Origin of the sequence: Chitinophaga pinensis DSM 2588 (assembly GCF_000024005.1) — a bacterium.
In the GTDB taxonomy this organism is placed as follows: Bacteria; Bacteroidota; Bacteroidia; order Chitinophagales; family Chitinophagaceae; genus Chitinophaga; species Chitinophaga pinensis.
This window is the reverse complement of the sequence record NC_013132.1, coordinates 4209874-4325216: the sequence shown is the minus strand read 5'-3', so window position 1 is coordinate 4325216 and position 115343 is coordinate 4209874. Positions and strand designations below refer to the sequence as shown.

Here is a 115343-nt window from a genome sequence, read left to right as displayed (position 1 = left end):
ATCTGGCACGCCGGAAGACATTTCAAAGCGAGATACAGAACATTGATCAGCCTCAGAAAGTATATCCCTGTTCTGAAGAAGCTGAGCAACGACAACGATATTCCTAAATATGCCACCCACCTGGTATACCTCACCATGGCCGACACGCCTGACAGCGTAGAAGAACGTGTAATAGACTCTATCCTGCACCACCAGCCGAAAAGAGCAGACCTCTACTGGTTCATCCACGTAGATGTTGATGATAAACCTTACACCGCCAGCTATATATCGCATGTGATCGAAAAAGAAGAAATCATACACATCCGTTTCAAACTCGGCTTCAGGGTCATGCCGCGTATCAATATTCTGTTCAAGAAAGTCGTAGGTGAAATGAAAAAAAGCGGTGAGATCAATATCCAGAATAAATACTTCGATCCGGAAACAGGCAACCTCCTGGGAGACTTCCGCTTTGTGATACTGAAAAGCTTCCTCTCCGTTGAAAATAACCTGTCCCTATGGGATAACATCGTAATGAGACTACACTTCCTGCTGGATAATCTTAGTCTGCCGGATGATAAAGCATACGGTCTGGATAACAACAACGTCGTAATAGAACGTACGCCACTGATACTCGGCAAAACAGAAAACATTACGCTCAGAAGAGAATTTGAAGGTTAAAACCTTCCCAAAATGAGAAAACCTTCTCATTTCAGTATCCGGCCCCAAAAGCTATCACCCACCATTCGATTGCAAATCAACAACATACACTTCCCTATGATACAGGAGCACTTTTTGCTCCTGTATCTGGAAAGTATGTCTCATGAAAAACGAACCGTTCCCACATCTGAAATCTATTCACCTTTTATATGTTTTTTTCATTGCCATTTCCCTGATCACACTTGCCGCAAGGTTAATCCTCCGGTAAGTACGGGCTGATTTGATGCAATACTCCGGGAAAGATTTGCCATTATCCTCACTGCTCGGAAACAGCTACTATTTTATTATTAATTTTAACCTGCAGCCAACCACTGCGGGACAATCAGATCGCTTATAAAATAGTACGCCATGTCAGATTACAGTAGCTTCAGAGAGCATGTGCTCAAACGCATCCCCTTTACGGAAGAAGAACTGAATGAGTTCTGCAATAGCTTCAAAGCTGTCAGAATAAAGAAAAGACAGTTTATCGAACAACCCGGTTTTCTGGCCAGACACAGATACTTTGTAGTAGAAGGCGCTTTCAGGGCGTATGTCATTGGGGATGAAGGACAGGAGCATACCATCCAGTTTGCCGTCGAAGACTGGTGGATCTCCGACTACAACAGTTATATCTTCCAGCAACCGGCTACTATGTTCATTGTCGCGCTGGAGGACAGCCTGATACTGGAAATTGATTACGACAGTGAGCAACGCCTCAAAAACAGCCGGTGTAAATTTGAGACATTTTTCCGGGTACTGGCGGAGAATACGGCTGCCTATATGGCCCGCAGGGTGATCACTAACCTCACCAAAACTGCTGAACAACGCTACGAGATCTTCCTGGAAAAATATCCCAATATCGTACGAAAAGTACCCCAATACGCATTAGCCTCCTTCCTGGGCATGACAACAGAATACCTTTCAAAGCTCCGCCACAAAAGGATGGCGAAGAAAAGTTAATCCAGTTCAACCTTTTTTCTTGAACCAGTTAGCCCTCTTTTCCTGTTCCAGTTCATTGGAGAGGGTGTGCAGAGATGCGAATTTTGTATTGTCTTAATGACAATCGATTCAGTAAGTAAAAAAACTTTACAATGGCATCTCTAACAAAAGCACAGGTATTTATAATGGCTGCAACTGCAGGTACCAGTGTAGCAAATGTCTATTACAGCCAACCCATACTCAATACGATCGCACACTCCTTTCAGACATCCGCAGAAAAAGTGGGAATCATCTCTGTTTTGGGCCAGGTTGGTTATGGTATAGGTCTCTTCTTCCTCACACCCATAGGTGATATGATAGAACGTAAGCTCCTGATATTGTACCTGCAGGCAGGCTTATTCATCTCTCTGCTCTTAATGGCATTCTCTCCGACACTGCCTGTGTTATATGCAGGAAGTCTGCTGATCGGCGTCTTCTCTGTAGTTGCACAGGTCATACTCCCTATGGCCGCCAGCCTCGTAAAAGAAAACAGGGGTAAAATCGTTGGACAGATCTTCACCGGTATCCTGGTGGGCATTCTTGTTGCCCGTGTATTCAGTGGTTTTATTACCAACTGGCTGGGCTGGCAATACGTGTACCTGTTGTCTGCGGTGATGGTATTCTTTACCGGTATCCTCATGCAGGCCGACTTCCCTCCGATGCATGAACGATTCGACGGCACCTACAGCAGACTGCTTACATCAACAGTAGACCAGTTACGGCGATTTCCACTTTTGAGACGAACTGCCCTAACCGGTATGCTTGCCTTCGGTACACTAAGCGCTTTCTGGGTAACGCTGACATTCTATCTGAGTGAGGCGCCATTCAACTACTCCGCCTCCCTGATAGGTCTTTTTGGCTTACTGGCCGCTGCCGGTGCATTACTAGCACCAATCTTTGGTAAACTGGCGGACAAAGGCACACAATCCCGTTCACTGCTCTTCTCTACAGGCATTACACTCATCAGTATTCTTGTGCTGAAACTATTTCCGGGGTCCCTTACTGGTATATGGCTGACGGTAATATTACTGGACATAGGCGTACAGGCGACACAGGTCACCAATATCGCTATCATCTATTCCCTGGACCATCTGGCCAACAGCAGGATTAACATGGTGTATATGACCAGTTACTTCGTAGGCGGCGCACTCGGTACGTATCTATCCATTGTTTTATGGAATACAGGCGGCTGGAGTTGGTCCACCTCCTTTATGATTTTCCTGGGCGCGCTGGCCATCCTTAATGTTATCAGCACCCCCCGTATGCAAAAACAAACTCACTGATCATGAAAATAATCGTTATAGGCGGCTCTATCGGCGGCCTGAGTACAGGCATAGCCCTGCTGCAACAAGGCTTCGACGTGGAGATATATGAACGGGCAGCAAAAGATATGAAAGACAGAGGCGCGGGTCTTGTCATACAACCTGAAATGATGGACTACCTCATGGAACATCGTATTGCACCGAAGGACATATTTGGCGTACCAGCCAGACAAAGACAGATCCTCGATGAAAATGGTACTCCGGTGCTGAGATATCCGAATGATACACAGTTTACCTCCTGGAATTATCTCTGGCGTCAGCTTAAAGACTATTTTCCGGCTGAAAGATATTTTTATGGCCACGAATTACAGGCGATCGGACAGGATCCTTATGCTGTGACGGCCACATTTAGCAATGGGACAAAGGTGACGGCGGAATTACTGATCGGTGCAGACGGATATAACTCCATTGTGAGAAGGCAAATATATCCTGCCGTGCTGCCGGAATACGCTGGCTATGTCGCCTACAGGGGACTGATTCCTGAACAGGAACTAACATTGGAAGAGGCCGCCTTCTTCGCCGGTAAATTCACCCTCTTTCCTTACGAGAACTCCCATTTGCTCTCGTATATGGTACCAGGACCGGATGGTGAACTGAAGAAAGGGAAACGTTTGTATAACTGGGTGTGGTACCAAAATAAAACAAATGCCGAACTCGAAAAATTACTCACCGATAAAAACGGGCAACAGCGACAGTTTACGGTACCAGCTGGCTCGATGAATGCAGACAGTCTGACGGCACTGCACCAACTGGCCTATGAACAGCTGCCTCCTGTCTTACGCGATCGCGTACGCCAGACCGCACATCCTTTCGTACAGGTCATTTTTGATCTGGCCGTACCGGAGATGTACCAGGGAAGAGTAGCTATCCTGGGAGACGCCGCTTTTGTGGTCAGGCCACACACTGCTTCCGGTACAGCAAAAGCTTACCGGGATGCCATTGTACTGGCGAATAGTCTAAGCGATTATGAAGATATCGAAACAGCGCTGGCTTATTGGAGCGGACAGCAAACCCGGTATGGATTGGCGATCGTCAATCACGGCAAACAACTGGCAGCCAGAAGCCGCTTAGGCGTGCAAATGGTATAAACGCATATCACTATCCATGAAAAAAAGACGCCCATGGACTAACATCCACGGGCGTCGTTATTCTAAAGTGTGACAGTTATTTCTTTCTGTAACCGGCATTTCCCATCTGAGAACCTGCCATTGGAAGATAGTAGTTATTGATGTCTACTTTTGCAGACTGCACAGTCGGGAATTTCTTATTCACTACTGAACCCGTACCTTCTGTAAAAATAGCGCCCACTTCCGCATAAATATAGTTTCTTACCGTAATGGTAGTGACACCATTGATAGGTCTGATAAATGCGTTGTTACTGATGATCTGCGCTGTTTTCATACCAGTACTGCCATTCAGACGAAGGCTGTTACCTTTTGTCCAGGCGATCGTATTATTGGTGATCCTTACCACCGCATTCGCCGTACCTCTGATGCTCAAACCTTCACCCTGGTTCTTTGAAAACAGGTTATTATTGATGATGTGCGTAGCGCCGTTCTCACCGGAACCGTAGAACTGCAGCATCTCACCCCAGCCGTCATGTACCCAGTTGTCATGTACATTGGTGTTGGTCGTACGGCCACCGATCAGGATACCACCATTGTGATAACCATCTCTCTGCAATGCCCAGTTGGTCACTTCGTTATTGTACACTTCCAGTTGATCGATCGCGGCTGTCTGAATACCATCCAGTCCGATATCTTTACACGTGTTGTTATAGATCTTTACATTACGCCATATTACAGGTTGCACATACTGATGACCACTCGTCATTGCGGAAGTAGAACCATAATAGGGTGCATTCGCTGTCAGATCCCAGTAAGTAGCAGTATGACCGATATACATCGCCTCGTTGGTCGTATTCTTGATCAGCACATCATGGATCTTCAGGTTCATCATGGTCGTATTTGGATAAGCCGTACTTGCATCCCCCTTCACAGGATCTGTCTTGGCAACGATGCCATTTCCGCCATTCTGAATAGTCAGGTTAGATACTTCGATGTTATCTGTTTTGTTACCCAGCTGAAGATCGTAGTAAGATGCTTTTGCAGCTGCAGTAGAACCACTGATGATAACGGATGACTGACCTGACTGTCCGCCGAAACGGATGTAATGACAGTTCCAGAATACACAGGCTACACCGTATGCACCGCCATTCCAGGCAGGATTACCGATTGTTACGGTATTACCGGCGAGATTGCGTACCACGATCGGCGCAGATGCACTACCGCTCATGTTAGAGATCTGCAATACTTTAATTGTCCCTTTAAGATTGATGATGTCCCCTGCTTTGTAGGTACCCGCAGAGTTGTCAATTGCCAGTCGGCCGGTAGCGTCCGGCAGCAATGTAAATTCTCTTCCTGTAGCCGTTGCGGTAACAGCCAGATCACTGTCTGCGTTTAATTTTTCCTGAATAGCTTCTTCTTTTTTGCAGCTTGTAGACAAGGCAAGGATAGACGCGCAAAGCAATGCCTGCGCCAGGTAGGTGCGGTTCTTCTTCATGTTGTAGTTTAAAAAATATGGTTAAAATTTTCTCGCGTCGCAAATATAGAAAACGCAAGGTGATTCTCTAATAAAAAAATTATTAACTAGGATATGAATTGGTTAAAGCGTTTATGTTAACGAAACATTCGGGCCATATAATTATTCTATCGGTCAGTACGTGTACGTGTACCAATTACACTAAAAAAATGCCGGAATGCCGCCACCGTGGCGAATATCTGAAAATCAATCAGATACGTAGTTTCCGACGGACTTAACCATTCCATGCGATGGAATTTTCTTCCGGAATGTGGAAAAAAAATTTTTCATGCGCCCGCTATCAATTCGTGTAAGCGTATGCAGCTTACCTCATACAAGTATCAGATGAATATATTGGACATGTGCCTCAATCAGGCCATGGCAAATGATTCCAGCTTCTACGCCCATTAATCTTCAGTATAACTGAAATGAATAACACGCACAGCATAGCAAGCCGTGCCATAACATCGTTAGTAAAAAACGCGAATAAAAAAGCTGCCGGTATGACTACACGGCAGCTTCATAGCATGACAGTACGTTTTATCTTTTCTCTAATGCAAGTCTTGCGCGTTGCACCAGTATCGTATCATTTGCAGTCATGGATGCAGACAGTTCCGGATTTACAAAATTCAGCATCGGATAATCCTGCGACAACTTAAAGCAAGTGATCGTCGCCGGCATACCAAACACATATTCTATGTGCGTGTTGATGGCCATGAAGTATAATGTAGGCAGATAATACTTTCCGTCCCTGATCATGATCGGATAGGTCTTATGATATGTAGTACAGTTGCCACCAGGACAGTTGCCTAATGGTTTGATCTTCGCTACTTTTTCATGCGCTACGTCACATGGTGCTGTTCCTGTTTGGGGTACATCCGTTGCGTCTATATCTTCCAGCACCATACTTGTATCTGTTTTGCTGACGATCCGGGTCAGCTTCGTATTAAAGCGTACCTTATTATCAGCCAGAAAATCTACAGCAATCGCGATATCGAGATCAGCGGCCGTCGTCTGATTCCAGTAAAAATGCTTCCTTAACGACGACTGCGTATCAGGCAAGTGAATGTCGAGAAACTGTTTGATGGTCCCGGGATCATGTACAATACCCGTTTTCGTATAAAGGGCCAGCTCCTCTATTTCGAGGGTCGTGCCGGATTGGTAAGAATCCTTTACATCGTCACCGTAGGGGTTCGTTTGTTTGTCTTTTGAGCATGCGAAGCATAATACCGCAAGGGAAAACAGTGAAAATAAAGCCTTTGTGTTCATTTGTTGGCGTGTTGTGTTGTTAATATTGAAAAACATGGTTTATACCAAGACACTCCAATCTCCTTTTACCCTTACCGGTAATTTTCTTTTTTATCTTGTTCAGCTATTTTCCAGAAACGCTGGACCATTTTGTATTTTGCAGGTACAAACCAAAATCCCGTCATGTACCGACACATTCTTTTCTGCTGGCTATTGTTATTGCCATGCACTGTACTGAACGCACAACTTTTGCATAATCCCATTCCCCCCTCCTATAACAAGGATATGCAAAGACTGTTATTACTGGCCACCGGCAACTATCTGTATGCCGTCTCTCAGGGACAGCTGGACAGAGACAGTGCCATGCTCTTTGTAACAGGTACTTATAAATTGAGCAGGTTAATGCCCTATAATGAGGGATATAAAACCGGTCAGGACTATCCCGGTCAGGCATTGATTGACGCCGGCAGGATCGCGGAAGCAGCCAGCCTTGTGAATACGGTGAAAGGCAGTCCCCGGCTACAGCTATTGGCAGAACTGAGCAACTATTACCTCCACCGGCCAGGTAGTATGCCGGAAGATCTGGCGGAAGCAGGCAGGTTTATCCATCTTTTACAACAGGAAAGCGAGACTGCGAAAGATAATTTCTGGTTATTACAGAGTTACTGGCTGCTGGGCGCCCTTTACGCCGACCAGGGGGATATCCCGAAGAGTCAACCTTATTTCAGTCAGGGGGTCGCGCGCTGCAGGAAATCAGGTGATAAAAGGTCGCTGCTGCTTTCTCTCCTGTATCAGGCCAACGGACTTCCCATCGGCACTCCACAGAAAGAAACCTATTTCCAGGAAGCGCTCACATTATCCAGGGACAATAAATGGACCATGCTGCAATACTGGATTATGCATCATACCATACTGGAACATTTTCGTACCAACCCTCCGGTTGTGGAAAAGGAAATGATGGAAGCACTGGCACTGGAAAAAGAAATCGGCTATCTGCACCATCAATATTCCTATACCAATTTGTCCTATGTGCATGGACTGAGGGGAGACGCCATACAGGGCATCAAATACGCGGATCTGGCAGTAAAAGCCATGGAAGCGACAAAAGACACCGCCTTCTCTTCACTCATCTGTATGCGTTTGTCACAGATGTATGGTAACGCAGAGGAAGTAGAAATGGCATCCAAATGGAACGAAAGAGCTATCAGCGTCCCATTGACGAAAGAAACCCAGATAATATGGTACAAAAGCTTTTTAGACAGGCTGACACTGCTCCGGCGCAGAAAAACACCTGAGGAAGCACTTAAACTGATAGAGAAGTTCAATCGCGAACATCCTGCGGAAACCATGTATAATAAAATGATGCTGACCATTCAGGCGGCCGGCGCTTATGAAGAATCAGGCAACATGCAGAAAGCGCTGGAGTCTTATCTTCAGTTCATTGAAATAGCAAAAAAGTTCCCACCACAATTTGCGTACGCGGAAACATTAACGTCGTATAATGCAGTGGCCCGGTTTTATCTGACGACAGGCAACTTTGCACTCGCCCGGAAATACACGTCACTGACGCTTGAACACCCTATTGGCAAAATATCTGCGCCTGACCTGGCACGCACCTATAATCTGCTGTATAGAATTGACTCCTCCACCGGCGACTATTTATCGGCATTGAAAAATATGCACCAATACATGTACTACCGGGACTCTGTCTTCAGCATCTCCCAGCGTAAAGCAATGGACGGTCTGATCATCAGGTACGAAACACAAAAGAAAGACCAGGACATCCGCATCCTCAAACAGGACACCCAGCTGCAAAAGGCAAAACTGTCCCGCTCCGCCACTATGGCCAAGATCACATTGGGTGGTATTGCCTTACTGCTGATCATCGTAGGTTTGCTGTATAACCAGTACCGTATCAAACGAAAAGCCAGTCAGGAAGCCCTGGCCAGAAACGAAGCATTGCAACAGCTGGTAGAGGAAAAAGAATGGCTTCTGCGGGAAGTACATCACCGCGTAAAAAACAACCTGCAGACGATCGTCAGTCTGCTGGAATCACAGTCAGCTTACCTCCAGAATGAAGCCTTACTGGCCATCCAGGAAAGCCAGAACAGGATCTATGCCATGTCCCTGATCCACCAGAAACTCTATCACGATGAAAACGTCTCATCCGTTAATATGGGCGTTTATCTCCCTGAACTGGTACAGTACCTCCGTCTGAGCTACAACGTTAAAAACAATGTGCTGTTCAATGTACAGGTACATGACGTAGAACTGGACGTATCTCAGGCCATCCCTTTGGGACTGATCGTCAATGAAGCGGTTACCAATGCGATCAAATACGCCTTTCCTGTACCGCAGACAGGCAATAGCATCAGTATTTCATTGCTCGCTGATGACGAACGCGCGAAGTTGACAATTACGGATAATGGAGTGGGTATCCCGGGGGATATTTTACAGGGGAATGTACGCGGACTGGGGTTAAAACTTATCTGCGGACTGGCAAATGACATAGAAGGAGAACTCTTGCTGAAAAACAACGGAGGTGCGTCTGTTACGATCTCCTTTGAAATAAGTCAGCCCTTGCATAGCGTTGCAGGAAGCAATACCGCCGCTACAACAGCCTAAAATAATACTTTTGGTGTGATCGCCTTCGCTATGGATGGAGGCGATCACACCAAAAAATATCAATAACCAAGTTGTCGCAATACATCCAGCGTGATGTTCTTCCGGCAGGCCCCAGAATCAGGATTATGTTCGCTTCTCCGCTTAATGATCCGGGTAGCAAAGAAAATAGTCTCTGCTCCTTTCACCTCATTTTTATTGTGCTTTAGAAAAGGAATGCACCATCCTCCGGCACGAAACACCTGTGTGTGAACTGTTGTTCCTGCAGGGCTTTCCTGATCTCCTCACGGGATTGCTTCCCATGATTGACCGCTTCCAGGTGTACCACCGATACACTGGCACCAGGTGCGTAATTGCATACCTGTAAGATATCCCGAATATCCATCACGATTGCGTCTCCTTCTACAAAGCGGGCGCCGCCACCATTGACAATGATCTTCTTAGGTTTATATTTATCCAGTGCCTGCTTTACATCGTCGCACCAGATGGTATCTCCGGCGATGTAAAGCTCTTCTTCGCCATCGCTGATCACATAGCCGGATACGATTCCCATGCGCTCACCTATCTGCCCGGTACCATGCTGACCATGTGTACGGCTGATCTTTATGCCTTCCCATATCAGTTCATCTGCAACAGGGGTTACGTTAGTATAACCCTGTTCCCGGATAGTGTCTTCATTTGCAGGCTGACATAATACCGGTATGTGTTTAGGGATGAATTCACGCGCGGTATCATCCCAGTGATCCGAATGGATATGCGTCAGTAAAACGGCGTCTGTATGTGCAATGAGCGCAGCTAATTGCTGTTCACTCAATGGAAGGTCTACCAGTGGATTTCGGCGCTCATTGCCGGTAAAGTCAAATGCTGCATACGTTCCTTTAGGCGCTAAATACGGATCCACCAGGAGGGTCTTTTCCCGGACAGTCAGTACCAGTGAAGCATTTCTCAATAATTGTACTTTCATGATATTCGTTTAATTTTGACGGCACGAAGATGAGGGAACTGCTCCGGAATCCGATGAAGGTAACTTTTAAGTAACCTGTTTACATTTCTGTAACCATGAATTATAACGAATTTAAATATTGCGGTCTGAATGTGGCACTGGGTGTCTTGTCTGGTAAGTGGAAACCGGTGATTCTCTTTTACCTCTTCCATCAGGAAGAGATCAGGTTTACAGAATTGTGGCGGGCTATTCCCAAAGTGGCGAAGAAGGTATTGCTGGAACAGCTGCGTCAGATGGAACAGGACGAATTGATCATCAGGGATGAAAAGAATGGCTTTCCACCGGAAGTATGGTACCGTATCTCAGAAAAGGGTAGAGCATTGGGGCCTGCGCTGGCAGCGCTGGAATCATGGGCGAACGAACATGCGGCTGAGAAGGTAGACTTGCTGAAAATCCGGCGGAAGGTCACCCTGCGTTAGTCGCCGGGCATATTCATAATGCCGCCGGAGAGCGGCTCTTATACTTCATTGGTATCGTCTATTTCCGTGTGGTTCCGGCGGACAAATTCTCTCACTCTTACCGGGTCATCTCCCACTATTTCTACGGCGGCCAGTACTTCCTGCGTTGATACCCCCAGTTCTTCTGCCAGGTCTGCGATTACAAAAGTCTGCTGATGTTCGCCATTGTTTCCTCCATCTCCCTGTAACTCATATTTTTCCATATTATTTGTTTACATTGCTAAGAGCATAAAACATGCCACGGGTTGTTATCGTCCAATAAAATTCATCTTTATGGAAGCTATCGTTAAAATACTATCCGCAGACTACGTTACCCATGACGTGAGAAGGTTCAGACTGGAAAAACCGGCAGACTACATCTTTACTCCCGGCCAGGCAACAGAGTTATCTATCAACAAAGAAGACTGGAAAGACAAAAGGAATCCGTTCACCTTTACTGCGCTCACTGATGCACCTTACCTGGAGTTTACTATCAAGATCTACCCGGAACATCAGGGTGTAACACATCAACTTAGTCTGCTGAACCCTGGAGATGAACTCATTCTCCGGGAATCCTGGGGAGCCATTGAATACAAAGGCCCTGGTTACTTCATTGCCGGCGGTGCAGGTATTACGCCGTTTATCGCGATCTTCCGGCACCTGCATACAACAGGTAAAGCCAGAGAGAATAAACTGTTCTTCTCCAACAAAACGGATAAAGACATTATCCTGGCGGAAGAGCTGAAAAACATCCTGGGAGATAATGCCCATTTTACGATCACCCGGCAGAAAGACAGTCAGCACGATCAACGACGGATAGACAGTGATTTCCTGAAAGCAGAAATCAACGATTTCAGCAAACACTTTTACATCTGCGGGCCTGACCCGATGGTACAGGAACTGACGGCTACACTGGAACAACTAGGCGCCAATGCAGATGCAGTGGTGTTTGAAAAATAAACATTACCAGCACAGATACAGGATTTACCAGCATGGATACACATAAATGCATTGCTGTAGTCAATTTTACAGGGAATAAATAAGTACCTTGGACGTCTCCTTTTAACAGGACGATTAATACAGCACAGATATGTCATATTGCAGCGCTATCGAATTCATGTCAGCAGAAAAGCAAGCTATTCACAAAGCTTATCATGATAAACACTACGGCTTCCCTATCCATGATGATAACGAGTTATTCTGCCGCCTGATCATGGAGATCAACCAGGCAGGTCTCAGTTGGGAAACCATCCTCCGGAAAGAAGCTGGTTTCAGGAAGGCTTACAGCAATTTCAACATCAAAAAAGTAGCTGCCTATACGGAAGCCGACCGTGAAAGACTCATGGCAGATCCCAATATTATCAGGAACAGGCTGAAGATCAATGCGGCTATCGAAAACGCCAAAACGATCCTGCAATTGCAGAAAGAATATGGCTCTTTTGAGAAATGGCTGGAAGCCCATCACCCTAAAACCAAAGAAGAATGGGTGAAGCTGTTTAAGAAGACGTTCAAATTCACCGGCGGTGAGATCGTGAATGAGTTTCTGATGAGTATCGGTATGCTCCCGGGCGCACACAACAGCACCTGCGAGATCTACAAAAAGGTAGTAAAAGCCAACCCACTCTGGGCAACAAAACAATAACGCCGACTTTATAGCGAAGATTTCATACTTTGTCGGAAGGATTCCATCTTACGACTATGAACAACGCCTCCAGAAGACATTTTATCAAACAAAGCGCTGCGGGTTTACTCGGCGCTTTGTATACCACACAGGGACTACCGCTTCCCGCTTTCGCACAACACGAACTACAGCCGCTTTGCCAGGAGCTCGTCCGTACCTGGGGTCAACGTCTACTGAGTCTGCAGATCACAGACAAGAACGACCATAATTACGGTACCCTGATTTATCCGCCGGAGAATATCATACACGGCAGAATGGGCGACTGTATTTACCCCTTCCTCCACCTTGCTGCTACGACTCAGGACCACCGGTATGCAGATGCAGCGGCATTACTCTACCGCTGGATGGAACGTACCGTGAGCCAGGAAGATGGTTCGTGGTTAAACGAACCAAAGCAAGGCGCCTGGAAAGGCACCACCGTGTTCTCCGCTATCGCCCTGGCAGAAGCGCTTAAACATCATGGCGCCTTACTGGATGCACCTTTGAAACAGGAGATGCTGGCCCGGTTAAAGAAAAGCGGGGACTTTATCTATACCAACTTTACCATCGACTACGGCAATATTAACTATCCCATTACGGCAACTTATGCCCTGTCATTACTCGGTGAGTTACTGGACGAAAAGCGTTTCACTGAAAGAGGGAGATTGCTTGCACGTAAGGCACTGTCTTTTATCACCCCCAAAGACAAATTGTTATCCGGCGAAGGCGGACCTTATTACAGTAAAAGTCCGAAGGGCTGTCTTTCAGTAGACCTGGGCTACAATGTAGAAGAGTCCCTACCCTCCCTCGTACTGTATGCTAAACTCACGAATGATGATACCGTCTTACAGGCGGTACAGGGATTATTGTCCGCACACCTGGCCTTTATGCTACCGGATGGTGGCTGGGATAACAGCTGGGGTACCCGCAATTATAAATGGACCTATTGGGGTAGCAGGACTTCTGATGGTTGCCAGCCGGCATATGCACTGATGGCCGATAGTGTTCCCGAATTCTACAAAGCAGCTGTTGTAAACACCCAACTCCTGCAGTCCTGCACACATGACGGCCTGTTACATGGCGGTCCGCATTATTTCTCGCACAACGCACCTGTCAGTCTCCATCATACCTTCTGTCATATCAAAGCTTTGGTAACGGTACTCGACCATGGTATTCCAACACCACCCAGGACTTTCGCCAAAGTGACCCTGCCACGCGAACAGGCATATGGGAGCAAGTACTTTGAAGATATACAGACAGGGCTGATTGCGGTCGGTAAGTTCAGGGGGACTGTCACCGCATATGACAGGGATTACAAAGACTTCAAGGGTGGCCATGCTTCCGGTGGAGCGCTGTCTATGTTATGGCAGGAAAAAGCAGGGGTTATACTGGCAGCCAGTATGAATGAATACCAGTTATATGAGGCAGGTAATATGCAGCAGGATACGGATCCTTTGTCAGTTTGTCTGACCCCGCGTATTGAGCTGAAGGAAGCAGGGAATACCTATATGAACATCCAGGATTTCGGCGCCAGAATGGCGATTGAGGATAATGACGGGGAGGTGATTGTGCAGACCAGCGCTTCATTGGTCGACAAGGACCAGCAAGCGCCCGCTTCAGGAGATATTACGTGTACGACTACCTGGCGCTTCTCCAAAGACAGAATTACGCTGCGCTTTAAGCATACTGGTACTGAGCAGCAGGGTATCCGTATCATTATACCGCTTATTTCAGCTGCTACAGAAGATTTTCGCGTTATAAAGCCTGAATTAGCCGAAATAGCGAAAATGGACTGCGTTGTACGGCTGAAGGCAGATAAGCCTTTAAATGTGCTCCCAATGACGGGTAAAAGAGTATTTAACTATGTTCCGGGACTGGAAGCGATTCCTTTTTATAGTACTGCTAGTGAACTGGAGGTGGTGATTACTGTCGGTTAGTAGAGCATCAACAGGATGCAGTCTTCCAGTGTAGCCAGGTTGGGACAGAAGCGCTTATTCTACTTACCAGATAGCAAGGTATCAATCATACCGGTGATGCCTACATCACCGGTATGATATAAAGTACTATGCATTCTCTTTCTTCTTCAGGAAAATCAGCTGTCCCATATGATAACCGGCATGTACGGTACGGCTTACCAGTACATTCAGTTTATTACGGCTGGGTTCTTTTGCAAAATCTTCTTCAGATACACTCATGTGTCTTGATAACCAATCCTGCGCGGTCATCTTGCTAAAATGTGCTGTCAGGGTGTTATTTACGTTCTCCCAATAGCTTCTCAACTCAGCCATAGAAGGAATGTCGTCAAAAGTCCTGTCAGGATTTCTGCTGAACAGTGTTTCCAGCTGAGGATACAGTCTTTCCCCTAATCCGAACAGTGGTAACAGGCCGTCGTTAGTAGACATCAGGTGCCCTAACAGGTAAATCGCCCTGCTTCTTCCCGGTGCTACTTCTTCCATATAATCTTCGTCGGCATATTTGGCAAAGAATCCGGTAACTCTCTTATTCTGCGCGTCCCAGGTATGCAGCAGCTGGCCAATGATCTGTTCAGTCTGCGCTATCGCGGTATTTTCAACTTGTGTGCTCATGGTGGTGTGTTTTCGGGAACAAATATATATGATAAATTGATCAACATAAATATTTCGATTAGTTATATATCATCCCTTCTCCGTTACCCTGTTCTGTTGTTACTACCATCCCCTTAACCTTAATTTAATATAATATGCTTTTACCAAACTCTATATTTGAACGTCATTATGGATGTTGTTCAGGATACAGACAAACTATTGCTCGCGGCCTTGAAAAAAGGCGATGAACTCGCCTTCAGTGTCTTATACGACCGTTACTGGGCGGAATTATATACGATGTGCTACCGCAGGATCGGTGATGAAGATGCTGCAAAAGACATTGTACAGAATATATTTGTCAATCTCTGGACCTCCCGTAAAGAGATCCTCATAGAAAATACCCTGGCCCCTTATCTCAACAGGGCCGTGCGCAACAGGACCATCAGCTTTTATAAAAAGAACATGGCCAGCATGAGCCGGGATGCACAGTTTCAACACGAACAGGTACAATACGCGCCTGATTCCAGCCTGGATGCCAAAGAACTGGAAGCCGTCATTAATGATGAAATAGCCAGCATGTCAGATACCATGCGGAAAGCTTTTGTATTAAGCCGTCATGAAAATAAATCCATCCGTGAAATAGCGACAGAGCTCTCCCTTTCTGAACAGACAATTAAAAATAATATCTCTCAGGCACTCGACCGGCTGAGAAAAAAGACACAATCCTTCTACGCAGAACCTGCCAACATACTCGGCGTCCTCATTATCCTGTTAACAAAACCGTAACCTCCAGTTAACATTGGGAGGCGGTACTTTCCTTTTTCTGCTGGGTTGAATTATTATATGGGTGACATAAATAATTCTTCAGACAATCAGGATCAACAGGCAAATGCCTGGTATGACAGTACCAATGATGCACAGCCTTTTGATGCATTCGGCAGTAGCGAACGGCAACAACAGATCGGTAATGAGATCTATGACCGCATCACATCAACGATCTCCCGTAAACGGCAACGAACATTTCTGGTGCTGAAGATCGCGGCTGCTGTTGTAGCTGTTATCGTCAATACGGTATTCATCGTCCACTATTTCAAAAAACCAGCCGCACAGGAGGATATCAGCTGGGTAAGTGTCAGCACACGTGCAGGAGAAAGCAGTACGATTGTATTGCCGGACAGTAGCACCGTCACCCTGAAAGCAAACTCCCGCATCACCTATTTAAGTGCATTTACCACCGGAGACGAACGTAATGTAAAACTGGAAGAAGGAGAAGCCTTCTTCGATGTGCGCAAACACGCCCTTCTCCCCTTCACTGTACACGCCAAAGGACTCCGCATCAAGGTACTGGGTACCTCTTTTAATATAAGTGCCTATAGCAATCAGCCGGACTTTAAAGTAGAAGTCATGAGTGGTAAGATCCGTGTGGAACGGGATGACGCATCCGGTACAAAAGTACTGGCAGCAGAAATGACCAGTGACCAGTGTCTGACCATGAACAAAAACACGGCGAATTATAAAATAGAAACGAGAACATTAGCCACCATACCGACGCGCAAGACAGCACACGTTACCAGGTCGCTCACCTTGCAGGAAATCGGACAGGCACTCGGAGACCGGTTCAACCTCTTCGTACAGCTGAATAATCCGGAGAATGACACCTCTGTCTACACCGTAGACCTGGAACATGCTTCCCTTGATGAAATACTGAGAACCTTATCGGCCAAAACAGGCTTTAGCTACACTGTCGTGAATAAACAACACCTGATTATACAACCTAAAACCACAGACCAATGAACTAAAAGGGTACAATAAAAAAAGCAAGAGTGTTGACGCACCCTTGCTTCTATGCCAGAGGTAATGAAGCACCTCTTTCTTTAATTAACTGAGTAACTAAAAATTAATTAAAACATCACAAGATGCATCTTTTTCTGCAAAGAATGATAAAGAATTTTGTCATTCACACAACCTTTATTGCCAGCACATTTCTTCTTCTTTTTGTCCTGACTAATGCCAGCAACAGTTATGCGCAGTCCACAGACGCTTCCATCTCCGGTAAAATAACCGGTACAGACGGAAAGGGACTCTCCGGCGTTTCTGTTACCGTACGCAACGAATCGACCGGTTTTCAGTCTGTTTCCATTACAAACAAAGAAGGTAAATACTCCTTCATCCAGTTACCCCTTGGTAAGCCGTACACCGTAAAAGCGGCCTTCGTCGGTTTTGCCACACAGATCAAAAACCAGTTGAGCGTTAACCAGGGCGATAACCTCATCATAGATTTTACCATGAGCGAATCCGTGAGCAAACTAAAAGAGATCATCGTCAACGCCAATACACTCAACAAAAGAATAGACCGATTGGGGTCCAGTACCGCAGTCACCGCACAGAACATCCAGCAGTTGCCGGCGCAGAACAGGAACTTCAATAACCTGTCCGCACTGGCACCTACTACGAATGGTACCAATATCAGCGGACAACGTGCTTCTTCGACCAACTTCCTGATTGATGGCGCCAGCGCCAGAAACAACCTGACTTCCGGTGCGCTGGGTAGTGGTCCTTATTCTCTGTCACTCGAAGCGATCCGTGAGTTTGAAGTGATTACCAACGTATATGATGTGACACAGGGCCGTCAGGGTGGTGGCGCTGTAAGCGTGGTAACAAAATCAGGTACCAATACACTGACCGGTAGCGTATTCGACTACTATCGTTCTGACTTTCTTGCCAGTCCTTATGACATCAGAGGTAACAAACGTCAGCAGCAGTTCACCACCAACCAGTATGGCTTCAGCCTGGGTGGCCCCATCATCAAAGACAAACTGCATTTCTTTACCGCACTGGACAGACAGGATGAAAAACAGCCCTTCTACATTGCCGACCTGAAAGATGATAATGACATCATCGCTAACCGTATCAGCAGGGGTGCTCTGGATACTGTGCTGAATATTGCCCGTACTAAATATGGTCTGAGTAATAATCCGCAGGTAGGAGAATTCCAGCGTAAAACACTGGCGAATACCTTCTTTGTACGCCTCGACTGGCAGATCAATGCAAAAAACCGCCTGACCATCCGTAACAACTACAGCGACTGGAAAAACCCAAACAGCAACAGCGATAACTCTAACATCAACCTGTTTGAAGTATGGGGTAATTTCAAGTCGAGAGAAAATAGTACACTGGCGTCTTTACGTACCCAGTTTACGCCTACCTTCCTGAACGAACTGAAAGTACAGTATCAGACGGCTACGCGTAATTATTATCCGAACAGCGAACTGCCTGCTGCTAATATCCCACGTGCGATTGTAACCGTTCGTTCCTTACTGCCGAATGGTACTATGGGTAACACCACCGTACAGCTGGGCGGACAACGTTTCTTTCCGGAAAGCAACCTGGAAAACCAGATACAGCTCGTGAACACCTCTTATCTGACCAAAGGAAAATACCGTTTTACCTTCGGTACAGATAACACCCTGACCTACCTGGATACTTATATTTCCAGCGAACAGAACGGCCGTTTTATCTTTAACAGTCTGCAGGAATTTGCGGATATGAATCCATCCCGTTACGCCAGAGAAGTACCTTTAAAAGGTATTCCTTCCGTACAGCAATGGATACTGAATGCCTCTCTCTTCGGACAGATGCAATTTGAGCCGGTAAAGAACGTAGAAGCCCTCATTGGTGTAAGATGGGACCTGACCAGCTACCTGAGCCAGGCAGATTATAACCCGGCTGTGGAGAAAGCGTTCGGCCTACGTACTGACAGCAAAATTACTGATGCCGGTAAGATCCAGCCCCGTTTGCAGTTAACCTGGGATATCAAGGGTAACAAAACCGATATCGTGCGTGTAGGTGCAGGTTTGTTCTCCGCTTATCCGGTGAACTATGCACAGGTAAACAATATCCAGAACAGCGGTACCATGGTGGCCTCTATCGATGTATCCCGTCCTGCCACTGGCACCAGCCTGGTTCCCGTACCGGATTTCGTTTCTTACAGGAAAGATCCTTCTACCGCTCCTGGTCTGATCAATGGTGTGCCAACTGTATCTACCATCAACCTGAACGATCCGAACCTGAAAATGCCCTCTATTTTCAAAAGCAATATCAGCTATAATAAGATCTTCGGCGACTGGCTGCGTGTAGGTGTAAACTTCCTTTACTCGCATACCAGCAACAACTATGTATACCTGGATCAGAACATAGTAGATCAGCCTTATTTCCGTCTGGCCAATGAGAACAACAGGGCCGTATTCGTTCCGGCGAGCACGATCACTGCCAACGGTACTACCAACAACGTACTGGGCAGAAAAACACAGGATGTAGGCAGAACACTGATGCTGACCAATGGCGCTAAACTGAGACAGGCTGCTGTGATTGTTGATGCGAGTCTGCGTTACTTCAAAGATGGTTATTTCAACGTGAGCTATACCTGGAACGATGCAAAAGACAACTCCTCCTACAATGGTAACGTGGCCAATACCTCTACTTTCAGAGCAGTAAAATCTGATCCGAGAGACCTGACTGAAATGAACTATTCCGATAACCAGTTCAGACACAAAATCGTACTGTACGGTGCGACACCAAACTGGAAAGGATTTGTATTTGCCGGTACCTTCAGAGGATTGTCCGGTACCCGCTTTTCTATGACAGTAGATGCAGATATCAACGGCGACTTCGTAGGTGGTCCTGGTACAGACAATGACCTGGCCTTTGTATTCGATCCGAATAACCACAATACACCGGCGGATGTGAAAGCTTCTATGGAGAAAGTGCTGAGTAACCCGGAAAACCGTGCAAAGAAATATATCACCCAGAGCCTGGGCAGGATAGCTGACCGTAACGGTGGATCTAATCCTTTCTCCGGTACTTTTGACGTAAGACTGCAGAAAACTTTCAAAACATTTAAAACACAGGGCTTGACCTTTAGTGTTGATGTGTTTAACTTCGCTAACCTCCTGAATAAAAACTGGGGTGTTAACTACAACCTGGGCGATCAGAGCCTTTTATTCGTAACAGGATTTGATCAGGCTACCAAAGAATACAAATACCGTGTAAACGAGAATGTGGGCGTTACGACAAAGAATGGTACGCCATACCAGGTACAGCTGGGCGCCCGCTATTCATTCTAAGCTAAATCATCATATTCGATATATGGATACCCGCAGAGAATTTTTAAGAAAAGCAGCACTGTTATCAGGTAGTGCTGCTCTTGCCAACGCCATGCCGCCGGCTATTCAGAGAGCATTAGCCCTTAATCCTGCTCCCGGCAGTACTTTTTATGATGCGGAGCATGTCGTGTTCCTGATGCAGGAAAACCGTTCCTTTGACCACCTTTTTGGTATGATGCAGGGTGTACGCGGATTTAATGATCCCCGTGCCATCCGCCTCAGCAACCAGAACAAGGTATGGTTGCAAACCAACAAGGAAGGACAGACTTACGCACCTTTCCGGCTGAACACCAAAGACACGAAAGTGCCCTGGATGGGATCCACGCCACACAACTGGACAGACCAGACCGATGCGCGTAACGATGGTAAATATGACCGCTGGCTGGATGTAAAGAAAGCCTCCAATAAAGAATATGTAGCGACGCCGCTTACCATGGGCTATTGCGACCGCTCCGATTTCCCTTTCTACTATTCACTGGCAGATGCATTCACCGTATGCGATCAGAACTTCTGTTCCAGCATCACCGGCACGCATCCTAACCGTCACTACTGGATGACCGGTACTGTCAGGGAAAAAAATACACCGGAAGGTGTAGCGCATCTCTGGAATGTAAACAACTACGTTACACCGGAACTGGATTGGAAAACTTATCCGGAGCGCCTGCAGGAAAACGGTATCTCCTGGAAAGTATACCAGAATGAGCTGACCATGGGTTACGGTCTGAAAGGAGACGAAAGCGCCTGGCTGAGTAACTTCGGTACCAACGTACTGGAATACTACAAACAGTTCAATGTACGCCTGCACCCCGGTAGTATCGCCAATCTCGATCTGAAGAAAGCCAATATACTGAAAGAAATCGCTGCGTTAGAGAAAGATCCTGCAAATGATAACAGTATGAAACTGGCAGCTGCAAAGAAAGTACTGGCGAAGATCGAGGAAGATAAGCTGACCTACACCATGGAAGCTTACAACAAGCTGCCGGAAGAGCAGAAACAACTGAATGCAAAAGCTTTCACTGTTAACAGTAATGATCCTGCTTTCCATGATCTCACGAACATGAAGTATGAAGATGCTGGTACCGACAGGGAGCTCAACATCCCTAGAGGAGATATCCTGCACCAGTTCAGAGAGGATGTGAAAAATGGTACCCTGCCGACTGTTTCCTGGCTGATGACGCCTGCCAACTTCTCCGACCATCCGGGTGTACCCTGGTTTGGTCCCTGGTATGTGAATGAAGTAATGGAAATCCTGTTGCAGAATCCGGAAGTATGGAAGAAGACCATTTTCATTCTCACCTATGATGAAAATGATGGCTTTTTTGACCACGTTCCGCCTTATGCAGTACCTAACCCTTATAAGGAGAACGCAGGTAAAGTGTCAGAGGGAATAGACCCTAAAATGGACTTTGTACTGAAAGACCAGCAGACCAACCCTTCTGCTACGCCTAGCCGTATCAGGGAAAGCTCTATTGGTCTGGGGTATCGTGTACCGATGATCATCGCTTCGCCATGGTCAAGAGGCGGTTATGTATGTTCTGAACTCTTCGATCATACCTCTTCTCTGCAATTCCTGGAAAACTTCCTCGCGAAGAAATTCAACAAACAGGTAAAGGAAGAGAATATCACGCAATGGAGAAGAACTGTCTGCGGCGATCTTAGTTCCGCGTTCAGACCTTACAACGGTGAAAAGATCGAATCCCCTGAATTCCTGCACAAACAGGAATTCCTTGAAAAGATCTATAGTGCGAAGTTCAAAGATGCGCCTGCCAATTTCAAGGCACTCTCTGCTACCGAAATAGCACAGATCAATAAAGACCATGCACAGTCGGCTTATTTCCCGCAACAGGAAAAAGGTACCCGCAATGCCTGCGCCGTTCCGTATGAATTGCTGGTAAACGGAGTGTATGAGAAAAAGCAGAACAAGTTTGCGATCAGTTTTCAGGCAGATAATACAGCCTTCGGCGATAAAGCTGCCGGCGCTCCATTCATGGTATATGCGATGAATCCTTATCAGCAGGAAGCACTGCGCACCTGGCAATATGCCACCGCTGCCGGTGATACCCTGACGGACAACTGGGATGTATCCGCATTTGAGAATGGCAGATATCACCTGCGTGTATATGCACCGAATGGTTTCTATCGTGAATTTGCAGGTGACCGGAACAATCCGCTGATTAAAATAGACAGCAGTTACGAAAAAGGCAAGAAAGGTAATGCAGCATTGAGCGGTAATATCATCGTCACTATCACCAACAACGATAGCCGTGCGATTTCAATAGAGATCAGGGATAACAGCTATAAAAACACCACGATCAAAAGAAGTATCGCTCCGCAGGAAACAACGAAAGTCATCCTCAACTTAGCGAAAAGTCATCAGTGGTATGATTATACAGTAAGTGTGCCGGGTACGCTGCTGGCAGAGAGTTTTGCCGGACACGTGGAGACGGGTAAGGCAAGTGTGACAGACCCGCTGATGGGAAGAACAGTATAAATTAGGAATTATCAATTAGGAATTAGGAATTGGTCATAATATGCAGCTGCTGCATTTATTGCTTTTCGCTATTAAGCATGTAAATAGAAATGAAAAAAATTAGCGAGATAAGGCTCACCAATTCCTAATTCCTAATTACCTAATTCCTAATTGAGTCAGTGGTCATTCAACGGCATCCCTCTTTGCTGGAATTCTTTCCAGTTCACATACTCCTCTCCCTTCCGTTGTTCTACCATTGTAATACAATTATCTACGGGGCATACCAGTTTACACAGGTTACAGCCTACACATTCTTCCTCTTTGATCGAATAAGTATTGTAAGGATTGCCATATGCCAGGTTAATGGCCTGATGCGAACCATCTTCGCAGCTGATATAGCACAATCCACAGTGAATGCATTTTTCCTGGTTGATATTAGCGACAATATGATAATTGATATCCAGTTCCTCCCAGCTCGTCAGTGTTGGTACGGAACGACCGATAAAATCATCGATTGTGCGGAAGCCTTTTTCATCCATCCAGTTATTCAGTCCGTCGCAGAGATCTTCTATGATGCGGAAACCGTAACGCATCGCCGCTGTGCAGACCTGTACGGTAGTAGCGCCTAATAACATAAATTCTGCGGCATCCTTCCAGGTACTGATACCACCGATACCGGAGATGGGCACCCGTGAAGTAACCGGATCCTGGCTGATGGTGGTCAGCATTTTGAGGGCAATGGGTTTTACTGCCGGACCACAATAGCCACCAAAGGTGGATTGTCCGCCGACATTGGGATTAGGGACAAAAGTATCCAGGTTGACACCGGTAACAGATTGAATGGTATTGATCAGGGATAATGCATGGCAGCCGGCTAATACAGACGCTCGTCCCGTAGGTACTACGGAATGTACATTCGGGGTTAATTTGGTAATCACAGGTATGCTGGCAACTTCCATGACCCACGCTACTACGCGGCCTGCTATTTCGGGGTCTTGTCCGACAGCCGCGCCCATCCCTCTCTCGGTCATGCCATGAGGGCATCCGAAGTTCAGTTCGAGGCCATGTGCACCGGTATCTTCTACCTTTTTGATCAGCTCATGCCAGCTTTCCCGGTTGTTGTCGGCCATCAATGATACGATCATGGCACGGTCCGGGAAAAGGCGCACACATTCTGCTATTTCTTTCAGGTTGATATCCAGCGGACGATCACTGATGAGTTCAATGTTGTTGAAACCCATCACGCGACTGCCGTTGTAATCAACAGAAGAATAACGGGAAGAGACATTCTTCACCTGACTGCCCAGTGTTTTCCAGACTACCCCTCCCCATCCGGCTTCAAAAGCCCTGAGCACATTGATCTTTTTATCCGTCGGAGGAGCGCTCGCCAGCCAGTAAGGATTTGGCGATCTGATACCCAGAAAATTGGCTGATATGTCTGCCATAGGAAAAAGTTTAAAGGCTGTTGCCGGCTTGTCCGCCGTCCAGCAGATACTGTAAAATTGCTTTTGCGCCATCTTTTCCTGCCTGTACGGCGTCTACCACTTCCTTGCCTCCATTGACACAGTCACCGCCGGCAAATACACCGGTGACACTACTGATGCTATTCGCCGTTACACTGATCTTTCCATTGTTATGATGCAGCTGATAGTCATGTACCAGTTGCTCGTAAGGCATTTGTCCGGCGGCCTTGATGACCATATCCACCGGCAATACTATTTTCTCTGCTGTGATCACGGGTTGTCTGTGGCCGTTTGCATCAGGTTCCAGTTGCACGATATGACACACTAATTGCGTCACTTTACCATTTTCTCCCAATATCTCTGCTGGTGCTGCTAGCCAGACGATCTTGCAGCCGTCCAGTAAGGCGATATTCATTTCGCTTTCTGTACAGGGCATTTCCTGCTGTGTTCTTCTGTAGACCAGTGTTACTTCTTTTGCGCCTAATCGTTTGGCTTGTGTGGCCGCATCAATAGCGGTCATACCCATACCGATGACGGCCACCTGGTCGCCTACAGGTACCGTAGGATAACCATTGTTCCGGATATCATAAATGAAACTGATGGCATCTACCACGCCTTCCATTTGCTCACCGGGGATGTACAGCTGACGTGCCAGTCCGACGCCAAAAGCGAGGTATACCGCATCATATTGTTGTTGCAGTTCATCCAGCGTTATATCCTTTCCCAGTTCCTTCCCATATTGAATATTTATCCCACCCAGTGAGGTGATAAAATCCACTTCGTCGCAGCAGAATTGTGGCGTAACTTTATAAGCGGCGATGCCATAGGTCATCAGTCCGCCCCCTTTTTCTTCTCTTTCAAAGATCGTCACGTCTACCCCTTCGCGGGAAAGTGCGTGGGCACAACTGAGTCCGGCAGGACCAGCACCAATCACGGCTACCTTTTTCCCGATAGTGACTTTCCTTTCAAACAGCTGCCATTTCTCTTCAATGGCCTTTTCCGTTGCATAACGCTGCAGCCGGGCGATGGGAATCGCTTCTTCCTCCCTGAGGTTGTACACACAGGCGCCTTCGCAGAGTTTTTCTACCGGACAAACCTTTGCGCATCCGCCGCCCATAATATTGGAAGAAAGGATGGTATAGGCCGCTCCACGGAGATTATCTGTCGTGATCTGTTTGATGAATTTGGGCACATTGATCCCTGTGGGGCAACTTTTTGTACAGGGGGCATCATAACAAAAGAGGCAGCGGTTGGCATCTACCATTGCCGCATCCCTTGTTTCAAACGGGGGATGTATATCGCTGAAATGCTGTTCGTATTCCTCAGCAGTCAATCTGTTATTGCGTACTGCCATATAGGTGATTTAAATGAAACTTATAACTCCGTCAGTTTACCATAGGTTTCCGGCCGGCGGTCTCTGAAGAACTGCCACACATTCCTGACTTCGTCTATCATGTCGAGGTCGAAAGAGGCGATCAGCAGTTCGTCTTTGTCTTCGGAAGCACTGGCGAATATTTGTCCGCGGGGATCCACGAAGTACGAAGACCCATAAAACTTACCTATATTCCAGGGCTTTTCTTCTCCTACCCTGTTAATACAGCCCATGAAATAACCATTGGCAGCTGCATGAGCAGGTTGTTCCAGTTTCCATAGATACTGTGACAGACCGGCTACTGTTGCCGACGGATTATATACGATCTCTGCACCATTGAGTCCGAGTATCCGTGCGCCATCCGGGAAGTGCCGGTCATAGCAGATGTAGACACCTACCTTTGCATATCTCGTCTGGAACACGGGGTAGCCGAGGTTACCCGGTTTAAAGAAGAATTTCTCCCAGAAGCCCGAAGTATGCGGAATATGATTCTTTCTGTATTTGCCCAGGTAGGTACCATCTGCATCGATCACAGCGGCGGTGTTGTATAATACGCCTGCCTGTTCCTTTTCGTAGATCGGTACGATGATCACCATGTTGTATTTCTTTGCATAGGCGGCCATGCGTTCGGTTGTAGGACCAGGTACTGTTTCAGCAGAAGCATACCATTTGGCATCCTGGCCCGGACAAAAATAAGGGGTGTCGAAAATTTCCTGTAAACAAAGGATCTGTACACCTTTTTCTCCGGCTTCCTCTATCAGGGGAATGTGTTTCTGAATCATCGCTTCCTTTATCTCTTCAATGGTACCTTCGCCTTCTGTTTTGGGTAAGCTCATCTGAATCAATCCTGATTTAATAATACGCGACATGGGGATCTGTTTTAGGGTAATGAATGGTCAGTGGCAAGGATCAGATTTTTCCGCTGACCTTATTGCGTTTTATGAATTGTCCATATCCTTTGGGTACGAGACACTCGCCTTTATCAATGGCAACTTTCCCTCTGAGCAGCACGGTTTTCACCTTGCCTGTCAGCGGCCAGCCTTCGTAAGCGGAATAATCTACCCGCATATGATGGGTGGCTGCTGAAATAGTATGTTGTTCCTTAGGATCGAAGAGCATAATATCAGCGTCACTGCCGATGGAGATTGTTCCTTTTTTCGGGAACATGCCAAAGATCTTCGCAGGATTGGTACAGGCCACCTCAACATATTTATTGAGGCTGATCCTGTTTTTGCTGACACCTTCGCTGAAGAGGAGTTCCATCCTGTTTTCGATAGCAGGATGTCCATTAGGGATCTTTGCAAAGTTATCTTTCCCCATCAGTTTCTGTTCCCACATAAACGGACAATGATCTGTAGCCACGATGTTTACAAGACCCTGATTAATACCTGCCCAGAGTGTTTCCTGGTCTTTCGCTTCGCGCAATGGCGGACTCATAACCCACTTCGCGCTGTCAAAGCCCTGCTCATATTTTGATGCATCCAGGAGCAGATACTGGATACAGGTTTCTACATATACTTTCTGGTTTCTACGGGTTGCATTACGTACGGCATTGAGTGCGCCTTCGCAGGTCATATGTACGATGTAGCCAGGGCAACCCGTGTAATTAGCCAGATCGGTAAAACGGGCAGACGCCTCGGCTTCCGTCACTTCCGGTTGGGAAAGATAATGATACAGCGGAGATGTCTTTCCTTCTGCGAGGTGTTTTGCCACCAGGTAATCAATCACGTCGCCATTGGTAGCATGTACGGTGACCATACCGCCCTGCTGCCGTACCTCCTGCATCAGATCGGTCATCTGGCGGTCGTCGATCATCAATGCCCCTTTGTATGCCATAAAGGTTTTGAAGGAAGTAATGCCTTCCTGTTCTACCATGGTCTTTATTTCCGCTTTGGTAGCCGGATTGAAATCAGTTACGGCCATATGAAAGCTATAATCTCCTACAGCCGTTCCGTTGGCTCTGCCGTTCCATTCATCCAATGCTTCCTGCAGAGAATGTCCCTGTTTCTGTAATACGAAGTCGATGACGGTAGTGGTACCTCCATGCAGGGCGGCGCGGGTACCTGTTTCATGCGTATCGCTGGAGAAGGTACCCATAAAGGGCATATCCAGGTGTACATGCGGGTCGATGCCTCCCGGCATCACGAGCAGACCGGTTGCATCGATGACTTGAGCGTCGCCGGCGGGCAGCTCTTTTCCGATGGCAACGATCTGTTCTCCCTGCACCAGTATATCTGCCTGGTAATCGTCTGTAGCGGTAATAACCCTTCCGTTTTTAATCAGCAGTGACATAATTGACTCCCTGTTTATTGGTTCCGGTAGTGGTAATGATACTATAAGAACGCATGATGAGGTAATAGCTGATGCCTGACACAAAGAAACCTACAAACCATGCATAGCTGTATAAGTGTGTGATCCAGGCCGGTACTGCATCCGGTGGAATAAGTTTGATGGTGGTAAGAAAACCGGGGATATTGGGGACGATGCCCAATATCAGGGCCAGCATGGCATAGCGGTTAAAACCATTGGTAAAACTATATTGTCCTTTCGGATCGTATAGTGCAGTCATCTGTAGTTGTTGTTTTCTCACCAGGTAATAATCGGCGATCATAATGCCCCCTACGGGGCCCAATAAGCTGGAATAACCCACCAGCCAGGTAAAGATGTACCCGGTAGGATCAGCGACTAATTTCCAGGGGAAAATAAGTATGCCGATGATACCGGTGATATAACCGCCTGTGCGGAAGTTGATTTTCTGCGGAGCGAGGTTGGCGAAGTCATTCGCCGGACTGATAATATTCGCGGCGATGTTAGTCGCCAGCGTGGAAATAGCCACTGCGATCATCGCGATGCTTACCAGTATTTTATTTTCAAACTTACCGGCGAGTACAACCGGATCCCAGATGGTAGTCCCGTATACGATGGTAGTGGCAGAAGTCACGACTACCCCAATGAAAGAAAACAGGGTCATGGAAGGAGGTAATCCCAAAGCCTGTCCTTTGATCTGTGCCCGTTGATTGACGGCATACCGGGTGAAGTCAGGAATATTCAGGGACAGTGTCGCCCAGAAGCCGACCATACCTGTCAGTCCGGGTACGAAGAATGCCCAGAAAGCGGCATCTGAGGTAAAGCGGGAAGGTTGTGTCAGAATAGGGCCTAATCCGCCTTCTACAGCGTTAATTGCCCAGAACAGGAGGGCCAGTACGGCTACCGGCAGAAAAATAGCTTTAAAGACCAGTAATTTGCGGATACTGTCGATGCCCAGGTATACGATATACATGTTCAGCAGCCAGAAAAGCAGGAAACAGATGGCCGGACCAGTTGCCAATCCGAAGGAAGCCGGAAATATGGCGGGCATTGTCGCCAGCGCGGGTATCCATAATTGTAACATCTGGTACAGGGCAAAACCGCCGATCCAGGTCTGGATACCAAACCATCCGCAGGCGACGATGGCCCGTAACATGGCGGGTATATTAGCGCCTTTGGTACCAAAACTTGCCCTGGCAAATACGGGAAAAGGAATACCGTATTTAGCGCCGGCGTGTCCGTTCAGGATCATAGGGATCAGTACAACCGTATTACCGGCAAAGATGGTGAGGATGGCCTGCCACCAGTTCATACCACCTTCAATGAGTGAACTGGCCAGCATATAGGTAGGGATACACAGGCTCATGCTGATCCAGAGGCTGGCATAGTTCCAGGTATTCCAGGTCCTTGCGGAAGCGGGTACCGGTGCCAGGTCTTCACTGTAGAGTGCAGAGCGGGATACATTTTGGCTGATGTCTTCGTGGTCTGTCATGTAGGTCGGATTACAGGTATTTATGAGATTGGCCAGGGCCGTATATTATCAGGTCACATATTCATCTGCAATAGACAGTGCATCATCTATCATGGCCAGTCCTTCGTCTACCTGCGTCCTGGTAATGCTCAGCGGTGGTGCGATGAATACATAATTCCAGCGTACGAAGGCATACATTCCCAGTTGTTTCAGTCTTGCGGCGACCCTGTTCATGACCGCCATTTCTTCCGGTCTGGCGTTGAAGGGTACCATCGGTTCTTTTGTTTCGCGGTTTTTTACCAGTTCGATACATCCCAGCAGTCCGGTATTACGGAAGTCGCCGATACAGGGGTGATGCAGTTTCATGGCTTCTACCTCTCTTTCGATGTACATGCCCATATCGGCGGCATTTTCTATCAGGTGTTCATCTTCATAGATCTTCAGCACTTCCACACCTGCTGCGCAGGCGACGGGGTGGGCGGAATAGGTCAGTCCCAGCCAGAGTGTTTTATCATCGAAATGAGCTGCTATTGTATCACTAACGATCAAAGCACCCAAAGGGATATATCCGGCGGTAATTCCTTTGGCGGTAGCGATCATATCGGGTACTACGCCGTGCAGTTCACTGGCAAACCATTTACCAGTTCTGCCGAAGCCGCTCATGACTTCATCCATGATCAGCAAGATGCCATATTTATCACAGATTGCCCGGATTTTTTGCAGATAGTCCGGCGGATATTTAATACAACCCGAAGAACCACTTTCTCCTTCCATGAGTATGGCGGCTACATTTTCCGGCCCTTCAAACTGGATCACCCTTTCCACATGGCTGACACACTCGCGGTTACAGGAAGTGATCTCCTTTCCGAAGGGGCAGCGATAGCAGTATGGATCTTCCACATGCACAAAGTTAGGCGCCTGTTGCGCATCATGCGGCAGTTTACGCGGATCGCCTCCGGCGGTCATAGACGCGTAGGAGGCACCGTGAAAGGCACGATAGCGGGCGATGATTTTATGTCTGCCGGTATATAGTCTGGCCAGCTTCACCGCATTTTCTATTGCGCTGGCCCCACATACGGTAAACAGTGTTTTTTGCAGATTGCCTGGTGTGATTGCAGCCAGTTTCCGTCCCAGCTGTCCACGCGCTTCCGTCACACATCCCGGCGTAACGTAGCTGACTTCCTGCATCTGTTTCATAACGGCCGCAGTCACCCTGGGGTGACCGTGGCCGATGTTAACGTTAATCAGTCCTGATGAAAAGTCCAGATAACGTTTGTCATCATAGTCATAGAGATATACCCCGGCTGCGTATTTCACCGCGATAGGGCTGATACCTTTCTGTTTGCTCCACGAGAACAATGTATAATCCAGGTTGTCCTGGATAATCTCCTGGGCATGTGATAATGTCTTAGCTTCCGGCATAAGTGCCATTTTTTGTAGTCAATAATGTTAACTCATCCAGTTAACGCCTTCTTCAGGGTTCCATTTGGTCGTACTTTTCTTCAACCTGGTCCAGAATTCTATGGAGCTTTTTCCGGTGATATCACCAACGCCGAACTTACTTTCATTCCATCCGCCAAAAGAGAATGGTTCGCGGGGAACGGGCACACCTACATTTACACCGATCATACCGGCGCTGGCCCTTTCTGCTATATAGCGGGCCATCCCTCCGTTCTGTGTAAAAACCGAAGCCGCATTGCCGTAGGGGTTGGCATTTTCAATGCGGAGCGCTTCATCTACGGTTTCGGTACGCATGATACTGATAACAGGTCCGAAGATTTCTTCCTGAGCGACCGCCATATCAGCGGTTACATAATCGATCACGGTAGGGCCAACATAAGTACCGTTTTCTTTACCTGCTACCTGCACACCCCGACCGTCTACAAGAATACGGGCGCCTTGTGCTTCGGCTTCAGTAATATATTTTTCGATCCTTTCCTTTGATTCTTTACTGATGACGGCACCCAGGTTTTGTCCGGGTACGATCTTTCTTGCTTCTTCGCATACGAGATCAACGATATGATCCACGGCGCCGACCCCGATCATGGCAGATGCGGCCATACAACGCTGTCCGGCGCAACCGCTCATAGAAGCGGCCACGTTCTGTGCGGTCATACCAGGTTTCGCATCCGGTAATACCAGTAAGTGATTTTTGGCGCCGCCCAAGGCAAGGCAACGTTTCAGGTGCTGTGTGGCACGCTGATATACTATCCTGGCAATCTTTGTAGAGCCTACAAAAGAGACTGCTGCTATATCCGGATGATCACAGATGGCATTGACAATTTCGCTGTCGCCATTGACAATATTCAATACACCATTCGGGAGACCTGCTTCTTTCAGTAAACGGGCAATGATCCCCAGACTGAGCGGTACTTTTTCCGATGGTTTCATTATCAGGCAATTGCCCAGGGCGATGGCATTCGGGATGGTCCAGTTAGGCACCATCGCAGGGAAATTGAAGGGTACGATCGAGGCGACTATACCTAATGGTACATGTGAAGTTCTGCACTCCACACCGGCACTTACTTCCAGTACTTCACCCGCGATCAGTTGCGGTAAAGAAGTCGCAAATTCTGTCAGTTCGATACACTTTTCTACTTCAGCCACGGCTTCACTCATGGTTTTGCCGTTTTCTTCACTGACCAGTGCGGCCAGTCCCTGCAGGTGTTGTTCCAGCAGATATTTATAACGAAAGAATACCTGTACTCTTTCCTTGATAGGCGTCTTACTCCAGCCCGGAAATGCAGCTTTGGCTGCCTGTACGGCTTCTTCCAGATCGGCGGCGGTGGAGCATGGCATTTCAGCTAACAAGGAACCGTCTGTTGGTGATATTACAGGCAACGTCCGTTGAGATGATACTTCTTTAAAACTTCCATTAACAAAGTTCCTGACCCGTTCGTACTTCATATGCTTTGGGGAGTTTGGGTTATGGGTGCATTTTTTATACGATACCCTTAATTTACTGAAAAATCTGTACATTTAGTATGTATTTTCTAACATTTCTGTACGTTGTCCTTTTAACTCCTCACCTATATATTAAAGAGAAATGGGAAAAACTAAATCAGCCGACAAAACGCCCCTCGACGACCTGGATTTCTCTATTCTGACTTACCTGCAGCAGGACGGCAGGATTTCCTTTACAGTCATCGCTGAAAAGCTGCATGTATCTATCGGTACGATCCGTACGCGTTTTAATCGGCTGATTGAAGAAGGGACGATTAATATTGTGGGCAGGGTGGATCCGGAGAAGGTGGGATTCCATTCCTATGCGCACATTGCGGTATATGTGAGACCGGCTACCTTAAAAGATGCGGTGGCGCAGCAGATTGCCGTTATGCCGGAAGTGAGTTTTCTGGCAATGACCTCCGGGGCTTACGATCTCGAAGTAAATGTGATGTGCAGGGATAATGATCACCTGCTGGAATTTGTAAATGAGTTGTCTAAACTGGAGGGGGTGTATCAGACGAAGACTACGCTTTATTTTAAAGTTTATAAGTATGCACAGCCGGACCTGGGGTTGTTGAAGAATTAAGAATTAACAATTAGGAATTAGGAATTCAATGCAGCGAAGATTGTTGCGAGCAATTCCTAATTCCTAATTGTTAATTCCTAATTTATTCTCTGTACGGCGCCTGCCACGACCGGGGACAGCTGAATACTGATATCCATTTCTTCTGTCACATCTGCAATATGATTAGCCAGCGTGATCTGTGGCTGGGCATTCCCATTATTTGCAAACATCAGTCCGATGATCCGGCTTTCCTTATCGACGATCACGGCACCTGAATCTCCTTTTTCAGAGAAATGGTGCGTAGGATCGACCGGCTGGATAGCAATCTGGCCCCTGAAGGTGTGTTCCTTACCTTCTATCGGGAAGGTGGTAGCGGGATAATTGATGTCTACGACCCGGCCTTCTGTCCGTCCGGAGACTTCTCCTACCTTAAAAACGATCTGACCTGCGAGTGCGACACCCATACCGACGATGCCATTGTACCGGGGCATACCGTCAATACTCAGTCCGTTGATCTCGTTTCCAGCTGACTGACCAATAGCCGTATCGTCTACTTCTGCGATAGCGGCATCTACTCTTTCATTGATGATACCTTTTACAATCCGGCCGATGGCATTTTTATCATCCGTGGGATGAAACGGCAGTTCTTTATCCGATAATTCGGGAATGACGGCCGGCGCGGGCTGATAGACCTTATCTCCTACTTTAGCGGCATTAGCCATGAGCACATGACAGTTGCTCAGTAATACCGGTTTACCGTCTTTGTTTCTCTTAGCCAGGCATCCCAGGGTACCGTGTGCGACTTCTGTACCGAAGCTTTCTTCGTCACGGATGATAATCCGGTTGGTGATCTGGATGCCGCCTCTTACGGGACGATACTTATTTTCGTCCAGGCAGGCCCGGAAACCGTGAATCATGTTCACGTCCGTAGGGATGCCATTGATCTCGGAAGGCAGCACTTCATGCGCCTGCAGCTGGCTGTGGTCTTTCTTTTCTTCCACATAGATCCGGATACAAAGCTGGTCTGTAACACGGCCGGCGGTTTCTTTCAAACCAATACTGACGTGGTGTACACCGGGGATCTTCAGTAACAGCTCTTCTATTCCGTTCTTCAGCAGGTCCCGGATCATTTCGTTCTCCCGATGCAGTTCTTCTGTTGATTTCATGCTAAGCGTTTTTAAGGGTGCTGAAAATACGGAGTTCTTTGCGTAATAACGCAATCTGTCCTGTAAGATTGTTCACGCAATTGTAACAACTGCGTATGCGCGTATGCGTGACGCATAACGGGGGATGAGGAGGAATTCATCTACATGTGATTTTTTGGGGTGTTAACTGTTTCCGTCTGAGGACTTTTTTAATGTTGTTTTAGGGCTTATTATCCTCTATACCAAACTACATTTTTTTTACGATAAATCAAAGTTTAAACTCACATTCAATAAAGCCCTTATGTAGTCCGTTGTTCCGGGTCATTTCTTCGTATTATCCCCTTATTATACCGTTATTAAGCCGTAAGTTCTTCGTTCCCGAACGGAGAAATAACGGCCTAATGACGGTATAATGGCGTTTTAATGGTACAAATCAGCCCTGAGATCGAAGAAACACTGGGGTTTCGGGGAGAAATACCCGTCTTTCAGCGACGGGCGGACGGTCAGCCGGAGGTAAATTATTATTGGCATTTCGGAATTCTCCGATATCTTTGCATCAGAGATCCGTAGACAACGTAAATATAAACATGGACAAACATGAGTAATCTGAGCTTATTTAAGCCTTTCAGCCTTAAATCGCTGAACATAAAAAATAGAATCGTAATGGCCCCTATGACGAGGTCATTTTCACCAAACGGCGTACCGGGAGACGATGTGGCCGCATATTATCAGCGTCGTGCTGCAGGAGAAGTGGGATTAATTTTATCTGAGGGTACGGTGATTAACCGTCCGGCGTCTTCTGCAGATCCGAACATTCCTCGTTTTCATGGCGATATCTCCCTGGGTGGCTGGCAGAAAGTGATCAATGGGGTACATGCTGCCGGCGGGGCTATGGGTCCTCAGATCTGGCACCAGGGTATCATGGATAACCATCATTCCGGCTGGACGCCGCTGACGCCTTTTGAAGGTCCGTCAGGATTGAACAGACCAGAAAATACGAATGGTCATGCGATGTCAGAAAAAGACATTGCCGATACCATTAAAGCATTCGGCGATGCAGCAGCGGATGCCAAAAGACTGGGATTTGATACGGTTGAAATACATGGTGCACATAACTACCTGATCGACCAGTTCTTCTCCGACAAGACCAATCATCGTACTGATAAATATGGTGGTAAATCGCTGGCAGAACGTACCCGTTTTGCGGTGGAAGTGATTAAAGAAGTGCGTAAGCGTGTAGGTGAAGATTTCCCGCTGATCATTCGTCTTTCCCAGTGGAAACCGTATGAATACAATGGTAAAATGGCCAATACGCCGGAAGAACTGGAAGCATGGCTGCAACCGCTGGCTGAAGCTGGTATTGACATCTTCCATTGTTCACAGCGCCGTTTCTGGGAACCTGAATTTGAGGAGTCTGATCTGAACTTTGCCGGATGGGCGAAAAAAGTGACCGGTAAGGCAACCATCACCGTAGGTTCTGTAGGACTGAATGGTGAGTTCCTGGCGGCGTTCAAAGGCGAGAGCTCAGAACCTAGTTCGCTGGAAGAACTGCTGCGCAGATTCGACAGAGGTGATTTCGACCTGGTGGCTGTCGGCAGACCATTACTGGCTGACTCCGATTGGGTAAAGAAAATTAAAGACGAGAGAACCGGTGAATTAAAAGGTTTCTCCAAAGAAGCATTGGCTCAATTGCTATAGTTGTATATTTGTTGTTAACGAAGGCGCTGCGGGAGACTGCAGCGCCTTTATTGTTTCCTCATATATTATTGTACATTTGACAGTAATAATCTGTTTTGTTCAATACTGATTCCATGATGAAAATCTCCTTCAACTGCTTTTTTAGCCGGCAATGCCAGCTTATCCGTATTGTTTTCTTCTTTGTTATGATCATAGGGATGGCCCTCTCCTCCCCTGCGCAACGGCGTGGTACAAATAAGACAAAACCCGTGTATAGTGGTTATCTGTTCACCTACTTTACCGGGAACGATAAAAGCAAAGAACAGATCTGCTTTGCGCTGAGTGATGATGGTTATCACTTCAAGGCACTGAACGGGAATCAGCCTGTGCTCAGATCTACGGATATCAGTGAGACGGGAGGTGTGCGTGATCCGCATATTTTGCGGGGAGCGGACGGCAAGACCTTTTACATGGTGGCCACGGATATGGTATCTGCTAAAGGGTGGAACAGTAATCGTGGTCTTGTGCTGATGCGATCAAGTGATCTTATACACTGGACTTCAACAGCGATCAATCTACAGACAAAATATGCCGGTCAGGATAGTTTACTGCGTGTGTGGGCGCCACAGACGACCTATGATGCACAGGCGAAAAAATACATGATCTATTTTTCTACGAAATATGGTCATCAGCCGGATAAAATCGTGTACGTTTATGCGAATAAAGACTTTACGGATCTGGAGGGTGAACCCAAACAACTGTTTTTTAATCCGGAGCAGGCGGCTTGTATTGATGGTGATATTCAGCAAAAGGATGGTAAATTTTACCTGTTCTTTAAAACGGAAGACAGGCGTCCGGGGATCAAGATTGCGGTGTCTGAACGGCTGACAACTGGGTATAAGATGCAAAGCAATGATTATGTGCAGCAGACGGATAAACCTGTGGAGGGTGCGGGTACTTTCAGGCTGAATGACGGTAGTGGTTATATTCTGATGTATGATATGTATACCAGCGGGCGGTATCAGTTTACTAAGACGACTGATTTTAAAACCTTCAAGGCGATAGATGAAGATGTGTCACTTGATTTTCATCCGCGGCATGGGACCGTGATGCCGGTGACTGCGGAAGAGATGGCACGGTTGAGGAGTGCGTGGTAAATAATTCGCCTGGCAGCTCTACCCGGGACTATAGACAATTGTGTGTCCATGACTCACCATACGATCCAGTTGCCATTAATCGTCTGATTCCGGGAGGTTGGCCGTTGCAGTCCTTTTGTCAATTCAGGTACCCGTTTCTCCACTATTTTTTTTAACTGGCTGAGTGTGAGGGTGTCATTATTACGAAATGCTTCCAGGATGCTGAAGGTGAATACGCCGTGTTTCAGACTATTGTCTTCTTTGGCAAACTGGAATGCAGAAGATGCTGCTATTACATTCGCGCCGTTGCTTTTTCTTACATCTACAAATAGTTCCTGCGTCAGTTCATATAACTTTTCCATGCCCAGACGACGGGGTCCGATATTTCTGACTTTAGGTCCTTTTACACCCTCAACGGAAAAAATACTATCCCGGGCTAAGGATTCCTTTTTTTCCCGGTATTGCGCCAGTAAAGTGGTATCTAGCTCGCCACTGTTACAGGCATCGATCAGTAAAAGCTTCCTCCTTGCCGGAATATTGTCCAGCAAGCCGTACAGCTCCTCGTAGGGCAGTCCACCTGAAGCGGGATTGTCGAAGTTAACGTCATAGGTGGACAGAAAATATTGTTGTCCGCTGAGTAAACCATGCCCTGAGTATACCAGGATCACCTTATCATTTACAGCTGATCTGTTCAGTGTTTCTTTGAGTTGCCTAACACGTTCCAGTGTCACGTGGCTATCGAATAGGGTATCGATGACAAGGTTGTCACCCAGCTTTTTCCTGAGTGTATCTGCCAGGTATTGTACATCGGCGACGCTCCATTGAAGGTTATTGGCAGTGTCCCTGAATTGCCTGCAACCGATACCTATAAAAAACACCTTCTCCTTTGGGGCAACAGGCGGATGATATGTCACCACTTTGGGATAGCGGTAGCTGCTGATACCACCTTTATTCATGGCGGCAGCTTCAATGACATTGACGCCATTTGATAACGTAATGGTAAGCGTTGTATCGAACGTCGATTTTTCCGCGGAGGTGATGGCCATACCGTTTGCGCCATATATGGGCACTTCATTTACCCAGACATTTACTGAAGACAGGTCCTGGTCATCATCTTCTGCAGATAAGTCAAGCTGAACGGTATCCACATTTTGCAGAAAATTAATACTATCACGATTGGTGATTTCCATAGCAGGAAAACTATAGTCATCGGAGAATTGCGTGGTATCAATACGCAGGTCCCGGATCCGCTTCAGGTAAGCCTGATGATAAGCGGCTATTAATGCGGTATCTGAGGGATCTGTTCTTGCCAGTAAGATATCCGGTCTGTTAAAGCGTATATCCAGCTGATCAAACCCCAAAATGGTATTTTCCGGTATTACATAGTGCAGTAGTTTGGCTGCATCATGAGAACAACGATAGAACCCTTCCGGATCCTGGATTAAAAAACCGCTTCTGTCAACCGGAAAGAAGCTATACAATGCCTGCCTTTTCTTAATATCCCAGATGAAGGCCCGGCGGTCTTTGGATAAGCTGGTCAGGTACTTTCCGTCGGCGCTAAATGAAAGAAAATGTACATAATCAGTATGTCCTAATAATGGGAACAGGGCTTTACCTGTATGGATGTCCCATACTTCAACTCTTCCATCTCCTCTTCCTGTGGCAATTTTGTTGCCATCCGGACTTAGTGCCAGGGCGTCCATGGTATTGTCTGATCTTGTTTCCGTCGCGATCGCAGCAGGCGTACTACCGTGCAATTCATGTAACAATTTGCCGGTGCTGACATTATAGATACATACAAATCCGCTTTCTGCTGTTGTAATGATATACTTGTCATCATTGGAGAACACGGCGCCGGTCAGCCCATAGCTGAGGGGCAATGCGATATGCATAATGGTGGCGGCTCCTGGTACGGATTTAACCCATATTTCGTTGTCAGCCACCACAAGCAGCTGTCTGGCATTATGACTAAAGTCCACCCCTAGGGCCCATCCGCTGCACGTTATTTCCCTGATCACTTCTCCGGTGCGGGCATTCCATATCCTGGCCGTACTGTCCTGCGAAGCGGTAGCCACCAGGCTGTCATTCCTGCTGAAGGCCACTGCATAAATAATATCGCGGTGCAGATCAAAGTTTCTGCGTATAGCGCCATCTTTCGCGTCTACAATAGCGGCTTTATGACCTGAGCCGATTAATAACTGTTTTCCATCATGCGAAAAGACCATGGAGCCTATACGCTTCTCTGCGCATTTTTTGTTATATAGCAACTTCCCGGATGCCAGATCCCAGGCGCTGATGGTTCCATACTGTGAGGATCCTGCTATTGTCCGGCCATCCGGGCTGATAACAGTTCTGGTAATGCCGGCAGCAGTATCTGCCAGCAATAATTCCGGCATACCTGTTATCAGACTCCAGACACGCAAAGAGCCATCTCCATAACATACTGCAATATGTTTATTCGCCGTATCTGATGAAGCATACACGGACCATGACACATGACCGCGCAAAGAGGTGTAGCTAGTACTGTCATTTACATTCCTGATAGTAGCCTGTGCTTGTGCGACCACTGCATATTTCTCCTGATCGGGACTAAACCTGACCAGGTCCGCATCAAATGACTGCAGTATCTTTCCTGAGCGGGCATCCAAGAGGATAGCTGCTTCAAATTTGGTGGACAACAACAACTGTTTGTCGTGCTGCACAAATTCGATCGATGTAGGTCTTAGTCCGACATCGGGCCAGTCGGCAATAAGTTTTCCCGTATACACATCCCACAATTGTACATCACCTTCTGTCGTGACGACTGCAAGTTGTTTTTCATCACTTGAAAATGTTGCGTCACTTAACCTCGCCCTGCTGCCCCGGCAGGTTTTAACGAGGTTACCTGTCCGGACATCCCATATGTGAACACTTGAATCAACGGCACCTGTGACAATCAAATCGCTTCCCGGACTAAAATGAGCGAAGAGGCTGTTTTCTTTAATGATCGTGTGCGGCACGCCGGTGGATGCGTCCCAGATATACACGGAATCATCGAAGCTGGAAGCAACCACAAGCTTGCCATCTGGACTAAATTCAACATTCCAGAAGTTCTTACCATCGAGAAGATTACAGATGAAGTCTCCGGTCTTGCCGTCACATAAGCGGATATAGTCACTGACAGCTGTTGTGATAATACGGGAGCCATCGTAATTAACAGATACATGCTCAATACTATATTTATCTCTCAGCCTTAGTTTTTCCTTACCGCTGCTCACCTCCCATATCCTGGCGGTCTGATCCTGCGAAGCGCTTATTATCCACTTATTATCCGGGCTGAACTCTACTTCATTAACTGTTTCTGTATGCCCCTGACAATCCGCCAGTATCAGCCCTGTATTCACGTCCCATATTTTGACCGTCCGGTCAGAACCTGCCGTGACTGCCATTTTACCATCCTTACTAAAGGAAAGATCATTGATAAAACCAGCATGTCCGATTGGCAAAACCAGCTTGGGACGCTGCGCCATTACACTTCCAGAGAATAGTAAGATCGCGAAAAGGAGGCTTCTTTTCATACTACCTTAATCTTTGATGTTAAGCATAATGCTCTGTATAACGCCCTCAGTCTGTCCCCTCAGGGATGCTTTGTTTTTCTGACCTAATTCGTAGGAATAATTGAATATCTTTTCCAGCACCGGCATGTTGCTTTTGGTGGCAAGACCTTTGAATCCTGCCAGGTATTCCAGATCAAGCATTTGTTTACTGGCAAACAGTTTAAAGATCTGTGTACCAAATGGCGGATCAAATTCTATAATATATTCGGTAAAGATATGCTCTCCCCGTGCGGGTATCTGCAGATCTGACGAGTAGATGGGATTATCGAGCTGTTTATTGGGAAATAACGGAGCGATCACACCATCTGGCTGCAGGGCGATCAGGTTAATATAAATGGGCACTGTACTGTGATTTTTCACCCAGACCAATATCGCATCTGTCTTTGAAAACTGGTAGGTCCCGTTTATCTTGTTATATGCGGATGCGGTATCGATTTTTCCATTCTTCAACCTGACAAGTTTCACTTCGGGATCAACGATAGGATCCGTGATATTCAATCCGGCCAGGAATGCATACTGCAGGTAGCGGTTGACGATTGCTTTAAGACTGTCCTTATGTGCTACTGCGGGGACAATCGTACCAAAGCACATTCCGGTGGCGGCAATTACGAGACTATCACGGGAGGGTCCTTTAACCAGAATGAGGTCTGCGGAATCTTTAAAACCGATCAGGGGCCAGCCTGCGAAGGTATTCCTTATTTCTTCGGCTTCCTTACGGGAATACCCTGACAATCTGATGCTGACAGGGCGCTGGCTGAATACGGGCGTACTCAAAAATATCCATCCCTGCATATTCCCATTGTTATTTTTTCCGTACAGTTGAACAATACTTTGATATAGATCGGCCTTTACAACGCGCCCTCTTTGTATGAGTTGCCCCGCTGTTGTATCGACGGTATTATAGGGATACAGCGATACCAAGGCCCCACTATCAAGGCCGGCTAATGCGCCTCCTTTGACAAGTATTTTGTCGGGTTCCAGCACTTGTGCAATCTCAAAAGAGGTGGGTTTAGGGACATATCTGCCGCCCCATAAGAGCCGGTTTTCGCTGTTGCCCTCAAAAACGGGGTGTTGCCCGGGATTTATGGACTGGATATTGCTTTCAATGATACTGAAAAAAGAACCGTAGGTAACAGCTGTTCCCAGTGTACTGAGTGCGCTGCACATCGCAAATGTCAGGGGACCTACCTTTTCCGCATCACCATTTTCCACTTCCACTGCAACTTCTTCTGCGCGCGATGCGGAGAATACGGCGAAGCTGGCCATATTGGCGTCATTATTTCGTTGGGGGCCATCTACTATCAGCGTAGTATCTGTTGTGTTTCCGGAACATTCTTTAAAAGTAGCGGAGACAAGGGGAGGCTGATCTCCCCTTACTCCGCTTTTAAATCTGGCGCCGGTGCCTGAATGACAAGCGTCTATAAAAAAAACGACATCTCCATCTTTTCCTGCTTTTTTTCTCAGACGGCGAAGGTATTCGCCTATTTTGTCATCCCGCAGAAATTGTGACTGGTTTTTGGGATAGTCTTTTTTATCTGCGTTTTCCGGCAATATGGCATTATATGTTACGATACTTTCATCCAGGCAATCTGTTTCATCACGATTATCATCTTCCACCTGTTCCCCATGCGAAGAAAATGCTACGAATACTACATCACCCGGCGTAACTGTTTTGATCAACTGTCCAAATGCACTATCAATACCTTCGATAGTGGCCTTTTGATTGACCAGTATGCTGATATCTGCGCTTCTGAAGGACTGGCGCTGCAGGACGGTCCTGATAAGTGTCGTATCATTGGCTGTATTCAGCAGTGCCCAGCCATTTGGAGGATAATTGCCGATGGCAATGATCAGTGCGTGGCGGTTGGGCGGTTGCTGTGCATACAATGTGTCTGCAACGAGCAGTAATATTACCAATAGCAGATGTTTCATGACGGGGTATAATGACAAGTGAAATGGAATGAAACTATTTCTTCGACCTGTTATTGTTTGTCAGCGTAAAGAATGGAATATCTACACACAGGAATGCATTCCACCGCCAGCTGGGGCTATTTACAACCGTTGTATTATCCACGTTTACTTTCCCCAATCCGGGGCCGTATTGTCCGCCAATACCCAGGGAAAGCGGGATATTCTTAAATGCGCCATAGACAAGATATAATCCAGGGGACACTATCTGACCAAGTTTTACGGAATAATCTTTTTTAATGACTGCTTCATCTGAGGTGCCGGAACTGGGTACAGAATCTCTTTTCAGCTGGTAGTCTACGATTGCGCCTATATCAAACAGTGCGGCAAATATACCCAGGCTGCCGCAATTATTCTTCAATCCCCAATTAAGGGATATACCAATTGGAGCAGTCACCCCGAACTGATCGTTCCAGGCACCTCCGACAGTCTTATCTTTTCCCTTTTCCAGGCGAAGGAAAGCGCCCAGGTATCCCTGTACGGATATATTGAATGCGGAATTCTTCTTGATGGAGGAACTACCTACGGGTAATACGGTGCTTTCGATCAGCTTCGCCACTTCTTCTGATGAAGTTGCATTTACAACATTGGCCATGAACATGCCATAACGGGCAATGCGAAACAGCACGTCGCTATAGTTCTTTTTAAAGGCATATAAGGTTTTCACTCTTTTCAGCGATGACAGCACATTGTCTATCGTCATCAATTCGGCACTTCCCGCAACGCTGGTCTTTGCCCTGTTGACCCTTTCTACCCTGTACACTTCTATAAGGCTATCCACAAGATTCAGGTGTTTCTCTTTCAACTGGCTGATCTCATTCCTGTCAATCTTCTTTGCAGCGCCTAAAACGGTCAGCAGTGAATCCGTCATCCGCAGCTGACGATCGCTTTCAGCGGTTCCTATCAGACCAGGTATTTCTTCCAGGACTGTAATAGCGTTTGACATTGCCTGGCTATACTGTTTGGTGTAAATGCTTTTATATAAATTATTGACAGATGTGGCAATTTTAGTGTAGCTGTCAACCGGAATACGATCATCAAATAGCTTGGCAATGCCGAGGCTATAATCCATTACATCTATTGCGACGCTGATGTAATTACTATGGTCTTCGTTAGTTATTTTCACCTTTTCACTTTCCTTCCGTTTGAAATCAGCAAAAGCGACGTCTACTTTTTTGGCCAATGTAATAAACTCCTTCACCTGGGTATAGAGAATGATCGCGTTGTCACTCTGTTTATTCATCATGTCTGCGAAAGGCATCCGATCACTTCCATTAAAAAAGACAACATCCTTTTTACGTGTATCCTGTAGTACTAATGCCAGATAAATCTTAAATCTGGTTTCGTCTTCGAGCATGGCATTCACTTCTTTTTCGGTAACCCAGGCACTTGTAGTGTCTTCGGGTGTTTGTTTCGCCCGTAAACTACCGGAAAAAACATTGGCGAGCGTCAATGCAGCGCCGAAATTTTTACATCCTGCAGATTTATTACTATTCTTAATCTGATCCCATTCCGGAAAAGCAGCAATGTTTTCCAGTACAGTTGCTGCACCTTTAGCACCGGACTCCATATCATGCATGAGTGCAATGTATCTGACTACGACGGCGACTTCCGGCAAGTCCTTCAACAGGGCCTGGTACTTCGGCAATGCCAGCAGGTCATCCAGGTGATAGGTCAATGCTTTAATATCCTCGAAAAATCCGGAACGCAGGGCAGGTAACATTTCCGGATACTGATAAGCGAGGAGATTACTGAGATTATTGTAGGTTATTGGGAAAAGCGCTCCAAACTCGGGGTTTTTCTTTCCAAATTCTTTGAATCTGTCGAAGAAAGCAATTGTCAATTCCTGTTTACTGCGATTGATCATGAATTCAGCTAAGCCGGTAGCAAATTTAGTTACGTCAATACCTCCGATAGCACTCATCAAGTCACCACCTACAGACTCTGGCATCGAGACGGCCTTATCTCCTCTTGTGACCGAGGTATTAAATAGTCCCTTTGCAAATCCATTATTTGCTTTAAACGCAGCAATGATAGCTACAGCGTCATTCGGGGTACCTTTTGGCATATAGTTCGCTAGTATGGCGGCTACTGCCTTAGTCTGGTCAACATCCAGTGTACTGATCTTTGCAAAAGGTACTAGTTTTTCAGCATCATAAAAGGCAATCTGTGCGCTGGCGATGATTGAGGATAAAAGGAACACACTGACGATGATTAATCTTCGTTTCATAGAGGAAATTGAACTCATGTTAAAAGTGATATAAAGGATGTTTTATAAAAGATATATCGGGATCTTTTTGTTGTCTATAGACAGTATTTCTTTTGATCTATGCCATGCATACATCAGACAAATTACAGGTGTAGTAACGATACCGTTCAGTTGTCACTTTTCTTTCTGCTTATTTACACATGGGCATTGATTTGCTGTGGCGACATATCGTTGTGTCTTTGTGCGCGCGACTAATACATCCATATCTGGTTGATACTCACATCTTCCCAAGAAAATGTCTCTTAGTTCAAAATTTATTGTGGCAATTCTTCAGTTAATAGGTAATTGAGGTTATAATAAAGAAGAGGTTAAGCAAAAGTTATTTGTACCGAAAAGTAAATATATTTTCGCAATACGCAAATTATATTATTGTTCTTACGACCGCTCATTGGTTCCCGGTAGGCACTACAGTCAAATCAGCAAAAATAAACGGGAAGAAATATCGTTTATTATTTGCAACAACGATGCACTTTAAGAGTATTTTACCTTACCTTTGTTCCTCCTGGTGAAATTTTCAGTACAAACAGCAGAACAACATTAACAGCAATGACAGGGAAAAATAATTTTGACGTAATCATCATAGGCGGCAGTTATGCCGGATTAGCAGCAGCGATGTCTTTGGGGCGTGCATTACGCAGGGTATTGATTATTGATAGCGGGAAACCATGTAACAGACAAACGCCGCATTCACATAACTTTCTGACAAGGGATGGCAGTACGCCTGCGGAGATCGCAGCAATCGGGAAAGAACAGGTACTGAAATATGATACGGTGCAGTTCTATACCGGATTGGCGACACGCGGTGTGAAGACGGAAACAGGATTTGAGATCGGTACGGATAAGGGAGATACTTTTTCCGGGACCAAACTGATTTTTGCTACGGGGATTACTGATGAACAACCTGCTATTCCTGGTTTTGCGGAGTGTTGGGGGATATCGGTGATACATTGTCCGTATTGTCATGGCTATGAGGTGAAACAGGAGAAAACGGGGATACTGGCGAATGGCGATATGGCGTTTGATTTTGGTAAACTTATTTCCAACTGGACGGATGAACTGACCATCTTTACCAATGGGGCATCTACACTGACACCGGAGCAGATGGAGAAACTGGCACAGCATAATATTGCGGTAGTGGAGAAAGTCATTACAAAGGTGGAACATGATAAGGGGTATGTACGTCAGCTTGTATTTGAAGATGGGCGTACCTTTGCGTTGAGGGCATTATATGCCCGCGTTAACTTTACGCAGCATTGCGATATCTCTGTGCAGCTGGGTTGTGAACTGACTGAACAGGGATACCTGCGGGTGGATGCGATGCAAAAGACGACTGTTCCGCATGTTTATGCATGTGGCGATAATAGCAGTATGATGCGTTCTGTAGCGAATGCGGTATCAACCGGCACGCTTACGGGAGCGATCACTAATAAGGATCTGATTGATGAGTCGTTCTGAGCAAAACGGGCTTCTACTCTGCTTTCAGACTTTTTACCGGATTAGCGACAGCTGATCTGATAGCTTGTATGCTGACGGTGCTAAGCGCGATCAGCATCACGACAAAACCGGCCAGGGCAAATTCCCACCAGCCAGGTGTGATGCGGTAGGCAAAAGTTTGCAGCCATTTATCGAGTGCCCACCAGGCGACCGGTATGGCGACAACAAGGGCGATACCTGCCAGTTTCAGGAAATCTTTTGATAAGAGTGTTACCAATATAAGGAGATTGGCGCCGAGTACTTTGCGGATGCCTATCTCCTTTTTTCGTTGTTCAGCCATAAATGCGGACAGTCCGAACAGGCCCAGACAACAGATGAAGATGGCGATCAGGGTGAAGGCATTGATGATATTGGAGAGCGTGACTTCCGCTTCGTATTGTTGCTGTACATCTTCATCAAGGAAGGTGTAGGCAAAAGGCGTTTGCGGGAAATGTCGTCGCCAGACGTTATTGATGTTTTTGAGTAGTTGCTGATAGTCTTTGGTATCAGCGGCAGCGATGATGTTATTGGTGGCGTTTTCAGGATTGTAACGCAGCATCAGCGGCTGTACTTCATCGTGGAGGGAGTTATTGTTATAGTCTTTCATGACGCCGATGATCTCTGCGAATATGACTGGTTCGTCAGCATCATGCTGTGGATATAATCTTCTGCCGGGTGCGTTCAGGGCAGTCAGACCAAGCGCCTTTGCAAAAGTTTCATTGATCACCACCTTTCCGGAATCGCCCGCCCTGAAATCTCTTCCGCTAAGCATTTTAACCCCTAATGCTTTTATATAGTTTTCGTCAGAAAAGATAAACTGTACATCCTTCCCTATCACAGCCCCTGCGGCTTCCAGGAAATAAGGCCAGTCATGGCTGATCTTCTGGCTAGGGTAATTGTCGGCCTGACTGACGGTTTTTACACCGGTCAGCTGGCGCAGATCGCTCATGAATGCATTGAGTCTTGTTTTCTCTTCATCGGTGTGAAAATTGAATACCAATTTCTGATTGCGATCAAAACCTATATCCATCTGTTTTAAGTAATTCAGCTGACGGGCAATGATGATGATACCAGAGACGAAGACGATTGACAATGAAAACTGGAAGACGATCAATAAACGGCGTATGCCCGCGGAGGACAGTCGGCTGCTGAAATTGCCCTTCAGGACACTGATTGGTCTGAAAGCAGAAAGATAGAAGGCCGGATAACTGCCTGCCAGCAGACCGGTAATGAATATAAAAGCCAGGAGCAGGAAAGCAAAGCGATAGCTCATTAAACTGAAGATGTTAATATCTGCATCTGTCAGCCGGTTCAATACTGGCAGCAGGATGGCCAGTAAAGGGATGGACACTAATATGGCTAATACGGATAAGAGCAGGGCTTCTCCCAGGAACTGACTGACGATGTGATTGATTCTGGCGCCGATCACTTTTCTGATGCCAACTTCTTTTGCACGTTTAGACGCCCTTGCCGTACTCAGGTTCATGAAGTTGATACAGGCCATCACCTGTATCAATATGGCGATCAGTAGTAATCTATTCAGGAAGGAGCGGTCGTTGGGAGGTGTCAGTTCGTTGTCATAGCCTTTTGTGGTATGTATGCTGCCCAGTTGTTGCAGGTGCAGCTCCTTTTTCATACCATGGTCTTTTAGCTGTTGTGCGCCGTATTGTGTCAGGAAGGTTGGCAGTTTTCCTTCCAGTGAGGCGACATCTGTTCCGGGTCGCAATTTGACATAGGCGGCTACATAGTTATAGGCTGCCCAGGAATTGTTTTCTTTCGTATAGGCACCCATTCCCCCGCTGTTCATCGCCATGAAGATATTCGCCTTTAAATGCGATTTCCCCAGGCGTTCGTCTACTACGCCGGTTACCCGGAAACTATTTTTACCATAAGCATTAGACATTTCTATTGTCTTACCAACCGGATCGCTGTTGCCAAATAATTTCTCTGCGGTATTCTTCATGAGTACGACCGTATAAGGATCGGCGAGTGCATTCCGGGGAGTGCCGTATATAAAATGGAAGTTGAACACGTTGAAAAAGGTGGAATCTGCATACACGGCATTTCGCTCATATATACTTTCTTCCTGATGGGTCAGCAGGTGTTGCGCTGCCCCAAGATTGACCGTCGGCACGACCCGCGTATATTCCTCTACTTCCGGAAAATCGTTTTTCATGGCCGGGGCGATTGGAGGAGAACTGGTGGCATTGTCGTGGAATACACCTTCGACCGTTATCCTGGAATTGATCCTGTAGATATCAGCTGCATGGAGGTGCTGCTGATCGTAACTGTACTGTCCGGTGACATACAGGATAATATACAGGCAGCAAACCGTACCTACTGACAAACCAACGATGTTGATAACACTGAAGGTTTTGTTTCTAAGGAGGTTGCGGAAGGCAATTTTCAGGTAGTTGCGGATCATGAGGGGGACATTTGGGAGATGCGGATACGAATTTAATGCCGCATATTTAATTTGTTATAAATTAATTAGTTAACATAGCAAACAAGCCAAAATGTGTCCACTTTCGGTACAAAAATTGTTCATTTTCGAACGGAAAGCGGGGCATTTCCCGGTCTGAGGGTCAATAAGTGCCTACCAGTATGACTTTTATTATTTGCGCTAATAGTTTTCCACATGTGTTAGTTCCTTTTTTTTGAAAAAACCGTTCGCTACTTCACTTTTGTATTCTGGCAGCATATGAAAAGTAGTTTATATACGTCATGCGAATGCCGCACTGCATTGCCTTATTGAGGATGTACATTGTCCCTCAACGGCTGGCACACCAATCAGACTTTAACGCTAAATAAATAGAAGGTATGGGAATTTTTGATAAGAGATTACAGTATAAGCCATTTGAGTATCCGGAAGTGTTACAGTTTACCGAAGCGATCAATAAGTCATTCTGGGTACATGCAGAGGTTGATTTCACGGCAGACACGCAGGACTTCCATTCCCACCTGAATCCGGCTGAAAGAACAGCAGTCAGGAACAGTCTGCTGGCTATCGCCCAGATTGAAGTAGCGGTTAAGTCATTCTGGGGTAACCTGTACAATCATCTGCCAAAACCGGAGATGAACGGACTGGGTTCCACCTTTGCAGAATGTGAATTCCGTCACTCAGAAGCTTACTCCCGTCTGGTAGAGGTACTGGGTTACAACAGCCAGTTTGAAAAACTGGTGGAAGTACCGGTTATCCGCCAGCGTATCGAATATTTATCCGATGCCCTGAGCAACGCAAAATCGACTGATACGAGAGAATATACCATTTCACTCATTTTGTTCTCGATCCTGATTGAGAACGTGAGTCTGTTCAGCCAGTTTGCCATCATCCTGTCATTCACCCGTTTCAAAGGGCTGATGAAGAATGTGAGCAACATCATCGCCTGGACTTCAGTAGACGAACAGATCCATGCAAACGCTGGTATCTACCTGATCAACAAGATCAGAGAAGAATATCCGGAAATGTTTGACGAAGCCACTATCACAAGGGTGAGCAACCTGGTGAAAGAGTCTATTGAAGTAGAAAGCAATATCCTGGACTGGATCTTCTCTGAGGGTAAGATCGATACGGTGAGCAAAGAGCACCTGGTAAACTTCATGAAATACCGTGCGGATGACAGTCTGAAAAAGATCAATCTGCCTGCACTGTTCAATATCAGTACAGAGGACAACAAACCTATGCTGTGGTTTGAAGAAGAGGTGTTTGCCAATAGCCTGGATGATTTCTTTGCAAAACGCCCAGTGGATTACACAAAACACGACAAGAGCATTTCTGCGCTTGACCTTTTCTAATCTCATTTATTGAATCATTAAAACGGAAAAAAACATTTGTCATGGCGATAACAGAATTAGCACAGCTAACAGGTGTGACGGAACAATACGAAATGCCTAAGTTGTGGTGGAAGAATTCAGAGAGTGAACAGATCCTGAACAGAGGATATCTGTTAAAAGGGGAAACAGTTGAAGGGGCAATTGACAGGATTTGTACCGCTGCTGCACAGCGTCTCTATAAACCGGAACTGAAAGAAGCATTTGTTGAGATGATCGAACGAGGCTGGATGAGCCTCAGCTCTCCTATCTGGGCCAATATGGGTACAGAGCGTGGATTGCCGATTTCCTGCTTCAATGTGCATATTCCGGATAATATTGAAGGAATTACACATAAGCTGGGTGAAGTGATCATGCAGACCAAGATAGGTGGAGGTACTTCTGCTTATTTCGGCGGACTGCGTGCCCGTGGTAGCGCAGTAACAGATAATGGTAAGAGCAGTGGAGCGGTGAGCTTCATGCGTCTGTTCGATACTGCTATGGATACGATCTCTCAGGGTGGTGTACGTCGTGGCGCATTTGCTGCCTATATGGATATCGACCATGATGATATCCAGGAGTTCTTATCCATCAAGGATATCGGTCACCCGATCCAGAACCTCTTCTATGGTGTATGTGTACCTGACTACTGGATGCAGGATATGATCGATGGTGATATGGAGAAACGTGAGATCTGGGCGAAAGTGCTGGAAAGCCGTCAGCAGAAAGGGCTGCCTTACCTGTTCTTCACCGACAACGTCAACCGTAACAAACCACAGGTATATAAAGACCTTAACCTGGCTATCAACGCCAGCAACCTCTGTTCTGAGATCATGCTGCCGTCTACGGAAGATGAGTCTTTCATATGCTGTCTCTCTTCCATGAACCTTGAATTATACGACGAGTGGAAAGATACAGATGCCGTTAAACTGGCTACTTTCTTCCTGGATGCCGTATTGCAGGAGTTTATCGTTAAAACAGAAGGCAATCACTTCCTGGCGGCGGCGAACCGTTTTGCAAAACGTCACCGTGCATTAGGTCTGGGCGTACTGGGATGGCATTCTTATCTGCAGAAAAATATGATTGCTTTTGAAGGTATGCAGGCAAAACAACTGACCTCTATCATCTTCAAAGATATCAGAGATAAAGCTGAAAAAGCGACCAAAGAACTGGCATGGATCTATGGAGAGCCGGAAGTACTGAAAGGCTATGGCCGCAGGAACACCACGCTGATGGCGATTGCTCCTACTACTTCTTCTTCTGCGATACTGGGTCAGACTTCTCCTGGTATTGAGCCATTCAGCAGCAACTATTTCAAAGCGGGTTTGTCCAAGGGCAACTTCATGCGTAAAAACAAATACCTGAAAGCCCTGCTGGAGCAGAAAGGTATCGACAACGAAGACACCTGGCGCAGCATCATGCTGAACCACGGTAGCGTACAGCATCTGGAGGAGTTGACAGAACATGAAAAAGATGTGTTCAAGACCTTCAAGGAGATCAGTCAGCTGGAGATTGTTCAGCAGGCCGCTATCCGTCAGACGCATGTTGACCAGGCACAGAGTCTGAACCTGAACATTCCTTCCAACCTGCCGGTGAAAGAGGTGAACAGACTGCTGATTGAGGCATGGAAATTAGGTGTGAAGACATTATACTACCAACGTAGTCAGAGCGTGTCTAAAGAGCTGGTGAACAGTCTGGTGACATGTAAGAGCTGCGAAGGATAAGCAATCATACTTCACAGTAATATAAATAAATCGGGGGCGCATTGACATGTGCCCCCGATTTGTTTTACAGTATCTGTTACGCTAAAGAATATGTTTATTAAGATGCTGTCTGCTTACACAGCTGAGACTAATCTACATATAATATTGGTCCGGCGCCGGAAGTGTCTTCGTTGACAGGTTCTATTCCGCTGGTTTCAATATACTTTTTGAAATTACGGAGCTCCTCTTTTATCATTGATTCGAATAACGGCGTCAGCAATTTTGCCAGTCCTCTGCCTGCGGGCCCAAGTGGCGCCCTGTAGGTAATTACAATCTGTAATTCGGTGCTTTTTTCTCCAGCATCAGCAAAAGTTACTTTACCGGCGTTATCGATATCGGCGCCGGGAAGTGCGTTCCAGCCAAGGAGTGTGCCTTCTTCTTCTTTGATGATTTCTGCATCCCAATTGATAGGCGCAGGCAATCCAGGAATATCAGCTTCCCAATGATAACGTCCTCCTCCCAGATCGGTGACAGATTGAAGATGTTTCATAAAAAGCGGCAGGTTTTCCAGCTTCCTCCAGAAGGCATAGACTTCGTTGCGGGGGCGGCCGACAGTGAGTGCAACCCGCACATTCACATTTTTAGCAGGATCTGGCAGTCGCTTTTTTCTCATGGCGCTATATACCGGACAGTTGCCGGTCACCGCACGGTATAAAAGAAATGCTCCAGCACCAGCTTTCAGCAAGCGGGCATTTTTACCGGTAATGGCATTGAGGAGCAGAAAACCGCCGGTTACGGCAGAGATGATGCGCTCTGTATTATTGACATTTACGGCCGGCTTATTACCTGTTGAAGAATTTTCATTCATAACAATGTTTTTATGGTTTTAACAAAAGATTGTTGCGTAAATAGTTTACGCTTTATTGGTCACTGGTCTATCGGATATTCTGTTATTGAGATGAGCAGGCTTGTCTTTTGTCTGATTGATCTTGCCTGCATAAGATGAAACGATTGAAATAAATGATCCTACGCTGAAATTGAGTACCAGGGCGTTCATAACAAGCATTATGAGCCAGCCTGCCGGTCTTTCCTGTATCTGGGGAGGGGCATTTTCCGGGGCGAGCGTATCCGGAGTAGATGACAAGATATCCGGATAGAATGCGGCCAGTAGTACCGCCGCAAAAATGATGGAAAGTACGGTACCTATTATCGTTGTAAGATGCGCTGCGATCAGCATGGAGACAGTTCGTTTCTTCTCATATGGTTTGTATATCAGTTTGAAGTTATAAGCGAGAATTGCTACCCCAAACGCCGCATTTCCTATATAAAGAAGATACAAACTCTGATAATTGCCTTCCTTTAAATGGACGACCAGCAGTACGCAATAGAACAAAGCGCCCACAAAGCCATACGCCAGGTATTCCATCCAGTGTTTCCTTTCAAATATCGGGTTCATCATACACTACCTTTTCCCTAATAACAGGCAAAATCATACCAGTGGCAAACACGGGGGGAATATTTCACCGCAGTCGGCTAAAATGCGTCGATGCGACACAATAGTGTAGATACTGATACTCACTGTATGTTATCCCAATGCTTCCTTGTGCTTCAGTTCCCGCTCTACCTTGTGCGGTAGTTTGAACGCCGGGATTAAAGTCACCAGCATCAATACGGCCGTAAAAAGAAATCCATCCCTCAATGCATAGTGTTCTGCCAGCATTGTATCGTATCCTTTAGCCAGGTAGTGATCATTGATGTAAGTATGCATGGAACCGCTGATTGCAATACCGACGGAGCCTCCTAACTGTAACATCAGGCTGTTTAAGGATGTGGCGGTGGCTGTCTGTGACGGGCTTACAGCGTTTAACATCGCTGTTGAAACCGGCGCTATCAGGAAACTGATCCCCAACCCGCGTACAATCATGGATAAGACAATAAACCAGACGGGCGTTCCCGTATTGATCTGCGCAAAGAGGAAGAAAGATGCGGACACCAGTACAATACCAAATACGGAGATATTCCTGATCTCTCCGGCATCTGCCATTTTACCTGCCAGCGGTCTTGTCAGCAGCATAACAAGCGCATTAGGTAATATCAGGAGCGCACTTTGAATTTCTGTATATTTCAGATATCCCTGTAGGAGAAAGGGAAGGAAAAACATCCCGCCAAACAGGGCCAGTGAACGCAGGGCGACGATGATAAAGGCACGATTGAAAGCCGCAACGCGGAATACGGAGAGATCCAGTAATGCGGAGGGCTTTCGGGAAGAACGGATGAACAACCATAGTGATAAGACCGTCAGCAGGACACCCGAGATAAACTGCCAGGAGGTGAAACCGAATTTATCACTTGTACTGGTCAGCGTGAATTGGAGTAATATAATGAAACAGATAAAGAGGAAATATCCTTTAAAGTCAAAAGGTTCGCTATAACGTTTACGTGATTTCAGAAAATTCAGGTAGCGCATGTTCATCAGGATCGCGATGATACCTATGGGTATGTTGACGTAGAAGATTGCCTGCCAGCCAAGATATTCCGTTAATACACCGCCGAGTGTCGGTCCTAGTGCTGGTCCCATTACATTGCCGATTCCCCACCATCCTATTGCACTACCCCGTTCATCTTGGGGAAAACTCTCCGAGAGAATCGCCAGTGAAACAGGCGCAATAGAACCACCCCCGACAGCTTGTATTACCCTCGACCATACCAGCATATCAATACTTCCTGCGATGCTGCACAAAGCCGAACCCAGCACAAATACGATGATACTTGCCATATACAGGTGATAGTACCCTACCCTGTTCTTCAACCAGTTGGTCAGCGGGATAAACAGCAGGAAAGTGATCATATAAGCTGTAATGACGAGGGAGACATCATCCAGGCCCACATCGAACTGACGCTGTATCACCGGAAGAGAGACGTTTACAATACTGCTGTCGATTGCTGCCATGGAAGTGCCTATCATCAGTGTCGCCAGGACATATTTCTTGTATCTTAACATAAGGGAAAGTTTTTGGAGCCGCACACAACAGTACCAGAGCATTAAATAAGGGCACCTCATTGCTAAGGTACCCTTTTATAGATCATACCGGTTGAAACCTGTTGTCATTTTCCTCAATTCTATTGTTCTTTTACAGCCTGGAAGCGTTGTCTCCGGGACGTAAGACGTATCTGTGAGTTATGAGAAGCAAAATATGTTCCTGTTGATGAGGACAGGGGCAATGAGAAATATTTAAGACGGTGTAGTTGTTTTTTTTGCAAAAAATGTCCTCTGGGTTCCACAATCAGAAATGCGATTATGACTATGCAGTCACGTTTGATTGGAAGAAGACAAAGCTGGTGAGGAAGTTTGGAGAGGACTGGCAAGAAAGATCAAATTTACAGATGTAAGTGAGATAGAAAAACATATAACAAGAAATATAAATTAGTTTATTTGTATTTTTTTTCAATTGAAGAAAACATCATGCAACTATTGACAACATTCATCAGAGACAACAAAGCAGATTTTATCGACCCATAATAGAAAAGAAGACGTACAAGGGAGTGACACAACGGCGGCTTCATAGTAATACTACTGCCGGCTAACATACATCTAAACAGTAACAGCAACGACCATAAACAAAAAAGGCTTTATGAATTTCTTCATAAAGCCTTTGCATTTCAAAAACCGGTCAAAATTAAAGTGCCGGGGTATTTATGGGTGAAAGCATCATACCGACAATAATGACGCCTCCACTCGCCCGGGCACGCTATGGTCTGACAATTGCCCCTTTTCTTTATTGCTAAGTAATTCGAATACATATATTTCACCCCATACAGGATACATAAAATCTAAGAATTCGGCTGGCGTCTGTACAGTTGCCGGATCAGTCTTTCTGTACCATTCCGGCGCAGGCCAGCGAACAGACAGCGTATTGACGCCTTTACGGAGTAAGGCAGCGTCTGTGATATCCAGGTTGAATGTCGTCCATTTATCTTCCAGCTGGAGGGTCGATAGCGGCGCCCCATTCAGCAGTACCCTTATTTCCTGGTTGGTACCAGGCGCTCTGGCTATTAATGAAGCCGTAAAGCCGATACTGCCATCTGCAATGAAGGTGAAATCAGAGCGATGGTGACGTGCCTGATAATAATTTACTTCAGGCAATTCCACGTTAAAGACGTCATAACTGGTGGTTGAATAACATTTTTCCAGCAGGTCGATCGTTTTACCGGGAGCTGGTGTATGCTGTGCAATACGTAATGCCAGGATATCGTCGGCCAGACTTTCACCAGCTGTAGACGCAAGCGGTGTCATAGCATCTACTAATGCGATATCCAGCAATTTGCGGCGACGTTCATGTATGAATCCGAGACCACCTTCGTACTGTGTGAAGATGCCGCTTTCAACCAGCTCTTCGTGTGTTTTACAGAGCGCGTTTTGCAGGCGGCGGGAAGAGAAGTCAATAAAGTTCCGCATCACGTCTTTGGCCTGATCAGTAGCTGCTGCGGCTTCCTGGCAATGGTATTGCAGGACCGGCGCGGCCTGGCCGTAGTGTGCATTGTGTACGGCGGCTGCTATGTGTGCGACTGCGCGTACTTCATCATCAGGATACAGTCCGCTGTCGTTATTTACCTTCACAGGCGTTCCCAACAGAATACCTGCTACGGTTTCGGCAGTAGGCTTCATAGATAATTTAATGCCCTCTACTGTCAGGTGACAATAGTCAAGGAAGACCTCGAGTCCTGGCAGTGCGTCCGGGATTAGTTTAGTGAACACTGCCGGAAGATCTACTACGGTAATACCCAATGCAGGTGCTTCTTTCAGGATGGTGTCTCTGATGATGCGGAAGCAGCGTGGTTTGCTTTCTGCACGGCCATAGATGGCGGTGTCACGTGCACTTTCCATCAGACTACGCGCTGCCTGCCAGTCGCCCGCTGCTTTGCGGCAAATGGCTTTCCATTCATAGCCCAGGGGGTGTGTCATGTCGAGGGCGGTCATCCGGGAGGATACATTTTCCAGGAGTTCATAGTTATTGGCCAGCAATGCTTCTTCTCCGTTTTCTACCAATGCCGCCCATTTAGCAGCACCGGAGCCGGTCAGACGTGTTGCATTTTTCTCCTGCGGATTGCTGTTCCAGTCCCCCAGGTTAAACTCAGGAATGACGAATGTAATCGGGATACCCGTTTGTGCTGATAATGTATGCGCGTATGTCAGGAACCCTTTCACCATATCACGGAAGCGGGTTTCCAATAATGCGCGTACATCGGATAACAGTCCTTTGTCCTGCAGGCGGCACAGTTCCTGGTAGTCCGCCGGGGACACGGTATCCTTCATCGTGTGCAGCCAGTTATTACCAGCAAAGATCACCACTGCCGCTGGTTTTAAGGCCAGGGCTTCGGGCAGCAGCCCTCTTAATATCGGGAGAGAAAGGTCAGTTCTTGCCAGGTCCAGTACTTCCGTATCGAGTGTACCGGGAGCAGCGAGATTTAATAACGCTTCCAATTCGTGTGCGACGGTGTAGAACGGATCGTAGAGATATCCTCTGGCGACAGATTCACCTAAGAGGATCACCCGTTTTTTACCGGCTGATGGCTGTGGAGAGAACTGATGGTTCTTTGCCCACAGCCACCAGTCCATACGTGCGTTTACATCACGGGTATACAACTCTACCCCATCTTCTTTACCCAGTGTCCAGATACCGACACGTTCAGGTAAAGTATTGCTGATAAGATCATCTGTCTGCGCAGCGACAGTTGGTAAAGCGGTGAGATCCTCTGTACCGGGCAATTGCTCAATACCTAACGACGTCGCCAGTGAATTGATTTCGCCGGAAAACGCAGGACCTGCATTTTTATATAACAGAGAGGCAAGCTGGTTTGCCTGTTCTTGCTGGGATGCTATTATATTGCTCATAAAACTGTTGTTGCTTAGATGAAAGTATAAGTGTTACGCTGTGATGCATATTTGGTTGTCATGACGCCGGAAATCCATTCGAGGATTCCCAGCTCATTTTCTGCGCGATCGATAATAAAGTCTTCCACCACCAGTACATCGATGTTGGTGCTGATGAAACAGTTGATCGCATCTTCGGGTGAGCAGACGATCGGTTCTCCTTTTACGTTGAACGAAGTGTTGAGGAGGATGGGACAGCCCGTCAGCTCATTAAAGGCTTCCAGTAAATGATGGAAACGCGGATTGCTGTTGCGCGTCACTGTCTGTAACCTGGCGGAACCATCTACGTGTGTGATGGCCGGCAGATCCAGGGGGGAGATCACCTGGCAGGTTTCCAGCATGAAAGGAGATTCATGATCGATATCAAAATGTTTCTTGTATTCACTGTCGAGTGCCGCAGGAGCAAAAGGCCGGAAGCCTTCCCTTTTCTTCACCATTGCGTTGATCTTATCACGCATTTCGGTATCCCTTGGATCAGCGAGGATCGATCTGGCGCCCAGGGAACGCGGACCAAATTCCATTCTGCCATGGAACCAGCCGATTACCTTCCCTTCTGCGATACGGGCGGCAGTTTCTTTCACCAGTGTTTCCTGGTCACCTTCGAAGCTGTGGTAGCGAAGTGAAGTAGATTCCAGTACTTTTCGAACATGACTGGCTTCATAACGTGGACCGAGATATACGTGGCCCAGTTTACCAGGTGTCATGGGTTCTCCGCTGATCCTGGTATAAGCCAGGCTGGCAGCGCCCAATGCACCACCTGCATCATTGGCCGCAGGCTGTACGAAGAGATTTTTGAAGGGGGTGTTTTTAATGATTTTACCATTGGCTACGCAGTTCAGCGCAACGCCACCTGCCATACAAAGGTTCTCGCTACCTGTTTTACGGTAGAGGTATTCTGCTTTGTTGATCAGTATTTCTTCCAGCACTACCTGCAAGCTGCGGGCAATGTCCATATGTTCCTGATCGACAGATACACCGCGTACCCTGGCTGGTTTGCCGAATAAGTCAGCAAAGCGGTCGGTGAACATGCGGCTTTCTTCGAGGAAGTCGAAGTATTCCAGGTTCAGTTCATATTTACCATCGCCGAGCATTTTAATCAGCTGACGTACCTGGTTCACGTAAGTAGGTTTACCATATGGCGCAAGTCCCATTACTTTGTACTCGCCTTCGTTTACTTCGAAACCGAGGAAGTTGGTGATTGTGCTGTATAATAATCCGAGGGAGTGTGGATAGCTGACTTCTTCCCAGAGGTCGATATTGGATCCGTTACCTGTGCCGTAAGTGGTCGTGGCCCACTCTCCTACGCCATCTACTGTAAGGATGGCTGCGTTATCAAAACCGGAGTAGTGATAACTGCTGGCGGCGTGAGACAGGTGATGGTCAAAAAACTCGATCCGGCCTTCATACCCGAGTATATCACGGATCTCCTGTTCTACCCAACCCGGACGGAACTTCTTACGTAATACATCTGAGCGGTTCCAGATACCGCTCCATAACTGACGCCCCAGTTTCTTTGTGGGGTCTTCGTAAAATGCAATGCAATCAATATCATTAATACCGATACCTGCTTCTTTCAGGCAATATTTCAGCGCCATCCGTGGAATTGCGTCATCTGCCTTGAGTCTTGAAAATCTTTCTTCTTCTGCTGCATATTTCAGCTTGCCATCCTGCACGAGGCAACAAGCAGAGTCATGATAGAGGGCTGAAATGCCGATTATATTCAATGCCATAAGACTAGAATTTGTAATAGTTTTAAAAGGGTCAATCCATATTAAGGGAAAAGTCATGAATGGTTTGTTGTATGCTGGCTACCTGCTTTTCCAGGGAAGAGCGTTCTTTTTTACCGGCTGTTTTTTTCAGCAGATCCATTTTGAATCCGGCCAGTAGTTCGAGGTTGCCCAGCATACCTTTTTTATCCATCAGCTGATCGTCAATGGAAGCTGCGATCTGCTGGAACTGTTTCAGTCCGTAGTCAATCGCGTCCACATCATTCAGCGTAGCCAGGTAGCGCAGGTATTTCACCAGGTAGTCCTGTTTCTGGCGATCCCGCTGTCTGGATACAATGGATAGAAAAGACTGATTATCCTTAGGATCTTCGTTGCCCAGGTAGATATCCAATATCGTACTGGCCATTTCGTTATCCTCCAGGAAGGGTGTCAGCTGTTGTGCTGCCAGTTGTTTATCCAGCTTATTCAGTCCTATCAGTGCGGAAGCGACTACATTATAAGAGGAGTCTTTCAGCGACTGTACAAAAAGGTCTTTGTAAGCAGGATCTTTCAGGCTGCGTAAGGCTTTTACAGCGGCCTGGCGTACCAGTGGTTCCGTATCATATCGTGCAAGGCTGTCGATGATACCGGCGTATGTTTTACGCGTGTCTCCGTTTTCAAGGTCTGTGTATTGTACAGCAATTTTCCGGAGTCCGTCGTTGGTATCATGGAGGGCTGTCCGCAGAAATGCACGAGCCAGTACGCTGGTATCCTGGGCCTGTACACAGGCTTTGAGGGCTTCTCTTCTATCCAGGTAATTACCGGCGTATTTATACTGGTAAATGAATGTTTCAAGCGTTTTTTTGTCAGTTTTCTTACAGATCAGTTGTTTACCTGCATCGACGTTTACCAGTGCAGGTCTGGTGTTTTTATCAGGATAAGAAAGGGTGAATACCTGTGTGCGGCTATCTACCTTTATGTCTTGTGTGGTACGTTTACCATTTGTGTAGAGGTCCACTTTCAGGGGAAGGATAAAGATGTCGCCTTTTTGTTGCTGTGCGATCTTTATGGCTACAGTGCCGGCGGCATCATTGTATTCGTAGGAGATATCCAGTACCGGGAAACCGTCGCGATAGAACCATTGATCCCAGAACCATTTCAGGTCGCTACCGCTGGCTTTTTCGAATGCTGTCCGCAGGTCTTCTGCATCCACGGCTTTGAAAGCATTTTCAGACAGATAGCTCCGCAGGGCGGCAAAAAATTTATCTTCTCCAACGAGGTCACGTAACATACTAAGTATGTTGCCTCCTTTTTCATAGGTGACAGCGTCAAACAGCTCTGTTTCATCTTTGTATGTTTTATATATCAGGGGATGATCGTGTCCTTCTTTCTGCTGCTGGAAATACTTTAACATCATTTCGTATGAATGGTGGTGCGCCGCGTCTTTGCCGAAGGCGTATTCGCCCCAGAGTACTTCGCCGAAGTTGGCGAAGGATTCATTTAAGGCGAGTTGCGACCATTCTTCGCAGGTAACGAGGTCACCGAACCATTGATGAAAAAGCTCATGCGGAATAATCCATTTTGCGTCTTCATCTCCCAGCAGGGCCCTTGGATTCCTGCGCAGCAGATCGCCGAAAAGGGTTGCGGTTGTATTTTCCATACCACCGGAGAAATAATCCTTCACGACGATCTGTGCGTACCCGGGCCAGGGGTATTTGTAGCCCAGTTTTTCAGAGAAGAAACTGAGCATCTTCGGCGTAGCGCCAAAGATCTGTTTTGCGTAGGCACTGTATTCCGGTTCCATGTAGTAATCTACCGGCAGTCCGTTCCAGGTGTCATGGACGACTTCGAATTTTCCTACTGCCAGCATAAACAGATAAGGCGCATGTGGCGATGTCATTGACCAGGTATCTGTACGGTTACCGTTTGGCTGCTCCAGTTGTCCTTTTAAGACGCCATTGGACAGGGAGCGGTATTTGGCCGGTACAGTGATACTGATCTCTGATGTGCTGCGCTGATCCGGTTTATCGATGGTGGGAAACCAGGAAGAAGCGCCGGAGGTTTCGCCCTGTGTCCATACCTGGAACAAAGGACCTTCATTGTCTTTTCCTGCGGGAATAAAGTAAATCCCTTTTGTGGTCTGTACCGGACCAGCAAGACCGCCAGACAATGCATCAGGTTTAGCGGTGTATGCAATGTGTACCGTGTACTGTTCGCCTTTGCTGTATGGTTTGTCCAGCTTTATCAGCAATTGTGCGCCGGTCGACTTATACGGCAAAGGCAGGCTTTCTTTACCTTTTTGCAAGGTGACGGCTGTCACGTCCATGCTTTTGGCATCCAGTATCAGGGAATCCTGCCGGGGCAGGGCTGCCTGCAAGGTGATCCAGGCTTTTCCATGTACGAGGTGCTGCGGATAATCGAACGATATATCCAGTTTTGTATGCACCAGGCGGGCATACTCCGGAGGGGCGTCTGCCGGAAATGCGGCAGCAGACAGCCGGTATACCTGTAGGCAGGCAGCTATCACTGCGCTACGGCACACATTAGTTAACAGACCCATAAAAAGATGTTTTAATAAAGAGAAAGGGGGATCCCGGAAGCCTGTCGGGGTACTTCCGGGAGTATTAAAAAAGACGGGGGTAACAAATTGTTGACTTACTTACCTGTTGACTAGTTTTCTTTTTTCACGCGGTCTTTTTCTTCTTTCGTACTATCTCCACGTTTTGCAACTTTCAGTTTCGTATTTCCAAACATGTAAGTGAAGGTCAGCCAGGCTACACGGGATTCAAAGCGGTTCAGGATGGCTACATCCACATTGTTGTAGATCGCTTTTCCTTTGAAACGGTTCGTGTTGAATACGTCGCTTACCCGCAGACGTATACTGCCTTTTTTGTTCAGGACATTCTGTTTCAGTCCTACATCCAGTTTGTATTGCGCTTCTGCTTTTATGAAGCCATACAGCCATGGGGAAAGATAGAAACCGCCTACGTCCAGGAAGAGGTTTTTAGTGAGTTTAAAAGACTGATAGATGTTGATATTGACGTCGTAGTTATCGAAGTTGCGATAGTTACCGGCGTTATCATCGATGTACTGGCTACGGTTGAAAGTTACTGTATTATCTGTGGACCACCAGTCTGTGATATCTTTTGAATAAGAAAGACTCCCTGATATTGTACGTAATTTTTGAAGATTGCGCAGGAAAGACCTGGTGGCATTGCTGCCTGCTTCCTGCTGAATGTCTTCGGCTATCACATCTTTTGTAAGACCATAGCGTGCGACAAAAGTTATTTCATTTCTCCATGAATAAGTTGCTTCGAATGAATGCGTATAAGCGGGCTTTAAGTAAGGATTGCCTTCGCGGTAAGTATAGCGGTCGTCATAAAACCGGAAGGGGTTCAAATCCTGGTAGCTGGGTCTTTCTATACGTTTACTGTAAGATACCATCAGGTCATGGTCTTTCGCCAGTTTACGGCTCAGGAACAGACTTGGGAACAGGTTGGTGTAGGAACGCTCTGTGCGGGTATTCAGGGTAACGGAATTACCGTCAGAGTTGGTTTGTTCCACACGCAGACCGGCCTGCAGACTGGTCTTGTTCCATTTTTTACTGAAGTTCAGGTAACCGGCATTGATATTCTCTTTGTAGATGAAGTGGTTCGTCTGCGATTTAGATACGACCCATTCACCACTGAGCAGGGAGTCAAAGCGGGCGTCATTGTCAGTAGATACGAAACTTGTTTTGAGACCCGCTTCAATCTTTGCCTGTTTGGCCAATGGAAATACCAGGTCCGTTTTGGCAGCAAAGACTTTTACGGTAGTCGGAAAATAGTTTCGGACATAATCAGGATCTCCGATATTAATCCCCTGACTGTCATACAGGGTATTGACGAAGTTTCTGTTAATGTTATTACGGAAGCGGGAATAATCGACGTCTATGCCTAATTCTCTTCCCAGCGTATCCAATTTACCTCGGTAGTTAAGGTTACCACCGATGTTATTGAAACCTGATTTTTCTTTTGCGTTGGCGGTCATCATAGAGTCTACTTTCAGCTTTTCGCTGCGGATATCTGTTTTGTTGTCCGCATTTGTGCGCTGATCGTTGGCATACCCCATTACCTGCAAACCGATGGCATGAGAAGGGTTGATGTTATAAACGATGCCGGCCTTGTAGGTGTGGGTGCCCAGTTCATTGTGGGTTTCACCGGACCTGCCGAAGAACGTGCTGGTAGCGTCTTGTCTGACATCCCTGTCAATATCCAGGTATCTGACAGAGTGGTTGAAGGAATACGTGTAGTCACCACTCAGGTTGACCTTATTCTTCTTGTAATTAAGCGTAAGGCCACCCCTGTATTTTTCCCTGCGACCGTAACCAAAACCACCCGTTACGGTACCGTTAAAGCCTGCGCTACCGTTTTGTTTCGTTCTGATATTGATCACCCCACCCGTACCTGCGGCGTCGTATTTAGCGCCTGGCTGGCTGATGATCTCTATCGTCGCGATTGTGTTGGAAGGCATACTTTTCAGCAGGTTGCTGACCTGTGCGGCAGACAGATATGTGGGTTTGCCATCGATCATGATCAGCGGACTGCTTTTACCGTACAGCTGGACTTTATCATTATTGGAGATCGTCACACCCGGCGCGAGTTGCAGTAGTTCCAGTGCGGTACTACCGGTAGCCAGGAGGCTATTTTCAATGTTCATGACTGTTTTATCCAGCTTACGTTCTATCAGTGGTCTTTTGCCGGCAACGACGACTTCTTTGATGTTGCTGACATTCTGCTCCATGGAGAGATTACCGAGATCCGGCGGACCGGCGGACGCGTTCAGTTCTACCGGCTTCCGGACTGTCTTGTATCCTACCAGGGAAACGTGCAGGACGTAGCTGCCGTCCGGAATGTTACCTAAATCGAAAACACCGCTGGCATCGCTCACCACTGTCTTTACCAGACTCGTATCAGATGCCTTGAGCAGGCTGACGGTGGCAAACTCTAATGCTGTACCGCCGGTGCCGGATAGTCGTCCTTTCAGCCCGTTTCCGGCTGCCGGTTGCTGTGCATACATGCTACCTGAGAACATCAGGAGCAGGCATGACAGCAACCAAAACGGCGTCTTTACATTATAGAAAATCTGCATAATAATTGCTATTTGAGGTAATGATTGTTTCCCAAACTTAATCTGCAGAAAAGATGGGTTAAAAACTGTTACACCAACCGGCATTTTTTAAGTACCAAAACCGGGGGTCAGGATGCAATGATATCCTCCGTACATAAGGGTTTGACTCTAATTGTTTCACTTTCCGGGACTTGCATCGCCAGATGCACTTTGTACCCATCCATCAGGACGAGGTCATAGAGGTGCCAGATATGCCCGGCGAGATCCGCACAGCCATTCTGGACAAGAATGTCTTTCACCGGAAAATTAAGTCCTGAGCCTTCGGCTTTTACCAGGGCTTCCTTCTGTGTCCAGAGCGTATAAAAAGCATCCTGTTCCAGTCCGGGATAGCGGTAGATGGCTTCCAGTTCCTTTTCTGAGAACATGCTTTCAAAGTCGTCCAGGCATACCGGCTTTACGGCCTCTATATCGATCCCTATCCTGTTATGTTCTGCGAGGGCGCAGATGACATAGTCACCGGAGTGAGAGATGTTAAAATCGAGGTTTGTATTTTCAAAAAAGGGCCGCTGATAAGAGGAGAACCTGATGTCATTCAGTGACAAATGTCCGTACCCCAGTTGCCGTAACGCATACAGCAACAACATGCGCCCCAGCAGGCTTGCCTGTGCATCGTGCCGGTGCACCAGCCTGCTCAACCGGTTCACAAACTGACCGGGCATCAGACACAACCAGGCCTTGTAAATGGCCTCTGGCAGCGGGCTGTTTTCACAGTAATAAACGTACACCATAAAAAAAGATTCAGGTTAAACCAATACAGATTCATAGAGCAGTTCTTTTTCTCCGAACAGTCGCTCGGCTACAATGCCTTCTTTGAGGCATTCAGCGATCAATCTGTTGGATGCTACGATCGGGTTAGCCCGTTCATCGTAACGGATACTGCTGATAAATTCAAGCCATGGCTCCAGCCCCATTGCGTAAACATATACTTCAGCCGGCGAGAGGGCTTTTACCAGGTCTATACCACGCTGGTAATCAGAACCTGCCAATCGTCGGGAGAAGTCTTTCTCGCGGGACAGTTCTTCTGTGAGTAGTGGTCCGTACAACCAGGTCAGCGGGGCGCCATCACATTCCATTCCGAGGAAGAGCACATCGACGTTACCGATCACTTTCTGTACATGCTGGTACAGGCGGGGTTCCACATTGCAGGAGTCTGCACAGAAAAGCACGGAGAAACCATCTGTTTTTACGTGATAGCAACTCTTGGTGTTGATGTTCAGATCGCAATGTTCACCAATGAAAGGGATGCCGGTGATGGTGCAGTCGCCCAGTGTGATATCGTCCAGGTTACCGATCTCAATGACGTTTTTAAATCCGATTTCTTTAAACATCAGTTTGAGACAGGGATCCTGCAGTGATCCGGAAGTTGTTTTAGGGATCACCAGGTTTTTAATCTTATGCCGTAAAGGCAATAATGTTTCGAAGAGGATGTGATCCTGGTGGTTGTGTGTGATCAGCACGTAGTCGATTTCATCGGGCAGATCCACATCAGAAAACCGGTCTACTTCATGCTGGTATCCGTAGTAAGCGACAAGCGGATCGACCAGGATGGAGGTGTTTTTAGTTTCCACCAGGATACAGGCATGGCCGAAGTAACGCATCCGGATCCTGTCGCCTTCATAAGGTTCGTAAGGGACCGGTGCTTCTTCAGTAAAGAAAGAGGCGAACAATGCAGGATCACTGATGTCAAAGTCAACGGTTTCCATCAGTTCTTCCATGGTAGAAGGCTCTCTCTTCATGCGGGACACCGCATCGATAAAGGGATGACGGAAAGGGATTTCCAGGTTCAGTACATTGGGTTCTTCTAACCGGGGTGTACTGAGTACAAAGGGTCTTTCATCATTTTCCGTGATCCACATGGAGATGCTCTGGAGGCTTTCATCATATATAGGGCTTTTGTAGAGTAATGCTTCTATCAGGCGGAAAGAAGGATTATTATTCAGGTCATATACCAGTTCGACGTATCCTTTCAGGATGTCGGGTACTTTTTCATATAAAGGCTCAAGCGAGACACCTTTATCGTATTGTTTCAGCAAAGCGTCCAGTTCTTTGACGGCGGCGGTGAATTCCAGCTGTAAGGCGCCTTTCTGCTTTGTTCCTTCACGTAGTTGTCTGATCTCTTCTACGCGGTTGGTCGCATAATCCATAAATGGGCCACCCAGCAATTTCGGGTTCTTTGCTGCTGCTGCATGGATGGCAGGCGCCTGTACATAGGAGTCCATAATTTTAAGGTGCCTGCCTACGATGTTCATAGCGCCCGTTGCCGGAGAGATCAGGTGCGACCAGGCGTACCACTGAAAGTAAAGCGGTTCCAACACTACATTGGGCTTGAGGTATAACGGCCTGTTGTTCATAGTTAATTTATTAAACGTTTAGCGTTTTTTTGATCAGGCGTGCAATATCAAATGCACGGTCGAAGATGAAGAAATGATTACCTGGATAGGATATAACATCAATGGGCGCCAGCGTTTCCATCTGCCATTGTTCGGCTTCTTCGCGGGTAACAAATTCATCATATCCTATAATGACGGTAACTGGTATGTCGAAGGGTGTTGTTTGCTGATAGTGATATTTTTCGATCGCCTCAAAATCGGCGCGGAGAATCGGCTCGAAATAGTGTTGCAGGTCTTCGTTCTGCAATATTTCATCCGGACTACCACCCAGGTCTTTCAAAGCCTTCCAGAATTCCGTTTTGGGTAGCTTATGTCTGCCAGGTAGTTTTGACTTACTGGCGGGGGCGCCACAACCTGACAGGAACAACCTGGTTGGTGGTGGCAGATCCGCATCGAGTGCCATCCGCGTGACCAGGTAGGCGAGCAGGGCTCCCATACTATGTCCATAAAAAGCGTAAGGAGTTGTTAAGTCGGACCTGATCTGATTGAAAATATCCGAAGCCATCAGCTGCAGGTCTCTGATCAGGGGTTCTCTTATCCGCCTTCCCCTGCCGGGCGGCTCGAGGGGTATCCAGCACACACCTTCGTTCATATAGATTTCGAAGGGTTTCAGGGAATAGACGCTGCCTCCTGCAAAGGGAATCGAAAAAATATTCATGGCATTTATTTTACGAGTTCGGGTTGTTTTGCATGTTGGAGTTTCACATCTTTGGCTACTTTACCAAAATCGAAGTGCAGAATGCGGTCTGCCTGTCCGTAGTATTTATCATCATGGGTGACGGCGATGACTGTTTTATTCATTTGTTTTAATACTGGGATGATCTGTTCGTAGAAGTATGCTCTGAAGTGCGGATCCTGTTCGGCAGCCCATTCATCCAGCACCATCACATCCCTGTTTTCCATCAATGCGTAGATCAGGGCGAGTCGTTTACGTTGACCCATAGACAACTTATTGTCTATGGATTTCTTTTGTGCGTCGAACCGTACAACATCCTGCAGCTCCATCATGGCCAGATATTTCTGTAAGACGGGGTTATTTTCATCCAGGTCAAAACCGTCGTAATTTTCGTTGAAGAGGTAAACACCGGTAAAGATGGATGACAGACGGTCACTGTAATGCGGGTAGCTATTCATGACAAGCGCTTCTCCATTATAGCGTAGGGAACCTTGTGTTGGCATATAGATACCCGTCAGCAGATTAATAAAGGTGCTTTTACCACTACCGTTCCCTCCAGTTACGAATATGATCTCTCCTTTTTTGATGGAGATGTTAAACGGACCGGCAGCGAAAAGTTTTTTGCCGGCAGCGTCTTTGTATTCATACACCGCATTGCTGAATTCGAGATCTGTAAAGTCGCGGGACAATTCAATGGATTGTTCTTCCAGATTATACTGCGGATAAGTGTCTATTTCTTTTTCCAGTCCGTCGATCCTTTCGACTGCTATCTTCAGGCGGGTAAAGAAAGGTACCGAAGATATAAGTGTAGCAAGCGGCCCCATAATGTAAAGAATGGTAAACACAAAGGCCGTCACACGGGCTGTTGGAATGCTTAATACCTGCGGCATGACAAACAGTATCAATCCGAGTACGATGTACCAGCTATAGTTACCTGTCAGTTCGTTGACGAGATAACGTACAGCCGTACGGTCATTTAGTTCTTTACTACCCTGCAGCGTGCGTTTGATATAGCGATCATAGATACTATTGTTTCTGTTCAGACTCATTTTTATTTCCCGGAAGCCGTTGAGGAAGTCACGCAGATAGCGGTGATAATCATTCTGCAGGTCGCGTACCTCGTTTAACTGCTTCTCTATGGAGTTGTTGCGGAGCAGATAAAAGGCGAGCAGCAATCCCATAAAGCACAGGATCATCGCTCCTGCTTTCCAGGACAGCCAGAACATGTAGGACAGGCCGCATAAAATGATGACGACAGAATTGACGGCATTCACGAAGTTAGAGGGCACCTGTGCCAACAGGCGGGTGTCCTGTATGGCGGTGTACACTCTTTGCGCGCCTAGCTTTTCGAAAGACTCAAAGGTAGATACCCTGAGTTTATCGATAACCCCGGACTCATATTCAAACACGATACTGTTTGTCAATCTTGCGATGTAAGTCTGGAAGGTTTTATTCAACAGGAATGATACTACCAATAATCCGGCGTATATCCAGCTTTGCGGGGCTGCTATGAAGGGCAGCCCCACACCGGCGATAACATTGTTTATGAACACCATGATGCTGCCATATACCAGGCTATTTACAATTCCCAGCAAAGCGATCATGACAAAAAAACTGCCTGATTTATACTTCAGTAATCTAATAAGGTTCATGATAAACACGGTTAATGAATGATCGTTCTGGAATATCCCAGTTGAAATAAATAGGCGGCTAAGCGGCTATCTTTTATTACACTGTAATGGTCACCCTGTAAGCGATGATGATCGAAGCTGCCGGTTGTGAACTGTTGCCAGCAATCCATCAGGGATGTTTCTCTGCTGTCGGCTTCGAAAGCGATGATATCTGCTTTGACCGGGCCGGCAGGCTGATAAGCGTGCATCATGCTGACAGAAGACTGGTACATTTTCTTCAGGTGATCTTCCTGTGGCAGTTCACCTGCGTTGAGTCCCCAGCTGCGGAGTTCATTTGTAAAACGTTGTTCCAGCACCTCGCCAGCCGGCAGTATTTTTATACCGGAGGTAAGAACCGGGGCTTCTTTATCCAGCAGGAGCAGCGTTACTGTCTTTCCTGCGGCTTCCAGCTGCCGGGTTGTTTCATAGGCGATCAGTCCGCCCATTGAGTAACCCATCAGCAGGTATTCTTCCGACGGTACTTTATCTTGTAGCTGTTGTACAAAGGTGGCGGCCATGTCTTCTATTGAAGTGGCGAAGGCGCCACCTCCGAAGCCTTTGTACTGCATACCATAGCAGGCGTATTGTTTATCCAGTTGTGCTGCCAGTTGTCTATAGATGGTGGCAGAACCAATGACCGGCGGAATAAAGATCAACGGCGGCGTCTCTGTTTCCTGACAGCTATTCAGCGGGAATACCAGGGTTTCGGCTGCGTCTTCCGGTCTTTCCAGGAAGGCTGCCAGCGAGGCTATATCCGGATATTCATAGAGTTCGCGGATACTGGCCCGGCGGTCAAATGTTTTAGCCACTTTGACCATCAGACGGATGGCTTTCAGTGAATGTCCACCCAAAGCAAAGAAGCTGTCATGTATGCCAATCGGACTACGTTGCAGCACTTCTTCCCAGATAGCGGTTAAAGCGATTTCTACAGGCGTACGCGGCGCTTCATAAACGGTCGTTGCTGTTATATCCGGATCAGGAAGTTTTTTGCGGTCTACCTTTCCGTTTGCCGTAAGTGGCAGTTGCGCCATGGTGATATTGTAAGCAGGATGCATGTAGCGCGGCAGCTTGTTGTTCAACCATTCCTGGAGTGCTTCTTCCATTACTGTGTCGCGCCATACGATATAACTTACGAGCAACTTATCGCCGGTAGGTGCTTTATATACCTGTACAACGGCTTCGCGTATTTCCGGACAGGCCAGAAGTGCATTTTCAATCTCGCCGGTTTCTATACGGTAGCCGCGGATCTTCACCTGGTTATCGCTACGGCCCAGGTATTCGATGGTACCATTTTCTGCCCAGCGGGCCAGATCTCCTGTGCGGTACAGGCGTTCACCGGCGACATATGGATTGTCGATAAACCGTTCTTTTGTCAATTCTTCCCGGTTCAGATAACCCAATCCGACACCTACCCCACCGATACATAATTCACCGGGGATGCCGATACCTGCTGTATGATAATTTTTGTCGAGTATGTAGATCCTTGTGTTTTTCAAAGGGCGACCAATACTCAGGCTGTTGTCATCATCTGCCTCCACTATTTCGTAAGTGGAATCGACGGTGGCTTCGGTTACGCCGTATACATTGATCAGTTGTGCTTTACCCTGAAAGACCTGGTGGAAAAGGGCACGTTCTTCCGCAGGCAGCGCCTCTCCTCCCACGAGGACGTATTGTACATTCAAATCAGTTGTTCCTGTTTCTTTCAGTACTTCGAGTAGTACTCTGAGATAACCAGGTGTGATATCAATCACGGCCACCTGCTGTTCTTTTAACTGGCGGATATAACTTTCCGCATTGCGGCGGTCTGTTTCACTGATGATGACCAGTTTTGCGCCAGATAAAAGCGGTGCGAATAATTGTTGCACAGAGGCGTCGAAGTTGACGGAGGCGGTCAGCATGGCGGTGAGTTCACCACCATGTGCTGCATATATTGATTCCTGCAACCATGTACAGAGATTCACCACTGCGTGATGAGGGATCATTGCGCCTTTAGGACGGCCGGTAGAACCCGACGTGTAAATAATGTAAGCCAGAGATTGACTGTCTGCCGGAAGTTTTATTGTATCATGATAGTAAGACAACAACTCCCATTCGGCATTGACATGCATGACTTCTACACCGTCATTCAGTGCATCAGGCACTTCCGTGTCAGTAATCAATACCGCAGGCTGACTATCTTCCAGCATGTATTGGATGCGGTCTGCCGGATATTCCGGATCGATGGGCACATAGGCCGCGCCGGCTTTCAGTATCCCTAGTAAACATACCATCAGTCGTGCAGAGCGTGTCATCATCAAGCCTACCAGATCTCCATTTTTTACATGATATGCCTGACGTAAGTAGCAGGCTACCTGATCAGACGCCCTGTTCAACTCCGCGTAACTCAATGTCTCTTTCTCATAAATTACTGCCGGGCTATCCACTTTACGCTGTGCCTGTTGTTCAAACAAGGCATGTAATGTCTGCGTAGCGGGATAAGGCGTTTCGCCTTTATAGCTGAATAGATCCAGTGTATTACGTTCTTCCGCAGTTGTGTATGTAATTGCTGATAAACGTATTGCTATGTTATTACTGAGTGCGGCAAACAATTCCTGCAGGTGTGCCAGCATCCTTTTGATTCTTTTCTTCGTGAAGATGTCGGTATTGTATACTACCGACATTTCAATCCCATTTTCATGTTCAGCGAAATGAACGGTCATATCAAATTTGCTGATAATGGTTCTTGCTGTTCCGCTACCGGTCATTTTAAAGGACTGATCAGCAGACTTGTTTTCTTCACCTGCTACCGCGTCCGTTCTCCGCGTGTAGGACGCCATTACGTCAAACAAAGGAGAACGGCTACGGTCAGCAGCCAGGTCGAGGTCTTCGACCAGTTTGTCAAAAGGATAGGCCTGGTGAGTGTAAGCGTCAACCATTACCTGTTGTACCTGTTGTAACAGCTCACCGAAAGTATTGTCAGCGGTGAAGCGCGTACGCAGCACCAGTGTGTTGACATAGAAACCGATTTGTCCGGACAGGTATTCATGGTCACGACCCGCTACGACGGTACCGAGTACAATGTCTTCCTGCCTGGTGTACCTGTGAAACAGTGCCTTGAGGCCAGCTACGAGCAGCATAAAGATGTTAGTGCCGGAGGTATTTTGCAGGCAGGTTTGCAGTCTGCTGCAGGTTTCTTTATTCAACCAGGCGCCTTCAATTGCGCCGTTATATGTTTTTATGGCAGGGCGGGTATAATCGGCCGGCAGTTCCAGTATGGGGATGCTATCTGTCAGTTGTGATTTCCAGTAGCTGCCATGTGTTTCATCGATATCCAGTTGTTTATTGTGCCATGCGGCGTAGTCTCTGTATTGTACCGGCAATGGCGTCAGTTCCTTACCAGCATACAGCTGTTCAAGTTCGCTGCGCAGTACTTCCATTGACCAGCCATCGGCGATGATATGATGGAGGTTGAGTAAGATGTGATACTGATTATTGCTACGCTGTATCACCTGTATTCTGAACAGCGGACCTTTCCCAAGGTTGAATCTGAAATGTCTTTCCGCATCGCGGATATCATCCAGCAGGCGGTCCTGCATTTCTTCATCGTAGTCGGTCAGGTCGGTGTACTGCATATTGCTCGTGAACTGGTCGGCGGGCAATACCTGTTGCCATTCACCTTCTTCATCACTGCTGAATATGGTACGAAGTATTTCATGCCGGTCGATCAATCCTTTGAAAGCTGCTTCCAGTAAGGAGCGATTGATTTCACCGTACAGCACATGATCGGAAACGATATTGTATGCACCCGCGCTTTCTTCTAAGAGATCCAGTATCCAGAGGCGTCGCTGCGCGTGTGACAGTTCGTATCTGTCCTGCACCGCAACTGGTTCTAATACAAGCGAGGTGTGTTGTTGCGTTCCAAACAGGCGTTCTGAAAGGTCGCTGATAGTCGGGCGGCTGAACAATTCATGGAAGGGGATATCAACGCCGAATTCCTGATGTATTTTCCATAGCATCCGCATGCCTTTCAGCGAGTGACCACCCAGATCAAAGAAATTGTCATGGATACCGATGCCGGTGCGTTGCAAAATGGATTCCCATATGTTGATCAGCTGTTGTTGTGCATCGCTGGCGGCACCTTCGTAACAGGTGTTTTTGACTTCCAGCTGCGGAACAGGCAGTTGCCGGCGATCTACTTTCCCATTGCCGGTGAGCGGCATTCTATCCAGCGTTACATACACTGAGGGATGCATATATCTTGGCAACTGCAGATCCAGCGATTTGCGCAGGTCCTGTTCGTCTGCTTTCTCTTTCCATACGATATAAGCGACCAGTTCTTTTTCTACAGGTGAAGGTTCCCATGTGGTGACCAGCACTTCTGCCACAGCAGGATGCTGTTGAATAAGCTGCTCGATTTCACCTGTTTCGATACGGAAACCGCGTATTTTCACCTGGTGGTCATTACGACCCAGGAATTCGATATTGCCGTCAGATGTCCATCTTGCGAGGTCGCCTGTTTTGTACATGCGGTTGCCTGGCTCAAATGGATTGTCTATGAATTTTTCATTTGTCAGCTCTTCTCTGCCGAGATAACCGCGGGCCAGCCCCTCTCCTGCGATACACAGTTCGCCGGCGTATCCGACAGGTTTCAGCTCCAGGTTGCCGTCCAGGATGTAGATACGTGTATTGCTTACAGGCTTTCCGATGGTGATTCTACCAGCGGCTGTCGTACAGACAGCAGAGGTGGCGACTACCGTACTTTCTGTCGGACCGTAGTTATTGATCACGGTTGCACCCGGATATACTTTATTCAGTCTGTCTCCCCCTACCAGCAATTGCAGGTTGTTATCCTGGCGATGAGAGAGGCGGCCGCCTAGTTCTTCATACAGGGCAGTCGGCACGAAGGCATGAGTAATGTTATTCCTGTCTATGAAAGATTGTAATAAGTTAGCGTCTGTGCGGTATTCTGCATTGACCGGATAGATACATCCACCGGAGAGTAGATAAGGCCATATTTCCCATCCTAATGCGTCAAAAGCGACACCTGCATATACAGTTGACCGGGAGTTACCATCGAGTCCGAATGACTGCTGATGCCAGTTGCACAGGTTGATAACAGAACGATGTTCTACCATCACCCCTTTAGGACGACCTGTAGAACCGGAAGTATAGATCACGTAAGCCAGATCGTTTGCTGCTGCGGGGAATAGGCCGCATACAGTACTGTCATTATGCTCGTGGCTTATCAGCTGCTGGTAGGTGACCAGGGTAGTCTGACCCGCTACGTGCGTTGCCAGCGGATTATCAGATACCAGTACTACCGGTTTGCTATCTTCCAGCATGTACCTGATACGTTCTGCCGGATAAGAAGGATCGACAGGGATATAGGCGGCGCCGGCTTTCAGAATACCCAGCAGACTAACGATCAGGCGGTCGGAACGATCCATCATTACGCCTACGAAAGATCCGTTGGTGACATTGAACTGTTGCTGCAATGTCAGGGCTACTTTCTCTGCCAGTGTATTGAGCGCCGCATAGGTCAGTGTTGACTCACCGAATGTTACCGCGGCAGCTTCTCCGTTACGGCTAACCTGTTCTTCAAACAGTTTGTGTATGGTTGTCTGCCGGTTGTAGACAGCTGCTGTATTATTAAAGGATGTCAGTAATTGTTGTTCTTCGCTTTCGCTGAGATAAGGAATTACGGACAATGGCAATTCCGGGTTATGGGTAACGGCCTGTAAGAGGCGGCTAAAATGTCCAAGCATGGCGGTAATACGCGCTGCGGAGAACAGATCTGTGTTATAATTAATTGAGATGGCAAGTTGATCTGTATAGTCAGTGAAATGAACGGTCAGGTCGAACTTGCTCATATTTACTTCACCTGTTTCATATTCCATTACCTGTAACTCGTCCGGCGTCTGTCCGTCAGCACCACCACCTGCGGTAGCATAAGCAACCATTACATCAAACAATGCTGAGCGGCTGCGATCCGGCGTAATCCGGAGGTCTTCGAGTAATTTATCAAAGGGATAGAACTGATGTTCGTAAGCGTCCAGTAAGGTCTGCTGTACTTTTTCCAGCAGGTTATTAAAGGTATCATTTCCGTCAAAAGCGGTACGTAATACCAGGGTATTGACGAAGAAGCCTATTTGTCCGGCAAGGCTTGCATCATCACGACCGGCTACCGGCGTACCGAGTACGATATCTTCCTGTCCGGTGTAGCGGTAGCAGAGTGCTTTGAGGGCAGCGATCAGCAGCATGAACATGCTGATACCGGTGCGTTGGTGCAGACATGCCTGTAATGCTTTATAATCGTCTCCGTCCAGCCAGGTCTGTAAGGTAGCACCGTTGAAGGTTTTAAGCGGTGGACGTGTATAATCTTCCGGCAGTTCGAGTACCGGCAGGTGGCGCAGATGTTCCCGCCAGTATCCGGCGTGTTTTTCTGCGAAGATACCGGCCAGCTGTTTGCGTTGCCAGGTTGCGTAATCTTTGTATTGAATGGGCAGGGCTGGTAAGTCAGCCGGCGTTTGTTGTACTGCTGCTGCGTACAAGGTTACCAGGTCTTGCAGCAAGACCTCCTGTGACCAGCCATCTGTAATAATATGGTGCATATTCAGCAGTAATACGTGCTGAATGACAGATAGGCGTATTACCTGGACCCTGATAAGCGGGCCAAGATCCAGTGCGAAGCGGTATTCTTTTTCTTCTCCTGTGATCAGCGCCAGCTGTTGCTGTTGTGCAATGATGCCTTTTGCGGAGAGATCTGTGTACCCCATTTCGAAGCCGCTTTCTTCCGGAGACAGCACATACTGCCAGGGGCCTTCTTCATCGCTTCTGAATACGGTGCGCAGTATTTCATGGCGCTGTAAAAGTTGCAGAAAAGCGGTATCGAGGGCTTTTATATCCAGGCTACCTTTCAGTTCGTAGCCGGTAAAGATATTGTAGGCGGTAACGCTTTCTTCCAGTTTATCGAGTATCCATAAACGCTGCTGTGCGTGGGATAAGGGATATTTATCAGCGATGGGTACGGGTACCGGTGCATCGTTGCTGACAGGAGCGGTTATGTTTTCGGGTTGCAGCCAGGTACTTAGTTTGCTGATAGTGGCTTGCAGGAACAGCTCTCTGAAAGGAATATCTACACCAAACTCCTGGCGTATGCGCCATAACATGCGCATACCTTTGAGAGAGTGGCCACCCAGTTCAAAGAAATTATCGTGAATGCCTATTCCTTTACGTTGCAGGCTTTCTTCCCATATGGTGACCAGGCGCACTTCTGTTTCGTTACGCGGCGCTTCATACCGGCTGCTCGTCACCTCCAGTACAGGCGCTGGCAGCTGTTTACGTACGACCTTCCCATTACCATTTAATGGCAAGGCATCCAGTGTCACGTAATAGGCGGGATGCATGTAGCGGGGAAGGAATTGCTGCAGGTGTGTACGCAGGCCCGCTTCATCAGGAGTTGCTGTCCATACGGTATAACACACCAGTTCTTTTTCAGCAGCAGGCGATTGCCAGGCGGCCACAACGGCTTCCTTTACACCTTCATACTGTGCAACAGTACGTTCTACTTCCCCGATTTCGATACGGTAGCCACGAATTTTTACCTGATGGTCGTTACGACCCAGGAATTCGATATTGCCGTCCCAGGCCCGGCGAACAAGGTCTCCTGTCAAATACATCAGCGCCCCGCGATTGTACGGATCAGCTACAAAACGCTCCTGCGTAAGCTGTTCCCTGCCAAGATAACCCCGCGCCAGGCCTGTACCAGCAATGCATAATTCACCCGGATAGCCTTCCGGCATCAGATTGCCGCGCCTGTCCACAATGTAGGCGCGATAACCGGGCAGACATTTTCCCAGCAGCGGCGCTTGTGCACCTGGCTGCTGAAGGTCGTAAATCAGAGCATTTACGCAGATTTCAGTAGGCCCATAGGTATTGTATATGGCGGCCTGCGGAAAACGGCGTTTCATTTCTTCCATGCATTCTTTATCCAGTTCGTCACCACCGGATGAAAGACAGCACAGGGAGGGCGCATCCCCTGTGTTTGCAATTTCTGCCAATATCGCTTTCCATAACATGGGCATGGCGTGCATCACATTGATATGTTGCTGCCTGATATATTTCACCAGCGAAGTAACATCCGCGGTATCCTTTGACAGGTGTAGTGTAGCGCCGGCCGTCAGGGGTATGAATATCTGTTTAACGGCTGCATCAAATGACAGGGAGGCTGTCAGCAGGTATTGCCAGTCAGTCCGCAGCTGCATTTCACTACGCAGTCCTGCCAGGAGATTCAACACGGCATGGTGTTCTATCATCACGCCTTTTGGCGCACCGGTAGAACCGGATGTATAGATCACATAGGCCAGGTCATGAGCGCTTGCCGTACCATTTGTTGCATTGCATGTTTCATTTGCAGCTATCAGTGTAGCACATAACTCTTCCGTCAGCACAATACGGGCATTACTATCCGCCAGCATGTAGCTGATGCGTTCTTCGGGATAATCTGTATCGATGGGCAGATAGGCGGCACCTGCTTTAAGAATACCCAGCAATGCGGCTATTGCTGCGGGTGTACGATCCATCCTGATAGCTACGATGTCGCCGGGTTTTACGCTCAGTTGGCGGATCAGTCCTGCTGCAATACAGTCAGCTTGCTGGTTCAGCGCACGATAGCTCAGGCTCCGGCCTTCTGCTACCAGGGCAATATGCTCCGGTGTACGCGTTACCTGTAATTCAAAGAGCTGTTGCAATGTCTCTGCTTCAGTAGTTGCCGGGGCGATATGTCCGTTGCTTAATAACAGGTGGCGTTGTTCTTCCTGCAGAAAAGCAATCCCGGACAATGTTTGTCTGGCGTTATTGCTGACAGCTTTGATGACTCCTTGCATGTGCAGCAGCATCTGATCGATGCGCTGTGAAGAGAAAAGTACAGTACTGTAGTTAATACCGAGCCATATCGCGTCACTATGTTCTTCAAAATTAAAGGTGAGGTCGAATTTGCTGCTTTCGCGTTCACCGGCTACGAACTCATTTACCTGTAGTTCAGCTTCGTTATTTCCCTCTTCAGACGTTGTATGATCTACTCCCAGGGGAATATCTATTTTACGGTAGCTGATCAGCACATCGAATAAGGCGGAGCGGCTGGGTTCTGTTACCAGTCCCAGGTCTTCTACCAGTTTATCAAAGGGGTATACTTCATGTTCATAGGCATTCAGCAGTACCTCTTTTACCTTGTCCAGCAATTTGTTAAACCCTTCATCACCATTAAAGCGGGTACGCAGGGCCAATGTGTTGACATAACAGCCGATCTGGCCAGACAGCTCTTCTGTGCTTCTACCCGCGACAGGAGTACCGAGTATGATATCTTCCTGACCAGTGTAGCGGAAAAGGAGGGCATTTACACATGCTGTCAATGCCATAAACATACTGGCGCCCTGCTGTGTACGCAACATATCTCTGAATGCTTTAGTTGTTGCGGCATCCAGCCATATGGTTTTTGTGTAACCAGCATAAGATTTACGGGCGGGTCTTGGATAATCAGTCGCCATATCAAGCAAAGGAATTTCGCCTGACATCTGCTCATTCCAGTAGCGCTCGTGTGCCTTCATCCGCGGACTTTCAAACAGGCGGTTCTGCCAGTAAGAAAAATCCCGGTACTGGATGGCCAGTTCTTCCGGCGCCTGTTCATCAGTAGCGGCAATGCCGTACAGTGTTACCAGGTCGTTCATCATGATTTCCAGCGACCAGGCATCTGAAATGATATGGTGCATACCCATCATCAGCATATGCCTTTTTTCGCCCAGCGTTACCAGCTGTACACGTAAAAGCGGACCTTGTGCCAGGTCAAACGCATGTTTCCAGAGTTGCTCTGCCAGTATTTCAATGTCTTGTTGCTGAGCAACAGCTTCTTTCCCTTCCAGGGAAACTTCTATGATGTTAAAACCAGCCACGTCAGTGCCCAGCACTTTCTGCCATAATCCGCCTGCGTCGTTCACAAATACTGTACGCAGTATCTCGTGACGAGCTACCAGCATTTGAAATGCCTTCTTCAGAGAAGATTTGTCAAGCACTCCATTCAGCTCATAGCCTACACAGATATTGTAAGCACAACGGCTTTCATCCAGCTGTTGCAATATCCACAGGCGACGTTGCGCGTGTGATACTTCGTACAACGGTGCAGCCGGAATACGGCGGATCTTAGCGGCATCTTTACCGGCTTTCAGAGAACGGATCAGGGCTTCTTTATGTTCCCTGATCTGTTCAATGAGTTTCGGTCCGACACTACCCTGCGGTGCGATAATTTTCAGTTGATCGTCACCAGTCAGCGTAAGTTCTACCTTCAGATCGTTCAGCGCGGTCATTAACGCGGCAATACTCATATAATTATTTCTTCTTGGTTATTAATTTCCTGCTTCTCAACGGTGAGCGGAGCAGGGCGGGTTTCTTCAATTGCCGCGGCCTGTTGTGCTACCGTTGGTTTCCTGAAAATGTCTTTTAATGTGAAGCGGGTACTGAAAGCCGCATTTATTCTTGCCAGCACACGCATACCTTTCAATGAGTGCCCTCCTATTTCGAAGAAGTTGTCTGAGATGCCGATACCTTTACGTTGCAGGACATCTTCCCAGATGGCGATCAGTTCTTTTTCTACAGGCGAAGCGATCACTTCTACAGGTGCGGTGATAACAACTACCGGTTTAGGTATTGGTAATGCTTTCTTATCAATTTTCCCGTTGCTGTTCAGCGGCATTTTGTCCAGTGTGATAAAGTGTGCCGGCTGCATATAAACCGGTAACTTCTCTCTCATATAGCGTTGCAACAGTTCTTCATTATCTTCTCCATTCCATACGATATATGCTACCAGTTCTTTGTCTCCGCCTTCCAGCGTTACTGCCAGTATCACCCCTTCCCTTACGCTTTCGTGGTTGACCATTACCTGCTGTATTTCTCCCAGCTCGATACGATATCCGCGAATTTTCACCTGGTCATCATTCCTGCCGAGATAATCAATGTAACCATCGTAGGTCCAGCGGGCGATATCACCCGTGCGGTACATGCGTTCACCGGGTTCAAACGGATTGGGAACAAATCTCTCTGCCGTTAACTGTTCCTGGTTCAGGTATCCTCTGGCCAATCCAGCGCCGGAAATACACAGTTCTCCGGACAAGCCCTGTGGCACCAGGTCGTTATTCGCATCTACGATATAGACCTTCGTGTTGCTGATCGGCTTACCTATCAGGATCCTGTCATCATCATCATTGAATTTATAGCAGGTGCTGTAGGTCGTATCTTCTGAAGGACCGTACAGATTGCGTATTACAATACCTGAGCCTTTGAAGTGAACTTTTGTGGCGTATGGGATAGGTTCTCCAGCCATATTGATCAGTTTCACATTACTGAAGTTGGTACCCAGTTTTATGAGACTGTCTATTACAGAAGGTACTGTATTCAACAGTACGTTAGGTATCCGTTCGATGTACTGCTGCATATCGACTACGCTCTTCAGTACCAGTACCTGTTTACCTACACTCAATGTGTAGAACATCTCAAATATGGACAGGTCGAAACAGTAGGAAGTCATTGCAAAGACGGTATCGAATACCTCTTCTTTAAACTCCTGCTGACACCAGTCAATAAAGCTGACTGCGTTGCGATGCATCAGTGATACTCCTTTTGGGCGACCGGTAGAACCTGATGTATAGATCAGATAAGCCAGGTCGGATGTATCGGTCTGTACGTCCGGATTGGCATCACTGTACTGATCGCTCCAGAGTATCACAGGATCCAGGTCATTGTCCCTCAGGATCACATCCGGTTTACTATCAGCAATGATGTAGCTGATACGTTCCTCCGGATATTCAGGATCAATCGGTACATAAGCGGCACCTGTTTTCAGGATAGCGAGCAGGCAGATGATCATTTTTTCCGAACGTTCTACCAATACCCCTGCTATCTTACCCGGTCCGATTCCATATTTATCTGTCAGGTAATGCGCGAGTCGGTTGGCGCTACTATTCAGTTCATCGTAAGTAATGCTTGTATCTTCATGCAATACTGCTATCTGGTCCGGTGTACGTGCGACAGCGGCTTCAATCAATGCATGGATTGTTTTATCATGTGGATAGTCAGCGGCAGTGTTATTCATCTGTTCCAGCAGCAGGGTGCGTTCACCTGCTGTCAGGTATTGCATAGAAGATACCGGCTTATCCATTCCACGACTTACAGAGCGCATCATTTCCTGCAGATGTTCCAGCATCTGCTGCATACGTTGTTCTGAGAAAATGTCTGTTCTGTAATTGATACTGAGGTAAATACCACCACGTTCCTCCCGGAAACTGATGGTCATATCGAATTTACTGATGTTGCTGTCTTCTCTCTGGAGGTCATTCATATGAACGTCCTCTCCTTTCTTCCCCTCAGCTTTCACCACCACTGCTTCATCGTATTCTTCCTTCTTGTAGATGATCAGAATATCAAACAGCGGAGAGCGACTTCTGTCTCCGGTAATGTTAAGATCTTCCAGTAACAGGTCAAACGGATATACCTGGTGTTCAAATGCGCCCAGCAAGCCATCCTGTACTTTTTCAAGCAGGTTATTGAAGCTTTCGTTTCCATTGAAACGAGTACGCAATGCCAGGGTATTTACGTATAGCCCGATCTGATCGAGCAGGTCATCATGTTCACGACCGGCTACCAGTACACCCAATACAATATCATCCTGGCCGGTATAACGATATAACAATGCATTCGTGCAGGCCAGTAATACCATGAACATACTCTTGTCAGGCTGCCGTTGTACCGTGCTTTGTAACAGGCGGGTATCCTGTCTGCTTAAAGTACCTCTTACACTTGCACCTTTATAACTTCTGACAGCAGGTCGTGTATTGTCTACCGGCATATTCAGCACTGGCAATTCACCAGAGAACTGTTCCATCCAGTAGTTCCTGTAAGTGGCTATTTCCGGACCGTTTAACAATTTATTCTGCTCTGCAGCATAGTCTTTGTATTGCATCCGCAGTGGCTCCTGTACGACAGGGTTACCGGTGATCAGTCCTTCATAAACGTTTGTCAGTTCTTCCATCATTACTTCTATGGACCAGCCATCAGAAATAATGTGGTGCATATTGATCAGCAGTACGGAGAACTGTTCTCCCATCTGCAGCAGATGTGCACGTAATAAAGGGCCTCTGCTCAGATCAAAGCAAAAGTGTACTTCTGCTGCGGAAAGTTCTGCGAGACGTTGTTGTTGCTGTGCCAGATCCAGGCCGATCAGTTCTTCTTTTGATATTTTGAATCCAAAGCTTTCAGGTGTCTGGATTTGTTGCCATACGCCTTCTTCATCATTGACAAAGATGGTACGCAGTATTTCATGGCGGGTGATCAGTTGCTGGAAAGCTTTTTCCAGTGCCTTTTCGTCAACGGTATCCCTTAGTTCGAAGGACATACACATATTGTATGCGGAGCGGCTTTCTTCCATCTGTCCCAGTATCCACATACGCAGCTGTCCGTGGGACAATTCGTATCGTGGCTGCTGTTCCAGTTGTGGCAATGCCTTAGAAGCTGCTGCTGCAGGCACTACACGTGCGCCTCCGATCAGTGTGGCCAGATCTGTAATGCGGGAGTATTTGAATATATCAGAGAATGAAATTTCTACGCCCAGCTCTTTACGAATACGCCACAAGACGCGGATACCTTTCAGGGAATGACCGCCGAGGTCGAAGAAGTTATCAGTAATACCTATTCCTTCCCGTTGCAGTACTTCTTCCCATATTTTGACAAGTGTTGTTTCCACTTCATCACGTGGGGCCTCATACACATTGGCGTTCACTACTTCCGGCAGCGGCAATTGTTTACGGTCAACTTTACCGTTTGCAGTCAGCGGTAAACGATCCAGTGTCATGTAGTATGACGGATGCATGTAGACAGGTAGTTTACGTCGCATCCATTCTTTCAGGCCCTGTTCGTCAGCGCCTTCCTGCCATACGATATAACTTATCAGTTGTTTGCCGGTACCTTTTAATTCTTCCGCCAGCACGACGGCTTCACGCACATTTTTATAACTCTGCAGCACACTTTCTACTTCACCCAGTTCGATTCTATAACCACGTATTTTCACCTGGTTATCGCCACGACCGAGGAATTCGAGGTTACCGTCTGCTGTCCAGCGGGCGAGGTCTCCGGTACGATAGAGGCGTTCACCAGCAGCATATGGACTTGCTGTATAGCGTTGTTTGGTCAGGTCTGGTCTACCCCAGTAGCCGCGACCAACACCTGCGCCGCCGATACAGAGTTCACCGGTAATACCGATGCCACAAAGCTGGAGGTGTTTGTCCAGTACATACATGCGGGTATTTTCCAGCGGGCGGCCTACAGGTACGTAACCAATAGGGCGCAGGTCTGTTCCCAATCCTTCATAGAAGCCGGAGTCGATGGTTGTTTCAGTTGTTCCGTAGCTATTGATAATGCGCAGACCAGTGTGACCGAAACGATCGTGTACTTTGCGATAGTCTTCTACGGAAAGGACATCAGAACCCATGATCAGTATTTTCAGGAAACTGATGTCTTTTCCTTCTTCGTATACATAGTCGAGTAAAGGCAGGAGTAATCCCGGTGTCGATTCCAGCAGGTTAATCTGCCGGCTGCTGATTAGTTCATAAAAGGCAGGCAGATCAAAATAAACGGCGGAAGGACAGATGGTCATCACGCCGCCTCTGAATATGCTACGCAGCATATCGCCAAAGAATACGTCAAAGGAGAAGCTGGCAATCTGCAGTACGCGCACATCAAAAGTATCCAGATTATACCCTTTTTCAAGGCTACTCCACAAGCCCAGCAATTCTTTATGGCCGATCATTACGCCTTTGGGATTGCCGGTAGAACCGGAAGTATAAACGATATAAGCGAGTGCATCTGTACCTGGTTTGTAAGGACGATTATCGCTATTATATTGTTTTGCCTGTGTAGCGAAAACGGAGAGGTCCAGTACTTTGATAGCAGCGGAAAGCTGTTCGGGAATACCTGCTCCGGTGATGAGTACATTGATACCACTATCACCGATCATGTAGGCGACTCTGTCCGGTGCGTATTCCGGATCAACCGGTATATAAGCAGCGCCTGTTTTAAGGACGGCCAATACGGCGGCCACCATCCAGGTATCACGTTCTGCCATGATACCGATTCTGTCACCTGGCAGAATACCGAATTCTTCCACGAGATAATCAGCGAGCTGGTTGGCCAGTGTATTCAACTGTATATAGCTGAGTACCTGGTTGCCATGTTGCAAGGCTGGTTTGTTGCCTTGCTTTTGCACGATTGATTCAAAGAGACTTACCAGATCAGGCTGCGGTACCGTTAATTTACCGTCGCCGGAGAAACCAAGTAATGCTGTGGTATCGGCGGCAGAGAGATAAGCGAGTTTATCTACCTGCTTTGCAGTATCGTGCAGGATGCTTTGTAGCAGTTGTACAAAGTGGTCCAGCATCCGCTGTACACTTGCTGCCGCATATATGTCTGTATTAAAATTAATATTCAGTTCCAGGGTATTTCCAGCTAACTGAATAAAAGAGAATGAGAGATCGAACATACTGTTGTTACGCACTACATCATAGGTACGTGCGGGCAGCATATCTTCTTCTTCCGCTTTTACAATACCGTTGTCAATATCAGGCCAGTTTACAATTACGTCGAAGAGCGGACGGCGGCTGATCTCCCAGCTTACGTTCAGGTCTTCCACCAGCTGATCTACCGGATACACCTGATATCTGTAGGCGTCCATCATTTGCTGTTTCACATTCTGCAGGAACGTGCCGAAGGTATCTGTTCCTTTAAATGTAGTGCGGATTGGCAGTGTATGTACAAACAGGCCCACCAGCTTTTCAATATCCGGGTGGTCACGTCCTGAGACCGGCAGACCGACAATAATATCTTCCTGGCCGGAGTATTTGTACAGCAGCATCTTGATGGTTGCAAACAGGAAGGTAAAGAGTGTGCATTCCTGTTGATTTGCGAGGGCGACTACCCGCTGTACGGTGTCGTTGTCCAGCAAAACGGCGCAGTTAGCGCCATTCTGAGAACGAACAGAAGGACGTGGATAGTCCGCAGGTAGTTCCAGTACCGGCAGATCACCACTGAACTTTTTCAGCCAGTAGTTCCTTGCGGAAGCCGCTTCCCCCAGTCTGATCTGTGCATTCTGCCAGGCTGCGTAATCTTTATATTGGACAGGCAAGGCAGGCAGATCAAGCGGTTTATTCTGTGTGTAAGCAGCATAGAGATTCAATACTTCGCTGGTAAGGATTTCCTTTGACCAGCCGTCTGATACGATATGGTGCAGGGTGAGTATGAATAAACTGCGGTTGTCTTCCAATTCTACGAGACGGGCTCTCAGCATCGGACCATTTTCGAAGTCGAAGGTTGTATTACGTTCCTGGATAGCGATTTCCATGGCACGTTTTTCACGATCGGGGTCTTGTTTGAGATCGGTGACTACCAATCCTACCGGAAGACTACCAGGCGCATGTACCTTTTGTCTTAATTCCCCGTTCTTGTCAATGAGCGTTGTTCTCAATATCTCGTGCCGCGCTACAAGGTCTAAGAGCGCTTTTTCAAACGCTGTCTTGTCGAATCCTTCTTCCAGTACATAGGTACTGGACATGTTATAGGCGAGGCTTTCACTTTCGTTCTGATTCAATATCCACAAGCGTTTCTGTGCATGTGATACTTCGTAATCATCTGCTTCCGGCAAGCGTTCAATACTGGTAAAGGCGCCGTAGCTGGATTTTTTGATCAGGGCAGCCAGTTGTTTTACAACAGGGCTTTCAAACAGGGACGCAATGTCCAGTTTAATACCCCATTCTTTGTAAATCCAGGATAAGAGTTTTATTCCGCTGATACTGTTACCACCCAATGCGAAGAAGTTGTCTTCTACGGTAAAGAATTTACGGGAAGTGAATAGTCTGCGGAAGAGTGCAATTACTTTTTCTTCTACCGGGTCAGCATTCAGTGTACCGGCGCCTGCTACAGGCGCCAGCGATTGTACGCTGCCGGCGTCGAAACCACCTGCTGCATTTAGTGCGGCAGGTGAAATCGTACCATACTTTACGGGCTGGTATTGTTCAGGAACGCCTGCATCGTGTAAATACTGCATTAAGGCAGGCAGCGATGCCGCATCAAAGCGATCTGTGATCAGGTATACCCAGTCATGGGAATCACTGATCCTTACATCTCCTATTCCTGTGTAGAGTTGTATAAGTTCAGACAGCGATGTTTTGCTGCCGGTATTTTGTGGTGTAAAGCTATCTATTCCGATTTCTCCTTCTCCGAGCAGTCTTGCGGCAATACCGGAAGACCAATACGCATCGGCTACCTGCACCAGGAGTTTACCATATACGCCGTGTGGCAGTACATTGCCTGTGGCATCCTGTATAAAGTACCTGATACCATGCATAGGTTGTTTTACCGGCCATACACCGGCTACAACAGCAGCTTCTTCACTGGTAGCGGAGAGCGGTGTCCAGGATAACAATTGCGGAGCGCCTGCCGGTGCATAAAAATAGCCGGCCTGACTACCTTCTACGGCTTTGTCTTCCCATCTGCGGATGTGCTGATCTGTCAGCGGCGTTGCAGCAATGATAAACAGGCTGCTTTCTTCTTGTAAAGAAATGGTATCGTTCAGTAATATGTGCTGTGTCCAGCTTTGTTTGCTGAGGAAGGTGTTACCAGTTACGACGGCGGCATTGAATTGCTGGTACACTGACACCTGCTGACCAGACAACCATCCGGCAAGTATGATATCTGTCCAGCTATTACTGTCTATCTCTGCTGTGATCACTGTATAGCCTTCATTAGCTGAAGCGGCGATTGTCTTTCTGCTGATCTCCGTGAGATAAGCGATCAGGTTACGATGGCTGATCTGCAGTCCGCCGGCAATTCTGGCCGGAGCGGCGTCGCTGACATCTACGCTCAGGTAATTGTTCATACCGGGTTTCTGTCTGCTCAGCCATTTCAGGAATATATCATCCCCGATTACGGCGGCGTCTTCCTGTTCTGTAGTCTGTAGAGTATAGGTACTTCCTGCCTTCAATACAGCCAGTACGACCAATAATGTTTCGAACACACCTGTTGTCTGTACGGCGATCAACTGGCCTTTACCCTGACCTTTTCTTTGCAGGTAACCAGCAAAACAACCGGCGATATGGTTAATATACTGGTAAGTGTAGGTATTACCATTGTATGTTAACGCTACTTCATCGCGCAGCTGTGCTGCTTTCTCTTCCAATACAGCCTGCAGCGAATTTTTCGCCTGTGGCGTCATTGTATTTACGGGAATTACCGGCGCCTGAAAGGCTGTTACGGGTAGTTGAGCCACTGCCTTGTCAGGTTGCTGCAAAGCGGCATACAACATCGCGCTAAAGCTATCGATCCATGCACGCACTATCTTTTCAGGGTAATAGTTTTTATTGAACTGGAAGTGCAGGCGTAGTAAACCACCTGTTTCTATTACGTTCAGGAAAAAGTCATATTTATTCTCCCCTGCTTTCTCGCTTACGGCGTCATCCTGTATGTCTTCTACTTCTACGTTACGCAGCGCAGGATCCATATTGAACAAGACCTTTATATCCGGGAAACTATCCTCTGCATTTTCATCCTGCAGCAGGTCCAGGCAGGAAAAACGCTGGTATTTATAACAGCCTAACCATGCCTGTTTTACTTCCTGTAAGAAGTTCCGGAAAGACTGTGCAGGGTTCACTTCATGTATGTAAGGCAGGATCTGATTGCACTGTCCTACCATACCAGGTAATTCCATCAGTAGTTGACCAGAAGCAGGGATACCGACTACCATGCGGGCCTGGCCACTCAAACGATACAGAAGGCATTCGAAGCTACCCAGCATCATCATGAACAGGCTTAATCCGTTTTCCTGTGCAAATTTCTTTACCTCTTCGGTATGTTGTCTGGTCAGCACCCATACCCAACCGGCGCCGGCGCTATCCTGCGTAAGAACGGAACCGGATACAGCGGGCAAGGCAGGCGTGCTTACTGTATCTTTTAATTGCGTCTGCCAGTAAGCAGCGGCTTCCCGTGCGGCGGGAGATGTATGTTGCGCTTGCATCCATTCTACGTATTGTCTGAAGGATGGCGCTGCAGGTAAGCTAATTGCTGTATTGGAGACTGCAGCTATGTATAGCTGTGACAGTTCATTTGCCAGTGTGCTCAGGGACCAGCCGTCTGCGATGATCGCGTGGATGGTAAACAGCACCCTTGTACTTCCATCCGGTTGCGCCTGTGCGGCTACCCGGAACAGGGGCCCTCCGGCAAGGTCAAATGGCAGTGCTGCTTTCGTCAGCTCAGTGGCGATTTCAGGAGTGAGTCCTGGTTGCAGGTAGAGATATTCTGCATCCATGCGGATGGTCTGAAGTATCTCATGGCGGGCTGTCAGTTGACGGACAGCTTCTTTTAATGCCGGGATGCTCACAGCTTCTTCCAGGTCAAAAGAACGGCGGGCAATGAATGCTTCGTTAGCCTGTGCATTTGCCGTTACTTTGAACCAGAGTCTTTTTTGTTCGTTAGTGAGTGGAATGCGCGGCGTTACTATCGCCGGCTGGCCGTTTGAAACCAGGAATCCTTTTTCCTGCATTTCAGATACGGTGTCTTTTACTGCTTTTACAAAGGTTGCGATATCTGCGTCTGTGTGTGCAGGAGAAATGAACAGTGTCATTCCCTCCCATACATAGATGCCTTTATAGGCCAGATAATAGAAGAACAATGATAATTCTATACCTGCACGTATCTGGAAAAGGGAGCCGAAGTTAACGATACTGATGGGTAGTCCCTGTGTAATAAAGAATGTATTGAGTTCTGCTGCCAGTGTCGTCATACGGGCATTCAGGGTTTCCTGTAAAGCGGGGCCCTGTTCTTTCAGGTAGGTCAGCATTGCTTTGGAAGCGGCCATTGTGAGCGGATGGTGACAGAAGGTACCTGCGACAAAGGTTTTACGGTGATCAAATACCGGGTGACTATCATCTCCATACTGCCAATGCTCACCACCGTCCACACCATGCATGAAGGCTGATTTACCGGCCACGATACCTAATGGCAATCCACCACCGGATATTTTTCCATAAGTCACCAGATCTGCTTTTATGCCGAATCTGTGCTGGCATCCGCCTGGATGAATACGGAAACCGGAGATGATTTCGTCGAAGATTAACGCGACGCCTTTGTCTGCCGTCAATGCTCTCAGTTCCTGCAGAAATTCAACCGGCTGGAATTCCGGACGGCGGCTCTGTACAGGTTCTACCAATACGGCTGCCAGCTCGTGTGCGTGCTCGCGAATCACCTGTAAGGCAGTATCCGTTCCATAGTCAAGCAGTAAAACATCCTCCAGCATATTCTGTGGAATACCGGCTCCTTTTGGTACGGCATTGTAATTACCGGAGAACATATCACGTTGTGCGAGTACGCCATCGAATGTACCATGGTAAGAACCGGCAAACATTACCACCTTGTTTTTACCGGTAGCCGCTCTTGCGAGACGCAGGGCGACCATTACGGCCTCCGTACCTGAGTTATAAAAAGCGACCCTGTCTGCACCCGTCAGTTCGTGTATTAACTCAGCGACTTCACCAGGCAGATCGGACATGGGTCCGAGGAAAAAATTGCCGGCATACTCACGAATGGCCTTTTCAATGACAGGATGGTTATACCCTAAAAGGTATACGCCAAAGCCCATCGACATATCTATGTATTCATTACCATCCAGGTCCCGGAGGCGGGCGCCCTGTGCAGATTTCATGATGATGGGATAGGACAGCTCTTTCAGGGTTTTATTGTAGTGCGCAGTATTCCTGTTGTTGGCAAAACTTGCGCGGTATTGCTGTACGTGTTGTTTGGAAGCGCCGGTTTTGCGATTAAACGCTGCGATAAAATCGTCCAGGTTCCTGCGTTGGCGGGCGTCAAAGTCATGGAATGCGGTGCTTGTCCACTGGAAGTTAGTTTGTTGCTGTGGCTTTTCCTTTACCGGTGCGGCTACTACAGCAGGTCTGGCAACAGTCACCGGGGCAAGCGTCTGTACCGGTTGTGGAACAGGTGCCGATTCAGCAGGATGCAGGAGTTTCAGCTGATCAGCCATTATCTGCAATTGCTGTTCTACGATTGTTTCCAGCGCTGATTTACCTGCAGGCGTTGTTGAGATCGTCTGCACTGCGATCACTTCCTTTACTATCGGCGCGACTGGCGCTACCGGCGTTGCGGTGACAATAGCGACAGGTTCGTCCGGTAGCTGACGGCTGATATAAGCAGCGAGTGCATCGAGTGTAGATGCCTCATTGAATAATGTATCTATGGTAACTTCTATACTGTATTTTGAGCGAACCAGCTGTTTTACCTGAATAATAGAAATGGAATCCAGTCCCATTTCCAGGAATGTAGCTGTCGTGTTGATCTCTTCCGGGGCCAGTTCGAATACGCCTGCTATCACCTCCCTGAGCTGAGATATAATACGATCTTTTGCTGTGGTAGCTGACTGCACTGCGGGCTGTTGCTGAGTAGTATCCATGAATGTGCTGTTTGTTACTTTTTCTGGGTATGTGATCCAACATCTTTTGGGTTCAAAGGGATAGCCAGGAAGACCCATGCTACGGTGTTTACTGCCAGTATAAAATTGCTGCCAGTCAACCTCCGCACCACTGATATATAAACTGCCCAGCTCTGTTACCAGGCTGGCAGTAGCTTGTTCTTTCCATTCTTCCAACAACAGAGCGGCTGCTTCACTTGCCTGTGCTTTTTCCATCCTGATGGCTTGTGCTGCCGGCAGACCGTTTATGCAGATATCTTCCAGTTTACGTTCGAGCGTTTCCCTGCTATTTATTTCGAGCACAAAACGGTGTTTCAGGTGATCGCGGCCGGCATTCAATGTATAGCAGACATCTTCTACACGATAGTCTGCCAGTGTACTGAGGTGTGCGCGTGTTTGCTGCGCTACCAGCAGGAGGTCCTGTTCGCTTTTTGCAGAAAAACAGGCCAGTAAGGGGCTTGTCTTTTTTATGGAAGGCGCATCTGTTACGGGGGCTTCTTCCAGTACGACGTGGCAATTTGTACCACTGATGCCGAAGGAACTTACGCCACAACGTCTGGGCGCCTGTTGTTCTGTTTCCCAGTCCTGCAGCGTATCGTTCACATAGACGGGAGATGTTTCAAAGCTTATTCTGCGGTTAGGTCTGTCGAAATGAATACTTGGGGGGATCTGTTTATTTTTCAGGGCTAGTGCCGCCTTGATGATGCCTGCCATTCCTGCGGCGGCATCCAGGTGACCAACATTGGTCTTTACAGCGCCGATCGCGCAAAATTGTTTCCTGGTGGTATATTTTCTAAAGGCTTGTGTGATTGCTTCGATTTCAATAGGATCTCCCAGATTGGTAGCTGTTCCATGTGCTTCCATGTAGGAGATTGTTAAAGGATCCACACCTGCATTCTGCCATGCTTTCTCAATCACATCTACCTGGGCGTGTACGCTGGGAGCAGTAATACCGATAGAACGACCATCCTGGTTACTGGCACTGCCTTTTATCAGGGCGATCACCTGGTCGCCATCTCTGAGTGCTGCACGGTAAGGTTTCAGCATGATTGCTGCCACCCCTTCTCCACCGACCGTTCCATCAGAGAGATCGTCGAATGTTCTTGCTCTTCCGCTTTTAGATTCGATGCCGATACCGGCGCCATCGGGTGCTTTTACCGGCAGCCAGCTAAGGTTAACACCACCGGCTATTGCCATATCGATCTCTCCGTTACGCAGTGCCTGACAGGCAGTATGTATGGCCACGAGAGAAGATGAACAAGCGGTATCTACCAGTACAGCGGGACCTTTCAGATCGAGCAGGTAGGAAATGCGGCTGGCTAATATGGATGCTACGTTGCCCGGATGTGCCATACCGACAAATTCCGGCTCCATTTCCTTTACCAGGTTATAGTAGCCTTCATTTCTTTCGGTGAACCCTACATAAACGCCGGTACGCGTTCCTTTGAGTTTTGCGGATGATAGTGCGGCATCCTGTATGGTATGCCATACTACTTCCAGGAACAGGCGATGTGCGGGGTTCATCAGGCAGGCTTCTTTGTGAGAGATGGAGAAAAACTTGTTATCAAATTTGTCTACATCTGCCAGGAAACCTTTTTCCTTGAACTGTTCAGGGCTGAACGGCGGCATTCCAATGGAAGAAAGATAATTGTTCACTTCCGTCATACGGCTGGCAGGAAATGGTCCTACCCCATCCGTACCGGTGACCAGGTTATTCCAGAACACCTGCAGATCAGTGGCCATCGGGAATTTTCCGCTCATGCCGATGATGGCTATATCAGTCGTGGATATCCGTTCAATACGGCTATGTCTGGCGACGCCGGTCCTTTTGCCGGCGTCTGTATCCATGTTAAATATGTCCTTGTTCATCATAGCTGTATTTCTTTAAGCTCCGGCCATACTAAAGCTGCACCGGTTTCAAAATATAAGCGGCGGAAACATGCTTTTAATTCCTTTGCAGGCAGACGTTTTGCCTGCAATAACTGTAACAGTTGCAGACAACTGTTCTTCACTTCTTCCTGCTCCGGCAGTCTGCGTTCCTGCTCCAGTTTTTCCTGCAACTGTTTCATTTTCCTGAACGGGAGAATGACGTCTGTTTCATATACCTGATCATCATCATTGCGGTTCTTTGTAGTGATCGCAATGGCCAGGGCCCTACTGACAGGTGTAGGCAATGCCGCGATGTTCTCCTTTATATCTTCCAACAGTGCTTTGACATCTGCTATTTCTTCGATGGCATAAGCTTTTGCTTTCATACCATGGTTTTTCACCTGGTTGCGCAACAACTTTCTGGGGCCGGCATCTACAAAGTATTCTACACTGTTTTTATATAGATAATCCAGGGAGGGCAGCCATTGTACAGGGTGCGTCATCTGTTGATACAACCCGCTGACTATTTCTGTTTCTGTCTGGTAAGGCGTACCGGTTACATTCGATAATACCGCACATTGCAATGGTGAAATCGTACAGGCGTTCAGCAGTTCCAGCAACTGATCAGCGGCTGACTGCATCAACGGTGTATGAAAAGGAGCGCTTACTTTTAGTTGTACTGCTTCTCCTCCCTGCGCTACACATTGCTGCATCACGGTACTGACTTGTTCTTTATAACCGGCGATGACTACCTGTTTCTGCAGATTATATGCGGCGATCCATACGGTATCGCGCGGCGCCTCTTTGCAAGCCGCTTTAATGATGGTTGCGCTTAGTCCACTGATAGCTGCCATTGTGCCCTTACCTAGCGGCACGGCCTCCTGCATCAGCTTTCCGCGCTGCCTTACCAGCCGTACTGCATCTCCCAGGTCTAATGCACCTGCGCAGCAAAGCGCGGTATACTCACCCAGGCTATGTCCGGCCATGTATTGCGGACCAGGCCATCCTTCCTGATGGGTATAGTGTCTGAAAGCAGCTACACTGGTAGTAAGGATCGCGGGCTGGGCCAGTTCTGTCTGTTCCAGTGTGGCGGCACTTTCTTCAAAGCAAAGCTTCTTCATATCCATGTGCAGGGCATCCGATGCCTGTTCGTAGACCTCCCTTGCGATGGCGGATGTCTGAAAAAGCGGTCTGCCCATGCCAGTATATTGTGCTCCCTGGCCGGGAAATAAAAATGCAGTCTTCAACATGATACTTGAATTAGATTAACATCAGGCGCGTTCCAGCATACTGACAAAGAGGTCCAGTAAAGCTTCTATCTTTTCAGGATTTAAGCGGGGCGTATGTTCCAGCGAGAAGGCCAGTACGCCCTCTTTCTGCTGAATAGTAAGTATGATATCGAATATACCATTGGCGACGGCGGGTTTGCCGTTCAGGCTGATCAATGGCCAGGTCATCTCGTCTTTTGTCGTCGGGCGGATTACACTGTCCGCCTGGAAAACCAGTTCCGGATGTGCTCTCTGTAAGGCAGCAGTACTATATAACTGTTCTTTTGTTTCTGCACGATGTACGGGAACAGACAGGCGTTTCAGCTTGCCTTCTCCTTCATATAGGTGAAACAGTACATCTCCGGTTTCAGCTGATTTGCCTAGTGCGTAAGCGAAAGTACCAATGCAGATATCTATTTCAGAGATACCACAGGCGATCGCGGACGCACTTACACTGGCACTTGCTTCTTCGCTTAAGGCTACAAATAACTCAGCGGACGGCGTTTCTGCACCGAAATAGTCAGCCGGGAAGTGAATCCCTGTACCTGCCAGACTCATACCTGTTGTATCATCTGTACGGTCGATATGTGCCGCCAGTGCAGCTATATTGATGTGTGCGAAAAGATCGGTTATGGTCAGAGAAGGGAAAAACTCGTTCAGCGTGATATTCACCTGTACGAGCAGCAAGGAGTTACCACCCAGTTCGAAGAAGCTATCTATTGTGCTGATATCATTTCTCTTTAACACGTCCTGCCATACTTTCAGGATAATCCGTTCGGTCTCATTTACCGGTGACACCTGTTTACTACGACGACGCGTATTCTTTGTTGCAAGAGACGCTGATAATTCCTGCCTGTTCAGCTTTCCATTTTCATTTACCGGCATCACATCCAGGGGTATGATATCCGAAGGGATCATATATTCAGGCAGATAGGCTTTCAGAAAATTAATGATGGCTTCTGAGCTTACCTCTTTTCTGGTCTCTGCCAATGTATAGAAAGCCACCAGTTTTGCATGTTGATCACCTGCTGCACGTTGCAGCAAGACAGCTGCTTCATGGATATCAGGATAATTCGCCAGGCATTTTTCGATCTCTTCCAGTTCTACTCTGTATCCTCTGATCTTTGCCTGGTTATCTTTACGTCCTTTCAGTTCAATCGTACCATTACCTAAGTAACGGCCATAGTCTCCGGTTCTGTAAACGCGACCATTCACGGCCAGGTCTTTGCTGACGAACTGCTTTTCAGTCACCTCTGGTTTATTCAGATAGCCTTTTGCTACACCGGGTCCACTGACACAGATCTCTCCCCATACACCATGCGGTAACACGTGCAGGTATTCATCCAGGATCAGCACTTCTGTATTTCTGATGGGGCGACCGATCACGGGGCGGGCAGCAAAAGAAGAAAATGTTTCTCGACGTACACGGTGGAAGATGCAACCTACGGTACTTTCAGTCGGTCCGTAGTGATTCACGAACAGCGTGTCGGGATAGTCCGCAGTAAAAGCAGCGATATCTGTCGGCCGGATCATTTCTCCACCGAGAAATATTTTCTTCAGCGATAAGCGGTTCGTATTGTTGGTAACATTCAGCAGCAGATGAAATAGTGAAGGCGTTAATTTGATAAAACTGATCTGCTGTGCGGCGAGGTAATCATATAATTTTTCCGGCATTTTACTATAGTCTTCGCCGGGGATATGCAGTGTAGCACCCCATGGGATAGCACCCCATATGGCGGTGTATCCCAGGTCAAACGCATAGGAGGTTACCAGGATCGTAGCGTCACCTGCGCCAAATTGAAAGTCATTATGCAGCCAGGTGGCGTAGTTAGCGATTCCTTTGTGTTCGATAACGACACCCTTAGGCTGTCCGGTGGTACCGGAGGTATACATAATATAGGCTGCATCTGATCCGTTGATGGAGATTTCCGGTGCGGGCGCAACGGGCAGCATATCCTGTTGTATATCAAAAGCGAACAATTTCCCTTTGAATGAAGGCAGCTGGGCCAGGTATTCTGTTGTTGTCAGCAATACCTCTACACCTGCATCATCGAGGATGTACTGTAGTCTGTTAACCGGCCATGCAGGATCAAGCGGTACAAAAGCGGCGCCTGCTTTCAGTATGCCCAGTATACCTGTCAGGATCCATTCGCTGCGTGGCAACAATAATGCGACTGGCTGTCCTTTTGTGACCTGTTCTTCTGTCAGCAGATAGTTTGCCAGTTTATTGCTTTCGTCATCCAGTTTTGCGTAGGTATATTGTATACCACGGCTTACCAGTGCAATTTGTTCCGGCTGCTGTTGTGCCTGTGTCTTGAAGAGATCCAATACGGTTGTGGTATCTTCCGGTATTGCTACTTTGGCAACTGCGGGCAAAGGCAGTTCTATGTCTGCGATACGACGATCCAGCAGGTGTTGTATTTCGGACAGCAGATATGCATAGTGATCAATAAACTGTTGTCCGATGAGTTTTCCTTCTCTGAAACCGTTCACCTGCAATTGCACTGTGAGGGCGCCTTCATTTTCACGGATCAGCAGTTTCAGTCTGCTTTTATCAGCCAGCTGTGATTGTTCACTGGCTGTTTCGTGCTGAAATGCGAAGCATTGAAGGCGGTCAGTATCGACGCCTTTATTTTCTGCCGCTCCCAGCAATGCATAAATATCTATATCACGTTTCTCCAGTACTGCCATCAGTTCCTGTTGAAAACCGGTAATCATCTCTTTGACTGTTGTGTCTTCACTGATTGCGCTGGCATAAAACAGCAGACGCTCTGCTGATGATGGAGAAAACAGTTTCAGATCAGCTGAGGTGATCAGGCAGTTTTTACCGAAGTAACGATATAAGAGAAAAGAGTAAACAGAGAAGAACAATACGTACGCTGAAATATCATTCCGGGCTACCTTACGAAGGTCTTCCACTACGCTGCCGGGTATTTCTTCAGACAGCAGTAAGGGCAATTCTTTCTGTTCTTCCATATAATCCGCTAACCAGTCATTCTGTACGGTAATTTTTTTCAACCAGTACTCAAAGGACTGTTTTTGTATGGCGGCGTTTAATATTTCCATAATGAGGTATTTAGCGTTTGGTTAGAATATTTTTATGTAGAACCGGTAGCCGACGGCTACCGTGGCCCCCCTCCCTTGTGGTACAAGCCACAGAACAGGGGCGTCATGTCACCATAGCGTGTGAGAGAGGGCCACGGCACACGCGGCTACCGGGCAGAGAGGTCTGTTGCAGTTAATTGAAGATAATCGGGGATCACGGGAACGGTCACACCGTCGTGCACCAGCTGTACACCACCATTTTCGAGTTTACCCAGCTCTTTAAAGCCGGCAAATTTGTAGGTGATATACATCTGCCGGTTACGTGATGTAGGCAGGAAATCAGCATAAAGCGTCTTTCCGTATTTAACGGCCTGCTGTATAATGTATGCCAGTAATACGGAGCCAACTCCCCTGGACATTACGCGGCAGGACATTAGCAGGAGGTGAATGTTCCAGGCATCCCCTGCTGTCTGTAACATGGATACACCTATCTTTCCGTAGGTTCCATATTTGTCGGTCAGTTCGCACACCAGTACACGATAACCATCGTTTTCCAGCAGCTGCTGCAGTTCTTCATAGGTATAAGAGTAACCGGTTGCATTCAGTTGGTTAGTGCGGACGGTTAACTCTTCCACACGCTGAAGGTCTTTTTCTTCTGCAAGGGCTATATTGAATTGCAGATCCAGCTGACTGAGGAATGAATGGTTGTCGGTAAACTGTTCTTCCTCCTGTTTACGTAGTTCATCTGTCACGTACATCATCCGGCGTTTTGCGGATTCTTCCGTGATAAAACGTGGAATAAAGCGATCATCAGCAGAGATGCCTCCTATCACATCCACATCAAAACAGTTGACTTCATCGAGTACAGATTTTACTTCATCTCTCTCGAACGGCTGATCATCTATAAACGCAATAGCGTCATAACCTATATTGAGGGTTTCTTTAATCGCTCTGATAGAAGCGGATTTCACGCCCCAGTTGACCTGGGGAAGCAAAAAATATTCAAGTAATCCGAATGATTCCAGCTGGCGCAGTGCATCTTCCGCGTTATTCTTACTCGCTACGGTATTGATGATTCCCCTTTCATCCAGCAGGCGGATGGTATCGGCTATCCCTTCTCTTAACCTTAGCTGGTCATTTTCTGAAAGAATGCCATGCCATACGGTTTCGTCCAGGTCCCATACGACGCATTTAATACATTTCTTTTCCATGTTGCTCAGGCTTTAAGTAAAATTGAACTCCATACGGCCACAGGACTATTATTCATCAGCAACACATGTTCCCCCGGACGCACCAGGTCCTGCTCCAGTGCTCTTGCATAATTGCAGATAATATCACCGGGACCCAGATGTCCCAGCTCTGTCAGGTTTTCTCTGCAGACGTCTGAAATACGGATGCCCAATGCTTCTTCATAATAGGCGAATGCCCGCATAGAGAGATTCTGCATCATGAAGTGGCTGACATCTGGTTTCGCCAGTCCGTTTGTTTCCAGCAGGTCATTATTGAGTTTAACAAATTCATTTCTGCTTTCAAGTGCCAGTTCGAATGCATAAGATCTTATACTGGCGCATTCTTCCCTGAACTCCGCAAAACTTTTGTCTTTATAATCTACTTTGAAGAGATTCCAGTAGCGACCATTGGTCTTGATTTTTATATCCAGGATCCTGTTCTTTTCAGTACGGGACAAGAGCAGGGCGATGCCTGCGTCACCATTGATCGTCACCGGATATCTGAATCGACTGGGCGCATACGGTTTGTTACCGTAGCAGATCAATGCATGTTTGATCTGGGTATTGCCCTGCATATATACCTGGGCGAGTTGCAGCGCCATAGAGATGTCAGCGCAACCGAGGTCTGACAAGGAAAAGAAGACGGCGTTGCGTGCCTGGAGGTCATGTTGCAGGCGACCTGCCTGTGAACTCACCAGGTACTCAGGTAAGCGGCTATGTATATAGACAATCAGACCGATATCAGCTGCAGGTACGCCGGATTGGTCCAGGACCTTTACTGCTGCCTGTTTCGCCAGATCATAAGCGCTATGTGCTGTGGCGTTGTAAACGCTGTTGATGCCTGCCCCTGCAAAATATTCGTGTTCTTCTTTTTTCAATGTGCCGGCATTCAGCAGGCTGCTGACAGGTGTTTTGTCTCCAATTATAACTGTGGCAATCTGGTTAATTCCGATCATGGGGCTGCTTGTTTAATCTTCCATAATAGCTGACAGGTCAGTAAATCCGTAGTCGCTGATCAATACCTGCTGCATTTCAGCGGAACCTTCGATGATCTCCATGATTTTGGCATCCCTGAAACATCGCTGTACTGCGCTTTGTTCGCTACATCCCAGCGCACCGAGTATCTGTACCGCTTCTTTTGCAGCTCTGTTTGCGGCAGCCGCTGCATAGTATTTGGCGAGCGAGGTCTGAATGAGCGCATTGGTCTGCTTTTCCTTTCTGAGGTAAGCAGCATTGTAGCACAGCATACCGGCGGCCTTTGCTTCCGCTATCATATCTGTTACTTTTAGTTTGATCAACTGATGATCCTTGAGAAAAGTACCGAACTGGCGACGGCGGGAAGCGTGTTCCATACTATGCTGGAGGCAGCTTTTCAGGATACCCAGGCTACCTAATGCAACACTGAAGCGACCGTTATCGAGGGCTGTGTTCACAATTGAAATAAAACCGAAGCCTTCCTTTCCGAGCAGCGCATCTTCCGGTATTTCACAGTTACTGAATGTAACGTGTGCGATCATCGATGCCCTGGTTCCCAGCATACCCTGTACAGGTGTTACCTCTACGCCTGCCGTGTGTCGATCTACCAGGAAAGCGGAGATCTTATCCGCATTCCTGGCAAACACCAGGTAGACATCTGCCAGTTGCCCGAAGGTGGTCCAGCGCTTCTTACCGTTCAGGATAATTTTACCATCCCGTTTTTCGTAAGTGGCGGCTACAGATTTAGCATCCGATCCGGCTTCAGGTTCTGTGAGGCAGAAAGCAGCGATTTTTTGTCCGGTAGCCAGCAAAGGCAACCACTGTGCTTTCTGCTGATAAGTACCCCAACGCAATACTGTTTCGGATACCAGGGAGAGGTGTACGGTGAGCAGGCTGCGGGCGGACGAACAAGCCCGCCCTATTTCCTCATGCATCAGGCCTGCGATTACCTGATCCCATCCCCGGCCGCCGAATTCTGTAGGGATCGTAGCTCCCAGCAATCCTTCAGCGGCCATTTTCTTCAGTAGTGCGTCCGGGAATACCTGTTCACTGTCATATTGTTCCGCTATGGGTACAATCTCGGTGTCAGCGAATGTCCTGAATGCCTGCCGTTGTGCTTTGTAACAGCTGTCCTGTTCTATACGTACCATACCTGAGCTTTAAGCAGTAACCCTTTCTTTCAGCTTTCGCTGTATAAAGGAGGTAATGTTATTAAGGGTGTTGAAGTTGGAAATCTCCAGATCTTCATTCTCCACAGTGAGGGAGAATTTCTTTTCCATAAAGGTGATCAGCTGCATGGCAAACAGGGAATTCACGATGCCCAGTTCAAAAATATCATCGGTGTCAGTGAATACTTTTCCGTTGTTGATACTTTGCTGCAGATAAGCGGTTACTTGTTCTTTGATGTCGCCCATAACTTTTTATTTGACGGATGATTAGTTAATACTGTAATTATAAAATCCCTTTCCACTCTTCCTTCCCAGCATACCTGCATCCACCATACGTTTCAACAGTATACAGGGGCGGTACTTGGAATCGCTGAAGTTGCCGTATACCACGTTCATTGCCTGAAGAATGGTATCCAGTCCGATCAGGTCGGCTGTTTGTAATGGCCCCATGGTATGTGACAGACATTCACGGAAGATCTGGTCAACATCACCGGCAGTTGCGACACCTTCATGCACACAATAGATTGCTTCGTTGATATAAGCGAGCATGACACGGTTGCTGATAAAACCCGGAGAGTCGTTTACTACGATCCCATGCATCTGCATACCGGCCAGGAACTGCTGTGCTTCCTGAATGACGCTATCGCTGTTAAACAGACCTCTTACCATTTCAACCGCCGGCATCATATGTACGGGGTTAGAGAAATGTAGACCGATCACTCTTTCGGGGTTTTCGAGACAAGCGGCCAGTTTTGTAATGGAGACGCAGGAGGTATTGACGCCAACAACGACGTTATTGCCGATGATACTGGAGATACGTTTGAATATATCCAGCTTGGTGCTTTCCAGTTCGGTGGCATTTTCAACGATGAAAGTACATTCTCCCAGATCAGCCCAATCATTGGTAAAGCTGATATTGTCCAGGAACTTACCGCTTGCAGTGCCTGCGGGCGTTTTTCCCTGGCGCTGCATAACGATATCAAAGCGTTGCAGCTGTGTGATTTTAGTACGGGCATCTGTCAATACCTGTTCAGAGATATCCAGCAGCGTCACTTTGTGTCCGAATTTCGCACACTGAAAAGCGAGACCCTGTCCCATAATACCGGCGCCGATGATGCCTACATGGTAGTGCTGAAAGTTGTTATCCATGGATAATCTGTTTGAATGCTCAAAAATTGAAGTCGAATGCTATTTTGTCTTTCACCGTTTCGGTTTCGGTGGCTATATCCAGACAGAGGTCTCCTGTCCTGACAGCGGGATTTTGAATGCACTGTTCTATGAGTGACCGGAAACGCTGAGACAATAACAGGATCGTATCGTCTTTGAAAATGGACGTCTTATAAAGGAAGCCGATCTGCAGGCCGTCATTCAGTTCTGTAACGTGCAACCAGATATCAGCTTTTGCTTTATTGAAACCGGTAGCATATTCTTCTATTTCAAAATCCAGGGACTGACCATTATCGGCTGTCAGACGGGTATTCCAGGTGAATCCTGTTTCAAAGACGTTCATACTATCGCGTAGCTTCAGCTCATCCACGAGAATATCAAACGGGTATGCCTGATAAGTGTAATCTTTGAATACCTGTTCCTTTACTTTTTCCAGCAATTCGTTAAACGGCAGGTCCTGATCAACCTTTGTATAAAGCAGCAGGGTATTGAGATAATTACCTATCTGGTTTTCCAGGTCTGTATGTTCTCTTCCACCTACTGGTGTACCTACTACGATATCTGTGCTATCAGCATAAGCGGCGAGCAGTATCTGATAGATCAGGAGTGTATTGATGAACAGGGTGCTGTTATTACCTAGTGCCTTCAGTTGTGCGGTTATGTCCGCAGGCAGGAAAAACACGTTGTATGCGGCTTCGAAATTTTCCTGTATCGGACGCGGATAGTCGAAGTGTTTTTCCAGCGAGATGGGTTGCACTCCTCTAAGACGGTCTTTCCAGTAAGCTTTATGGGCATCGAAGTATCCCTTACGGATGCGCTCATTCTGCCAGGCTGCATAATCTTTATAGTGAATATTCAGGGCCGGTAAAGCAGGCGTCTGTTGTTGCAAAGCTGCGCTATAGCATTCCAGTACCTCATTCCGTAATATTTCCATTGAACGGCCGTCCGAAGAGATGTGATGCAGGACGATCATGAAGATATATTCTTCATCAGCTACCTGGTAGAGATATGCCTGTATCACAGGACCTGTAGCCAGATCGAATGCTTTTCCGGCAGCTTCTCTTACTTTTTCAGTCGCCAGTTGCGCTGCATCCGGCTGATCTCTCAGATCATGTACATGCAAGGAGAATCCGGTTTCTTCCAGTGGAAGTACTTTCTGTACCGGTACACCTTTCTGCAGTGTAAATACTGTCCTGAGGCTTTCGTGTCTGTTCACAAATTGCGACAAGCCAGTTCTCAGGGCGTTGATATCTACCTTTCCTTTCAGACGGTAAGCTGTGGGAACGTTATAGGCTTCTCTTCCGGCTACGGGCTGATGCAGAAGCCAGAAACGCAATTGTGCGTGGGACAGTTCGGTGTATTCAGCATCCTGTATGCGCGGGATATCGCTGGCCACCTTTACTTCCTGTGTCTGGCGGATGGCATCAATGTGTGCTGCGATACCACCCAGCGTACTGTTTCTCAGCAGTTCTTCTATCGGAAGGGTTACATTCATCTGTTGCTCTATTCTGTTGAGCATCCTGATAATGTTCAGGGAGTGACCACCCAGTTCATAGAAGTCATCTTCCAGGCGTACCTGATCCAGCTTTAATACTTCGTGCCAGATACCTGCCAGCTGTAGTTCCGTAGGACTGAACCCATTGGCGGTCTTTTCTATGAACGCTGCAAAGTTGCTCTCTGTATCCTGTTCTTCACCTTGCAGTTTTTTGATCGTACCGATTTTGAAGTATGGGTTGATAATAAAGTTTCTGAAGTCCGCTTTTACTACAATAAAACGTTCCTGCCGTTGGCTGAGTGCGCTGAAGAATGCCTCTATACCATCCGCGGAGGTGATAGGTGAGAGATAGGAATAACGCAGCGCTACTTCTTCTGCAGATTGCAGCAAGGTTTTCCTGTAGGATAATCCTGTCTCTTTCCAGTCAGGCCAGTTAATACTGATGAAGTTACGGCCTTTGTTACGCCAATAAGCAGCAAAAGCATCCTGGAAGATATTGGCAGCTGAGTAGTCAGCACTGCTGCTGGCGGGTACCAGTGCGCCAATGGAAGAGAATACCACAAAAAATCCTGGTTGCAGCGAACGGGTATGTTCTTCAAGGAGAATAGATCCCTGTACTTTAGGCGCGAAGGTATTGTTTACATCTGCGATGTTGCGCTTTTCAATGGCAACCCCGCTACTTCCGATACCGGCACTATGAATCACACCTGCCAGCCGGCTGAAGCGTTTTTTGATGTCAGCAAACAATGTCTGCATATCGCTTTCATTGCTGATATCGGCTGTGAAGTAATGTACTTTACTACCCAGTTGTTCCAGCTTCGCGATCTGGCCTGCAACATCTGCTGCGGAGCGTCGACCGATGATCAGTAATGTCGCTTTTGCACGGGTAGCCAGTGCCGTGGCCATTTCGTATCCGATACCACTATGTCCACCAGTAACAAGGTATACCCCCTGTTGTTCCAGCTGGTAAGGATTGCCTGTCTGCTGTACTTCATCCACGCGGTTCAGTTCCTGTACATAGCGTTTACCATTACGGTATGCTACGAAACGGATCACTTCGTCGCCGGACAGCTCTTCCCACAAAAGCGTGGCAATACTTTGCGGTGTTGTTTTTTCGCCGTCTACATCCACGCAGGTAGTCCGAAGCGTATAATATTCCGCCAGGGAAGCTTTGATCATACCCGGGGTCAGTGCCGCCACGGGAGAGAGCTGCGCATCATCTGCGACTACGGCGTGTACGTTGGCAGTCAGTACTGCCAGGTTGAAATTGGTTTTAGTGAAATATTTTGAGAATGTTTTACATGCGTTGAATAATCCATAGAAGGCAGTCTGTAGTTGTGCAGCTGTTGCTGTAAGTGCCGGCGCCATTGGTTTAAAGAACCCGCTCAGATAGATGATACCATCCAGGACGCCATAGAGCGCGTGCAGACTGTCTGATAACAACCGATAGTCCTTCTCTTCTGTGTAGTTCACACGGAACAGCTTATCCGACACCATTTCAAACTCATTACCGGGACTCACACGGACGCAACGGTTACCTTTTTCTTCCAGTAAAGTGATCAGTGCATCAGATACTCCTTCGTTATCTGTGAAGACAAGCAACAACCGGTCTTTGAATGAAGTGATGCTTTTATCTTTTGCCGCAAGCGGAGTCCAGTGTAGTTTGTAATACCAGTCATTCACTGTTTCTTTCTTTTGCCAGGTTGGCTCGGTGAACCAGCACCTGGTTTTTTCAAAAGGATAAACAGGACATTCTACTTTCTGGTAAACCTTACCTGCGTAATGCTCGTCCCAGTCGACAGCCACGCCATTATTATAGAGACCGGACAATAAGGTAATCAGATCTCCCTGTGTTCCCGGATGACTGACAATTGAGCCGGATCTGATGTCCAGTTCTATTGCCCAGTCTTTTAACAGGTCAGTCATTGTAAGATCGGTTCCCAGGCCCAGGAACAGGGGGGCTTTCTTCTCCAGGAGATTCTTTACAATTGCCCTGAATTTGTCCTTATCAGCGGGTAAACGTTCAGTATCTTCTTTCAGAAGGGCAGGCACCGCTTCCAGGGTTAACTCACCTCTGAGTACCCGGGATACATATTTACCAATACCAGCGCCTATTACCACCGGGAATTTGATACCAAATGCCTGCAGCTGCTTACACAAAGCATATTTCGTAGCAAATACCAACATGTCTTCTTCCGGCTGCATGGCAGGAAATCCTGGACACAGGCTGTTAAAAGTCGCCGCAAATACAGGATACGCTTTGTTATATGCAGCGAGAGTCTCGACAGGTAAACCGCTGTTACCCAGCAACAATATAATTTCACGCGTTGTCAGTTCCTGACTGGCGGGCGTATAATCATTCAACTGTTGCAGCAATGCTTCTTTGCTGTCAGCAGTAAAGCACACCCTATAATCATAATCAGAACGACCTCTGTTAAGCGTATACAGCGCATCTGCCCAGGAGTCGTTTATTCCTTTCAGGAAGCTGCTTATGTTAGCTGTATATTGCTTTAAGGCTGCGACTGATTTCGCTGACACTTTCAGCAGGTAATGCTCCGGTGCTGTCTTTGTAGAGGTATTTTCATATTCCTCCAGTATGATATGCGCATTGGTACCACTGAGTCCGAATGCGCTTACACCACATCTCCTCGGACTCTTTTCTGATTTCCAGTCCTGCAATGTGTCGTTCACATATGCATTGGTATTTTCAAAGTCGATGTATGGGTTGGGGTTATTAAAATGCAATGAAGGGAACAGCTCTTTATTCTTCAGCGATAGTACGGCTTTAATAATACCACCAATACCCGCGCCGCTGCCGAGGTGTCCGATATTACTCTTCAGTGCACCTACTGCACAGGTTTTACCTTTTACGCCATGCTTTTCGAAGGCTTCTGTGATCGCACTGAACTCAATCGGATCACCGAGTTTGGTGCCTGTGCCATGCGCTTCGATATAGCCGATGGTAGCCGGATCAACGTCTGCATTTTTCCATGCCTGTTGTATCACCAATGATTGTGCCTGCGGACTTGGTGCCAGGATACCGTTTGAACGGTTACCGTTGTGGGCACTTGCGCCACCTTTTACAATTGCATAAATGGTATCATGATCACGTATCGCATCTTCCAGGCGTTTCATGAGAATAAGGCCGCCACCTTCTCCGGGCACAACGCCGTCGGCACTTGCATCAAATGCTTTGCAGCGGGCTTCCGGACTATAGGTACCCAGGTGACCGTGGTCGGTTACCTTTGCCAGGTTAATATTGATACCCAGACCACCAGCGATGGCATAGTCTATATCACCTTTCACCAGCTTATCATAAGCTTCTGTAACAGCAATGAGCGATGAAGCACACGCTGCATCGATCATCATTGTCGGTCCCTGCAGGTTCAGCCAGTTGGAAATACGGCCATAAATCATGGAGCTGAGGGTACCTGTGAAAATATTTGGATTATCATCGTAGTTAGCCAGAAGATAATACTGAATAGCGGCCCATGTACGGCAAGCCAGATAGACAGCTGTATTGGAGCCATTCAGGTCTTCCGGTTTATAACCGGCATGTTCGATGGCTTTCACCGCCATTTCAAGACAAAGGCGTTGTGAAGGCTCCATCATTTCCGCTTCACTCTTTGATATCCGAAAGTATTTATGGTCGAAGGTGTCGGTCCTTTCCAGGTAGGCAAACGGACGGTACACCAGGGACATATCGAGGCTGGAAGCCCCCAGGCGGGTCTCTGAAACAGGACGAACACTGTCACGTCCTGTTTTCAGGTTTTCGTAGAACGCGCCAAGATCGTCCGCTTCCGGGAATACGCCGCTCATACCAATAATGGCGACATCTTTACTATTGGGCATTACTTGCTTTTTTAAAATGAAGGGAATTAGATTTCGAAGCCAGCAACAGCGGCTTCCGGTTCTTCCTGTCCAAGGAAGCGGATGATAGAAGAAATTGTATTGTAGCGGAACAGGTCAGTGAGTGTTACCTTTCCGGGGAATATTTTTGACAATTCTCTCAGCATAAGGATCAACTTGAGCGAATTGCCACCAAGGTCGAAGAAATTGTCATGGATACCAATTTTGTTTACACAAAGTATTTCTTTCCATAACCGGGCAATCTGTTTCTCCAGTTCCTTCTCGGGTTCAACATATTCAGCACTGGCTGCTCTTTCCAGTGGCAATTCCAGCAATGCTTTACGGTCTATTTTACCGTTTGGCGTCAGTGGGATTGCACTTACCTGTACAAAGTATGCAGGTATCATGTACTGCGGCAGATGCCGGGTTAAAAACTCCTGTATTTTGTTCTTTTCAAGTGGCTCGTCTGCACTGAAGTAGGCGGCCAGACTACCCTCTCCCGTTGCCTGCGGTACGTAGAGAACTGCGGCATCCTGTATTTCAGGAAACAGTATCAGTACGTTTCTGATCTCTTCCGGTTCGATGCGATAGCCGTTTATTTTCACCTGGAAATCTTTCCTGCCCAGGAACTGTATTTCACCGTTCAGGGTATAGCGACCCACGTCACCGGTTTTGTACAATTTCGCGGCAGGGTCCAGCGGGTGAGCGATGAACTTTTCCTGATTCTGTGTGGCACCATTCAGATAACCAATGGCTAATCCGGCGCCAGCTACGCAGATTTCGCCGGTACTGCCATAAGGTAATATGCAGTGTTGCTCATCCAGTATAAAAATGCTGTTGCCTGTTACCGGTTTACCTATAACAGGGCTTTGTCTGAATGTCTGAAAATCGGCTGCCTTTATACGTCTGGAAGCTGTACCAATAGTTGTTTCTGTAGGGCCATAGTGGTTAACGAAAGTAATAGACGGGTTTAACGCGAAGTACGTTTCCAGGTCCTGCGGCCTTATTGCCTCACCCCCCAATACGATCAGCTTCAGTTTCAGGTCAGGCGCCATGTCATCAAATCCGGGTTCATTCAGCAGCAGGTTGAAATGCGATGGAGTCAGCTTTATAACCGTAACTCCTTTCTCCGACAACAGATTGCAAAGACCGGCGGTATCCAGCAGCTGTGTTTCTTCCAGCAACTGAACCTGGCCACCACTTAATAACAGGGGCCAGAGATTTGTAAAACCAAGGTCAAAGGCAATGGATGAAAACAACACCGAAGTATCTTCCGATGTAATATCATAAACAGTACTGAACCAGCGGCTGTAATTTAACAAGGCCGCGTGGGAGATCAACACCCCTTTAGGCTTCCCGGTTGAACCCGATGTATAGATCAGGTAGGCCGCTGAAGCGGGACTGATATTGATCTGCGGAGCGGTGATCAGGGTTTCAATACCTCCGATACCGTCTTCCAATGCCCAGTGTTGTGTGATGCCCTTCAGGGCTGGTATTAACTGAGACTGCGTGATCAGCACCTTTGCAGCACTGTCCTGCAGAATGAATTTTACTCTTTCTTCCGGCGCGGCAATATCCAATGGTAAAAATGCGGCGCCAGCCGCCAGAATACCCATGATAACAACGACCATGTCGACAGATCTTGGTATCTGGAATGCTACGACATCGCCGGGTTTTATACCGTACCTGCGTATCAGGTGATGGGCGTATGCATTTGCCTTTTCATTTAATTCGGCATATGTCAGCAGCTTATGTTTGAAGCCTACCGCGGGGCGGTCTGCCACAGCAGGCAACAAGGATTCAAAGTAAGCCGGTATAGACAGGGCGGCAGGGTCATTATTTACAGTTATACCCGGCAGGTACATGTTATCGACGATGTGCGCATATTCCTGTTGGGTACAATTACGAATATCTGCCAATGTTCCTGTTCCGTCTCCGGTGAGTTGTTGCAGGATATAAGTGAAACGTTCCCTGATCAACAGTGCCTGTGCGTTGTTTAACACAGTCGGATCATAATAGAGTTCGGCCACCAGACCTACCGGACTATACTCATAACAAAACAACTTCAGGCTACATGGTTCTGTATGTACATAAATACCATCCAGTAGGGCCTTTACATGAATCGTCAGCGGATGTTGCAACTCATGATATTCGAACAACAGATCGAACTTCACGGCATCCTGCCAGCGTTGTTGTCCGGGAATATTAAAGTAATAGTCCTGCGACTCCGCAATCATTTCTGTTTCTGCAGCCACACGCTGTAAAACAGCCTGTATCGTATCTGTCTTTGCAAGCGTCGTTCTGAAAGGTACTGTTTTAAACAGCGGACCATTAATGGAGGTGAAGGCATCATAGTGACGGCCATTTTCGACACTGCCTATTACGAAATTGCCGGTGTAGTCCATATAGTCCGCCAAGAGTATTGTCCATGCTGTTTTCAGCAGCACAGCGGGCGTTACTGATTGTTCTGTACAGCAATGTTTAATATCAGTCTGTAAGGCGGCATTGATATCCAGGGATAATGTCAGCGGTCTGGATGATCGTTTATCATCCGTTTTTGGAGTGATGCTGAATGGCAACTGGTGGTGATGTTCCTGGTTATTTCTTCTCTCAAGCCAGAATTGCTCCGCCTCTTCATTGTTTTCATCCATCAGTTCCTGCTGCCATTGTGCGAACTGTACATAAGGGTAGTTTTCGTTGTTCAGTAATTCGCAAAGACCATCAATGGCGGCCAGCAGGTCATTCACGATATTCATAATCACACCGGTGTCACCTGACAGCGCGTTGATCTTTATTAATAAAAGACACTCAGCGGGCCGGGTCTTTACGATGGCTATTTCCGTCAGTATATCCTCTTCAGCCGGTTCTGTACCGGCAGCCAGTGATTCAAAGAGGTTATCGGTTATGACGGTTTGCATATCGCGTTCTTCCAGGGAGATATCGGTCACCTGAATTTCATAACATTTCTTCCAACCGGGCACCTGAAAAGGGTACTGCATGTGTACTACCTGTTCGAAGCGCGTTTGGAAGATGTCATGCGCCTCCAGCTGTTTTTCAAGTAGCGTTTTAATGCTGCCGGGATCAGTGACGCCAGTAATACGGAAGGAAGCCAGTGAGTACAGCGGACCATTGTCAGCCTGCAGACGCCAGGTACGTTTCTGCAGGGGTGACAATTCGAATCCTTTTATATTATTTTCCATGATAACTGGTTTACTTGCTTATGAAAGCGGATTTAACATCGATACATACAGCTTTCTGTTACCACTGAATGCGTTACGCCCGTGCGACATCAGCATATTGTCCAGCAGCAGGATGTCACCTGGTTGCCAGCTGAATTGTCGCTTACAGGTTTCATATGCCTGACTCAGTTCTTCCAGTACGGCTCTTTCTATTGGCGTACCGTCTCCATAAGCGGTATTGAACGGCAGATCATTCTCATCTCTGGCGAGTTGTAAAATGCTTTCGTTCAGGGTAAACGCATTGAAGAAAAGCCCATGATTAAACCACACCGGTTTGCCTGTAACAGGATGTAATCTGATAGCAGGTCGTTCCCAGCTTATACGCAGGTGGTCATCGCTGATCCAGGTATAGGCAATATTGTTTTCTTTACAATACTGTTCTACTACCAATGGATCTGTCGTTTGATACACTTCCTGCCAGGAAAGACCCATTCCTTTTTTCAGGTTCCTGATATAGCGGATGTTCTTTTCTGTAAACCTGCTAACCGTCCCCGGAGAGAGCACTTCCAGCATTTTCCTGGCATCAGCGATGGGCGTTTCCCCTCCTATGCCTGCAGCTTCTGTGCAGAAGAAAAGAATATACTGCGGCCAGGTATGAGAATAGGACAACTCATTGTGCATATGTATCACCTGATCGGCCGGATGTTCTGTAGAGGTATACAGTTTGTCCTGTACCTGTTTTCTTGGTGAGGACTGATCCTTATAATGCATTTTCTGTCCATCAAACGCATCGCAGAACTGTTCAAAATCTGTCAGCGACCTTACCTGGAAACCTCGGAAGAGCAATGCGCCCTTTTCCAGTAACTGTTGTTTGACGCTTGCGTTGTTCTCCTTTATCCATTGTACCAGGTCTACATCCTGCATACCGGGCTTCAGGATCAGCGGATAAGGCATATCACCTGGGAATTGTTCATCGGTCACGCGTGCCGTGCTGCCCAGATTGATCTCCTTCTTCTTTGCGCTGAAGAACTTCTCCATATTCTTTGCCTTCGTCTGGTCTTTTGCCAACATATCTGCTTTCTTTTTCGCTGTTTGCAATTCCTCTAACAAGTGACTGACGCTAATGTCATGATCTCCGGCTATCAATGTTGCCAAAGTCTGGAAATCCTTCACAAATGCGTCGATGGTTGCGGCTTTGTACAGTTGTTTATTATAAGTAACGGAACAACCGACGCCATCTTCCATTTCCCAGGCATGTAGCCAGAGGTCTGTCTTTACCTTTCTGAAGTTGTTATTATATTCTGTGATGTTCAGCTGATCTATGATTTCGATCGCCTCCCCATTTTCCATTCCATCGATATTCTGCAAAGTGAATCCGATGTCAAACAACGGCGCTCTTCCGGGTAAACGTTTATAGCGGATGTCCTGCAATATCTGTTCAAACGGATAGCGTTTATATTGCTGTGCTTCCAGTACTGTCTTCGCTGCTTTTTCCAGCAGGGTAGCAAAAGTATCAGAATCCTTTACCTGCAACCTTAATGCGAGTACATTCAGATACAGTCCTAATTGGTTTTCCAGTTCGACATAGTCGCGGCCGGAGATCGGGCTACCAATAACGATATCATGCTGACCAGTAATATGACGGATAGCGACATTATAGATACCGAGTAAAACACCGTACAGCGTAGACTGACGCTCTCTGCCCAATTTCAGCAGACTGTCCTGTACCGGCCTGTTTAGTGTAAAGAAGACTTTTTCTGCTTCCAGGCTTCTGTTCTCCTCTCTTTTTCCATCTACAGGCAGGTTCAATACTGTATTGAAATCACCAAACTGCGCTGTCCAGAAATCATGATGCAATTGTCTGCTCTTTTCATCCATCTGGTGACTGAGCATTGTTGCATAGTCTTTAAACTGAATCCTGAGCGGAGGTAATTCCGGCGTATCGATCTGCCAGTAACTACGGTAGAAATGAAGCAGGTCGTTCACCATTACGGTGTGGGACCATCCATCGGAGATAATGTGATGTACATTGATCAGCAGCAGAAAGTCTTCTTTATCTAACTGGATTAGTTTAGCACGGAACAACGGACCATTTTCCAGGTCAAAAGGCGTCCGTGCATCTGTGGCGGCGCTTTCATCGGCCGCAGCAGTTTTGTCCGGAGTGGCTGTCAGATCAATGACCTCCAGCCAATGTTTCCAACTATCTGCCGGACGTATTTTCTGATATACTTTTTTATCTACTACATGAAAAGTGGTTCTTAACACTTCATGCCTTGCCGCCAATGCTTCAAATGCATAAGCCATTGCTTCTGTATCCAGGGCGCCGGATATGCGATAAGCGGCGGGCATATTATAGATGACCTGCTGGCCATCCAGGTGATGCATGGTCCACATCTGCTTCTGTGCAGGTGTGATCTCATAGTACTCTGCTGATGGCGCTAACGCAATTTCTTCATAGTAACAAAGATTGTTGCTGGCGGTAATTTCTCTTGCCAGGCTTTCAATCGTCGGGAACAGGAAGATGTTACGGAGTTCCAGGTTAATGCCCAGGTCTTTATAAATTCTGGAAATTACACGGGTTGCTTTCAGTGAGTGACCACCAATATCAAAGAAGTTCTCATTGATACCAATGCCTCCTTCGCGGCCCAGCACATCTCCCCATATTTTACAAAGCTTCTGTTCCAGCCTGTTACGAGGACCTTCCTGTGTAGCTCTGGCAGTTGCAGGACTCAATTGCAGTAAGGCTTTTCTATCCAGTTTACCGTTGGCGGTCAGTGGCAGACTATCCATTGCATAAAGGTGGGCGGGAACCATGTACTCCGGTAGTTTTGCATGTAGCTGTTTTTTCAGGTCCTGTGGTTGTAGTGGCACAGCGGCAGCGTAATAAGCTACCAACATATTAGCACCGTCTTCATCGCGATGTGCCAGTACAGCGGCCTGTGTAACATGTTCTACCTGCAACAACTGGCTTTCAATTTCGCCAAGCTCTACTCTGAAGCCCCTGATCTTTACCTGGTAGTCATTTCGCCCGTTGAAGGCGATCTGTCCTTCTTTATTCCAGCTCACCACATCCCCTGTGTTGAACATCTTATTGCCGTTGATAAACGGATCCGGCACAAAACGTTCGCTGTTCAACTCAGGGCGGTTAATATATCCTGCGGCTACACCTTCCCCACCGATATGCAGTACGCCCTGAACACCATCAGGCACCAGTTGTCCGTACTCGTCCAGTACGTAATAAGTGACATTACTGATGGCCTGTCCGATAGCTGTTGTACCGCTTTCAGGCAGATGATCTGCTGTGGCTTCAAAGAACGACGCTTCAATCGTCGTCTCTGTAGTGCCGTAACAGTTCAGGATGCGTAGTTGCCGACCATATCTCTCATAGAGTTTCTTAAACTCACCTGCAGGACAGCTATCAGAACCCAGGATCAACACCCGCAGGAAGTCAATATCAAGACCGCTCTCATATACGTACTCCATAAATGGAATAATCAATGAAGGCGTACTATCCAACAAATTGACACCTGTGGCTTTCAGTTTTGCGTATAATTTAGGCGGATCAATGGCGACATCGTTGTTACACAACACCAGACGACCACCCAGGAACAGTGTACGGCAGATATCTGCAAAGAACACGTCAAAGGCAATGCTGGCTGTCTGCAAAAGACATGGCGCAAAAGTGGCAAATCCGTAGTCATTTTTGTACGACATGACCAGGTTATTCAATCCGCGATAAGGAATCATCACGCCTTTGGGTACTCCGGTGGTACCGGATGTATAAATGATATAGGCTAGCTTTTCTGCTGCCGCTGATTGTTTATAATACCATTCATTCGCATCAGCACCTTCATATTGTTCCAGCGTAGCGAGGCCGAACTGGCTTTTATGACGTACTCCTGCCGGCGCCTGATTCGTCTGCTCTTTGTCAACGGACACGATACAATCAAAGCGGTAACGCGTCAGTTCATTGGCAATCGTACCTGTTTTAGCAGAGTGATCCACCGCAGTAACGGCGGGGTATTCGTAACGAAGATCTTCAAAGAATTTCCTGCTCAGGAACAGTTCATATGACCAATCGGTCTTTGTAAAATATCCCTGGTTTTTATTGGCTGCTTTGAAGGCGGTCAGATCATCGATCAGGGTCTGTTTCAGGTCCTGGTCCTGGATATCTCCAAAGAAGATCAGGCCTTTATTTTTCAGCAGTGGTAAACATTTGCTGATTACCTGCCGCAGATAGTTGTGACCATGAAAACTCTGGATTACACTATTGATCACGATGATATCAAAACCGCTCCAGTGCAGACTGTCTATTTCATGCGCCGCTGCCGCCTGCAGGGTAATATTATCGAATCCTTTTCTGCGGGCTTCTGCACGTGTTTTCTGAATGATCTTTTCAGAAAGGTCAACACCGAAGTACTGATCTACAAAAGGCGCCATTTTAAACATACTGATACCGGAAGAACAACCGATCTCTAGTACCCGGCTACGTTCATTCAGGTATGGCCGCAGTTTGATCAGCACATTATCCGCATATTCGTCCATTTCCTCTCTGCTCAATTCCTTGCCTGTGTAGCTGGAAGTCCATCCACCACCGGAAATATCATCATGAGAATTCTCACCGACGTAATCCCATACTTCCTGTTCATTACGTACCTCATCCCACTCATGCGCCACCTCATAGATATCATCAGTGTCCATACAGAGGAAAGTGCAGAGTGCTGCACACTCCCATTGTAATTTATTGAGGGTATGCAGGTACTTTCTTTCAGACAGGATTGCAAATGCGGCAGCGTCGTTAACGACAAACTGCATACGTGCATGCGGATGCGCCGGTTCCAGTGGCAGACATACCGCTCCTGCTTTCATAATACCCAGTACGGCGGAGATCATTTCAGGATGTTTGTCCATTAATACGCCGACTACCGGTTGCTGATCAGTGTCAGTATTTACCTGCGCTGTGATAAATGCAGCTACTTTTTCTGCTGCCTGATCGAGTTGTCTGTAGCTCAGCGTCTGCCCTTCAAACTCGACTGCGACTGCGTCCGGTTGTGCCTGCAGATACTGATCAAAATGCTCCAATACGTGCTGATAGCCGACGGCGGACAAATAACGCGTCACCCCACCCCTTTCCAGCAAACGTATTTTCCCGGCTTCATTGATCAGTTGTAGTTCGCTAAGTGAACGCTCCGGATGCGCTGCAACCTCCTCCATGATGTTGCCCAGATGTTCCCAAAGCATTTCTACTGTAGAAGGCATAAACAGGTCGGTATTGTACTCTATGAATCCCATCAGTCCATCATCCGTATCTGTAAAATCAACAGAGATATCAAACTGACTTGTTTTCATTTCAAAAAGTTCTTCGCCGACATTTACGTCTTTGATCTCC

General features: G+C 47.3%; 59 protein-coding genes (2 of these 59 only partly in view). 19 read left to right on the top strand and 40 right to left on the bottom strand.

Going from position 1 to position 115343, the window contains the following annotated elements; genetic code table 11:
• From CPIN_RS17190 to CPIN_RS17175, 4 genes are all read left to right on the top strand, one after another.
• On the top strand, window positions 1-657 hold the 3' portion of the coding sequence (locus tag CPIN_RS17190) for a KUP/HAK/KT family potassium transporter (RefSeq protein WP_245552116.1). 1350 nt of this gene lie to the left of the window's left edge; 657 of the gene's 2007 nt are visible here — the last part of the coding sequence; its start codon lies off the left edge, out of view; the stop codon is at window positions 655-657.
• Window positions 658-1044: 387 nt separating this feature from the next.
• Window positions 1045-1635: a Crp/Fnr family transcriptional regulator gene (locus CPIN_RS17185; RefSeq protein ID WP_012791109.1), complete on the top strand. Its 591-nt coding sequence runs from the start codon at window positions 1045-1047 to the stop codon at window positions 1633-1635.
• A gap of 131 nt (window positions 1636-1766) precedes the next feature.
• Window positions 1767-2936, top strand: coding sequence for an MFS transporter (locus CPIN_RS17180; protein ID WP_012791108.1), 1170 nt, complete (start codon window positions 1767-1769; stop codon window positions 2934-2936).
• 2 nt (window positions 2937-2938) lie between these two features.
• Entirely contained in the window at window positions 2939-4063 is a 1125-nt protein-coding gene (locus CPIN_RS17175; protein ID WP_012791107.1) for an FAD binding domain-containing protein, read from the top strand.
• 76 nt (window positions 4064-4139) lie between these two features.
• Here CPIN_RS17175 and CPIN_RS17170 read toward each other — a convergent pair whose 3' ends face one another.
• Window positions 4140-5537, bottom strand: a complete 1398-nt coding sequence (locus CPIN_RS17170; protein WP_012791106.1) for a right-handed parallel beta-helix repeat-containing protein — start codon at window positions 5535-5537, stop codon at window positions 4140-4142.
• A 558-nt stretch (window positions 5538-6095) separates the two neighbouring features.
• Window positions 6096-6824: a hypothetical protein gene (locus tag CPIN_RS17165; protein WP_044218974.1), complete on the bottom strand. Its 729-nt coding sequence runs from the start codon at window positions 6822-6824 to the stop codon at window positions 6096-6098.
• Window positions 6825-7088: 264 nt separating this feature from the next.
• Between CPIN_RS17165 and CPIN_RS17160 the strand changes: the two genes are divergently transcribed.
• Window positions 7089-9428: a sensor histidine kinase gene (locus tag CPIN_RS17160; protein WP_044218971.1), complete on the top strand. Its 2340-nt coding sequence runs from the start codon at window positions 7089-7091 to the stop codon at window positions 9426-9428.
• Between the two features lie 202 nt (window positions 9429-9630).
• On the opposite strand, the gene CPIN_RS17155 is transcribed toward CPIN_RS17160, so the two are convergent.
• The gene (locus tag CPIN_RS17155) at window positions 9631-10389 is read right to left on the bottom strand and encodes an MBL fold metallo-hydrolase (RefSeq protein ID WP_012791102.1); all 759 of its coding nucleotides are present in this window, start codon (window positions 10387-10389) and stop codon (window positions 9631-9633) included.
• 95 nt (window positions 10390-10484) lie between these two features.
• On the opposite strand from CPIN_RS17155, the gene CPIN_RS17150 reads away from it, so the two are divergent.
• Window positions 10485-10847, top strand: coding sequence for a winged helix-turn-helix transcriptional regulator (locus CPIN_RS17150; protein ID WP_012791101.1), 363 nt, complete (start codon window positions 10485-10487; stop codon window positions 10845-10847).
• 38 nt (window positions 10848-10885) lie between these two features.
• On the opposite strand, the gene CPIN_RS17145 is transcribed toward CPIN_RS17150, so the two are convergent.
• Window positions 10886-11089, bottom strand: a complete 204-nt coding sequence (locus CPIN_RS17145) for a DUF3606 domain-containing protein (RefSeq protein ID WP_012791100.1) — start codon at window positions 11087-11089, stop codon at window positions 10886-10888.
• Window positions 11090-11159: 70 nt separating this feature from the next.
• Between CPIN_RS17145 and CPIN_RS17140 the strand changes: the two genes are divergently transcribed.
• The 3 genes from CPIN_RS17140 to CPIN_RS17130 all read left to right on the top strand — a co-directional run bounded on the left by CPIN_RS17140 (window position 11160) and on the right by CPIN_RS17130 (window position 14462).
• Window positions 11160-11825, top strand: a complete 666-nt coding sequence (locus CPIN_RS17140; RefSeq protein ID WP_012791099.1) for an FAD-binding oxidoreductase — start codon at window positions 11160-11162, stop codon at window positions 11823-11825.
• Window positions 11826-11955: 130 nt separating this feature from the next.
• Window positions 11956-12507 carry a DNA-3-methyladenine glycosylase I gene (locus CPIN_RS17135; RefSeq protein ID WP_012791098.1) on the top strand — a complete coding sequence of 184 codons (552 nt, stop codon included), beginning with the start codon at window positions 11956-11958 and terminating at the stop codon, window positions 12505-12507.
• Between the two features lie 56 nt (window positions 12508-12563).
• Window positions 12564-14462: an ulvan lysase-like protein gene (locus CPIN_RS17130; RefSeq protein WP_012791097.1), complete on the top strand. Its 1899-nt coding sequence runs from the start codon at window positions 12564-12566 to the stop codon at window positions 14460-14462.
• 126 nt (window positions 14463-14588) lie between these two features.
• On the opposite strand, the gene CPIN_RS17125 is transcribed toward CPIN_RS17130, so the two are convergent.
• Window positions 14589-15110: a DinB family protein gene (locus CPIN_RS17125; protein ID WP_012791096.1), complete on the bottom strand. Its 522-nt coding sequence runs from the start codon at window positions 15108-15110 to the stop codon at window positions 14589-14591.
• Window positions 15111-15278: 168 nt separating this feature from the next.
• On the opposite strand from CPIN_RS17125, the gene CPIN_RS17120 reads away from it, so the two are divergent.
• The 4 genes from CPIN_RS17120 (at window position 15279) to CPIN_RS17105 (ending at window position 22742) form a co-directional block, all read left to right on the top strand.
• Window positions 15279-15875: an RNA polymerase sigma-70 factor gene (locus CPIN_RS17120; protein ID WP_012791095.1), complete on the top strand. Its 597-nt coding sequence runs from the start codon at window positions 15279-15281 to the stop codon at window positions 15873-15875.
• 57 nt (window positions 15876-15932) lie between these two features.
• Window positions 15933-16883: a FecR family protein gene (locus CPIN_RS17115; protein WP_012791094.1), complete on the top strand. Its 951-nt coding sequence runs from the start codon at window positions 15933-15935 to the stop codon at window positions 16881-16883.
• A gap of 122 nt (window positions 16884-17005) precedes the next feature.
• A complete protein-coding gene (locus tag CPIN_RS17110) occupies window positions 17006-20212 on the top strand; it encodes a TonB-dependent receptor (RefSeq protein ID WP_012791093.1) in 3207 nt (1068 codons plus the stop codon).
• Window positions 20213-20234: 22 nt separating this feature from the next.
• Window positions 20235-22742: a phosphocholine-specific phospholipase C gene (locus CPIN_RS17105; RefSeq protein ID WP_012791092.1), complete on the top strand. Its 2508-nt coding sequence runs from the start codon at window positions 20235-20237 to the stop codon at window positions 22740-22742.
• Between the two features lie 155 nt (window positions 22743-22897).
• Here the strand turns inward: CPIN_RS17105 and preA are convergent, their stop codons facing one another.
• From preA to CPIN_RS17070, 7 genes are read right to left on the bottom strand one after another with little or no spacing between them, the layout of a single operon-like run.
• Window positions 22898-24166: an NAD-dependent dihydropyrimidine dehydrogenase subunit PreA gene (gene preA / locus CPIN_RS17100; protein ID WP_012791091.1), complete on the bottom strand. Its 1269-nt coding sequence runs from the start codon at window positions 24164-24166 to the stop codon at window positions 22898-22900.
• A 10-nt stretch (window positions 24167-24176) separates the two neighbouring features.
• Complete coding sequence (locus tag CPIN_RS17095) at window positions 24177-25538, bottom strand: NAD(P)-dependent oxidoreductase (RefSeq protein WP_012791090.1); 1362 nt, start codon at window positions 25536-25538, stop codon at window positions 24177-24179.
• 20 nt (window positions 25539-25558) lie between these two features.
• Window positions 25559-26425, bottom strand: a complete 867-nt coding sequence (locus CPIN_RS17090; protein WP_012791089.1) for a nitrilase-related carbon-nitrogen hydrolase — start codon at window positions 26423-26425, stop codon at window positions 25559-25561.
• 40 nt (window positions 26426-26465) lie between these two features.
• A complete protein-coding gene (hydA, locus tag CPIN_RS17085; RefSeq protein WP_012791088.1) occupies window positions 26466-27848 on the bottom strand; it encodes a dihydropyrimidinase in 1383 nt (460 codons plus the stop codon).
• Window positions 27832-29355 carry an NCS1 family nucleobase:cation symporter-1 gene (locus CPIN_RS17080; RefSeq protein ID WP_012791087.1) on the bottom strand — a complete coding sequence of 508 codons (1524 nt, stop codon included), beginning with the start codon at window positions 29353-29355 and terminating at the stop codon, window positions 27832-27834. Before CPIN_RS17080 ends, hydA begins: the two co-directional genes overlap by 17 nt.
• 48 nt (window positions 29356-29403) lie before the next feature.
• The gene (locus CPIN_RS17075) at window positions 29404-30756 is read right to left on the bottom strand and encodes an aminotransferase class III-fold pyridoxal phosphate-dependent enzyme (protein ID WP_012791086.1); all 1353 of its coding nucleotides are present in this window, start codon (window positions 30754-30756) and stop codon (window positions 29404-29406) included.
• Between the two features lie 27 nt (window positions 30757-30783).
• Complete coding sequence (locus CPIN_RS17070; protein ID WP_012791085.1) at window positions 30784-32241, bottom strand: CoA-acylating methylmalonate-semialdehyde dehydrogenase; 1458 nt, start codon at window positions 32239-32241, stop codon at window positions 30784-30786.
• Between the two features lie 139 nt (window positions 32242-32380).
• On the opposite strand from CPIN_RS17070, the gene CPIN_RS17065 reads away from it, so the two are divergent.
• A complete protein-coding gene (locus CPIN_RS17065; RefSeq protein ID WP_012791084.1) occupies window positions 32381-32866 on the top strand; it encodes an Lrp/AsnC family transcriptional regulator in 486 nt (161 codons plus the stop codon).
• A 77-nt stretch (window positions 32867-32943) separates the two neighbouring features.
• On the opposite strand, the gene CPIN_RS17060 is transcribed toward CPIN_RS17065, so the two are convergent.
• Window positions 32944-34011: a hypothetical protein gene (locus tag CPIN_RS17060; protein ID WP_012791083.1), complete on the bottom strand. Its 1068-nt coding sequence runs from the start codon at window positions 34009-34011 to the stop codon at window positions 32944-32946.
• Window positions 34012-34587: 576 nt separating this feature from the next.
• On the opposite strand from CPIN_RS17060, the gene CPIN_RS17055 reads away from it, so the two are divergent.
• Together CPIN_RS17055 and CPIN_RS17050 are read left to right on the top strand one after the other, a co-directional pair.
• A complete protein-coding gene (locus CPIN_RS17055; RefSeq protein ID WP_012791082.1) occupies window positions 34588-35688 on the top strand; it encodes an NADH:flavin oxidoreductase in 1101 nt (366 codons plus the stop codon).
• A 113-nt stretch (window positions 35689-35801) separates the two neighbouring features.
• Window positions 35802-36824: a glycoside hydrolase family 43 protein gene (locus CPIN_RS17050; RefSeq protein WP_245552115.1), complete on the top strand. Its 1023-nt coding sequence runs from the start codon at window positions 35802-35804 to the stop codon at window positions 36822-36824.
• A 53-nt stretch (window positions 36825-36877) separates the two neighbouring features.
• Here CPIN_RS17050 and CPIN_RS17045 read toward each other — a convergent pair whose 3' ends face one another.
• From CPIN_RS17045 to CPIN_RS17035, 3 genes are read right to left on the bottom strand one after another with little or no spacing between them, the layout of a single operon-like run.
• Window positions 36878-40360: a WD40 domain-containing protein gene (locus CPIN_RS17045; protein WP_012791080.1), complete on the bottom strand. Its 3483-nt coding sequence runs from the start codon at window positions 40358-40360 to the stop codon at window positions 36878-36880.
• A gap of 6 nt (window positions 40361-40366) precedes the next feature.
• Window positions 40367-42331 (bottom strand): caspase family protein, encoded by a 1965-nt coding sequence (locus CPIN_RS17040; RefSeq protein WP_012791079.1) that lies wholly within the window; start codon window positions 42329-42331, stop codon window positions 40367-40369.
• A gap of 34 nt (window positions 42332-42365) precedes the next feature.
• On the bottom strand, window positions 42366-44597 hold the full coding sequence (locus tag CPIN_RS17035; protein WP_012791078.1) for a hypothetical protein: 2232 nt from the start codon (window positions 44595-44597) through the stop codon (window positions 42366-42368).
• 585 nt (window positions 44598-45182) lie between these two features.
• Between CPIN_RS17035 and CPIN_RS17030 the strand changes: the two genes are divergently transcribed.
• On the top strand, window positions 45183-46091 hold the full coding sequence (locus tag CPIN_RS17030; protein WP_012791077.1) for an NAD(P)/FAD-dependent oxidoreductase: 909 nt from the start codon (window positions 45183-45185) through the stop codon (window positions 46089-46091).
• A gap of 13 nt (window positions 46092-46104) precedes the next feature.
• Here the strand turns inward: CPIN_RS17030 and CPIN_RS17025 are convergent, their stop codons facing one another.
• A complete protein-coding gene (locus tag CPIN_RS17025; RefSeq protein ID WP_012791076.1) occupies window positions 46105-48534 on the bottom strand; it encodes an ABC transporter permease in 2430 nt (809 codons plus the stop codon).
• 395 nt (window positions 48535-48929) lie between these two features.
• Here CPIN_RS17025 and CPIN_RS17020 point away from each other — a divergent pair, with 395 nt between their 5' ends.
• Window positions 48930-49904, top strand: a complete 975-nt coding sequence (locus tag CPIN_RS17020; RefSeq protein ID WP_012791075.1) for a ribonucleotide-diphosphate reductase subunit beta — start codon at window positions 48930-48932, stop codon at window positions 49902-49904.
• 41 nt (window positions 49905-49945) lie between these two features.
• Window positions 49946-51643: a ribonucleoside-diphosphate reductase subunit alpha gene (locus CPIN_RS17015; RefSeq protein ID WP_012791074.1), complete on the top strand. Its 1698-nt coding sequence runs from the start codon at window positions 49946-49948 to the stop codon at window positions 51641-51643.
• A gap of 127 nt (window positions 51644-51770) precedes the next feature.
• Here the strand turns inward: CPIN_RS17015 and CPIN_RS17010 are convergent, their stop codons facing one another.
• The 23 genes from CPIN_RS17010 to CPIN_RS16900 form a co-directional block, all read right to left on the bottom strand.
• A complete protein-coding gene (locus CPIN_RS17010; protein WP_012791073.1) occupies window positions 51771-52490 on the bottom strand; it encodes a YgaP-like transmembrane domain in 720 nt (239 codons plus the stop codon).
• A gap of 45 nt (window positions 52491-52535) precedes the next feature.
• On the bottom strand, window positions 52536-53081 hold the full coding sequence (locus CPIN_RS17005; RefSeq protein ID WP_044218957.1) for a hypothetical protein: 546 nt from the start codon (window positions 53079-53081) through the stop codon (window positions 52536-52538).
• 126 nt (window positions 53082-53207) lie between these two features.
• Window positions 53208-54623 carry a DHA2 family efflux MFS transporter permease subunit gene (locus tag CPIN_RS17000; protein ID WP_012791071.1) on the bottom strand — a complete coding sequence of 472 codons (1416 nt, stop codon included), beginning with the start codon at window positions 54621-54623 and terminating at the stop codon, window positions 53208-53210.
• Between the two features lie 708 nt (window positions 54624-55331).
• Entirely contained in the window at window positions 55332-57515 is a 2184-nt protein-coding gene (locus CPIN_RS16995) for an SGNH/GDSL hydrolase family protein (protein WP_012791070.1), read from the bottom strand.
• Between the two features lie 14 nt (window positions 57516-57529).
• Window positions 57530-59284: a carbamoyltransferase family protein gene (locus CPIN_RS16990; RefSeq protein WP_012791069.1), complete on the bottom strand. Its 1755-nt coding sequence runs from the start codon at window positions 59282-59284 to the stop codon at window positions 57530-57532.
• Window positions 59285-59315: 31 nt separating this feature from the next.
• The gene (locus CPIN_RS16985; RefSeq protein ID WP_012791068.1) at window positions 59316-61820 is read right to left on the bottom strand and encodes a M1 family aminopeptidase; all 2505 of its coding nucleotides are present in this window, start codon (window positions 61818-61820) and stop codon (window positions 59316-59318) included.
• Window positions 61821-61930: 110 nt separating this feature from the next.
• Window positions 61931-64390, bottom strand: a complete 2460-nt coding sequence (locus tag CPIN_RS16980) for a TonB-dependent receptor (protein WP_044218951.1) — start codon at window positions 64388-64390, stop codon at window positions 61931-61933.
• Between the two features lie 107 nt (window positions 64391-64497).
• Window positions 64498-65157 carry a 4'-phosphopantetheinyl transferase family protein gene (locus tag CPIN_RS16975; RefSeq protein ID WP_012791066.1) on the bottom strand — a complete coding sequence of 220 codons (660 nt, stop codon included), beginning with the start codon at window positions 65155-65157 and terminating at the stop codon, window positions 64498-64500.
• Window positions 65158-65172: 15 nt separating this feature from the next.
• Window positions 65173-66780, bottom strand: coding sequence for an MBL fold metallo-hydrolase (locus CPIN_RS16970; RefSeq protein WP_012791065.1), 1608 nt, complete (start codon window positions 66778-66780; stop codon window positions 65173-65175).
• A 10-nt stretch (window positions 66781-66790) separates the two neighbouring features.
• Window positions 66791-67477: a thioesterase II family protein gene (locus tag CPIN_RS16965; RefSeq protein WP_012791064.1), complete on the bottom strand. Its 687-nt coding sequence runs from the start codon at window positions 67475-67477 to the stop codon at window positions 66791-66793.
• 5 nt (window positions 67478-67482) lie between these two features.
• Complete coding sequence (locus CPIN_RS16960) at window positions 67483-69147, bottom strand: cyclic peptide export ABC transporter (protein WP_012791063.1); 1665 nt, start codon at window positions 69145-69147, stop codon at window positions 67483-67485.
• Window positions 69148-69158: 11 nt separating this feature from the next.
• Window positions 69159-79520: a non-ribosomal peptide synthetase gene (locus tag CPIN_RS16955; RefSeq protein WP_012791062.1), complete on the bottom strand. Its 10362-nt coding sequence runs from the start codon at window positions 79518-79520 to the stop codon at window positions 69159-69161.
• Entirely contained in the window at window positions 79517-92581 is a 13065-nt protein-coding gene (locus tag CPIN_RS16950) for a non-ribosomal peptide synthetase (RefSeq protein ID WP_012791061.1), read from the bottom strand. Before CPIN_RS16950 ends, CPIN_RS16955 begins: the two co-directional genes overlap by 4 nt.
• Window positions 92578-93828, bottom strand: a complete 1251-nt coding sequence (gene fabD, locus CPIN_RS16945) for an ACP S-malonyltransferase (protein WP_012791060.1) — start codon at window positions 93826-93828, stop codon at window positions 92578-92580. The genes CPIN_RS16950 and fabD overlap by 4 nt, the downstream gene beginning before the upstream one ends.
• Window positions 93829-93849: 21 nt before the next feature.
• On the bottom strand, window positions 93850-96912 hold the full coding sequence (locus tag CPIN_RS16940; RefSeq protein WP_012791059.1) for a non-ribosomal peptide synthetase: 3063 nt from the start codon (window positions 96910-96912) through the stop codon (window positions 93850-93852).
• Window positions 96913-97058: 146 nt separating this feature from the next.
• Window positions 97059-98102 (bottom strand): HAD-IIIC family phosphatase, encoded by a 1044-nt coding sequence (locus CPIN_RS16935; RefSeq protein WP_012791058.1) that lies wholly within the window; start codon window positions 98100-98102, stop codon window positions 97059-97061.
• Window positions 98103-98107: 5 nt separating this feature from the next.
• Window positions 98108-99076: a 3-oxoacyl-ACP synthase gene (locus CPIN_RS16930; protein ID WP_012791057.1), complete on the bottom strand. Its 969-nt coding sequence runs from the start codon at window positions 99074-99076 to the stop codon at window positions 98108-98110.
• Between the two features lie 12 nt (window positions 99077-99088).
• The gene (locus CPIN_RS16925; protein WP_012791056.1) at window positions 99089-100246 is read right to left on the bottom strand and encodes an acyl-CoA dehydrogenase family protein; all 1158 of its coding nucleotides are present in this window, start codon (window positions 100244-100246) and stop codon (window positions 99089-99091) included.
• Between the two features lie 9 nt (window positions 100247-100255).
• Entirely contained in the window at window positions 100256-100510 is a 255-nt protein-coding gene (locus CPIN_RS16920; RefSeq protein ID WP_012791055.1) for an acyl carrier protein, read from the bottom strand.
• Between the two features lie 21 nt (window positions 100511-100531).
• On the bottom strand, window positions 100532-101413 hold the full coding sequence (locus CPIN_RS16915; RefSeq protein WP_012791054.1) for a 3-hydroxyacyl-CoA dehydrogenase family protein: 882 nt from the start codon (window positions 101411-101413) through the stop codon (window positions 100532-100534).
• A 19-nt stretch (window positions 101414-101432) separates the two neighbouring features.
• Window positions 101433-106778 (bottom strand): SDR family NAD(P)-dependent oxidoreductase, encoded by a 5346-nt coding sequence (locus CPIN_RS16910; protein ID WP_012791053.1) that lies wholly within the window; start codon window positions 106776-106778, stop codon window positions 101433-101435.
• A gap of 26 nt (window positions 106779-106804) precedes the next feature.
• Entirely contained in the window at window positions 106805-109975 is a 3171-nt protein-coding gene (locus tag CPIN_RS16905) for a non-ribosomal peptide synthetase (RefSeq protein WP_012791052.1), read from the bottom strand.
• An 18-nt stretch (window positions 109976-109993) separates the two neighbouring features.
• Window positions 109994-115343, bottom strand: partial view of a non-ribosomal peptide synthetase gene (locus tag CPIN_RS16900; RefSeq protein ID WP_012791051.1) — the 3' portion only. 4274 nt of this gene lie beyond the right edge of the window; 5350 of the gene's 9624 nt are visible here — the last part of the coding sequence; its start codon lies beyond the right edge, outside the window; the stop codon is at window positions 109994-109996.

Coding starts and splice junctions, on each gene's coding strand:
- CPIN_RS17095 (WP_012791090.1), bottom strand. CDS start 25,538: ATGGCAGTACGCAATAACAGATTGACTGCTGAGGAATACGAACAGCAT.
- CPIN_RS17130 (WP_012791097.1), top strand. CDS start 12,564: ATGAACAACGCCTCCAGAAGACATTTTATCAAACAAAGCGCTGCGGGT.
- CPIN_RS16940 (WP_012791059.1), bottom strand. CDS start 96,912: ATGGAAATATTAAACGCCGCCATACAAAAACAGTCCTTTGAGTACTGG.
- CPIN_RS17090 (WP_012791089.1), bottom strand. CDS start 26,425: ATGTCGCGTATTATTAAATCAGGATTGATTCAGATGAGCTTACCCAAA.
- CPIN_RS16915 (WP_012791054.1), bottom strand. CDS start 101,413: ATGGATAACAACTTTCAGCACTACCATGTAGGCATCATCGGCGCCGGT.
- CPIN_RS16970 (WP_012791065.1), bottom strand. CDS start 66,780: ATGAACAACAGGCCGTTATACCTCAAGCCCAATGTAGTGTTGGAACCG.
- CPIN_RS17005 (WP_044218957.1), bottom strand. CDS start 53,081: ATGATGAACCCGATATTTGAAAGGAAACACTGGATGGAATACCTGGCG.
- fabD (WP_012791060.1), bottom strand. CDS start 93,828: ATGTTGAAGACTGCATTTTTATTTCCCGGCCAGGGAGCACAATATACT.
- CPIN_RS16950 (WP_012791061.1), bottom strand. CDS start 92,581: ATGATGAACAAGGACATATTTAACATGGATACAGACGCCGGCAAAAGG.
- CPIN_RS17065 (WP_012791084.1), top strand. CDS start 32,381: ATGGGAAAAACTAAATCAGCCGACAAAACGCCCCTCGACGACCTGGAT.
- CPIN_RS16935 (WP_012791058.1), bottom strand. CDS start 98,102: ATGGAAAAGAAATGTATTAAATGCGTCGTATGGGACCTGGACGAAACC.
- CPIN_RS17150 (WP_012791101.1), top strand. CDS start 10,485: ATGAATTATAACGAATTTAAATATTGCGGTCTGAATGTGGCACTGGGT.
- CPIN_RS17170 (WP_012791106.1), bottom strand. CDS start 5,537: ATGAAGAAGAACCGCACCTACCTGGCGCAGGCATTGCTTTGCGCGTCT.
- CPIN_RS17120 (WP_012791095.1), top strand. CDS start 15,279: ATGGATGTTGTTCAGGATACAGACAAACTATTGCTCGCGGCCTTGAAA.
- CPIN_RS17000 (WP_012791071.1), bottom strand. CDS start 54,623: ATGTTAAGATACAAGAAATATGTCCTGGCGACACTGATGATAGGCACT.
- CPIN_RS17155 (WP_012791102.1), bottom strand. CDS start 10,389: ATGAAAGTACAATTATTGAGAAATGCTTCACTGGTACTGACTGTCCGG.
- CPIN_RS17075 (WP_012791086.1), bottom strand. CDS start 30,756: ATGCCGGAAGCTAAGACATTATCACATGCCCAGGAGATTATCCAGGAC.
- CPIN_RS16925 (WP_012791056.1), bottom strand. CDS start 100,246: ATGGTACGTATAGAACAGGACAGCTGTTACAAAGCACAACGGCAGGCA.
- CPIN_RS16920 (WP_012791055.1), bottom strand. CDS start 100,510: ATGGGCGACATCAAAGAACAAGTAACCGCTTATCTGCAGCAAAGTATC.
- CPIN_RS16960 (WP_012791063.1), bottom strand. CDS start 69,147: ATGAACCTTATTAGATTACTGAAGTATAAATCAGGCAGTTTTTTTGTC.
- CPIN_RS16995 (WP_012791070.1), bottom strand. CDS start 57,515: ATGAGCAATATAATAGCATCCCAGCAAGAACAGGCAAACCAGCTTGCC.
- CPIN_RS17080 (WP_012791087.1), bottom strand. CDS start 29,355: ATGACAGACCACGAAGACATCAGCCAAAATGTATCCCGCTCTGCACTC.
- CPIN_RS17025 (WP_012791076.1), bottom strand. CDS start 48,534: ATGATCCGCAACTACCTGAAAATTGCCTTCCGCAACCTCCTTAGAAAC.
- CPIN_RS17110 (WP_012791093.1), top strand. CDS start 17,006: ATGCATCTTTTTCTGCAAAGAATGATAAAGAATTTTGTCATTCACACA.
- CPIN_RS17125 (WP_012791096.1), bottom strand. CDS start 15,110: ATGAGCACACAAGTTGAAAATACCGCGATAGCGCAGACTGAACAGATC.
- CPIN_RS17055 (WP_012791082.1), top strand. CDS start 34,588: ATGAGTAATCTGAGCTTATTTAAGCCTTTCAGCCTTAAATCGCTGAAC.
- CPIN_RS16930 (WP_012791057.1), bottom strand. CDS start 99,076: ATGATCGGAATTAACCAGATTGCCACAGTTATAATTGGAGACAAAACA.
- CPIN_RS16965 (WP_012791064.1), bottom strand. CDS start 67,477: ATGAATATTTTTTCGATTCCCTTTGCAGGAGGCAGCGTCTATTCCCTG.
- CPIN_RS17015 (WP_012791074.1), top strand. CDS start 49,946: ATGGCGATAACAGAATTAGCACAGCTAACAGGTGTGACGGAACAATAC.
- CPIN_RS17010 (WP_012791073.1), bottom strand. CDS start 52,490: ATGAATGAAAATTCTTCAACAGGTAATAAGCCGGCCGTAAATGTCAAT.
- CPIN_RS16910 (WP_012791053.1), bottom strand. CDS start 106,778: ATGCCCAATAGTAAAGATGTCGCCATTATTGGTATGAGCGGCGTATTC.
- CPIN_RS17060 (WP_012791083.1), bottom strand. CDS start 34,011: ATGAAATCAACAGAAGAACTGCATCGGGAGAACGAAATGATCCGGGAC.
- CPIN_RS17160 (WP_044218971.1), top strand. CDS start 7,089: ATGCAAAGACTGTTATTACTGGCCACCGGCAACTATCTGTATGCCGTC.
- CPIN_RS17050 (WP_245552115.1), top strand. CDS start 35,802: ATGATGAAAATCTCCTTCAACTGCTTTTTTAGCCGGCAATGCCAGCTT.
- CPIN_RS16985 (WP_012791068.1), bottom strand. CDS start 61,820: ATGGGTCTGTTAACTAATGTGTGCCGTAGCGCAGTGATAGCTGCCTGC.
- CPIN_RS17105 (WP_012791092.1), top strand. CDS start 20,235: ATGGATACCCGCAGAGAATTTTTAAGAAAAGCAGCACTGTTATCAGGT.
- CPIN_RS16990 (WP_012791069.1), bottom strand. CDS start 59,284: ATGGCATTGAATATAATCGGCATTTCAGCCCTCTATCATGACTCTGCT.
- CPIN_RS17020 (WP_012791075.1), top strand. CDS start 48,930: ATGGGAATTTTTGATAAGAGATTACAGTATAAGCCATTTGAGTATCCG.
- CPIN_RS17035 (WP_012791078.1), bottom strand. CDS start 44,597: ATGAAACGAAGATTAATCATCGTCAGTGTGTTCCTTTTATCCTCAATC.
- CPIN_RS16980 (WP_044218951.1), bottom strand. CDS start 64,390: ATGCAGATTTTCTATAATGTAAAGACGCCGTTTTGGTTGCTGTCATGC.
- CPIN_RS16905 (WP_012791052.1), bottom strand. CDS start 109,975: ATGGAAAATAATATAAAAGGATTCGAATTGTCACCCCTGCAGAAACGT.
- CPIN_RS17140 (WP_012791099.1), top strand. CDS start 11,160: ATGGAAGCTATCGTTAAAATACTATCCGCAGACTACGTTACCCATGAC.
- CPIN_RS16955 (WP_012791062.1), bottom strand. CDS start 79,520: ATGAGTATTGCCGCGTTAATGACCGCGCTGAACGATCTGAAGGTAGAA.
- hydA (WP_012791088.1), bottom strand. CDS start 27,848: ATGTCACTGCTGATTAAAAACGGAAGGGTTATTACCGCTACAGACGAT.
- CPIN_RS17175 (WP_012791107.1), top strand. CDS start 2,939: ATGAAAATAATCGTTATAGGCGGCTCTATCGGCGGCCTGAGTACAGGC.
- preA (WP_012791091.1), bottom strand. CDS start 24,166: ATGGCAGACATATCAGCCAATTTTCTGGGTATCAGATCGCCAAATCCT.
- CPIN_RS17045 (WP_012791080.1), bottom strand. CDS start 40,360: ATGAAAAGAAGCCTCCTTTTCGCGATCTTACTATTCTCTGGAAGTGTA.
- CPIN_RS16975 (WP_012791066.1), bottom strand. CDS start 65,157: ATGGTGTACGTTTATTACTGTGAAAACAGCCCGCTGCCAGAGGCCATT.
- CPIN_RS17030 (WP_012791077.1), top strand. CDS start 45,183: ATGACAGGGAAAAATAATTTTGACGTAATCATCATAGGCGGCAGTTAT.
- CPIN_RS17180 (WP_012791108.1), top strand. CDS start 1,767: ATGGCATCTCTAACAAAAGCACAGGTATTTATAATGGCTGCAACTGCA.
- CPIN_RS17145 (WP_012791100.1), bottom strand. CDS start 11,089: ATGGAAAAATATGAGTTACAGGGAGATGGAGGAAACAATGGCGAACAT.
- CPIN_RS17135 (WP_012791098.1), top strand. CDS start 11,956: ATGTCATATTGCAGCGCTATCGAATTCATGTCAGCAGAAAAGCAAGCT.
- CPIN_RS17115 (WP_012791094.1), top strand. CDS start 15,933: ATGGGTGACATAAATAATTCTTCAGACAATCAGGATCAACAGGCAAAT.
- CPIN_RS17070 (WP_012791085.1), bottom strand. CDS start 32,241: ATGAAGTACGAACGGGTCAGGAACTTTGTTAATGGAAGTTTTAAAGAA.
- CPIN_RS17185 (WP_012791109.1), top strand. CDS start 1,045: ATGTCAGATTACAGTAGCTTCAGAGAGCATGTGCTCAAACGCATCCCC.
- CPIN_RS17165 (WP_044218974.1), bottom strand. CDS start 6,824: ATGAACACAAAGGCTTTATTTTCACTGTTTTCCCTTGCGGTATTATGC.
- CPIN_RS17040 (WP_012791079.1), bottom strand. CDS start 42,331: ATGAAACATCTGCTATTGGTAATATTACTGCTCGTTGCAGACACATTG.